The 115,343-nt window shown below is 64.0% G+C and carries 98 protein-coding genes (2 of these 98 running past the window's edge); 51 read left to right on the top strand and 47 right to left on the bottom strand.

Going from position 1 to position 115,343, the window contains the following annotated elements:
- Positions 1-946: the 3' portion of a glycoside hydrolase family 17 protein gene (locus EPB08_RS01830; RefSeq protein ID WP_130617352.1), read on the top strand. Its footprint begins 674 nt before the window's first position; only the last 946 of its 1,620 coding nucleotides appear in the window; the start codon falls outside the window, past its left edge; its stop codon occupies positions 944-946.
- Here EPB08_RS01830 and EPB08_RS01835 read toward each other — a convergent pair.
- The 5 genes from EPB08_RS01835 to EPB08_RS01855 form a co-directional block, all read right to left on the bottom strand.
- A complete protein-coding gene (locus tag EPB08_RS01835) occupies positions 845-1,279 on the bottom strand; it encodes a hypothetical protein (protein ID WP_130617353.1) in 435 nt (144 codons plus the stop codon). The two genes, EPB08_RS01830 and EPB08_RS01835, sit on opposite strands and share 102 nt — an antisense overlap.
- Positions 1,276-2,085, bottom strand: a complete 810-nt coding sequence (locus EPB08_RS01840; protein WP_130617866.1) for an endonuclease/exonuclease/phosphatase family protein — start codon at positions 2,083-2,085, stop codon at positions 1,276-1,278. Before EPB08_RS01840 ends, EPB08_RS01835 begins: the two co-directional genes overlap by 4 nt.
- A gap of 121 nt (positions 2,086-2,206) precedes the next feature.
- Positions 2,207-2,863: a thiol:disulfide interchange protein DsbA/DsbL gene (locus tag EPB08_RS01845; RefSeq protein WP_130617354.1), complete on the bottom strand. Its 657-nt coding sequence runs from the start codon at positions 2,861-2,863 to the stop codon at positions 2,207-2,209.
- Between the two features lie 46 nt (positions 2,864-2,909).
- Positions 2,910-3,797, bottom strand: coding sequence for a thiol:disulfide interchange protein DsbA/DsbL (locus EPB08_RS01850; protein WP_130617355.1), 888 nt, complete (start codon positions 3,795-3,797; stop codon positions 2,910-2,912).
- A 69-nt stretch (positions 3,798-3,866) separates the two neighbouring features.
- Positions 3,867-4,643: a c-type cytochrome gene (locus EPB08_RS01855; RefSeq protein ID WP_130617356.1), complete on the bottom strand. Its 777-nt coding sequence runs from the start codon at positions 4,641-4,643 to the stop codon at positions 3,867-3,869.
- A gap of 110 nt (positions 4,644-4,753) precedes the next feature.
- Here EPB08_RS01855 and yihA point away from each other — a divergent pair, with 110 nt between their 5' ends.
- Positions 4,754-5,389: a ribosome biogenesis GTP-binding protein YihA/YsxC gene (gene yihA, locus EPB08_RS01860; RefSeq protein WP_130617357.1), complete on the top strand. Its 636-nt coding sequence runs from the start codon at positions 4,754-4,756 to the stop codon at positions 5,387-5,389.
- A 31-nt stretch (positions 5,390-5,420) separates the two neighbouring features.
- Here yihA and EPB08_RS01865 read toward each other — a convergent pair whose 3' ends face one another.
- Both EPB08_RS01865 and EPB08_RS01870 read right to left on the bottom strand, forming a co-directional pair.
- Positions 5,421-6,452, bottom strand: coding sequence for an NAD(P)-dependent alcohol dehydrogenase (locus EPB08_RS01865; protein WP_130617358.1), 1,032 nt, complete (start codon positions 6,450-6,452; stop codon positions 5,421-5,423).
- 110 nt (positions 6,453-6,562) lie between these two features.
- On the bottom strand, positions 6,563-7,057 hold the full coding sequence (locus EPB08_RS01870) for a GAF domain-containing protein (RefSeq protein ID WP_130617359.1): 495 nt from the start codon (positions 7,055-7,057) through the stop codon (positions 6,563-6,565).
- Positions 7,058-7,161: 104 nt separating this feature from the next.
- Between EPB08_RS01870 and bioD the strand changes: the two genes are divergently transcribed.
- The 4 genes from bioD to EPB08_RS01890 all read left to right on the top strand — a co-directional run bounded on the left by bioD (position 7,162) and on the right by EPB08_RS01890 (position 12,324).
- Positions 7,162-7,833: a dethiobiotin synthase gene (bioD, locus tag EPB08_RS01875; RefSeq protein ID WP_130617360.1), complete on the top strand. Its 672-nt coding sequence runs from the start codon at positions 7,162-7,164 to the stop codon at positions 7,831-7,833.
- Between the two features lie 49 nt (positions 7,834-7,882).
- The gene (locus tag EPB08_RS01880; RefSeq protein ID WP_130617867.1) at positions 7,883-8,233 is read left to right on the top strand and encodes a hypothetical protein; all 351 of its coding nucleotides are present in this window, start codon (positions 7,883-7,885) and stop codon (positions 8,231-8,233) included.
- 183 nt (positions 8,234-8,416) lie between these two features.
- Positions 8,417-10,624: a peptidyl-dipeptidase Dcp gene (gene dcp / locus EPB08_RS01885; RefSeq protein WP_130617361.1), complete on the top strand. Its 2,208-nt coding sequence runs from the start codon at positions 8,417-8,419 to the stop codon at positions 10,622-10,624.
- 218 nt (positions 10,625-10,842) lie between these two features.
- Positions 10,843-12,324 carry a DUF2252 domain-containing protein gene (locus tag EPB08_RS01890; RefSeq protein WP_229238177.1) on the top strand — a complete coding sequence of 494 codons (1,482 nt, stop codon included), beginning with the start codon at positions 10,843-10,845 and terminating at the stop codon, positions 12,322-12,324.
- A 78-nt stretch (positions 12,325-12,402) separates the two neighbouring features.
- On the opposite strand, the gene EPB08_RS01895 is transcribed toward EPB08_RS01890, so the two are convergent.
- From EPB08_RS01895 to EPB08_RS01910, 4 genes are all read right to left on the bottom strand, one after another.
- Positions 12,403-13,209, bottom strand: a complete 807-nt coding sequence (locus tag EPB08_RS01895) for an alpha/beta fold hydrolase (RefSeq protein ID WP_229238178.1) — start codon at positions 13,207-13,209, stop codon at positions 12,403-12,405.
- A gap of 106 nt (positions 13,210-13,315) precedes the next feature.
- Entirely contained in the window at positions 13,316-14,980 is a 1,665-nt protein-coding gene (locus EPB08_RS01900; RefSeq protein ID WP_229238179.1) for an ArnT family glycosyltransferase, read from the bottom strand.
- Positions 14,981-15,067: 87 nt separating this feature from the next.
- On the bottom strand, positions 15,068-16,837 hold the full coding sequence (locus tag EPB08_RS01905) for an ArnT family glycosyltransferase (protein ID WP_130617363.1): 1,770 nt from the start codon (positions 16,835-16,837) through the stop codon (positions 15,068-15,070).
- Positions 16,838-16,843: 6 nt separating this feature from the next.
- Entirely contained in the window at positions 16,844-17,965 is a 1,122-nt protein-coding gene (locus EPB08_RS01910) for a glycosyltransferase family 9 protein (protein ID WP_130617364.1), read from the bottom strand.
- Between the two features lie 736 nt (positions 17,966-18,701).
- On the opposite strand from EPB08_RS01910, the gene nadA reads away from it, so the two are divergent.
- Entirely contained in the window at positions 18,702-19,730 is a 1,029-nt protein-coding gene (gene nadA, locus EPB08_RS01915; RefSeq protein ID WP_130617365.1) for a quinolinate synthase NadA, read from the top strand.
- Complete coding sequence (gene nadB, locus EPB08_RS01920) at positions 19,727-21,202, top strand: L-aspartate oxidase (protein WP_130617366.1); 1,476 nt, start codon at positions 19,727-19,729, stop codon at positions 21,200-21,202. The genes nadA and nadB overlap by 4 nt, the downstream gene beginning before the upstream one ends.
- A gap of 79 nt (positions 21,203-21,281) precedes the next feature.
- Here the strand turns inward: nadB and EPB08_RS01925 are convergent, their stop codons facing one another.
- The 8 genes from EPB08_RS01925 to EPB08_RS01960 all read right to left on the bottom strand — a co-directional run bounded on the left by EPB08_RS01925 (position 21,282) and on the right by EPB08_RS01960 (position 33,076).
- On the bottom strand, positions 21,282-22,649 hold the full coding sequence (locus tag EPB08_RS01925) for a glutamate--cysteine ligase (protein ID WP_130617367.1): 1,368 nt from the start codon (positions 22,647-22,649) through the stop codon (positions 21,282-21,284).
- 80 nt (positions 22,650-22,729) lie between these two features.
- The gene (locus EPB08_RS01930) at positions 22,730-24,109 is read right to left on the bottom strand and encodes a sensor histidine kinase (protein WP_130617368.1); all 1,380 of its coding nucleotides are present in this window, start codon (positions 24,107-24,109) and stop codon (positions 22,730-22,732) included.
- Positions 24,102-24,767, bottom strand: coding sequence for a response regulator (locus tag EPB08_RS01935; protein WP_130617369.1), 666 nt, complete (start codon positions 24,765-24,767; stop codon positions 24,102-24,104). Before EPB08_RS01935 ends, EPB08_RS01930 begins: the two co-directional genes overlap by 8 nt.
- A gap of 290 nt (positions 24,768-25,057) precedes the next feature.
- Positions 25,058-28,108: a TonB-dependent receptor gene (locus EPB08_RS01940; RefSeq protein ID WP_229238180.1), complete on the bottom strand. Its 3,051-nt coding sequence runs from the start codon at positions 28,106-28,108 to the stop codon at positions 25,058-25,060.
- Positions 28,109-28,975: 867 nt separating this feature from the next.
- On the bottom strand, positions 28,976-29,899 hold the full coding sequence (gene grxD, locus EPB08_RS01945) for a Grx4 family monothiol glutaredoxin (RefSeq protein WP_130617370.1): 924 nt from the start codon (positions 29,897-29,899) through the stop codon (positions 28,976-28,978).
- Between the two features lie 87 nt (positions 29,900-29,986).
- Positions 29,987-30,844, bottom strand: a complete 858-nt coding sequence (locus EPB08_RS01950) for a UDP-2,3-diacylglucosamine diphosphatase (protein ID WP_130617371.1) — start codon at positions 30,842-30,844, stop codon at positions 29,987-29,989.
- Positions 30,845-31,232: 388 nt separating this feature from the next.
- Positions 31,233-31,829, bottom strand: coding sequence for an SGNH/GDSL hydrolase family protein (locus tag EPB08_RS01955; protein ID WP_130617372.1), 597 nt, complete (start codon positions 31,827-31,829; stop codon positions 31,233-31,235).
- Positions 31,830-31,834: 5 nt separating this feature from the next.
- A complete protein-coding gene (locus EPB08_RS01960) occupies positions 31,835-33,076 on the bottom strand; it encodes an aminotransferase class I/II-fold pyridoxal phosphate-dependent enzyme (protein ID WP_130617373.1) in 1,242 nt (413 codons plus the stop codon).
- A gap of 139 nt (positions 33,077-33,215) precedes the next feature.
- Between EPB08_RS01960 and rsgA the strand changes: the two genes are divergently transcribed.
- The 5 genes from rsgA (at position 33,216) to aceE (ending at position 41,541) form a co-directional block, all read left to right on the top strand.
- Positions 33,216-34,271, top strand: a complete 1,056-nt coding sequence (gene rsgA / locus EPB08_RS01965) for a ribosome small subunit-dependent GTPase A (protein ID WP_130617374.1) — start codon at positions 33,216-33,218, stop codon at positions 34,269-34,271.
- A 73-nt stretch (positions 34,272-34,344) separates the two neighbouring features.
- Positions 34,345-34,824 (top strand): hypothetical protein, encoded by a 480-nt coding sequence (locus EPB08_RS01970; protein ID WP_130617375.1) that lies wholly within the window; start codon positions 34,345-34,347, stop codon positions 34,822-34,824.
- Positions 34,821-36,092 (top strand): peptidase MATCAP family protein, encoded by a 1,272-nt coding sequence (locus EPB08_RS01975; RefSeq protein ID WP_130617376.1) that lies wholly within the window; start codon positions 34,821-34,823, stop codon positions 36,090-36,092. The genes EPB08_RS01970 and EPB08_RS01975 overlap by 4 nt, the downstream gene beginning before the upstream one ends.
- A 162-nt stretch (positions 36,093-36,254) precedes the next feature.
- Positions 36,255-38,546, top strand: coding sequence for an NADP-dependent malic enzyme (locus EPB08_RS01980; protein ID WP_130617377.1), 2,292 nt, complete (start codon positions 36,255-36,257; stop codon positions 38,544-38,546).
- Positions 38,547-38,847: 301 nt separating this feature from the next.
- Complete coding sequence (gene aceE / locus EPB08_RS01985) at positions 38,848-41,541, top strand: pyruvate dehydrogenase (acetyl-transferring), homodimeric type (protein ID WP_130617378.1); 2,694 nt, start codon at positions 38,848-38,850, stop codon at positions 41,539-41,541.
- A gap of 729 nt (positions 41,542-42,270) precedes the next feature.
- On the opposite strand, the gene EPB08_RS01990 is transcribed toward aceE, so the two are convergent.
- From EPB08_RS01990 to EPB08_RS02000, 3 genes are all read right to left on the bottom strand, one after another.
- A complete protein-coding gene (locus EPB08_RS01990) occupies positions 42,271-42,606 on the bottom strand; it encodes a hypothetical protein (RefSeq protein ID WP_130617379.1) in 336 nt (111 codons plus the stop codon).
- Positions 42,607-42,682: 76 nt separating this feature from the next.
- Positions 42,683-43,885 (bottom strand): 5-demethoxyubiquinol-8 5-hydroxylase UbiM, encoded by a 1,203-nt coding sequence (gene ubiM, locus EPB08_RS01995; protein WP_130617380.1) that lies wholly within the window; start codon positions 43,883-43,885, stop codon positions 42,683-42,685.
- 211 nt (positions 43,886-44,096) lie between these two features.
- Positions 44,097-45,347: an MFS transporter gene (locus EPB08_RS02000; protein ID WP_130617381.1), complete on the bottom strand. Its 1,251-nt coding sequence runs from the start codon at positions 45,345-45,347 to the stop codon at positions 44,097-44,099.
- A gap of 150 nt (positions 45,348-45,497) precedes the next feature.
- Here EPB08_RS02000 and EPB08_RS02005 point away from each other — a divergent pair, with 150 nt between their 5' ends.
- Complete coding sequence (locus EPB08_RS02005) at positions 45,498-45,800, top strand: DUF3247 family protein (RefSeq protein WP_130617382.1); 303 nt, start codon at positions 45,498-45,500, stop codon at positions 45,798-45,800.
- A gap of 21 nt (positions 45,801-45,821) precedes the next feature.
- Here EPB08_RS02005 and EPB08_RS02010 read toward each other — a convergent pair whose 3' ends face one another.
- On the bottom strand, positions 45,822-47,030 hold the full coding sequence (locus EPB08_RS02010) for an acyltransferase family protein (RefSeq protein WP_130617383.1): 1,209 nt from the start codon (positions 47,028-47,030) through the stop codon (positions 45,822-45,824).
- A 153-nt stretch (positions 47,031-47,183) separates the two neighbouring features.
- On the opposite strand from EPB08_RS02010, the gene EPB08_RS02015 reads away from it, so the two are divergent.
- The 3 genes from EPB08_RS02015 to EPB08_RS02025 all read left to right on the top strand — a co-directional run bounded on the left by EPB08_RS02015 (position 47,184) and on the right by EPB08_RS02025 (position 49,529).
- On the top strand, positions 47,184-48,071 hold the full coding sequence (locus tag EPB08_RS02015; protein WP_130617384.1) for a LytTR family DNA-binding domain-containing protein: 888 nt from the start codon (positions 47,184-47,186) through the stop codon (positions 48,069-48,071).
- 219 nt (positions 48,072-48,290) lie between these two features.
- Positions 48,291-49,025 (top strand): tol-pal system YbgF family protein, encoded by a 735-nt coding sequence (locus EPB08_RS02020; RefSeq protein WP_130617385.1) that lies wholly within the window; start codon positions 48,291-48,293, stop codon positions 49,023-49,025.
- A gap of 60 nt (positions 49,026-49,085) precedes the next feature.
- Positions 49,086-49,529: a DUF6491 family protein gene (locus EPB08_RS02025; RefSeq protein WP_130617386.1), complete on the top strand. Its 444-nt coding sequence runs from the start codon at positions 49,086-49,088 to the stop codon at positions 49,527-49,529.
- Between the two features lie 597 nt (positions 49,530-50,126).
- Here EPB08_RS02025 and EPB08_RS02030 read toward each other — a convergent pair.
- From EPB08_RS02030 to EPB08_RS02040, 3 genes are all read right to left on the bottom strand, one after another.
- Positions 50,127-50,948: a ferritin-like domain-containing protein gene (locus tag EPB08_RS02030; RefSeq protein WP_130617387.1), complete on the bottom strand. Its 822-nt coding sequence runs from the start codon at positions 50,946-50,948 to the stop codon at positions 50,127-50,129.
- A gap of 147 nt (positions 50,949-51,095) precedes the next feature.
- Entirely contained in the window at positions 51,096-51,512 is a 417-nt protein-coding gene (locus EPB08_RS02035) for a universal stress protein (RefSeq protein WP_130617388.1), read from the bottom strand.
- Between the two features lie 31 nt (positions 51,513-51,543).
- On the bottom strand, positions 51,544-52,011 hold the full coding sequence (locus EPB08_RS02040) for a glycine zipper 2TM domain-containing protein (RefSeq protein WP_229238181.1): 468 nt from the start codon (positions 52,009-52,011) through the stop codon (positions 51,544-51,546).
- Between the two features lie 73 nt (positions 52,012-52,084).
- On the opposite strand from EPB08_RS02040, the gene EPB08_RS02045 reads away from it, so the two are divergent.
- The 9 genes from EPB08_RS02045 (at position 52,085) to EPB08_RS02085 (ending at position 57,768) form a co-directional block, all read left to right on the top strand.
- A complete protein-coding gene (locus EPB08_RS02045) occupies positions 52,085-52,543 on the top strand; it encodes a hypothetical protein (protein ID WP_130617389.1) in 459 nt (152 codons plus the stop codon).
- 98 nt (positions 52,544-52,641) lie between these two features.
- Complete coding sequence (locus EPB08_RS02050) at positions 52,642-53,184, top strand: peroxiredoxin (RefSeq protein WP_130617390.1); 543 nt, start codon at positions 52,642-52,644, stop codon at positions 53,182-53,184.
- Positions 53,184-53,738 carry a hypothetical protein gene (locus tag EPB08_RS02055; RefSeq protein ID WP_130617391.1) on the top strand — a complete coding sequence of 185 codons (555 nt, stop codon included), beginning with the start codon at positions 53,184-53,186 and terminating at the stop codon, positions 53,736-53,738. Before EPB08_RS02050 ends, EPB08_RS02055 begins: the two co-directional genes overlap by 1 nt.
- 76 nt (positions 53,739-53,814) lie before the next feature.
- Positions 53,815-54,567 (top strand): DUF2884 family protein, encoded by a 753-nt coding sequence (locus EPB08_RS02060; protein ID WP_130617392.1) that lies wholly within the window; start codon positions 53,815-53,817, stop codon positions 54,565-54,567.
- 105 nt (positions 54,568-54,672) lie between these two features.
- Positions 54,673-55,113: a DUF2383 domain-containing protein gene (locus tag EPB08_RS02065; protein ID WP_130617393.1), complete on the top strand. Its 441-nt coding sequence runs from the start codon at positions 54,673-54,675 to the stop codon at positions 55,111-55,113.
- Positions 55,114-55,142: 29 nt separating this feature from the next.
- The gene (locus tag EPB08_RS02070; RefSeq protein WP_130617394.1) at positions 55,143-55,715 is read left to right on the top strand and encodes a DUF924 family protein; all 573 of its coding nucleotides are present in this window, start codon (positions 55,143-55,145) and stop codon (positions 55,713-55,715) included.
- Positions 55,716-55,744: 29 nt separating this feature from the next.
- The gene (locus EPB08_RS02075; RefSeq protein ID WP_130617395.1) at positions 55,745-56,020 is read left to right on the top strand and encodes a DUF2845 domain-containing protein; all 276 of its coding nucleotides are present in this window, start codon (positions 55,745-55,747) and stop codon (positions 56,018-56,020) included.
- Positions 56,021-56,136: 116 nt separating this feature from the next.
- Positions 56,137-56,454, top strand: coding sequence for a DUF2845 domain-containing protein (locus EPB08_RS02080; RefSeq protein WP_130617396.1), 318 nt, complete (start codon positions 56,137-56,139; stop codon positions 56,452-56,454).
- 93 nt (positions 56,455-56,547) lie between these two features.
- The gene (locus EPB08_RS02085) at positions 56,548-57,768 is read left to right on the top strand and encodes a low temperature requirement protein A (protein WP_130617397.1); all 1,221 of its coding nucleotides are present in this window, start codon (positions 56,548-56,550) and stop codon (positions 57,766-57,768) included.
- Positions 57,769-57,986: 218 nt separating this feature from the next.
- Here the strand turns inward: EPB08_RS02085 and EPB08_RS02090 are convergent, their stop codons facing one another.
- Both EPB08_RS02090 and EPB08_RS02095 read right to left on the bottom strand, forming a co-directional pair.
- Positions 57,987-59,018, bottom strand: a complete 1,032-nt coding sequence (locus tag EPB08_RS02090; RefSeq protein ID WP_130617398.1) for a 2-dehydropantoate 2-reductase — start codon at positions 59,016-59,018, stop codon at positions 57,987-57,989.
- Entirely contained in the window at positions 59,015-60,673 is a 1,659-nt protein-coding gene (locus EPB08_RS02095; protein WP_130617399.1) for an FAD-binding dehydrogenase, read from the bottom strand. Before EPB08_RS02095 ends, EPB08_RS02090 begins: the two co-directional genes overlap by 4 nt.
- A 202-nt stretch (positions 60,674-60,875) precedes the next feature.
- Between EPB08_RS02095 and EPB08_RS02100 the strand changes: the two genes are divergently transcribed.
- The 4 genes from EPB08_RS02100 to lpdA all read left to right on the top strand — a co-directional run bounded on the left by EPB08_RS02100 (position 60,876) and on the right by lpdA (position 66,557).
- Positions 60,876-61,694, top strand: a complete 819-nt coding sequence (locus EPB08_RS02100; protein ID WP_130617400.1) for a DUF2884 family protein — start codon at positions 60,876-60,878, stop codon at positions 61,692-61,694.
- A gap of 172 nt (positions 61,695-61,866) precedes the next feature.
- Positions 61,867-62,700, top strand: coding sequence for a mechanosensitive ion channel family protein (locus EPB08_RS02105; RefSeq protein WP_165418360.1), 834 nt, complete (start codon positions 61,867-61,869; stop codon positions 62,698-62,700).
- Positions 62,701-62,916: 216 nt separating this feature from the next.
- Positions 62,917-64,602: a dihydrolipoyllysine-residue acetyltransferase gene (gene aceF / locus EPB08_RS02110; RefSeq protein ID WP_130617401.1), complete on the top strand. Its 1,686-nt coding sequence runs from the start codon at positions 62,917-62,919 to the stop codon at positions 64,600-64,602.
- Between the two features lie 98 nt (positions 64,603-64,700).
- Positions 64,701-66,557, top strand: a complete 1,857-nt coding sequence (lpdA, locus tag EPB08_RS02115; RefSeq protein ID WP_130617402.1) for a dihydrolipoyl dehydrogenase — start codon at positions 64,701-64,703, stop codon at positions 66,555-66,557.
- Positions 66,558-66,623: 66 nt separating this feature from the next.
- Here lpdA and EPB08_RS02120 read toward each other — a convergent pair whose 3' ends face one another.
- On the bottom strand, positions 66,624-67,670 hold the full coding sequence (locus tag EPB08_RS02120) for a hypothetical protein (protein WP_130617403.1): 1,047 nt from the start codon (positions 67,668-67,670) through the stop codon (positions 66,624-66,626).
- Positions 67,671-67,939: 269 nt separating this feature from the next.
- Between EPB08_RS02120 and EPB08_RS02125 the strand changes: the two genes are divergently transcribed.
- On the top strand, positions 67,940-68,230 hold the full coding sequence (locus tag EPB08_RS02125) for a hypothetical protein (RefSeq protein ID WP_165418361.1): 291 nt from the start codon (positions 67,940-67,942) through the stop codon (positions 68,228-68,230).
- A 3-nt stretch (positions 68,231-68,233) separates the two neighbouring features.
- Here the strand turns inward: EPB08_RS02125 and EPB08_RS02130 are convergent, their stop codons facing one another.
- The 5 genes from EPB08_RS02130 to EPB08_RS02150 form a co-directional block, all read right to left on the bottom strand.
- Entirely contained in the window at positions 68,234-68,902 is a 669-nt protein-coding gene (locus EPB08_RS02130; protein WP_130617405.1) for a hypothetical protein, read from the bottom strand.
- 58 nt (positions 68,903-68,960) lie between these two features.
- A complete protein-coding gene (locus tag EPB08_RS02135; protein ID WP_130617406.1) occupies positions 68,961-70,835 on the bottom strand; it encodes a tetratricopeptide repeat-containing sulfotransferase family protein in 1,875 nt (624 codons plus the stop codon).
- 66 nt (positions 70,836-70,901) lie between these two features.
- Entirely contained in the window at positions 70,902-73,799 is a 2,898-nt protein-coding gene (locus EPB08_RS02140) for a TonB-dependent receptor domain-containing protein (protein ID WP_130617407.1), read from the bottom strand.
- Positions 73,800-73,964: 165 nt separating this feature from the next.
- Positions 73,965-75,056, bottom strand: a complete 1,092-nt coding sequence (gene dinB / locus EPB08_RS02145) for a DNA polymerase IV (RefSeq protein ID WP_130617408.1) — start codon at positions 75,054-75,056, stop codon at positions 73,965-73,967.
- A gap of 240 nt (positions 75,057-75,296) precedes the next feature.
- Entirely contained in the window at positions 75,297-76,625 is a 1,329-nt protein-coding gene (locus EPB08_RS02150) for a tyrosine/phenylalanine carboxypeptidase domain-containing protein (RefSeq protein WP_130617409.1), read from the bottom strand.
- Positions 76,626-76,846: 221 nt separating this feature from the next.
- Here EPB08_RS02150 and EPB08_RS02155 point away from each other — a divergent pair, with 221 nt between their 5' ends.
- Together EPB08_RS02155 and EPB08_RS02160 are read left to right on the top strand one after the other, a co-directional pair.
- Positions 76,847-78,175 carry an APC family permease gene (locus EPB08_RS02155; protein ID WP_130617410.1) on the top strand — a complete coding sequence of 443 codons (1,329 nt, stop codon included), beginning with the start codon at positions 76,847-76,849 and terminating at the stop codon, positions 78,173-78,175.
- 89 nt (positions 78,176-78,264) lie between these two features.
- Complete coding sequence (locus EPB08_RS02160; RefSeq protein ID WP_130617411.1) at positions 78,265-80,454, top strand: beta-galactosidase; 2,190 nt, start codon at positions 78,265-78,267, stop codon at positions 80,452-80,454.
- Between the two features lie 580 nt (positions 80,455-81,034).
- Here EPB08_RS02160 and EPB08_RS02165 read toward each other — a convergent pair.
- Positions 81,035-82,771 carry a M1 family metallopeptidase gene (locus tag EPB08_RS02165; RefSeq protein ID WP_130617412.1) on the bottom strand — a complete coding sequence of 579 codons (1,737 nt, stop codon included), beginning with the start codon at positions 82,769-82,771 and terminating at the stop codon, positions 81,035-81,037.
- 151 nt (positions 82,772-82,922) lie between these two features.
- Here EPB08_RS02165 and EPB08_RS02170 point away from each other — a divergent pair, with 151 nt between their 5' ends.
- Entirely contained in the window at positions 82,923-83,522 is a 600-nt protein-coding gene (locus EPB08_RS02170; protein WP_130617413.1) for a DUF4126 domain-containing protein, read from the top strand.
- Between the two features lie 1,024 nt (positions 83,523-84,546).
- On the opposite strand, the gene EPB08_RS02175 is transcribed toward EPB08_RS02170, so the two are convergent.
- The 4 genes from EPB08_RS02175 to EPB08_RS02190 all read right to left on the bottom strand — a co-directional run bounded on the left by EPB08_RS02175 (position 84,547) and on the right by EPB08_RS02190 (position 90,545).
- Positions 84,547-85,926 (bottom strand): leucyl aminopeptidase family protein, encoded by a 1,380-nt coding sequence (locus EPB08_RS02175; protein ID WP_130617414.1) that lies wholly within the window; start codon positions 85,924-85,926, stop codon positions 84,547-84,549.
- Positions 85,927-86,691: 765 nt separating this feature from the next.
- Positions 86,692-87,384 (bottom strand): HAD family hydrolase, encoded by a 693-nt coding sequence (locus EPB08_RS02180; protein WP_130617415.1) that lies wholly within the window; start codon positions 87,382-87,384, stop codon positions 86,692-86,694.
- 11 nt (positions 87,385-87,395) lie between these two features.
- On the bottom strand, positions 87,396-88,610 hold the full coding sequence (locus EPB08_RS02185; protein WP_130617416.1) for a LysM peptidoglycan-binding domain-containing protein: 1,215 nt from the start codon (positions 88,608-88,610) through the stop codon (positions 87,396-87,398).
- Between the two features lie 564 nt (positions 88,611-89,174).
- Positions 89,175-90,545 carry a Do family serine endopeptidase gene (locus EPB08_RS02190; RefSeq protein WP_130617417.1) on the bottom strand — a complete coding sequence of 457 codons (1,371 nt, stop codon included), beginning with the start codon at positions 90,543-90,545 and terminating at the stop codon, positions 89,175-89,177.
- 431 nt (positions 90,546-90,976) lie between these two features.
- Between EPB08_RS02190 and EPB08_RS02195 the strand changes: the two genes are divergently transcribed.
- The 6 genes from EPB08_RS02195 (at position 90,977) to EPB08_RS02220 (ending at position 96,205) form a co-directional block, all read left to right on the top strand.
- The gene (locus EPB08_RS02195; protein ID WP_130617418.1) at positions 90,977-93,121 is read left to right on the top strand and encodes an adenosylcobalamin-dependent ribonucleoside-diphosphate reductase; all 2,145 of its coding nucleotides are present in this window, start codon (positions 90,977-90,979) and stop codon (positions 93,119-93,121) included.
- 115 nt (positions 93,122-93,236) lie between these two features.
- Positions 93,237-93,824 (top strand): histidine biosynthesis protein HisIE, encoded by a 588-nt coding sequence (locus EPB08_RS21210; protein ID WP_130617419.1) that lies wholly within the window; start codon positions 93,237-93,239, stop codon positions 93,822-93,824.
- 250 nt (positions 93,825-94,074) lie between these two features.
- On the top strand, positions 94,075-94,818 hold the full coding sequence (locus EPB08_RS02205; protein ID WP_130617420.1) for a TSCPD domain-containing protein: 744 nt from the start codon (positions 94,075-94,077) through the stop codon (positions 94,816-94,818).
- A 129-nt stretch (positions 94,819-94,947) separates the two neighbouring features.
- Positions 94,948-95,169: a hypothetical protein gene (locus EPB08_RS02210; protein WP_130617421.1), complete on the top strand. Its 222-nt coding sequence runs from the start codon at positions 94,948-94,950 to the stop codon at positions 95,167-95,169.
- A gap of 122 nt (positions 95,170-95,291) precedes the next feature.
- The gene (locus tag EPB08_RS02215) at positions 95,292-95,630 is read left to right on the top strand and encodes a hypothetical protein (protein ID WP_130617422.1); all 339 of its coding nucleotides are present in this window, start codon (positions 95,292-95,294) and stop codon (positions 95,628-95,630) included.
- A 248-nt stretch (positions 95,631-95,878) separates the two neighbouring features.
- Positions 95,879-96,205, top strand: a complete 327-nt coding sequence (locus EPB08_RS02220) for a hypothetical protein (protein ID WP_130617423.1) — start codon at positions 95,879-95,881, stop codon at positions 96,203-96,205.
- Between the two features lie 410 nt (positions 96,206-96,615).
- Here EPB08_RS02220 and EPB08_RS02225 read toward each other — a convergent pair whose 3' ends face one another.
- The 3 genes from EPB08_RS02225 to EPB08_RS02235 all read right to left on the bottom strand — a co-directional run bounded on the left by EPB08_RS02225 (position 96,616) and on the right by EPB08_RS02235 (position 99,675).
- Positions 96,616-97,668 (bottom strand): DNA methyltransferase, encoded by a 1,053-nt coding sequence (locus tag EPB08_RS02225; RefSeq protein ID WP_130617424.1) that lies wholly within the window; start codon positions 97,666-97,668, stop codon positions 96,616-96,618.
- Positions 97,669-97,744: 76 nt separating this feature from the next.
- Positions 97,745-98,614, bottom strand: coding sequence for an SIR2 family protein (locus EPB08_RS02230; RefSeq protein ID WP_130617425.1), 870 nt, complete (start codon positions 98,612-98,614; stop codon positions 97,745-97,747).
- Positions 98,611-99,675: a ParA family protein gene (locus EPB08_RS02235; RefSeq protein WP_130617426.1), complete on the bottom strand. Its 1,065-nt coding sequence runs from the start codon at positions 99,673-99,675 to the stop codon at positions 98,611-98,613. The genes EPB08_RS02230 and EPB08_RS02235 overlap by 4 nt, the downstream gene beginning before the upstream one ends.
- Positions 99,676-100,561: 886 nt before the next feature.
- On the opposite strand from EPB08_RS02235, the gene EPB08_RS02240 reads away from it, so the two are divergent.
- Complete coding sequence (locus tag EPB08_RS02240; RefSeq protein WP_165418363.1) at positions 100,562-100,876, top strand: HigA family addiction module antitoxin; 315 nt, start codon at positions 100,562-100,564, stop codon at positions 100,874-100,876.
- A gap of 78 nt (positions 100,877-100,954) precedes the next feature.
- Here EPB08_RS02240 and EPB08_RS02245 read toward each other — a convergent pair whose 3' ends face one another.
- Both EPB08_RS02245 and EPB08_RS02250 read right to left on the bottom strand, forming a co-directional pair.
- Positions 100,955-101,737, bottom strand: coding sequence for an SDR family oxidoreductase (locus EPB08_RS02245; protein WP_130617428.1), 783 nt, complete (start codon positions 101,735-101,737; stop codon positions 100,955-100,957).
- On the bottom strand, positions 101,734-102,060 hold the full coding sequence (locus tag EPB08_RS02250) for a nuclear transport factor 2 family protein (RefSeq protein WP_130617429.1): 327 nt from the start codon (positions 102,058-102,060) through the stop codon (positions 101,734-101,736). The genes EPB08_RS02245 and EPB08_RS02250 overlap by 4 nt, the downstream gene beginning before the upstream one ends.
- 132 nt (positions 102,061-102,192) lie before the next feature.
- On the opposite strand from EPB08_RS02250, the gene EPB08_RS02255 reads away from it, so the two are divergent.
- The 4 genes from EPB08_RS02255 to EPB08_RS02265 all read left to right on the top strand — a co-directional run bounded on the left by EPB08_RS02255 (position 102,193) and on the right by EPB08_RS02265 (position 103,995).
- Positions 102,193-102,579 carry a winged helix-turn-helix transcriptional regulator gene (locus tag EPB08_RS02255; RefSeq protein WP_130617430.1) on the top strand — a complete coding sequence of 129 codons (387 nt, stop codon included), beginning with the start codon at positions 102,193-102,195 and terminating at the stop codon, positions 102,577-102,579.
- Positions 102,580-102,754: 175 nt separating this feature from the next.
- Complete coding sequence (locus tag EPB08_RS02260; protein WP_130617431.1) at positions 102,755-103,129, top strand: GFA family protein; 375 nt, start codon at positions 102,755-102,757, stop codon at positions 103,127-103,129.
- Between the two features lie 133 nt (positions 103,130-103,262).
- Positions 103,263-103,433, top strand: a complete 171-nt coding sequence (locus tag EPB08_RS20970) for a hypothetical protein (protein ID WP_165418364.1) — start codon at positions 103,263-103,265, stop codon at positions 103,431-103,433.
- Positions 103,434-103,578: 145 nt separating this feature from the next.
- Complete coding sequence (locus tag EPB08_RS02265) at positions 103,579-103,995, top strand: GFA family protein (protein WP_486598944.1); 417 nt, start codon at positions 103,579-103,581, stop codon at positions 103,993-103,995.
- A 164-nt stretch (positions 103,996-104,159) separates the two neighbouring features.
- Here EPB08_RS02265 and EPB08_RS02270 read toward each other — a convergent pair whose 3' ends face one another.
- Positions 104,160-104,651 carry a hypothetical protein gene (locus EPB08_RS02270; protein ID WP_130617432.1) on the bottom strand — a complete coding sequence of 164 codons (492 nt, stop codon included), beginning with the start codon at positions 104,649-104,651 and terminating at the stop codon, positions 104,160-104,162.
- 340 nt (positions 104,652-104,991) lie between these two features.
- On the opposite strand from EPB08_RS02270, the gene EPB08_RS02275 reads away from it, so the two are divergent.
- From EPB08_RS02275 to EPB08_RS02295, 6 genes are all read left to right on the top strand, one after another.
- Entirely contained in the window at positions 104,992-105,387 is a 396-nt protein-coding gene (locus EPB08_RS02275; protein ID WP_130617433.1) for a hypothetical protein, read from the top strand.
- A 332-nt stretch (positions 105,388-105,719) separates the two neighbouring features.
- Positions 105,720-106,016 carry a MafI2 family immunity protein gene (locus EPB08_RS21440; protein ID WP_486598943.1) on the top strand — a complete coding sequence of 99 codons (297 nt, stop codon included), beginning with the start codon at positions 105,720-105,722 and terminating at the stop codon, positions 106,014-106,016.
- Between the two features lie 1,323 nt (positions 106,017-107,339).
- On the top strand, positions 107,340-108,098 hold the full coding sequence (locus EPB08_RS02280) for a hypothetical protein (RefSeq protein ID WP_130617434.1): 759 nt from the start codon (positions 107,340-107,342) through the stop codon (positions 108,096-108,098).
- A gap of 162 nt (positions 108,099-108,260) precedes the next feature.
- Complete coding sequence (locus EPB08_RS02285; RefSeq protein ID WP_205746255.1) at positions 108,261-110,024, top strand: Hsp70 family protein; 1,764 nt, start codon at positions 108,261-108,263, stop codon at positions 110,022-110,024.
- Between the two features lie 25 nt (positions 110,025-110,049).
- Positions 110,050-111,951 carry a J domain-containing protein gene (locus tag EPB08_RS02290; RefSeq protein ID WP_130617435.1) on the top strand — a complete coding sequence of 634 codons (1,902 nt, stop codon included), beginning with the start codon at positions 110,050-110,052 and terminating at the stop codon, positions 111,949-111,951.
- A gap of 100 nt (positions 111,952-112,051) precedes the next feature.
- Complete coding sequence (locus EPB08_RS02295) at positions 112,052-112,816, top strand: TonB family protein (protein WP_130617436.1); 765 nt, start codon at positions 112,052-112,054, stop codon at positions 112,814-112,816.
- Between the two features lie 486 nt (positions 112,817-113,302).
- Here the strand turns inward: EPB08_RS02295 and EPB08_RS02300 are convergent, their stop codons facing one another.
- Both EPB08_RS02300 and EPB08_RS02305 read right to left on the bottom strand, forming a co-directional pair.
- Positions 113,303-114,466, bottom strand: coding sequence for an alpha/beta hydrolase family protein (locus EPB08_RS02300; protein WP_165418365.1), 1,164 nt, complete (start codon positions 114,464-114,466; stop codon positions 113,303-113,305).
- Between the two features lie 462 nt (positions 114,467-114,928).
- On the bottom strand, positions 114,929-115,343 hold the final stretch of the coding sequence (locus EPB08_RS02305) for an autotransporter-associated beta strand repeat-containing protein (protein ID WP_165418366.1). It continues 4,472 nt past the right edge of the window; only the last 415 of its 4,887 coding nucleotides appear in the window; its start codon lies beyond the right edge, outside the window; its stop codon occupies positions 114,929-114,931.

The raw sequence follows: 115,343 nt of genomic DNA on the forward strand, positions 1-115,343 counted from the left end.
CGACGTGTATGCGCACATGAAGGCGGAGTTTCCCGGTCGTGCGGTGATGATCGGCGAGACGGGCTGGCCCAGCGAGGGCAAGCAGCGCCGCGGTGCCGCCGCGAGCGTGGTGAACGAAGCGCGGTACATGCGCGAATTTCTCCGCTACGCCGGCAGCGTGGACATGCCCTACAACGTGATCGAGGCCTTCGATCAGCCGTGGAAGCGCGAGCAGGAAGGCACTGTCGGCGGCTACTGGGGCATCTTCGATGTGGATGCACGGCCGAAGTTCTCCATGCAGGGCCCGGTGGTCGAGGAGCCGCGCTGGCTGCTTGGCTGGTGGGCCGGCGTCGCAGGTGCCGTGTTGTTTGTGCTGGCGGCGGCATGGCGACGCGAGTGGCGCTCGCGCAGGGCGCGTTTCGCGTTGGTGCTCTCCGGCTTTGCCTGCGGCACCGCGATGGCCTGGCAGTTCCGCCAGATGTGGTTCGCCTGCCGCGATGCGGTGGAGTGGGCCGTCTCGGGTACGTTGTGCCTGCTTGCCGTGCTGACCACGCTGGCGCTGGCGCGTTGGGTGGCTGCCCGCCTGTGCGGCGAACCGGCGCGCAGCATGCCGGGTCCGCGCGTGCGTTTCGCGTGGATGTTCGGCCTGACCCTGTACGGCCTGCTGCTGGTGTTCGACGGGCGCTATCGCGACTTCCCGCTGGGCCTGTTCTGGCCGCCGGCACTGGGCTATTTCATCGCCTCGATGCTGGACGCGGGCAGGGCATGGGTGCCGACGGCGGAAGAGCGCTTCATGGCTTGCCTGATGCCCTTGCTGGCCGCCGTGACGGTGGTGCAGGACGTCGGCCTGAACCCGGGTTCCTGGCTATGGCTGGGTGCGAACCTGTTGCTGGGGGGCGCCGCGCTGGTCGCGTGGCGTCGCACCGCCCGCCTGCACGCGCACAAGCCGCAGGCAACCTACCAGTAGCGCCAGCGCACCCGGTTCGAAGCAATAAAGCACCACGGCAACCAGGCCCGTGGCCGCGGCCAGCCAGGCCGTGAATGTGCTGGTGCGCCACAGCGCCAGCACCATGGCGGCCAGCGCCACCCAGCCGTACACGCCGATGCGCACGCCGCCGATGTTGCCGGTGATGAAACCCATCACGGTGGCGTGGCGGATGCCGCAGGCCAGCGTTGTGCCGGTTTCGCACAGGCGCCCCACCTCGGGTGACTCGACCAGTCCGTAACGCAACATCAGTGGCACGGCGCCAAGCGCGATCAACAGCAGCCAGGGCAGGACGAGGGTGAGCGTTCGCTTCATCGGCGCAATCGAGAGGGTTGGGGCGCCACATGGTCCGGCAGGCGGATTTCGGCCGCCAGCGGCAGGTGGTCGGAAAAGGCTTGCGGCAGCGCCCAGACCTTGTCGAGCTGGATCGCTTCGGAGGTAAGGATGTGATCCAGCGCCCGCCGTGGCTTCCAGCTGGGGAAGGTGGGCGTGGCCTGTTCGGGCGGCACCAGGGTGGACTTGGCGAACAGGTGCTTCATCTCCGCGCTGCGCAGGTCGGTGTTGAGGTCACCCATCAGCACCGCATGGCGATAGTCCTGCAGCAGCTCGCCGATGAAGGCGAGCTGCTTGGCGCGCGCCGGGGCGCTGAGCGACAGGTGGGCGATCATCACCGCCAGCGCGTCCGGGCCTTCGCCGAAGCGGGCCAGCAAGGCGCCACGGCCGGGAATGCGGCTGGGCAGCGGGAAATCCAGCACGCTGGTGGGTTCCAGGCGACTGATCAGGCCGTTCGCCGAATGGGCCAGGCGCGCCATCGGCCGGTTCGGCTGGTGGCTCCAGAACGGCATGCCCGCCGCTTCGGCGAGGTAACGGGTCTGGTTGAGGAAGCCCGAGCGCAGGCTGCCGGCGTCGGCCTCCTGCAGGCCGATCACGTCGAACTGGGGCAGTACTTCCGCGAGGCGGTCCAGGTTTTCCAGCTTGCTGCGGCCGGGCAGCACCGCATTGATGCTGCGGGTCAGGTATTCGCTGTAGCGCTGCACGCTGGCGCCGGCCAGGATGTTGCAGCTGAGTAGCCGCAGACGGCGCTCCGGAGCGGCAGGGGCGGGTGATTCGACGCGGGTCATCGGGCGGGCAGGGTAGTTGCAGAGGAAGGCAGGCGCCACGGCTGGCACCGCCGGATGCCCAAGCATGCCCGCCCGGGTGTGAATGCGGGGAAAGTCCCGGAGGGCTTTCCCCGCGAAAACATTACTTGCCGCCCGCGAGCTCGCGCTTGGCCAGCCACTGGGTCAGGGCCGCCAGCTGGTCCAGCGTCTTGATGTTGGCGCTGCGGTACTTGCCGTCCACGACGATGGTCGGCGTGCCGTCCACCTGCCAGGCCTGCACCAGCGCGGCATCCTTGCGGATTTCCTGGGTGACCTCGTCGGAGGTGGCGATACGCATGAAATCGTCGCGCTTCACGCCGTGGCTGGCGTAGAAATCGGCAATCTCGTCCAGCGAGGAGATCGGGTAGTGGTCGTCGAACTTGGCCTTGAACAGGGCCAGGTGGGTCTGCTCCACCACGCCGAGCTTCTGCGCGGCGTAGTACGCACGGGCGTAAGGCACCCACTGGTCGTTGAAGGCGGCCGGCAGCAGCTTGAACACCACGCCCGGCGGCAGCTGCTTGCGCATCTGGTCGGCGATCGGGGCGAAATGAGCGCAATGGACGCAGCCGTAGGAGAACACTTCGACGACCTCGACCTTGCCCTCCTTGCTGAGGCGCTGAGGCGTGCCGCCGATCGCCACGTACTCGGTGCCCTCGGTGTAGGGCGCGACATCGTTGGAGCTGGCGGCGGTGCAGGCGGTGGTCAGCAACAGGCCCACGAGCAGGCCGATGGTGCGAAGGGGGGCAAAGCGCTTGAGCATGGGCGGTGTTCTCGGATGATCGCTTGGTTGGAAAGGGTGGCGTGGCTTACTTGCCTGCCGCTTCCTTGGACACCAGCCACTTCGCCAGTTCCACTGCCTGGTCGTAACCACCGGCCGAGCGCGGGGTCAGGCGGTACTTGCCGTTGATGACGATGGTCGGCGTCTCTTCGATGCCGTAGTTCTTCACCAGTTCGTCCGAACGCTTGACCTTGGTGTTGATGGTGAAGGAGTTGGCCACCGCCACGAATTCCTTCGGGTCGGCGCCGTACTTGGCGTAGACCTTGGCCGCATCGTCCAGGGTCGGCAGGGCCGAAGCCGGCTTGAGGCCTGCGCCACCGGGCTTGAGGGCGCTGAGCTCGTTGGTCTTCCACACGGCGTCGTACATCGCGTCGTTGGCCTTGTCGGCCACGCCCAGCGCCTGCGCGGTGAGAAAGGCGCGCTGCAGCATCGGCCAGTTTTCCTGCGGCATGAACGCGGCCGGCAGGTAGGCAACCACGGCGTCGCCGGGCAGCTCCTGCACCAGCTTGTTCATGGTCGGATGGAACTGGTTGCAGGCCGGGCAGCCGTAGGAGAACACCTCGACCACTTCGATCTTGTCGGTGCTGGTCAGCTTGGGCTGGGCCGGCTCGATGCGCACGTACTGCTTGCCTTCGACCCACTTGCCGTCGTCGACGAACGGCGTCGCCGGTGCGGCCGGAGCAGGAGCGGGCGTCGGCGCCTGGTCGGCGGTGCTGGCGGCAGCCGGGGTGGCCGGAGCAGCCGTGCTGGCCGTGGCGGGCGCGGCAGCCGTGGACGCGGCCGGCGGCTGGGCCGCCGGAGCGGTCGCTGCCGGGGCCGGGGCGGGCTGCGGGGCCGTGCTGGCGTTGTCGTTGTTGTTGCTGCAGGCGGAGATCGCGAGCAGGGCGGCACACAGGAACGACAAACGCTTCAGCATGGTGATCCTCGGTACTTTGTCAGGCTTGGAACGGACACGCCGGCCTGGTGGCCGGCGTGTCGAAGGCGATTACTTCGCGGCGGGGGCGCCCGAAGCGCCTTCGGCAGCGTGCAAGCCTTCAATGTAGCTGGCGACGGCCGCAATGTCCTTCGCATCGAGCTTCTTGGCGATGCCCGGCATGATCTGCGAGTGAGCGTCGTCACCCCAGGTGGTGCCGTCGTGCCAGGACTTGAGCGTGGCTTCGATGTACTGCGCGTGCTGGCTGGTGAGCTGCGGGTACATGGCGCCCGGGTTGCCGCGGCCGTCGATGCTGTGGCACGCCATGCAGGCGGGCACGCCCTTGGTGGTGTCACCCTGGCGGTAGAGCTCCTCGCCGCGCGCGACCAGCGCCTGGTCGGCAACGCCGGGCAGTGAGGTCTTGCTGGCGAAATAGGCACCGATGTCGTGCATGTCCTGCTCGGAGAGCGGGGTCGCCATGCCGAGCATGATCGGGTTCTGGCGCTTGCCACCCTTGAAGTCGGTCAGCTGGCGGACGATGTACGCCTCGTGCTGGCCGGCCAGCTTGGGATACTGGGCGTCGCTGGAATTGCCATCCATGCCATGGCAGGCGCCGCAGGCGGCGGCCTTGCCGGCACCGGCAGTGGCATCGCCCGGCTTCACAGCGGCGGTGGCCTCAGCGGGCTTGGCCTGCTCGGCGCCCGCGGCGGCAGCAGGCTGCGCGGCGGTGGACGCGGCGGCGGGCGCCGTGGCTTCCTGGGCGAACGCCACACTGGAAGACAGCGCAAAGACGAGGGCTACGGCATAACCAACAACAGCGGGCCGAATACCGGCGGGCCGAAAACTCATACACTTGTCTCCCGAAAAACTGCTATGGCTGCACGGCTCGCGCTGGCCTGCACGTCCGCAACTGGCAGAAACTCACGGATTATCTCCGTGCCACCTTAGTCGGTCAAACCATGTCGAACCCTTTGCAGGGCGCCCAGTTCGTACTGGCTGCCCACCGAATCTCCCAACTCCCTTCCGATCAGGGCGCCGAAGTGGCCTTTGCCGGCCGCTCCAACGCCGGTAAGTCCAGCGCGCTCAATACATTGACGGGCCATCGCGGGCTGGCGCGCACCTCCAAGACACCAGGTCGCACGCAGCAAATGGTCGCATTCTCGCTGCCGCCGCTGACCCAGGGCGAAGGTCAGGCGCCGCTGACGGCACGGCTCATCGACCTGCCTGGCTATGGCTACGCGAAGGTGCCGCCCGAGTTGCGCGACCACTGGAAGCAGGAGATCGACGCCTACCTGCACCAGCGTCGCAGCCTGCGCGGCATCGTGTTGATCACCGATATCCGCCATCCGATGAAGGAATTCGACCGGATGATGCTGGAGTTCTGCTTCGTCACGCACCTGCCGTGCCACGTACTGCTGACCAAGGCCGACAAGCTTTCTCGCAACCAGGCCATGCAGGCCCTGGCGGCGTTGCGCAAGGAGCTGGCGGCCGGCGGCACGCAGGCGACGGCACAGATGTTTTCCTCGCAGACGCCCACTGGCGTGGAGGAAGCGCGCGACATGGTGGTTACGCTGCTCAATACCCCGCGGCAATGAGGCGCGCCGGCTGACCGGCGCGCCGCCATGCTCAGGGAATGAGTACGGCGCGACCGACGATCTTGCCGGCCTTGAGCTTCTCGTACACCTGGGCCGCCTGCTCGAGCGGGAACTCGGTGGTTTCCGCCTTGATGCGGCCGTCGCGCGCCATCGCGATCACTTCCATCAGCTCCGCCCGCCCGCCCCAATAGGGCGTGCACATCTCGCAGCCATACGGCGTGCTGCCGAAGCGGAAGTCGTGATGACCGCCGCCCAGGCCCACGATGGTCCAGCGGCTGTCACGACCCAGCACGCGTGCGCCCAGGTCGAAGGTGGGCTGGATGCCGACGCAGTCCAGCACCAGTACCGCGCCACGCGGCCCGACGATGTCGCGGATCGCGGTGGTGGCGGCCTCGATGTCGCGTGTATTGATCGTATGGTCCGCACCGCGCTGGCGCGCGTGAGCCAGCTTCGCGTCGTCGACATCGCCCGCAATGATGCGCGCGGTGGACAGTACGCGCAGCAATTGCACCGCCATATGCCCCAGGCCGCCGATGCCGAGCACCACCACGGTGGTGTCGCCGGTGAGCAGGGGCAGGACGCGCTTGATGGCGTGATAAGGCGTGAGCGCCGCATCGCTCAACGGTGCGGCCACGCGCGGATCCAGCGTGCCCAGCGGCACCAGCAGTCGCGCCGCCGGCACCAGCATGTAGTCGGCCATCCCGCCGTCGAAACCCAGGCCGCCGCCGGCGGCGCCGAGGCTGTCGGCGTTCTCGCAGTAGTTTTCCATCGAGAGCTGGCAGGCGTGGCAGTGGCCGCAGCCCCAGGGGCCATACACGGCGACCGGATCGCCTTCGCGGAAGCCCTGCACGCCCTCGCCAAGCTCGGCGATCCAGCCGGCGTTTTCATGGCCGAGGGTGAAGCCGGCCTGGAAGCCGAGCTCCTCTTCCATCACGTGCAAGTCGGAATGACAGACGCCCGCCCCGCCGATTCTGACCAGCACCTGGCCGGGGCCAGGCGTGGGCTTGGGGATGTCGTCGATCGAGACGGGTTTGCCGACGCCGTTGAAACGTACTGCTTTCATGCAGGCTCCTTAGTTGAGGCGGCGCGCCGTGGCGGCGTGCCGGTGTTTCCTCCCACCGAGAAAGCCAAGACTGGCAAAGCGCCAGTCATGCATGGCGTGAATGGGGCGCGTCAGCGACTTTCGAGCGCAGCCATGAAAACCGCGCAGAGCGCTTCCATGCCGGCGCGATCGTCGGCATCGAAACGTGCAACGGACGGGCTGTCCACATCCCACACGCCGAACAGGCTGCCGTCGGCGCGCACCAGCGGCACCACGATTTCGGACTGCGACGCGGCGTCGCAGGCGATGTGGCCGTCAAAATCGTGCACGTCGCGCACGACCTGGGTCTCGCGCGTCTGCGCGGCGGTACCGCATACGCCGCGGCCGAGCGCGATGCGGATGCAGGCGGGCTTGCCCTGGAACGGGCCGACCACCAGCTCGGTGCCGTCGTAGAGATAGAACCCGCTCCAGTTGAGATCGGGCAGGCTGTGGTAGACCAGTGCCGAGAAGTTCGCCGCGTTGGCGATCACGTCCGGTTCGCCCTCGAGCAGGCCGCGCGCCTGGTGGCACAGGTCTTCGTAATGCTCGCGCTTGCTTGCATACGCCTGCGTGGTTACTTCGAACATGGGCATGAGCCTCGCTGTCAAAGCACGTATTATGCGCCCGCACGGTACGCGCCGGCACCGCCAGCCCACGTACCGCCACCAGGCCGCCACCAGGGGACAGGCGCATGTCGACGTTCTTCGTTGCGGGTACTGACACGGGCATAGGCAAGACCCATGCGACCTGCGCGCTGCTGCACGCGGTGCGCGATCGTGACTTGAACGCCTGCGGCATGAAGCCGGTGGCCAGCGGCTGCAATGAAACCCGCGAAGGCCTGCGCAATGACGACGCGCTGGCGCTGCAGGCGGCCAGCAGCGCGCCCATGCCGTACGAATGGATCAATCCCGTCGCCTTGCGCGAATCGTTGTCGCCGCATCTGGCGGCCGCGCACGAAGGCGTGGACATCCGCCTGGCGCCGTTGCACGACGCCTTCATGCGCTTGCGCGACATGCACGACGTGGTGATGGTCGAGGGCGTCGGCGGCTGGCTGGTGCCGCTGTCGCGCGGATTGCTCGCGTCGGACATCGCGCGGCAATGGCAGTTGCCGGTGATCCTGGTGGTGGGCATGCGATTGGGCTGTCTCAGCCATGCGTTGCTCACTGCACGCGCGATCGCGACGGATGGTTGTCGCCTCGCCGGATGGATCGGCAACCTCATCGATCCGGACATGGCGGCAGTGGACGAAAACCTGGCGACGCTGCGGCAGTTGCTGCCCGCGCCCTGCCTGGGCGTGCTGCCTTATGGCGAGCCGCCGCAGGTGGCGGCGTCGTACCTCGAGCTTGAGGCCATCTTGGAGTGACTCCCTCCGGGCGTATGCTTGCATGCGACGTTCGAAGCGGAGATCCATGATGGCGATACGCAGCCACTATTACCTGTCCATTGCCGATCTGGCCCATGCGCGCGGGCCCGTGGCGGCGCTCAGTTACGACGGCGCCGGACCGGATGATCTCTCTGCTGCAGTGCAAGAAGCCCTGCGCACGCCTTCGTTGTTCGAACGCTGGCGCGCCATGCAGGATGAGCCCGATGACGTCGATCCCACGCTCGGCGCGACTGACCCATCCGCCACGGTCAGCGCCCATGTGCATGACCTGCGCATCGACGTGGACCTCATTACCGACCTGCCGATGAGCATCGTGCGGCAGCGTCTGAACCTGCTGATCGGCGCGAGCTGGCAGCTGCGCGACATGCGCAAGGCGTGATTCCCCTGCTGTAGGAGCGCACCCAGTGCGCGACTGCGGCGTTGCGGCATCACCGCTCCGTTGGCTTTTCGCGCACTGGGTGCGCTCCTACAGGGAAGGCAGGCAGGACTTCCAGCCCTTGGCACTCCCCCGACGGACTAGGTAGGCTCCGGGTTCATTTGTCCGCCCCCAGGGGAACCCTCGATGCTCCGTCTCCGCACTCTCGTGATCGCCACGTCCATCGCGCTCGCCGCCTGCTCGCAGCAGTCGAACGAGCAGGCCCAGCAGCCTGCTCCGGCTCCGGCCAGCACCGCGCCGGCCAAGGCCTCCACCGCTGCCGCCACGCCTGAGGTCAGTGCCGTGAATCCGTTCCTCGAGCCCAGCACGCTGCCGTTCCAGGCGCCGCCGTTCGACAAGATCAAGGACGGTGACTACCAGCCGGCCTTCGAGGAAGGCATGAAGCAGCACCTGGAGGAGATCAACAAGATCGCCGACAACCCGGAGCCGCCGACCTTCGAGAACACCTTCATCCCGATGGAGAAGTCCGGCCAGCTGCTGACGCGCGTGATGCAGGCCTTCAGCGCGGTGAGTGGCGCCAACACCGACGACACGATCCAGAAGGTGCAGGAAGAGGAAGCGCCGAAGTTCGCCGAGCATCAGGATGCGATCGTGATGAACGACAAGCTGTTCAAGCGCATCCAGACCATCTACGACCAGCGTGACTCGCTCAAGCTCGATCCCGAATCCAAGCGTCTGGTCGAGGTGACCTACAGCAACTTCGTGCGTGGCGGCGCCAAGCTGTCCGATGCCGACAAGGCGAAGATGAAGGACCTGAACAAGGAAGAGTCCACGCTCAGCACGCAGTTCACCAACAAGCTGCTCGCCGCCACCAAGGCAGGCGCGCTGGTGGTGGACGACAAGGCCAAGCTCGACGGCCTGTCCGATGGCGACATCGCCGCGGCGGTGGAAGCGGCCAAGGCACGCAAGCTGGACGGCAAGTGGGTGATCCCGCTGCAGAACACCACCCAGCAGCCGGCGCTGCAGAACCTCAACGACCGTGCCACGCGCGAGCAGTTGTTCAATAACTCGTGGAATCGCGCCGAGAAGGGCGACGCCAACGACACGCGCGACATGATCGGTCGCATCGCACAGATCCGCGCCGAGCAGGCCAAGCTGCTGGGCTTCTCCAGCTACGCCGCGTGGAAGCTGGAAGACCAGATGGCCAAGAATCCGGAAGCGGCGCTGACCTTCATGGACAAGCTGGCCCCGGCCGCCACCGCACGCGCCGAGCGCGAGGCGAAAGATATCCAGGACGTGATCGACCAGCAGAAGGGCGGCTTCAAGGTCGAGGCGTGGGACTGGAACCACTATTCGGAGCAGGTCCGCAAGGCCAAGTACGATCTGGATGAGTCGCAGATCAAGCCGTACTTCGAGCTGGACAACGTGCTGCAGAACGGCGTGTTCTACGCCGCCAACCAGCTGTACGGCCTGACCTTCAAGGAGCGCAAGGACATCCCGGTGTGGCAGCCGGATGTGCGCGTGTTCGAGGTGTTCGACAAGGATGGCACCTCGATGGCGCTGTTCTATTGCGACTACTTCAAGCGCGACAACAAGAACGGCGGCGCGTGGATGAGCAACCTGGTCGACCAGTCCAAGCTGATGGGCACCAAGCCGGTGATCTTCAACGTCGCCAACTTCACCAAGCCGGCCGAAGGCCAGCCGGCACTGCTGTCGTTCGACGACGTGATCACCATGTTCCACGAGTTCGGCCATGGCCTGCACGGCATCTTCGCCAATTCGCAGTACCCGAGCCTGTCGGGTGCGGCGACCGCGCGTGACTTCGTGGAATTCCCGTCGCAGTTCAACGAGCACTGGGCGACCGATCCGAAGATCTTCGCCAACTATGCGAAGAACTATAAGACGGGCGAGCCGATGCCGGCCGAGTTGGTCGAGAAGATCAAGAAGTCGAAGACCTTCAACAAGGGTTACGACATGACCGAGCTGGTCTCGGCCGCACTGCTCGACATGAGCTGGCACAGCCTGAGTGCCGATACGCCGAAGCAGGATCCGGACAAGTTCGAAGCCGACGCGCTGGCCAAGGCCAAGATCAACCTGAGCTACGTGCCGCCGCGTTACCGCTCGAGCTACTTCCAGCACATCTGGGGCAACGGCTACGCCGCCGGTTACTACGCCTACCTGTGGACCGAGATGCTGGCCGATGACGCGTTCCAGGGCTTCGTCGACAAGGGTGGCATGACCCGTGCGAACGGTGACCGCTTCCGCGAGATGATCCTCTCGCGCGGCAACACCGAAGACCTGGCCAAGATGTACAAGGACTGGCGCGGCAAGGATCCCAGCATCGAGCCGATGCTGCTGAACCGTGGCCTGAAGGAAGCGCCGCAGAAGAAGTAAGGCGTCATCCCTTGTGAGCGGAAAGGGCCGGCCATGCCGGCCCTTTCTGTTTCCGGCGTACACCACCGTCGAAAGGGCGGCAGCGGTGACCGGTGAGTGAAATTCCCGCTAATTCACGTAATTTTTCGGTTCCCATCCGATCGTAGTCGGCGTCAAATGCAGTTCTGGCCGCTCAGGCCAGCGACAATCGTTCACGCTCAATCTCGATGGGGGCACTCATGTCCACGGTAGCTGAGCCTCAGGTTTCTCCCGATAAGCCGCCGCGCAAATCGCGCAGCACGTCCAGTGGCCCGAAGCCGAAGGACACCGCACCGCCTGTCCAGATGGATGGCACGATGCAACACAGCTTCAGGCTCACCGTCGAGGACCGTGAAGCCATGGGCAAGGCCCTGCGCGACGCCTGCTCGCGCAAGGCGCTGGGTGGATGGAGCCCGCCGAAGCAACGATTCGATCCGATCGATGTGTTGATCGAGACATCGAAGGGGCGCGTCGAAGCACTGGTGCCGATCCGCTATGGCCGCATGATGGCATCGCCGTTTGCGTTCTATCGCGGTGGCGCCGCCATCATGGCGGGCGATCTCGCCACCACCGCGAGCACGGGCATCCATCTGCAGATCTGTGGCGATGCGCACCTGGTCAACTTCGGCGGCTTCGCGACGCCCGAGCGCAAGCTGGTGTTCGACATCAACGATTTCGATGAGACCACGCCGGGCCCATGGGAGTGGGACATCAAGCGCCTTTGCGCCAGCCTGGTGGTGGCGTCCCGCGCGAATGGCTTCAGTGCCAACGATGCGAAGGAGGCGGCGTGGGAGGCGGCATCGGCCTATCGCGACCATATCGACGAGTATTCGTCGATGCCGCTGCTGGAGGCCTGGTACGACCATATCGACCTGCAGGATGTGATCGACCGGATGGAGGACCAGCAGCTGAAGAAGCTGGCCATCAAGAGCCTGCACAAGGCGGTGGAACACACGGCGCACACCAAGGAGTTCGTGAAGCTGACCGTCGAGGGCGGTTCGCCGCCGCGTATCCAGGATGAGCCGCCGTTGATCTATCACGACCCGGCGGTGCAGAACGTGGTCAGCCAGGAAGATCGCTTGAGGGCGTTCGCCTCCTATCGTGAATCGCTCGCCTCCGAACGACGTGTCCTGCTCGATCGGTTCGAGCCGATGGATACAGCCGTCAAGGTGGTCGGCGTCGGTAGCGTGGGCACCTATTGCGGCATCATGCTGCTGGTATCGGGCAGCGGCGATCCCCTGTTCCTGCAGTTCAAGGAGGCGCGGGAATCGGTCATCGAGCCGTTCATCGGCAAGTGTCCGTACAAGCACCAGGGGCAACGCGTGGTGTGTGGCCAACGACTCATGCAATCGGCCAGCGACATGTTCCTGGGCTGGACCCAGACCAAGGACCGCCAGTTCTACGTGCGGCAGCTGCGTGACGCGAAGGTGTCACCGCAGGTGGATCTGATGAGGCCGTCGAACATGCGCCGTTACGGCCGGCTGTGCGCACACGCCGTGGCACGAGCGCATGCCCGATCGACGGATGCGGTGGTGCTGGCCAGCTACCTGGGCAAGAGCGATGCGTTTGCCGATGCCATCGCTTCGTTCGCCGTCGCGTATGCCGACCAGAACGAGCGTGACCACGACGCGTTGGTCAAGGCAGCCAGGGCAGGTCGCGTGGATGTCGCCACGATCCAGTGATCGCGATGACGCCGGTATCGGGTCGACGAAGCCCATTACCGCATCGGCAAAGGCGATGCGGTAATGCAAGGGTTTGGCTCACGAAGGGCGTGAGCCATCCCTGAGCTGTGAGCCAAGCCACCTTCCGACCAGGGAGAGCACGACATCCCTCTGCACGTGATGAGGCACGTGGCCGCACTGCGCGAGGATCTCCAGCGTCGAGCGGGTGCCGCCAAGGTCGACTATGCGTCGCGGTTGAAGCAGGGAGCCGAACTCATCCTTGTCGCCGTGCATCGCCAGTACGGGACACCGCAGGCGACGCAGGTCGTCGTCGAGATGCCACGTCGCGAAGTCCGCTGCCAGCCAGGTGTCGGTCCATGCGTGCAATACCCAGGCGGCCTTGTCGCCGTGGTACTTCTTCAGGCGCTCGAGCTGGCCGGGCTGCCGGAAATTCTCCTTTGCCTCGACAATCCCCTTGATCGTGCACGCCTCGACGAATGCCTGCGCGGATTCGGTGATCAGTGCCGAGCAATCATCGGGATACGCCGCCGCGCAGCCAACGGCCATGCCGCCACCCACGCTGTGCCCGAAAGCGACGAAGGTTCGTATCGCGAGTTGATCGCGCACGCTGTGGAAATCGACCCGTGCTTCGTCGTGGATGAAGTCGTTGCGCAGCGTGCCATGGTGGGCTTCCGACTTGCCGAAACCGAGGCGGTCGTAAGCGATCACATCGCGATCGGTGGCACGGGCAAGTTGCCCGGGAAAGTCACGCCACAATTCCACGCAGCCCAGGGAGTCGTGAAACAGCACGATGGGTGCAGCAGCAGGTGCGGCCGACGGGGCGATCCAGCGCTTCGTGTAGATCCTGCCACGATCGGTCGTTACCCAGTGTTCTTGCGTGGCCACGGGCAATAGGGGTGTTTCCGACACTGGCGTGAGTCCGCGTGCTGTTGGCTGACTCGCCGATTATGACTGGCGCCGGCGCGAAGGGTCGCCCAGGCACCGATACCGTCTAGTCACTCAGCTGGTCTTTCGACTGAGCTTCCACGTAGGCAGGGGCCGGCCAGATCGCGAGCCAGATCCCGCGGAACGGCTGGATATAGACCGCATGCGCGTGATCGAGCGCGCTCAACCGGCGTGGATAGGTGATCACCAGTCCTTCGGGATGCTCCTGCGCCCACTGCCTGAGGTCGCCGATGCCGTGAAGCTGCGTGACGGGCTGGGTCAGCCGACCGAGAAAGGTGTATTGGCCATCGTTCGATTCGAGATTGGCCATCGGGTGTCCTTCCGCTTCCGCCTTGGCCAGCATGCGTGCCACCGGCGTGAAGTCGTAGGCAGGCCAGATCGTCAGCGTGAAAAGGCCATTGGCCGACACGACGGCAATTAGGCCGACCAGCGCAATGCGATGCAGCTCGGCTTTGCGCGGGACGATCAGCAGGAACGCCAGCAGCAGGAACAGCACGCCGAAGGGAATGCTGTAGGGCGCCAGTGCGACCAACTGATGATCCACCTCGCGCCTGCCGCGGATCAGTGTCTCGAGCAGGATCAGTGCAACGCCGCCCGCACCCAGCACCAGGGCCAGCGGCCAGGGTTGCAGCCAGCGCGAGTCCATCGGCCGGCGCTCATGCAGAACCGCGATGGCGGCGGCCATCAGCAGCGCGAAGCCACCGAACTCGGGCAACACGTAGTACGGCTGCTTGCCGCTGACGATGGAAAAGCCGAGCAGCACGGGGCCGAGCCAGGCGAACAGGAAGCGCAGGCCATCTTCGAACGGGCGTCGCAGCGAAAGCAGGGCGACCCACGAACGCGGCCACAGCGCGAAGGGAAAGATCAGCACGGGAAGCAGCGGGATGTACCACCAGAACGGTTCGGCATGCGCAAACGCATCGACCACGCGTCCGGCCGTTTGGTGGACCAGCAGTCGCTGGCGATAAGTCTCGCCGCCCGCGTCGGTGGCGAGCAGGACCCAGGCCAGCAACAGCATGCCGCCGGCCAACAGGGCGATGGCGCCGTGCACGTACCAGCGACGGCTCTGCTGTCGGGCCCAGCGATTCCAGTACGGGCCGAGCAGCCATGGCAACGCCACGTGGAGCAGCATCACCGGTCCCTTGCTGAGCAGCCCAAGACCTACGGCCAGCGCAAACCAGGCAAAGCGAGGCGCTTCGCGTCCCGGCTTGGGCACCAGGCACAGCAGCGCGGCCAGCACGCAATCGGCGAGCAGCACCTCGTACATCACCTGCAGGCCGAACAGGAACGCGAAGCTGAAAGCCGCAAGTATCCAGGGCGCCGTCTTTGCCACCACGGGGCGCTGCGGAAACAGGCGTCGTGCGAGCGTGGCGACCAGCACGAGTTGCAACGCACCCAGCAGGACTTCCAGCAGGCGCGGCCACACGTCGCCGACGCCGCCGATCAGCCAGCCCAGGTGGATCAGCCACAGCAGCAGCGGTGGCTTCTCGCTGTAGGGCACGCCGTTGAGATAGGGCACGATGAAGCTGTGGTGCGTCCACATCTCCCACGCTACCGACAGCGTGCGCGTGGAGTACATCGGCATCGGCCCGTGCTGGAAGATGGCGACCAGTGCAGCCAGCAACCAGCACCAGAGCCACGGCGCGTTCGCAGCCCAGTGCTGGATGTCTCGCAGCGATGGCATGCGGCGAAGGGTGGGTGAGGCAGTCATGGTCGCGCTAAGGGCTCAGGCTGAAAGGGGAGAATCGTGGTGCGATGAAACGTGCGACGGCGCCGCGCGTAAACATCGGGTGCTTCTTCAATGCTTGTCGATGCCGCCCCAGTCCTCGACCTCGCCGACGGGCACGACGCCACCACGACAGGCCGGGGCTACGGCGTCGAGACGATAGAGTCGCCAGTCACGCCCGCTGGTGATGCCCATGTCGATCGTCGATGCCTTGTCGATGCAGGGCGCCATCACGTCCGACAGGATCAGCACCCAGCGATGCGAGGGAGCCTGTTGCTGCCAGCGGATGGCATCGGCCAATTGCTCGTGCCAGGGCGTCACGAAGCCGAAATCGGTCACCTTGCGCTGGAACGCCAGGGGCAGCTCTTCCTTCCAGCCCACCAGGGCGAGCTCCGCATCGGGGCCGATGGTTTGCTCGACGCGTTGCACCAGGGGTGCCTGCGAGCTTGCATGGGCCAGCAACGGCGCCACCCACAGGCCCCATGCGAGCCAAAGCCCCGCCAGGCTGGCGAGCATGGCGACCCCGGCCCGGCGCAGGCGGCATGCCAGCACGCACAGCAGCATCCAGAGACCGATGACGACGAAGGCTGCCCACAACGAGTTGGCCTGTCCGCCCAGCTGTCGTGCCTCTGCAAAGCGCAGCGTCCAGGCAGAGGGATGCAGCAGTCCCTGCAGGCCAAGGATCAGCGCGGGCAGGCCCAGTGCCAGGACAAAGGCCAGTGCGAGCCATCGTGCCCAGCGGCGTTGCAGGATCTCGCGCAGGAACGGGCCGGTACACAGGGCAAGCAACGGCAGGGCCGGCATGATGTACACGTCACGCTTGGCCCGCGTCAGGCTGAAGAACACGATCAGCAGCGCGGCCCACGTCAACGGCAGCAGGAAGCGCGCGTCACGTTCGCGCAGCCGCTGCCTCCATGCCGGCAGCAACCCCGGCAAGGCCAGGCTGAGCGGCAGCCACGAGGTGAAGATCACTTCCAGGTAGAACCACGGTGGCTGGAAGCTGTTCCAGGGATGCATGTATCGATGCACCGTCTGGTTCACGAAGATGTCGTTGACGTAAGCGCGTGCGGCCGCGCTGTCGTGCATGCCCAGATAAATGGCGAGCGGCAGCAGCCAGCATGCGATGGCGGCAACGAAGGCCAGCGCGGCGATCACCCAGGTCGACACGCTCTCCGTGGTGGCGGAAACGTCTTGCCAGCGATACCTGCGTGCGGCCAGCCAGGGCAGCAGCATAAGGAAGGCGAGGACGCCCACGCCCTTGGTGATGACGCCCAGCCCCGCCGCAAAACAGCCGAACCACAATGCACGCCGGTCCGGCCCGAGCAGGAAATGCCGCAACAATCCCGCATTGGCGGCGGTGACGAAGAAGGTCACCGTCGGATCGATCTGCCCGCGCTTGGCCTGGAACACGAACTGCACCGTGCACAGCAACGCGAGCCCCGCCCATACGCCAGCGCGATGCCCCCATAACCTCCGGCCCAGGTCGTAGACCAGCCATAGCGTGCCCAGGGATGCCAGCAGCGAAGGAAGCAGGAAGGCGATCTGCCAGTTGCCGGTAAGGACGTACGACGCGGCCTGCATCGCCATGAAGGTTGGCGGCTTGTCCGAGTACCAGTCGCTGCCGCGATGGGGAATCAGCCAGTTGCCGGTGGCTACCATCTGATGTGCCACCAGCGCGAAGCGCGGCTCGTCGGAGGGCGTAGGCGTGCGCATGCCGATGCCGGCGGCAAGCAGCAACAACGCCAGCAGCATCAGCAGCCAGCGTTCACGACGTTCTTGCGTTGGGGAGCCCACGACTTCGGGAGTCAGTGGCGACTCGAGGCGATCATCCACAGCGAACATTGGCTCTCAGTGCGAAAGCCCGAGGCTACCCATTCTGCCGGCATCGTTCCAGTCGAGGGCAGGGCTCGCAGCCGCCACACTGCTGGCCGAACCGCCGGGCCCGAGCAGGGCGGGGAAGCTGCGCATCACCTGTTCGGCGGCCTCGCGCGCGGACAGGCCATGCGTCATCAGCGGGCAGCTGCCCAGCCCGTAAGGCGCATAAACGGAAGCATCGGTCACACTGAACATGCCGACCGTGGGCACCTTGGAGGCCACCGCGAGATGCATCACTCCGCAATCGGCGGTGATCATCAGATCCATGCCTGCCATCACCGCGCCCATGCGGCGGATGTCGGACGAGTAATAGCCCGGCCACGCCTCGCCAAGCATGGAATGACCGTGCATGGGAATGAGTTCCAGCAGGCGCGACTGCGGGCTCATCGCCTCGAACGCCTCGATGAATTCATTCCACCAGGACGCCGGGTAGCGCTTGGCGCCCGTCGCGTTCGCGAAGATGCCAATGACCGGCGAGGATGTGCCCAGGCGCGCAGGCGGCAGGAGCTGGCCGATCACCGCGCGACCTTGTGCACGTTCTTCGTCGGTCAGGCGGATATCCAGCGAAGGATAGTCACCCGTCGCGTCGTTCTCGCCCGCATAGTGCGCGCGTGCCCAGCGCAACAGGTTGATGGGGCGCTGCGCCATGTGATGGTGCGCTGCCGCCGTCGGCACCGGATGCGTCAGGCCGGATCCCGTTGCGTCGTCACTGAAGCCCAGCTTGAAGCGGCCATGGAGGAACTTGGTGAGTGCGCGGCTGAAGCCGGAGCCGAGGCAGGGGTCGATGATCAGGTCGTACTGGGTCTTGCGGATGCGCAGCAATTTTCCGAGGAACGGAACCGGACGCTTGAAGCCACGCTTGGGCAGGCAGTAGACGTTCTTGACGCTGAAAAAGCTGGCGAACACCTCTTCGGCGATCGGCCCCTCGGAAAGAATGTCGATCTCCGCACCCTTGTAGATGCGTTCCAGCTCGGTGATCAGCGGGGTCAACAGGATCGTATTGCCCAGCCGATGATTGGGTCGGCAGACAAGGATGCGGTAGACGCCTTTTTTCGGCAGGGAAACCTGCTCAGCACGAACGCTGTTTTTTTGCACGCGACACCAGGAGCTGAAACGTTGCTATTGAGTTAAACCATCGCGTCCAGCGCAATACTTCTTGCGAAGTGGTTGGTACAAGCCCTCCCGTGGCTTTTGCGAGTATCCGTGCTGCTTACTTTCGGGAACCTTATCCATGGGTCGCGTTACGCCGTTTGGATGGCGAAACGCGAATGATTCAGCTGCCGTCGTGGGTATTCTTAAGGCTGGTGAAAGGTGTCCCCTGGCCGTCCGAATGCCATGTATCAGATCGAAGTTAAGCAGAAGCGTCGGTCCTTGCGAAGAGCACACCTTTCCAAGCGGAAGAGTGGCGGCAAAGCGATGGCATGTCGGTGCGCTAGCACCTGCGATTTATAGCGCCTCGCGGGAGTGCAGGCCCCCCTCATGCTGGAGGGGTATTCGCCTGTCGATCATGCGAAGCCGGGCCGCTTCGGGTATGGCTTGCCATCGACATCGCGGCGATGGCGATGAAGTCCATCCCACGCGCTCCGCCAACGAACGATGCTCTATCGGACGCACGCGTGCCTGCGTAGCCTTGACCTGAGTCAGGGTGCCTGCACGTCTTTCCCCAAGAAGATACGCCCCGTCATCCACTGCAGCGCGTGCCCACGTTGCGAATGCCGTCGTGATGGCATTCAACAGCGGGTGTCAGGGGCGTACCGGGGGCGTGCCATGCGCGCTGGTGCGTTGCCTCTCCCGCGTCGCCCCCTTGGACCGGATGAGGTTGACCGCGGTCATGACCCACGCATTGGACTTCCCTCGACCCACCTGGCGCGACGAGCTCATCGACGAGTACGCGGAACTGTCCGAACGACTGTCGACGAGAATTCCGTGCTTCGAGGTGCCCATGCACCTGCCATGGATCGACGCGATCAACCAGCTGAAGAAGCAGCGCGGCGCGGTGATCATGGCGCACAGCTACCAGTCGCCCGAGATCTTCCATGGCGTCGCCGACGTCACTGGCGATTCGCTCGGGCTGGCGCAGGCGGCGAGCAAGTGCGACGCGGAACTGATCCTGCTATGCGGCGTCCACTTCATGGCCGAGAGCGCAAAGATCCTTGCGCCGGAAAAAACCGTGTTGATCCCCAGCCTGGAAGCAGGCTGCTCGTTGGCCTCGTCCATCACGGCGGAGGATGTGCGCGCGCTTCGTCGCCGTCACCCCGGCGTGCCGGTGGTCAGTTACGCCAACACATCGGCGGCGGTAAAGGCGGAGTCGGACGCGATCTGCACATCGGCCAATGCCGTGCAGGTGGTCGAGTCGATGGGGGCGGGCAAGGTGATCTTCCTGCCGGACCAGTTTCTCGGTCGGCATGTGGCCGCGCAGACCGAGGTTGAGCTGGTGTTGTGGGATGGCCGTTGCGAGGTGCATGAGAAGTTCACCGCGTCGCAGGCGCGGCATGCGCGCGAGCAGTTCGAGGCCCGCCTGGTGGCGCATCCCGAATGTGCTCCCGAAGTGCTGGCGGAGGCGGACTTCGTCGGTTCCACCACGGCCATGAGTCGCTGGCTGGACCAGGAGAAGCCGGCCCGCGTGGCCTTGATCACCGAGTGCTCGATGGCCGACAACCTGCGCGTGCAGTTCCCGGCCACGGAGTTCATCAAGCCCTGCCATCTGTGCCCGCACATGCAGCAGATCACCCTGCCGAACATCTATGCGGCCCTTCGCGACTTGAAGCACGAGATCCAGGTGCCCAGGGATACGGCAGATCGCGCGCGGGCTGCGCTGCAGCGCATGCTCGCCATTGGCCGGCGCGAAACCGTCGGATGACCACGCAGCTGCCGCTGGTGATCGTCGGTGGCGGTGCCGCTGGCCTCGCAGCGGCGCTGGCGGCGGCGCCCATGCCGGTGCTGCTGCTGTCCCGTTCGGAGGGCGGCAACGGTACTGCCAGTGCCTTGGCGCAAGGTGGCATCGCAGCCGCCCTGGACAAGAGTGATAGCGCAGCGGGCCATATCGAAGACACCCTGGTCGCTGGCGCGCGACACAACAACGCCGGAATCGTGCGCTGGCTGTGCGCGCAGGCTCCGACCGCAATCGACTGGCTGGCAGAGATGGGCGCCTTGTTCGATCAGGACGAGAGCGGTCATCTGCAGCTCGGTCGCGAGGGCGGTCATCGTGCTGCGCGCATCGTGCATGCCGGTGGTGACGCCACCGGCGCGGAGATCATCCGCGCCATGCGCAAGCGGGTGCTCGATGACACGCGCATAGAGCGCCGGGAAGGCCTTGTCGTAGATGCACTCCTGCTGCGCGGTGGACGCGTGTGCGGTGTGCGCACGCGCGACACCGTGGGCAACGTCGAGCTGATCGAGGCGTCCTTCGTGGTCCTTGCCACCGGCGGCATCGGCGCGGCTTTTGCCCGGACCAGCAACCCGCCCACGGCCGATGGCAGCGGGCTCGCGCTCGGCATGTGCGCCGGGGCAGCCGTGCGCGACCTGGAGTTCGTGCAGTTCCATCCCACGGCACTCGATGTCCCGGGAGGGCATTGCCTTCCCCTCATCACCGAAGCGCTGCGTGGCGCGGGAGCAAGGCTGATCGATGCATCGGGCGCGCCCTTGATGCAGGGCGTTCACGTCCTGGGCGACCTTGCCCCGCGGGATGTGGTGGCGCGGCGCGTATGGCAGTCGCAGCAGGAAGGTGGTGGTGTCTTGCTCGATACCAGTGCAGTGACGGGAGACTGGGAGCAGCGATTCCCTACTGTGCTGGCTGCGTGCCTGGGGCAGGGTATCGATCCCCGGTGCGATCCCATTCCGGTGACGCCCGCGGCGCACTTCCATATGGGCGGCCTCTGCACCGACCTCGATGGCAGCACGACCATCCCGGGCCTCTATGCCGTGGGCGAAGTCGCCTGCAACGGCGCGCATGGCGCGAACCGGCTCGCCAGCAATTCATTGCTGGAAGCTGTCCTGTGCGGACAGCGACTGGGCCGGCGCCTCGTACGGCTGCCGCAGGCGCAGCCGAGAGGCGCATTCGTATGGCGAAAGCCTGGTCGCAGCTTGGCGGAAGCAGCCCGACGCGAGTTGCGGGATTTGTTGTGGGAGGCCGCAGGGCCGGTCCGGGATGAGGCTACGCTCTGCACCGCTTTGCGGCGCTGCATCGAGCTGGCCGAAAGCGGCTGGCAGGCACGACTGGCGCAGGCATTGCTGAGGGCGGCTAGAGGGCGGCGCGAGAGTCTCGGTGCGCACTATCGAAGCGATGAGGCGAACGCGCGTGCGCAGGAAGTGGCTGGCGCGCAGTCCGGCTAGCACCTTTTTCCGGCATCTGCGTGAAACAAAACCCCGCACCATGGCGGGGTTTGTTTTGCTGCGCGATGCGCCGGTACGGTCAATAGGCGAATTCGCGGAACACTGGATCGACGTTGCCGTTCCACGGGCCGTGGAACAGCTCCAGCTTGCGTTCGGCGGGCGTCTGGTTGGCTTCGACGATTTCGATCAGGGGTTCCAGGAAAATGCTTTCGTCGGAGCCGGTACGGTTGAGTCGTGCGCGACGCTTCAGGCCATGGGCAGAGATCTTCAGCACCTCCCGGGCCAGTTCGCGCACGCTGTGGCCGCGGAACGGAAGCTTCAGCGCCTGGCGCGGTACGCCATCACGCAAGGCCTGGCGTTCGGCGTGCGAGAAATCCTTCACCAGATCCCACGCGGCGCTCAACGCATCGTCGTCATAGAGCAGGCCCACCCATAGCGCGGGCAGCGCGCACAGGCGATTCCACGGGCCGCCGTCGGCGCCGCGCATTTCCAGGTACTGCTTGAGGCGCACTTCCGGGAAAGCGGTGGTGAGGTGGTCGGCCCAGTCCTTCATGGTGGCGCGCACGCCCGGCAGGGCGGGCAGGTCGCCGGCCATGAAGCGCTTGAAGTCCTGGCCCGAGAGGTCGGTGTAGGTGCCGTTCTGGTAGCTGAAGTACATCGGCACGTCGAGCATGTAGTCGACGTAGCGTTCGTAGCCGAAGCTGTCCTCGAAGACGAAATCAAGCATGCCGGTGCGGTCGGGATCGGTGTCCTCCCACACGTGCGAGCGGTACGACAGGTAGCCGTTTGGACGGCCATCCGTGAAGGGCGAGTCGGCAAACAGTGCGGTGGCGATCGGCTGCAGCGCGAGGCTGGTGCGGAACTTGCGCACCATGTCCGCCTCGCTGTCGAAGTCCAGGTTCACCTGCACCGTGCAGGTGCGCGTCATCATGTCCAGGCCGAGGTTGCCGACCTTGGGCATGTACTCGCGCATGATCTTGTAGCGGCCCTTGGGCATCCACGGCATCTCCTCGCGGCGCCATTTGGGCTGGAAGCCCATGCCGAGGAAGCCGATGCCAAGGTCGTCCGCGATCGAACGTACCTCGGTCAGGTGCGAGTTCACCTCGCCACAGGTCTGGTGGATCGTTTCCAACGGTGCGCCGGAAAGCTCCAGCTGGCCGGCCGGTTCGAGCGTGATGGAGGCCATGTCGCGCGACAGCGCCACCGGGTTGTCGCCTTCGCGGGCGACATCCCAGCCGTAGCGCTGGGCCAGGGTTTCCAGCAGCACGCGGATGCCGCGATCGCCGTCGAACGTGGGGGGGCGCAGGGTGTCGGTGAGGAACCCGAACTTCTCGTGTTCGGTGCCGATGCGCCAGGCATCGCGCGGCTTCTCGCCGGCTGCAAGGTAATCGATGAGCTGCTGGCGGCTGCCGATCGGCGTGCTCTTGACGGCACTGGGTATGGACACGGGGGACTCCTGTCAAAGGCTGTCCCCACTTTGGGGGTGGATCGGCGAAATTCAAAGTGCCTGCCCGTGGCAGGCGGGTTTCACGCCATCGGCGGGAAATCGATCCGCATGCGGGTGCCTCGGCCGGTACTGCCGTCCAGGATGCTCAACTGGGCGTTATGGACGCGCGCCACCTCGTCCACGATGGCCAGGCCCAGGCCGCAGCCGTCGGTCTGGTTGCCGCTGCCACGATAGAAGCGCTCGCGGACCTTCTCGCGCTCTTCCGGCGCAATGCCGCTGCCGCTGTCGTCGACCTCGAGGTACGGGTGTCCCTGTTCCATGCCGCAGCGGATCGTGATGTTGCCGCCCGCCGGGGTATGCCGGATGGCGTTGTCCATCAGGTTGCCGAGCAATTCGTGCAGCAGCCAGTACACGCCATTGACCTGCGCCGGGTGGCTGTCCGCACCCAGGTCGATGCCATGGGCGATGGCGCGATCGAGCGAACCGTCGATCACCTCGCCGATCAGCTTGGGCAGCTCGATCACGGCGAAATGGCTGGAGCGATGCGCCGATGGTTCCGCGCGGGCGAGGGTCAGCAACTGGTTGGCGGTATGGGCCAGCCGGTCGACGCCGCCGTGCAGCAGCGCGATGCGCTCCTGCAGGGGGCCGCCGGACGTCTCGCGGGCCAGCACTTCGAGTTGCGCCTTCAGTCCGGTCAGCGGCGTGCGTAGCTGATGGGCGGCGTTGGCCATGAAGTGCTGTTGCGAAAGCACCGAGTCGCGAACACGGCCGAGCAGGTTGTTGAGCGATTCCACCAGCGGCAACACTTCGGATGGCACGTGCTGGGTGGGAAGCCGGGTGAGCGCCTGCGATGGGCGGCGCGCGAGCTGCTGGCTCAGCCGTTGCAGCGGGCGCAGCGCGATGCGAATGCCGATTAGCGCAATGACCAGCACCGCCACCATCTGCACGGTGTCGTTGATGAGAAAGGCCACGTCCAGGCGATGCACCGCGCGATCACGCCGCGCAGGCGTTTCCGCCACGGTGACGATCAGCGATTCACCGGTCTCGCTGGTGCGGTAGCTGGCGAGGCGGAAGGTATCGCCGCGATAGGTGACGTTGGTATAGCTGAAGCCGTCATCGGACTGGCTGTCCGGCGCCAGCGGCAGATCCGGGGTGCCGGCGACGGTGACGCCGCTGGGCAGGCTGACGCGATAGAAGAAGTGTTCGTCCGACATCGCGCGCAGCGGCGGCGGCGGATGCTGCGGCAGTGCCACTTCCGGCACGCCGTCGATGCCCGGGCGGATGCGCGCCACGATGGCCAGCGCCGAGCGCGACAGGGAATGATCGAACGCGCTATGGATCGGACTGACGATGACGTGATGATCGACCGCCACGCCCGCCACCAGCAGCAGGAACAGCGGGACCAGCAGATAGCTCAGCAACCTTCCGTGGACGCTGGTGGGGCGCCGGCTCTCAGCCATCTTCGAGGCGATAGCCCAGTCCGCGGATGCCGCGCACGGTGGCTGCGCTGCCCAGCTTGCTGCGCAGGCGCGAGACGTGCACTTCGATCGCGTTGCCCGAGATGTCCTCGCTCCATCCGGTGATGGCCTGGGTGAGGCGCTCCTTGCTCACCACGCGACCGCTGTGGTGGGCCAGGCACTCGAGGATCGACCACTCGCGGCGGGTCAGCTCCAGCACTTCGCCCTTTTCATTGAGCGCACGGCGGCCGGCCAGGTCGATGCGGAGGCCACCGATGACGATCTCGTTGGCCGCGGCAGCCGTGGCGCGACGGATCAGGGCACGGCAACGCGCGGCCAGTTCGGGCAGCGCGAAGGGCTTGACCAGGTAGTCGTCGGCGCCGAGGTCGAGCGCATTGATGCGGTCGTCCAGGCCGTCGCGTGCAGTGACGATCAACAGCGGCAGGGAACTGCCGCTACGGCGCAGCTTGCGCACCAGGGACAGGCCGTCCTCGCCGGGCAGGCCCAGGTCGACGATGGCCAGGTCGTAATGCGAGTCGGCCAGGCGGGCCGCCACCGACTCGGCGTCGGGCACCGCGTCCACCACATAGCCGGAGCCCACCAGGCCGCGGTTGATGGCATCGGATACCAGGGAATCGTCTTCGACCAGCAGGATACGCATACGGGCACACGGGCGGATGAGTGCGCACATGCTAACAGGCGAGCCTTCCGGCCGCCTTAGGGGGTGAAGCATCCGTCGGATTACCAAAGTGTCACTTGACCCGAAAAAAAGGGCGGCGAATCCCTCGCCGCCTGGTATGCCGGGAGCTGGCGCTAGCCAGGATCGATAACGGGAGGGTTAATGCGAGCCGTACTCCCGGGTAGCGTTACCTGAAGACTCCCCCGGGATGCGGGGGAGTGTTGATTGATAAGGAGTGGTCCTTCAGCTCCCTGTTGCGGGGAACGATGGCGTCAGAAGTCGTAGCTGACGCCGAATTGCACGTAGCGCGGGGTGGTGTAGTACAGCGGCACCTTGAACAGCGGGGACGCCTGGCCCGCACCCGACTCGGACGTGCCGTACAGCTCGGTGGCGCGCTGCTGGTCGAACAGGTTGTAGACCTGCACCGTGAAGGCGAGCTTGTGCTGAGCCCAATCCGGACGGTATTCGGCGTTCAGGCTGACCAGCTCCGTCCACGGCGTGCGGCCGGTGGAACCCGGGGCCGCCGGCGTGCCGTTGGGGCCACAGAAGTGGTACGAAGCCTGATAGTTATAGGGATCAGATTGCTCCGTTCCGAAGTAACCCAGGCAGACGATCGGCGTGCCGGACAGGATCTGCACATTGGCGCCCACCAGCCACTCCGGAGTCACCTGGTAGTAGCCATACGCCTTGATCTGGTGGCGGCGATCGTTGGCCTGGTCACCATTGGCGTAGGTCATCACGCCCTTGTTGTCCCAGTCCTCGGTTTGCGACACGTCTTCCTGGCCGATGTCCGAACGCACCGAGCCTTCGGTGTTGCCGTAGCTGTGCGACCACGTGTACATGATCTTGGCGTACCACTTGCCGTCGAACGGATGCTCGAGGTAAGTGTCCAGAGCCACGTACTTGCGCAGCAGCGAAGGCATGCCCAATGCCGACCACGGCACCACCATGGTGCCGTAGCCACCGGTGGTCAGCGGCACATTGATGTCGGCAGTGCGACCCGGGTTCATGATGTAACAGCCGGAGCCTTCTGCAGCGCCTTCATCGAAGCCTTGCGAGGCACCGACTGCGCCAAACGTCGGGTAGTCGCAGACGTCGTCAAGGTCGTTGCGCAGCACGCGGTACGTGCCTTTGGCGCCTGCGGTCCACTTCTCGCCGAACATCTCGAACGCCTTGTCCACGCCGGCGATGTACTCGTCCTGGTACTCGGCCTTCACGTTGCTGCTGGTGACTGTCTTCGGATCGGGCGGCTGGCCGTATTCCTTGTCGGCCGAAACGCCGGGATAGACATCCTGCGGAATCTGCGTGAGGCCCGTGGGCGCACCGGTGGCGGGATCGATGCCGGTATAAGTGAAGTACTGGCGGGTATAGATGCTGCCCGCCGCGCCGCGGATGGCCACGTTGGTGGGCTCGTCGAGGTAATAGCGGCCCGCGTTGCCATAGACCTTGAGCGAGGAGTCGCCATAGACGTCCCAGCTGGCACCCAGGCGCGGTGCCCAGTTGGGCTTGCCGAGGCGGATGTAGGGCACGCTGTCCGGGTTGTAGTTGGTGAACTGGTCGTTGCGCAGACCCAGCGAAAGCAGCACGCGATCGGTGACCTGCCACTGGTCCTCAATGAACTGCGCACGCTGCTTCACGTGTACGACCGCGGCGCCTGTGGTGTAGATGTACTTGTCCACGTAGTAACCATTGCCACCCGGAGCACCGACGCCGGCGCCGGCAGCCGTGCTGATGGGAAGGGTCGGATCGCCTTGGCCGTACTCCCACGAATAGCCCGGACCCGGCTCGATATTGCCGATGTCGTACGACGACACATTGAGGTTGTCGATGCCGGCGGTGATCGAGTGGCTGCCGATCTTGTAGTTGATGTCGAGACGATAGTTGGTCGTGTGGTCGTGTGCGTCGGGGTTCGCGACCGAGCCGGAGGTCTGCGGGCCCACGATGGGTACGCCGCCGTTGTAGTCCGGGTTCTGGTACTGCGAGTCGAGGATGCGCGACGCATCGCTGCCACTGGCGTTGCTGTAGCTGATCTGGTGCATCTTGCCGTACAGCGCATCGACGGTGAGGCTGTCGGTGATATAGCCGGTGTACTTGGCGATCCACACATCGGCGCCGTTCTTGGTTTCCGTGTCCGGACCGAGGTAGGAGCCCCAGCTGCCCTTGCTGTTGCCCGTACCGTAGTTGTAAGCGTAGGTGTTGCCGCTGTACTCGGTCTTGTTGGATGCGCCGGTCAACTCGAGGATGTTGTTGTCGGTGATGTTCCAGTCGATCTTGCCGTACCACTTCGGGTCGGAGTACGAGTAGGTCTTGGCCGTGCCGTTGGCCACCGTGCCCACGTTGATGCCGTTTTGCTGCTGATAGCCTTCGACCGCGCCGAACACGTACAGCTTGTCCTTGATCAGCGGGCCACCGAAATAGGCGTCGTACGTGTAGGTGGACTGGTTGTTGTTGTCCTGGCGATAGCGATACAGCTGCCCGTTGGTCAGGTAGTAGTTGTCGGGGTTGCTCTGCGCCCAGCTCGGCTGGAGCAGCACCTGCCCGCCGAAATGCCAGTCATTGGTGCCGCGCTTGCCGACCTGGTTGATCACGCCGCCGTCGGAACGGCCGTACGCCGCGCCGTAGCCGCCGGTGAGCACCTGCTCCTGGTCCACCGCGCCGTAAGGCAGGGTGAGGCCGCCGAAGTTGTGCAACGGATCGCTGGTGTTGAAACCGTTGATGTAATACGCGTTCTCGGCAATGGATGAGCCGCCGAACGTATTGAGCGTCTGGCCGGTGGAGCTGGTGAAGTAGCCGCTGCCCGTGTTGACGCCTGGAGCGAGCGTGGCGATGGCTTCAGCGGTGCGCTGCAAGGGCAGCTTGGCCAGCTGTTCGGAGGTGATCACCGTGCGCGAGTCGACCTGGCTGACGTCGATGGCCGGCAACGCGTTGGCCATCACGGTGACGGCGCCAAGGCTCTTGGCGTCCTCGGACGCGGCAGCCGCGAACGACACCTGCGTACCCGCGCCCACCACCAGTGTGATGTTCGTGCGCGTGTCGACGACGGCACCATCCTTCTTCAGGCTCACCTTGTAGGTGCCCAGCGGCAGGCTTCCGGCCGAGTAACGGCCGTTCGCATCGACCGGCACCTCGCGGTTCACGCCGCTGTCGCTCTGGATCAGCACCGTCTCGTTCGCTGCGGTCGGTGCGGAGCCGAAGATCGAGCCGGTCGAGCTCTGCGCGAAGACCGGACTCGCCAGGGCGACGCCGGCGGTCACCGCCAGTGCGAGCGCCGTGCGGCGCAGCGCCTGCCGGCGATTCATGGGTACAAATCTATGGTTGGACATGCTTTCCCCTTAACCAGGTGGTACGACTCAATGCGGGCTGGTCCGGTCGCGCGGGTGCACGCCACCGCAACCCGTGGCATGCACGGATTGGCTGACTGGCCCTTTCTCCCCAAAAAGACGCCCAGCCGACGGCTGGCGCCTGACGGAATGACTACGTAGTGGTTTCGCTGGCGATGCTCAGCGCGTTGGTGATCGCCGAGGCGATCCCGAGGTGACACGAGATGGGTAGATCACGATTCCACGGCATGACACACACCTTTTCCGAGAGGCCCGGAGCGACGTCGCGTTCCGGAGCCACCAAGCAAGCGCGATTTTCCGGACAAGCGAGCCCGTGCCATTTCGTTTGCGAAATAGCTGAATTCACTCGAAAAAATGGCACTCCCCGCACCGCCGCCGGATCGTCTTGTGAGGGTTACCCGGTGAGGCGCGGACAGACCTTACGCATAACTGACGGAGCTCACAATGGCCTTGATGCCTTGGCAGGTATCGCAGAAAAATGCCGATAAAAGCGCGCCCGTCGCGCGGCTCCGGTTCGGTAATTGAGCAATAAATTACGTATTTCGCCGCCCGTGACGGTAAAACCGCGAAACCATGCGATTTTTCCAAACCTTGGCGCGTTAACGTGCGGATCACGTCCAGACGATTCGTGATTTCTCACTGCAAAAAAATCACATACCTAAACGGTTGCTGAATTTTCCCGGCGCCGGCAGCGGGCCATGTCGAGGTAGGGCTGCGTGCCCGGGACGAGCGGTTCGTGCGTGTTGTCGCTGGCCAGCGGGCCGTTTGTGTTCAATGCGACGTTGACGCAAAGAAAAAGGCGCCCACCGAAGTGGGCGCCTTTTCAATCAGCGCGACCAGCAAGCGTTATCAGTACTGCGGCACCGACGGGTCGATGTCACGCGACCACGCGTCCATGCCACCCTCGACGTTGTAGACCTTGGTAAAGCCATGGGCCGCAAAGCGCTCGGCGACGCCGCGGCTGGACACGCCGTGGTGGCAGATGAAAGCGATCGCGGTGTCCTTGGGCAGGGCGGCCAGCGTTTCGTAGCCTTCCTCTTCCAGCACGCGGGCCTGCGCCAGCGGCGCCGCCTGGGCGCGGCCCTGGGCCGGACGCACGTCGACGAGGGTGAGATCGCCGGCGGCGAGGCGGGCCTTGAGCTCCTGCACGGTCAGGGAGCCGATCTCCTGGGCGCCCGGGAACTTCAGGCTGAGGCCTTCGCCCTGCACGGTGGAGACCCAGTCGATCACGATGCCCTTGGCGCGCTGGGCGCTACCCGGGTCGAAATGCACTTCGATGCCGTTGGAGGTGACCACGATGTCGTGGTCGCCGGCCGGGGCAAGCTGGAAGCCAGCGCTGTGGTCCGGGCCGATTTCCAGGTGCAGGGCGAGGCCCTGCGCATTGGTGGTGCCCTGGCGGATGGCCTCGGCGGCTTTGTCGGTGATGGTGATTTCCGGCGGGGTGCGATCCGGCGCGGAGGCACCGAACAGCTGGTGCAGCTCGCCGCTGGCGTACATCTGGCGAATGATGTCGGCGCCGCCGACCAGTTCGCCGCCCACATAGAGCTGCGGAATCGTCGGCCAGTCGCCGTAAGCCTTGATGCCCTCGCGGATTTCCGGGTCTTCCAGCACGTTGACCGTGTGGTAATCCGGCAGCAGCTCGTTGAGCGTGTTGGTGGCCGCGGCGGAGAAGCCGCACATCGGCTGGTTACGGGTGCCCTTCATGAACAGCACCACGCGGTGGCTCTGCAGCAGGGATTCGATACGTTCGCGGGTGGCGCTGTCGAGGGACATGGATGACTCCGGCAAAGAGGGCAAATTGTAGCCCCCTTGATATGCCGACGCCCGCCGCGCCTTCAAGGTGCGACAGCGGGTTCCCGATCAGGCGGCAGGGCGCAGCTCCCCGAGATCCAGCCGGCTGCGGGTCAACGGGGCCAGCGCCAGCGCAGCGGCGGGCGAGGGCAGCACCAGTTCGCGGCTGGCCCGGCCCAGCGGGGCGTGCTGCTCGCTCCAGTGGATCAGCTCCATGGCGCCCGTATGGTCTTCCACCAGCGCCGTGCAGTGCTCCACCCAGTCCCCGTCATTGAGATACAGCACGCCATCCATCTCGCGTACGTGGCCGAAGTGGATGTGGCCGCAGATATGGCCGTCGAAGCCGCGCTCGCGGGCGTCGCCGGCCACGCGCTCCTCGTAGGCGCGGATGTACGCCAGCGCCTTGCCGATATGCGACTTCACGATGATGGACAGGGGCAGGTAGGGCAGTTCCAGGCGGCGGCGCATCGCGTGGACGCGACGGTTGGTCCAGCAGATGAAGCGATGCATCACTTCCCCCAGGTGCACCATCCATGTGCGCCCGACGTGCTCCGGATCGAATTCGTCGCCATGGCTGACGCGGTAGCGGCGCCCATCGGCCCCCTCGTGTACTGCGTCCAGCTCGATCTTCACGCCACCGAGGGTCTGGCCGGCGAGACCGCGCATCGGCGCGTCATGGTTGCCGGGGATGTAGATGACTTCGACACCGCGCTGGGCGAGGTCGAGCACCTCGGCGACGACTGCGCCGTGGTCGGCGTGCCACCAGGTACGGCGGGCCAGCGACTCCATGTCGACGATATCGCCCACGAGGTACAACTTCTCGCAGCGCAGCTTGCGCAGGAAATCGAGCAGATAGCTGGCCTTGCAGTCAGGCGTGCCCAGATGCACGTCGGAGATGAAGGCGCTGCGGCAGTGGAAGGTCGCCATGGCAGTCTCTCCCGGTGGTTACCGGGATGTCAGGATGCCGCCGGCAGGTCACCGCACGATGGCGGAATGGTTGCAGAAGCGTTGCGGCGCTTGAGCTTGGGGCGTGCAGTCTGCCGGGGGATGACGAACTGAGGCGCGATCAGCACCGTGAACCCTTCTCCCTTCGGGAGAAGGTGGCAGCAGCCGGATGAGGGTGCGGTCGGAGCGCGGAGTAATGGGCGCTCAGGTAACACCGAACCCTCTCCCCAANGCGCGATCAGCACCGTGAACCCTTCTCCCTCCGGGAGAAGGTGGCGGCAGCCGGATGAGGGTGCGGTCGGAGCGCGGGGTAATGGGCGCTCAGGTAACACCGAACCCTCTCCCCAATCCCTCTCCCGGGGGAGAGGGGCTATATGGCAAGCATGCGGCGCGCGACGGGCAGCGCCGCCTCCATCCACAGCGTGTACTGCGCTGCAGACGGATGCAGTCCGTCCTCGGCGAGCAGCGCCGGGTGCTGGCGGGAAATGCCCGTGATATCGACCCAGTACGCACCGGTCGCGTTGACCTCGTCGGCGGCGATGGCGTTATAGACGTCCAAATCGCGAGCGATCTGGGCGATGTCGCGTCCACTCGCCTGGGCGAACGGTGTCACGCCCCAATCGGGAATCGACAGTACCAGCACGCGACCCGGTCGCCCGCCGGCCAGGTCAGCCGAACGTCCAAGCATGCGCCGGAATTCCTCCCGATAATCGTCCGCGCTGCGCCCGCGGTACTGATTGTTCACCCCGATCAGCAGGCTGACCAGGTCGTAGGGCGGCGCGAAGGCCGTAACGTCCATGGCCGCGGACAGCTCGTCCGTGGTCCAGCCCGTCGTGGCGACGATCAGCGGATCGTCCAGCGCGATGCCTTCGCCACGCAGTCGGGTGGCCAGCTGGACCGGCCAGCGTCCGGCCTCGGGCACGCCCTCGCCGATCGAGTACGAGTCGCCCAGCGCGAGATAGCGCATGGCGCTCAGGCCACGGCGGCGCGCGGTTTCTGCACGGCGGCCATGCCGGCCAGCACGCGCTCGATGCGCACGAATACCTCGCGGATCTGCTCCGGCTGCGGCAGCAGGGTCAGGCGCAGGTGGCGGCTGTGCGGCACGTTGAAGCTGCTGCCGGGCACCACCAGCACCGACTCCTCTTCCAGCAGGCGCAACGCAAACGCGTTGTCGTCGAAGTCGGCAAGGCGGTCGGCGCGCACGCGCGGGAACGCATACAGCGCGCCGGCGGGCGCCACGATGTCGAGGAACTGGCTGGCGGCGACGCCTTCCAGCGCCGCGCGGCGTGCCTCGTGCAGGCGGCCGCCCTCGGCGGTCAGCGTCTGGATGGTCGGCGCGCTCTGCAGCGCCGGGCGCACGGCCCACTGTGCGGTGACGTTCGCACACAGGCGCAGCGCGGCCAGCAATTGCAGCGCATCGCGGTAATCGGCGGTTTTCGACGGATCGCCAGAAAGGCTCATCCAGCCCACGCGGTAGCCGCAGGCGCGGTGCACCTTGCTCAGGCCGCCGAAGCTGACGCAGGGCAGGTCGCCCGCCACGGCGGCGAGCGGCTGGAACGGGGTGCCGTCGTAGAGGATTTCGTCGTAGATCTCGTCGCTCAACAGGAGCAGGCGGTGCTTCGCTGCGATGGCGACGATGCGCTCCAGCAGCTCGCGCGGATACACAGCGCCGGTCGGGTTGTTTGGATTGATCAGCACCAGGGCGCGCGTGCGCGGCGTCACCAGCGACTCGATCTCGTCCGGATCGGGCAGGTGGCCGTGCTCGGCGAGGCAGCGGTAGTAGCGCGGCTTGCCGTCGTTGAGGATGGTGGCGGCGCTCCACAGCGGATAGTCCGGGCTGGGCAGCAGCACCTCGTCGCCCGGCTGCAGCAGGGCGCGCAGGCTCAGGTCGATCAGTTCGCTGACGCCATTGCCGACGAAGATCCGTTCCACGTCCACGCCCTGGGCACCGCGGTGGCGCTGCTGGGCGGCGATGGCCTCGCGGGCCTCTTCCAGGCCCTGCTCGTGGCCATAGGCCTCGCTGTCCTGCAGATGGCGTGCAATGGCCTCGCGCAGGTGCGCGGGGGTCTCGAAGCCGTAGCGACCGGGATTGCCGATGTTGAGCTTGATGATCGGGAGGCCGGCAGCCTCGAGCTCACGCGATCGCCGGGTCAGTGCGCCACGGATTTCATAGCGCACATCCGCCAGGTGCGCACTGGGTTTGATCGAGGCCAACGCGAGCGTCCTTCGTTATAGGTGTTGTTGCGGCGCAAGAAAGTTGCCGCTTTCCGCATCCTAGCAGCGTCCAGACGCTGGATGGGAGGCAGGATTGGCCTCATTTCGGGCTTTTTCGAGGCAAGGCATAATCGGCCCCATGACGGATGCCCAAATCATCGAACGACTGCACCGTATCGGCTGGCGTGGCGACGCGCTGCCCCCCGAGGGGAGGCAGCTTGCGCGTGTCGTGGCGCAACATCGTGCGGGCTACGAACTGCACGACGGCGAGCACCTGTTCGGGGCCCAGCCGGCGGGCCATTTCCTCAAGCGCAGCCTGGATCCGGCCGAACGTCCGGCGGTGGGGGATTTCGTCGAGATCGAGCCGGGCAAGCCGCCGCATATCGTCAAGGTGCAGCCGCGTCGCACGGTGCTCTCGCGCGCCGCTGCCGGCGAGCGCTACGAGCGGCAGCTGATCGCCACCAATATCGACTATGTCCTGGTGCTCACCGGTCTCGACGGCGATTTCAATCCGTCGCGCATCGAGCGCTACCTGTCGCTTACCGAGGGTTCCGGCGCGCAGCCGGTCGTGCTGCTCAGCAAGCTCGACACCCGTAATGATGCCGTCGAGCTGCTTGCCGCGCTGCGCGAGCGGCTGCCGGCGGGCACGCCCATTCATGCGATCAACGGCAAGGATCCGGCCAGCGCGACGCTGCTGCTGCCGTATCTGCAGCTGGGCGACAGCGCCGTACTGGTGGGGTCGTCAGGCGCGGGCAAGTCCACGCTCACCAACACCTTGCTGGGCACCGAGAGGATGGCGACCAGCGCGGTGCGCGACCACGACAGCCGCGGGCGCCACACCACGACGTACCGCGCGCTGCTGCAGTTGCCCAGCGGCGGTTGCCTGATCGATACGCCAGGCATGCGCGAGCTCAAGCTGACCGGCGAGGAGAACCTCGACCTGTTCGCCGACATCGACGCGCTGGCCGAACAGTGCCGCTTCGCCGATTGCGGGCACGGCAGTGAACCGGGTTGCGCGGTGCAGGCGGCGCTGGACAGCGGCGACCTGTCGGCCGAGCGCTGGCGCAACTACCTGAAGCTGCGGGACGAGCGCGAAGAGCAGGCTTCCACGCTCGAAGCGAAACTGCGCCGGCAGCGCGGTGGCCGGCCGGCAGCGCGGCCGCACGGCCACAAGCATTCGCGCGACCGCGAATAACTGACCGCTCCGGTTTTGCTGCGTCGACGCCCGAAAGCACTACTATCGGGCGATCGATACACGGGGAGCGGGCATGCAGCGGCTTTCGTCGCCTTCCACCTTTTTCTACAAGCGGGTGTTTCCCGTGTTCTGGTTCGGCTTTCTATCGCTGGTGCTCGCAGCAGGCCTGTTCGGCACCGTGCTTGCGCATCAGCGCGATCTCTGGCCCATGCTGGTGGCGCCGATTTTCATGATGGTTATCGGCATAGTGCTGTTCAGGGCCTTGCTGTTCGACCTGGTCGACGAGGTCTGGCTGGAAGGTAACCAGCTGGTGGTGAAGCAGAAGGGCGAACCCTCGCGGATCGATCTCGCCAATGTCATCAACGTCGATTCGTCGACCATGACCAACCCGCCGCGCATCACGCTGATGCTTCGCACCGAATCCTCGCGCCTGGGCAAGTCCGTGGCCTTCATACCTGCAGGGTCGCGTGGCCTGTTCGCCGCATTCAGGCCCAACCCCATCGCCACTGACCTGATCCAGCGCATCGATGCCTTGCGCGGGAGGCCGGCATGAGTGCGACCACCAGCGTTCCGCCTTCCTTGCAGCGCTACGCCGACCTCGACCAGCGCCTGCTTGCCGCGGTGAAGGGCATCCGCATCCTGTCCTCGGTGGCGTGGCCCGCCTCGCTGGAAGACCGCATGATCGCGGCCTACGCGAAGGGGCAGTTCAGCCTTCCCGAGGTGAGCTACCAGGCGCCGGATTTTTCCGCCGAGCGCGCGGAACTGGCGGCTATCGAACGCGAAGCCGGCTATGACGATCCGATGGGCGAATACCTGTGCCGTACGGCCGAGTCCTGGCGTATCGCGGCGGAAATGCTCGAGGCGGTGGGCACCAAGAACGTGACCGCGCCGTCCATCGTGCTCTATGGACGTCCGGGCGACGTGATTCCCGGCAGCGACCGCAGCAATCTGGATGCGGCGCGCTATTTCGTCGAGCTCGCAGACGAGCTGGGTTCGGAAATGATCGCCGACGACGAGATCGTGAACCTCAGCGCCGAGCAGCTGCGCGCCGACCTCACGAAGGCGCTCGACGACTTCTTCGGCGAGCCGATCATTTCAGTGGAAGTGGATCCGGAACTCACCGCCAAGGCCGCGGCAGGAGCCACTCGCATCCGTCTTCGCGGAGGCACCCGCTTCAGCGAGTACGACCGTCACCAGTTGCTGGCGCACGAGGCGCTGGTGCATTCGCTCACCGCGCTCAACGGGCGCGCGCAGCCGGTGCTGGCATCGCTGGCGCGTACCTCGCCGCGCGTCACGGCCACGCAGGAAGGCTTGGCGGTGTTTGCCGAGCTGATCTCCGGTGCGATCGACATCTCGCGTTTGAAACGAATCAGCCTGCGCATCCTGGCCATCGACATGGCGCTCAGCGGCGCGGACTTCGTCGAGGTCTACCAGTTCTTCAGCAACTGCGGGCAGAGTCCGGCCGACAGCTTCCATTCCGCGCAGCGCGTGTTCCGTGGCGTCCCGCTCACCGGTGGCGCAGCCTTCGCCAAGGACAACGTCTACCTGTCGGGCCTGCTCACCGTGCACACGTTCTTCCGCTGGGCGCTGAAGCAGCGGCGCATGGACATGCTGCGTCATTTGTTCGCGGGCAAGCTCGCCCTGCATGACGTGATCAGCCTGCAGCCGTACTTCGAGTCCGGGGCCATCGCGCCGCCGCGCTGGCTGCCTCCATGGATGCAGCACGTGCACGGACTGGCCGGCAAGCTGGCGTTTTCGCTGTTCGTCAACCGCATCCACATGGGCAAGGTGCAGGCCGAGACGCTGTCGCTCAGCTTGTAGCAAGCTATCCGTCACGCACGAAAGTCCATGATTTCAGGGCTGTGACGGCCCCATACGTGACCGGATCGCTGCATTGCTCCATGGGGCCGGGCCCCACGGGTGATACCATGACTGCCTGCCGCCATGGCGGCCCCAACTCCCCCTTATCGATCAACACATCCCATGTCCCTTCCCGAAGATCTGCGCAACGCTGCTCTCGAGTACCACCGCTTTCCGCGTCCCGGCAAGATCAAGGTTTCCGCCACCAAGCCCATGGTGACGCAGCGCGACCTCGCGCTGGCCTATTCGCCCGGCGTCGCCTACGCGTGCGAAGCCATCGTGGAAGACCCCAAGGTCGCCAGCGAAGTCACCGCACGCGGCAACCTGGTGGCGGTGATCACCAATGGCACCGCGGTGCTCGGCCTCGGCGACATCGGCCCGCTGGCCGGCAAGCCGGTGATGGAAGGCAAGGGCGTGCTGTTCCAGAAGTTCGCCGGCATCGATGTGTTCGACATCGAGATCAATGAGCGCGACCCGGACAAACTAGTCGACATCATCGCCTCGCTGGAGCCGACCTTCGGCGGCATCAACCTCGAGGACATCAAGGCGCCGGAGTGCTTCATCGTCGAGCGCAAGCTGCGCGAGCGCATGAAGATCCCCGTGTTCCACGACGACCAGCACGGCACCGCGATCATCGTCGGCGCGGCCATCGTCAACGCGCTCGAAGTGGTCGGCAAGAAGATCGAAGACGTGAAGCTCGCCACCACCGGCGTGGGCGCCGCGGGCATTGCCTGCCTGGACATGCTGGTGGCGCTGGGCCTCAAGCCCGAGCACATCCTCGCGTTCGATCGCGAAGGCGTGCTGTACACCGGCCGCGACCAGATGGATCCGGACAAGCAGCGTTACGCGCGCGATACCGACAAGCGCACGCTTGCCGAGATCGTGGAAGGCGTGGATGTGTTCCTCGGCCTGTCGGCCGGCGGCATCCTCAAGCCCGAGATGGTCGCCACCATGGCGGACAAGCCGATCATCCTCGCGCTGGCCAACCCCAATCCCGAGATCAGCCCGGAAGACGCCAAGAAGGTGCGCCCGGACTGCATCATCGCCACCGGCCGTTCGGACTACCCGAACCAGGTCAACAACGCGCTGTGCTTCCCGTACATCTTCCGCGGTGCGCTCGACGTGGGCGCCACGGTCATCAACGAAGCGATGAAGACGGCCTGCGTGCGCGCCATCGCCGAACTGGCCCGCATGGAAGCCGGCGACCTTGCCAGCGCCTACGGCGGCGATGTGCCGACCTTCGGCCCGGAATACCTGATTCCCCGTCCGTTCGACCCGCGCCTGCTGGTGATGCTGGCGCCGGCCGTGGCGCAGGCGGCGATGGATTCGGGCGTGGCCGCGCGTCCCATCGTGGACATGGACGCCTACAAGGAAAAGCTCGGCCAGTTCATCTACCGCACGGGCCTGCTGATGAAGCCGGTGTACGAGCGCGCACGCGCGGACACCAAGCGTGTGGTCTACGCCGAAGGCGAGGAAGAGACCGTGCTGCGCGCCGTGCAGACGGTGATCGATGAGCGCCTCGCGTTCCCGGTCCTGATCGGCCGCCCCGACGTGATCGAGACGCGCATCCAGCGCCTGGGCCTGCGCATGCGCCAAGGCGTCGATTTCGAACTCACCAACATCAACGACGATCCGCGTTTCAACGAGTACTGGCAGCAGTACCACGCGCTCACCGAGCGTCGTGGCGTGAGCCCGGCGGCGGCGAAGAACCTGATGCGTTCGCGTCCCACGCTCATCGCCTCGATGATGGTCGAGCGCGGCGAAGCCGACGCGATGATCTGCGGCCTGGTCGGTCGTTTCCACAAGAAGCTCGGCTACCTGCGCAGCGTGTTCGGGCTGGATCCGGGCGTGTCCTGCACCTCGGCGATGACCGGCGTGATCAACGACCAGGGTGCGTGGTTCTTCCTCGACACCCACGTGCAGTGCGACCCGACCGCCGAGCAGATCGCCGAAGCCACGCTGCAGGCCAGCTACCGCCTGAAGCTGTTCGGCATCGAGCCGAAGATCGCGCTGCTGTCGCACTCCAACTTCGGCAGCCACGAGAACGCCAGTGCAGCCAAGATGCGCAAGGTGCGCGAGATCCTGGTGCAGCGTGGCCCGAAGCTGGACATGGACGGCGAGATGCAGGCCGACACCGCGTGGGACGAGGCGCTGCGCCTGCGCATGTTCCCCAACACCACGCTGAGCGGCCGCGCGAACCTGTTCGTGATGCCGAACCTCGATGCGGCCAACATCACCTACAACATGGTGCGCGTGATGACCGATGGCGTGGCCATCGGCCCGATCCTGATGGGCATCAACAAGCCCGCGCACATCCTCACGCCGGCTTCGACGGCCCGCCGTGTGGTGAACATGACGGCGATTGCCGCCGTCGACGCGCAGATCCGCCACGCGCAGAGCGAGCGTCGCAGCTGAGCTGACGACGCAGCTTGAGCGAACGAAACGGGGCCCTGGTGGCCCCGTTTTTGTTGCGGAAGGGCCCGGTTTTTTGCCGTGGGGGCATCCCCGGTCCGCCCCTGCCAAAACGCGGGTTGCATACCACTTTGGCGATTGCCGCCAGAATCAATGCCCTCCATCCCATTCGCCCCCGTACTGTCTCGATCCAATTGGCGAAAAAGCCCGCCGGAGCTACACTCAGAGGGTTTCCCGCCTCCCGCGCCGGAGGCGTCCACCTATTGCCGCGCCAACCCCCAGGCGCCGCGGAGAGAAGCTCCCCATGGATCAGCTCGACGACATCCTCCACCAGGACCTCGACCCCACCGAAACCCAGGAATGGGTCGAATCGCTCAATGCGGTCATCAATCACGACGGCACCGAGCGCGCGCATTACCTGCTGGAGAAGATGGTCGATTCGACGCGCCGGGCCGGCGGCTACCTGCCGTTCAACCCGACCACCGAATACGTCAACACCATCTCGCCCAACAACGAAGCGAAGATGACCGGCGACGCGGCGATGGAATGGCGCATCCGTACGCTGATCCGCTGGAACGCGATGGCCATGGTGGTTCGCGCGAACCGCAAGCCGGGCGAGCTGGGCGGCCATATCGCCAGCTTCGCTTCCTCGGCCACGCTGTATGACGTGGGCTTCAACCATTTCTGGCGCGCTCCGAGTGCCGATCATCCGGGCGACCTGGTGTTCCACCAGGGTCACTCCAGCCCGGGCATCTATGCCCGCTCGTTCCTGGAAGGCCGCATCTCCGAGGAGCAGCTCGACCTGTTCCGCATGGAAGTGGCCGGCCACGGTCGCGGCCTGTCGTCCTACCCGCATCCCTGGCTGATGCCGGACTACTGGCAGGTGCCGACGGTGTCGATGGGCCTGGGCCCGATCCAGGCGATTTACCAGGCGCAGTTCTGGAAGTACCTGGAAAACCGCGGCCTGATGCCGAAGACCGATCGCAAGATCTGGTGTTTCATGGGCGACGGTGAAACCGATGAGCCCGAGTCGCTCGGCGCCATCTCGCTGGCCGGCCGCGAAGGCCTGGACAACCTGGTGTTCGTGATCAACGCCAACCTGCAGCGCCTGGACGGTCCGGTGCGCGGCAACGGCAAGATCATCCAGGAGCTGGAAGGCGTGTTCCGTGGCGCTGGCTGGAACGCCATCAAGGTGGTCTGGGGCAGCTACTGGGATCCGCTCCTCGCCCGCGACACCAAGGGCGTGCTGCGCAAGCTGATGATGGAAACCGTCGACGGCGAGTACCAGGCGTGCAAGGCCTTCGGCGGCGCGTACACGCGCGAGCATTTCTTCGGCAAGTATCCGGAGACGCGCGAGATGGTGGCCAACCTGTCCGACGACGACATCTGGCGCCTCAACCGCGGTGGCCATGACCCGCACAAGGTCTATGCGGCCTATCACCAGGCAGTGAACACCAAGGGCATGCCCACGGTGATCCTGGCCAAGACGGTGAAGGGCTACGGCATGGGCTCGGCCGGTGAATCGCAGAACCCGACCCACCAGCAGAAGAAGCTGGACGCCGATTCCGTGCGCCACTTCCGCGACCGCTTCAACATCCCGGTGACGGACGACAAGCTGGCCGACGTGCCGTACTACCACCCGGGCAAGGACTCGCCGGAAGTGGAGTACATGATGGAGCGTCGCCGCGCGCTGGGCGGCTTCCTGCCGCAGCGTCGCCGCCACACCGACATCAAGCTGAAGGCGCCGGAGCTGTCGGCGTTCACGCAGATCACCAACGGCACCGGCGAGCGCGAAATCTCGACCACCATGGCGCTGGTTCGCGGCATGAACCTGCTGCTGCGCGACAAGCAGATCGGCGAGCGCATCGTGCCGATCGTGGCCGACGAAGCCCGCACGTTCGGCATGGAAGGCATGTTCCGCCAGATCGGCATCTACGCGCCGTTCGGCCAGAAGTACCGTCCGCAGGACGCCGACCAGCTGCTGTACTACCGCGAAGACCAGAAGGGCCAGGTGCTGCAGGAAGGCATCTCCGAGGCCGGCGGCATGGCTGCCTGGATGGCTGCGGCGACCAGCTACAGCATCAGCAACCAGCCGATGCTGCCGTTCTTCATCTACTACTCGATGTTCGGCTTCCAGCGCATCGGCGACCTGGCCTGGGCGGCCGGCGACATGCGCGCACGCGGCTTCCTCATCGGCGGCACCGCGGGCCGCACCACGCTGAACGGCGAAGGCCTGCAGCACGAGGACGGTCACTCGCACCTGCTGTCCGGTTCGATCCCGAACGTGAAGTCGTACGACCCGACGTTCTCGTATGAAGTCGCCGTGATCCTGCAGGACGGCACCCGCCGCATGGTGCAGGAGCAGGAAGACGTCTACTACTACATCACCGTGATGAACGAGAACTACAGCCACCCCGACCTGCCGCAGGGCGTCGAGGAAGGCATCATCAAGGGCATGTACCTGTTCAAGGACGCCGGCAAGCCGAAGAAGGGCGAGCCGCGCGTGCAGCTGCTGGGTTCGGGCACGATCCTGCGCGAAGTGATCGCCGCCGCCGAGCTGCTGGAGAAGGACTTCGGCGTCACGTCCGACATCTGGTCCTGCCCGAGCTTCAGCGAACTGCGTCGCGACGGTTTCGACGCCGAGCGCTGGAACCGCCTGCATCCGGAATCCGAGCAGCGCGTGCCGTATGTCACCGGCCTGCTGCAGGGCCACCAGGGTCCGGCCATCGCCGCCTCCGACTACGTGCGCGAATTCGCCGACCAGATCCGCGCGTTCATGCCGGACGGCATGCGCTACACGGTGCTGGGCACCGACGGCTTCGGTCGTTCGGATACGCGCGAGCACCTGCGTGGTTTCTTCGAAGTGGATCGCTACTGGATCGCGCATGCGGCGCTGGCCGCGCTGGCGAAGGACGGCAAGGTCAACGCCAAGGATGTGGCTCGTGCGATCAAGACCTACAAGCTGGATCCGGACAAGCCGAATCCGCTGACGGTCTGATGTTGGTTTCTTTCCCTCTCGCATCGTGAGGGGAATGCTGGATGAGAAGGCTCGCCGTGACCCGGCGAGCCTTTCTTTTTGGCGACGCAGGTTTCTTCTTTTGTAGGAGCGCACCCAGTGCGCGATGGGTCCGTCGAGCCCCATCCATGGCTATGCGAACGCTGCTGTTGTGCGAGCCGTAGCTCCCTCTCCCTCCAGCGACCCGAAGGTAGTCCCTGTGGGAGAGAGGGCTGGGGAGAGGGTGCGGGTCTTGCCCTGATCCCCAGGTAACAGGGCGCCGGCCTCTGGTTGCCGTGTCTCCGCCAGCTTGCCGCTTACGCAGCGGGCGTTTCGATCCCCTGCCGGCGCTCGAGTCACTTTTCTTTTGCTGGCCCAAAGGAAAAGTAACCCAAAGAAAATGGCCTCAAGAGCTGGCAGCGATATGAAGGGAAAAGCTCTGGAGGTTCCGGAGTCCGGATTGCGACCGCCTCCGCCAATAGCGAGCGGCTACACCGCAACGCGCCATGACGCTGAGGACTTAAAGCAGTTTCGTTGTTCGCCCCGGTCCATCACTTCTCCCTCTCCCCTCCGGGGAGAGGGCTGGGGTGAGGGGCCAACCTTGCGACAGACCATGTTCGAAGAATGCTCTGCCCGACACACCGTCCTATCCCCATTCCACTGGCGTCGCACAGCGAATCCATAAAAAACCCGCCTCTCGGCGGGTTTTTTCATCGCGCGCAACAAACCACCTCAATCCTCATCCTGATTGCGGAACAAATGCCGCAACAGGAAAAACGCTCCCACCGTGCCCGCCACGATCGCGGTGGTCGCCACCGGGTGTCGCGATACCTGGCGGCGCAGCCGGCGATATTGATAGTTCGCCTCGTCCGCGAAATCCTCCGCGGCGTGGCCGATGCGGCGCGCATAAGTGTTGCGATTGCGTCCGAAGCGGCGGCGCGCGTCGCGCCCGCGTTCGATCAGGTCGTCCGCGCGGTCCGACGCTTCGCCGGCATAGTGTCGGATGCGTTCGCCCACCCGGTCGCGGACGCCATTGACGGTATTTTCGATGTCGTAGGGTCGGCCCATGGCGTGCTCCTCGCAGAATGAAGGGTCACGTTGCCAGCGCTCACGTGAGTGACACGTAAACATTGGCGTGTTCCGTTCATCCGGATGACGGCGTGGAGCGGTCGTCGCGACCTTGTGCCTCCAGCATCCGCGCCAGAGTGCGCCGGAACGGAGGCGTGGCCTGGGCCGCTCGCAGCAGGGCGGTGCGCGCCACGCGGGCGGGCAGCCGGTCGTCGGTGTAGAGCTTCACGATGGCCTGCGTGGCGAAATACAGCGGCAGCGTAGCGACGCGGTGCGCGCGCTCGTAACGCTGGAGCACGCGGGGCGAGGCGAAGTCCTGGCCGGCGGCGTGTGCGCGGCGAATCTGGCCCGCGAGGGTATCCACGCTGAGCAGGCCGAGATTGAAGCCATGCGCGGTCACCGGGTGCATGCCTACGGCGGCGTCGCCGATCAGCGCGAGATGCGGTCCGATGAAACGGTGCGCATAGGTGGCCACCAGCGGATAGGTGTGGCGCGTACTGGTCAGGCTCATGCTGCCGAAGCGGCCATCGAAGCGCCTGCGCAGGTCCTCGTTGAACTGCTCGTCGTCGAGCGCCATCACTGACTTCATCGCGTGGCCCGGCAAGGTCAGCACCACCGACGCCTCGCCGCTGTGCAGCGGCAGCAGCGCGAGGGTCTGGCCGTGGTCGAACCATTCCAGTGCTTCGCCGCCGTGCGGCTTCTCCAGCGCCATGCGGCAGACCAGCATGGTCTTGCCGAAGTCGTGCATGTCGACCGAGATGCCGGCATCGCGGCGCAACGACGAAAAGCGGCTGTCGGCGGCGACCACCAGACGCGCGACGACGGTGGAGCCGTCGGCGAGTTGCAGGTGCGGCATGCCATCGGACAGCGACACGGCGCTCACGGCGGTATCGGTCACCACGGTGATGCGTGGCTCCTGATCGACACAGGCGTAGGCCGCGCGACGAATGCGGTCGTTGGGCACGAGGAAACCCAGCTCGGCGTCGCCGGTGCCGGTGGGCAGCACGCTGAGGCCATGCAGGGACTGGCCGTTGAGCACGCGTGCGGCGCGTAGCGGCGAGACATCAGTGTCGCTGAGGCGATCCCAGATGCCCAGGGTGCGCAGGATGCGCATCGAGCGCCGGGTCAGCGCGATCTCGCGTCCGTCGAAGGCAGGTTCGCGCAGGGCGGCGAGCGGTTGCCGCTCGATCACCATGATGCTGAGGCCGGTATCGGCGAGTGCGCGGGCAAAACACAGACCGGCTGGGCCGGCTCCAACCACCACGATATCGACATTCATGCGGGGAAGACCATCCGTGCAGAGGCGATGAGCCTGCACATGCTAGAAAGTCCCCCACGGGCGGCCATGACGTCCGTCAAGCAACAGGGCCATAGCGACGCAGCTGAGCCACGCCTGTTCGCGTGTCAAACGGGTTGCGGTTGCTTCCGTACCATGAGTTAGCTGGCGGATGCGCGGCAAGAAAGCCAGCGTGGCCGGGAGCCTGCCATCCTCAAGGTGTCGAGCGTACCGGCTCCGCATGAAGTCGTTGCCGTCGGCGCAGCGTGGGGAACATCCCCATCCACAACGCCACCACCACCAGCGTGCCGATGCCGCCGATCACGGTGGCGTTCACTGCGCCCATCCAGGCCGCCAGCATGCCGGACTCGAATTCGCCGAGCTGGTTCGACGTGTTGATGAAGATCGCGTTCACCGCACTGACGCGGCCGCGCATGTCGTCGGGTGTATCCAGCTGCACGAGCGCGCCGCGAATCACCATGCTCACCATGTCGAAGGCGCCCAGCGCGAACAGCGCTACCAGCGACAGCCACAACGTGGTGGAAACCGCGAATACCAGCGTCGCCACACCGAAGCCGGCCACCGAAGCAAACATGATCGGGCCCACGCGCCGTTCCATATTGTGCCGGGCCAGCCATAGCGACATCAGCAGGGCGCCCACGGCGGGCGCCGCGCGCAGCAGGCCCAGGCCCCACGGGCCGGTATGCAGCACGTCCTTGGCAAAGATCGGCAGCAGCGCGGTTGCGCCACCGAGCAGCACGGCGAACAGGTCCAGCGAGATCACGCCGAGCACGTCGGGACGTGCCCGGATGAAGTGCACGCCGGCAAACAAGGTCTTCAGCGTGGCCGGCTCACGTTTGGGCTGTGCCTGTTCGTAGCGGAGGTGCGCCATCAACATCACGGCGACGAGATAGAGCAGGGCGCATACGGCGTAGACCACGCCGGGACCCGCCACATAAAGCAGGCCGCCGATCGCGGGTCCCATGATCATCGCGGCCTGTCCTGCCGAGGCACTGGCCGCCATCGCGCGCGGAAGCACGATGGTAGGCACCAGCGCAGGCAGCATCGACTGCATCGCCGGAAATTCGAAAGCCTTGGCCACGCCGATCACGAACACCAGCGCGAGTATCGTGAACTCGTGCGCGAGGTGTATGAAGCTGATCGCGGCCAGTACCGCAATCGCGAGCATGTCCACGATCTGCCCCAGCAGCACGATGCGACGGCGCTCGAACTGATCCGCCACGTGCCCCGCCGGCAGGGCCAGCAGCACGGAGGGAATGAACTGCACGAGGCCGATCAGGCCCAGGTCGAGTGCACGGCCGGTGATGGCATAGACCTGCCAGCCCACCGCGACGGACAGCATCTGGAAGCCGAAGCCCGAACAGATGCGTGCGAACCAGAACTGTACGAACGCCGGATGCGAGCGCAGCGCATCCGCCGGAATGGGCGCAGGAGTGGATGACATGGAGGTTCCTTCAGGATCCCGAGCATTATCGGTAGCTGAAGCGTCGGGGCAAGGTTCAGGCGTTTCACGCCGGTGTTCCCCGCCCTTTACCTGATCTTGGCGCTGCCGGCCCTAGCGTGAAACGTGACGATACCGGCTGTGAGGTTCCCCATGGGTCAGTTTGCCCAACAGGTCTACACCGATCCTGTCCATATCCGTCACCTGGAGTCGCTGGTGCGGCAATTGCCAACCAATGGCCATGTGGTGCTGCTGCTCAACGACGGCAGCATTTATGACGGCGTCGTATGTGAGCGCCCGAACGTGCAGGTGTTTCGCGACGGCGAGGAGAAGGAAGGCATCAACGGGGTGGTTCGCCTGGAGCGACCCGACGTGCCCGAGTGGAGTTGCTACGTGTGGCTGGGCGATATACGGCGCGTGGAGCACCTGGACTCCACCATGGGCAGCGAGACGTGAGGACCTCGCTGCCCGGTCGTGTCAGGCCTGCTGGGTGGATTCCGTGAGATTGAAGGTTTCCTCCGCACGATGGCGCGGCGTAGCGTCGAGCCCGAACAGCGGGCGCAACCAGCGCGCGCGCCGTATGGCGAATTCATGCAGCAGCGCGCAACCGCCCACCGTGCAGGCGAGCACCAGCAGCGGTTCTGTCACCGGGCCAACGCGCAGCGGGATCAGCCAGTAAGCCGCGGCCAGCATGATGCTCTGGTGCAGCACGTACCAAGGGAACACCGCCTCGCGTGCATACGGCAGCCAACGATACGGGCGGTTGAGGTACTGGTGTCCCCAGCCCAGCACGGCGGCGATGGCGGTCCAGGTATACAGATAATTCAGTACGCGCAGCACTTCGTGCGTCGCCGCCATGGCGGTCGGGGTCATTGGCGCAACATCCATGAACCGCTCGAGGCCAAGGAAGCCCGCGAAGCACAGCAGTGCCGTGGCGAGTGAGGCGCGACGCAGCCGAGCGAGTTCCTGCCACGGGCCATCGCGCGTGCCGAGCAGATAGCCATAGAAGAACACCGTGCCGTACTGGGCGTGCGCATGCCAGTCATGGAACAGCGCGTGGTTCTGCGGAAAGCGGCTGGCGAGCAAGGCCGAATAGAACATCAGCGGAACAGCGGGCAATACCAGCAAGGCCACGCCATGCACACGCCGGCAGGCGGCGACGGCGCGTTGCCCGAGTGGCGACTCCAGCACCGGTATCAACGCCAGCAGCACCAGCGTGTAGACCCAGACGTAGGGCAGGTACCACAGGTGGTTCCAGGTGACGCCGAACTGCCAGCCATCGAAGGCGCCGGCGGGCCACGGGCCACCCGTCCAATAACGCAGCAGGAAAGCGCCAAAGCCCGGTGCGACCAGCCCGTTGTCCACGCCCTGGACATACGGCTGGATCGGAACCACCACGGCCATGCCGAACACCAGCGGCACCAGCAGCCGCACGGTGCGCTTCCAGGCCACGACCGGCAAGGCATGGCGTCCCCTCAGGAAATGGACCGCAAGCCCGGAGATGAGGAAGAGCAGGTCCATCCGCCAGCGGTTCAGGAACAACATCGGGTACTGCAGCCAGTCGGCGAGATAGTGGCTCTTGAGGTGGAAGCCCCAGTCGCTCACGTAGAGCATGCCCAGGTGGTAAAGAATGAGCAGGCCGAAGGCCAGGACGCGCAGGGCGTCGATATCGTGGCGGCGGTTCATGGGCAGGCTCCGGTGGCGGGATGTACCCATCCTCCCCGGCAACCCCGCCGCTGTCCGCCGCCAAGTGACTGATTGCAGGGGCCCAGGGACGAGTGGCGGGCTGGCAGGGACGAACCTGCGGCACCGGCGCCTCTTCCACGTAGAATCCCGGCCATGACGACACGGACGGTTTTCGACTATCAGGGATTCCAGCGTTGGCGGCGGCCCTTCGAGGTGGGCTACTGGGTCGTCATGCTCACCGGGAACACCGCCTTCAATGGACTGGTGTCCTGGTTCGATCATGTCTACCACCGTAGCGGTACCTCAAGTCTGGAGCCCTGGATCTGGGAGGCGAGCAGTAGCCTCGTGCTCCTGGCGCTGGTCCCCTTCGTGGTGTGGGCGACCCGGCGCTGGCCGCTGCGCTTCGATAGCTGGCGCCAGAGCCTCAAGATGCACGCGCTGCTGACCGTGCCGTTCTGTCTGGTCCACGTCGGCAGCATGGTCGGCTTGCGAAAACTGGCCTATCTGGCCATGGGCAGCCATTACGACTTCGGCAACGTGCCCGTGGAGCTCTTTTATGAGTATCTGAAGGACTTTCGCACTTACCTGTCGTTTGTGGCGGTGATTTCCTTCTACGGCTTCTTCGTGCGCCGCCTGCAGGGCGAGGCCAGCCTGCTCGCCGAGCCGGACGAGGGGCCGCCGGTGGAGCCGGTGGACCGGCCGGAGCGCTTCCTGGTGCGCAAGCTCGGCAAGGAATTCCTGGTGGCCGCGCGCGACATCGAATGGCTGCAGGCGTCGGGCAACTACGTGAACCTGCACGTGCGCGGCCGCGATTACCCGCTGCGGGCGACCATGGCAGGTATCGAAGACCGGCTCGATCCAGCACGTTTTGTGCGCGTGCATCGCAGCTACCTGATCAACCTTGACCATCTGGCGGAAATCGAGCCGCTGGAGACCGGTGATGCCCGCCTCACCATGCGCGATGGCGCCAGCATTCCCTGCAGCCGTCGCTACCGCACGCAGCTGCGCGAGCGCTTCGGCGACGCCCCCGTCGGCGCATGACGCCCGACGATCCCCTTGTAGGAGCGCACCCAGTGCGCGAACAGCCGACAAGGCGCTGACGCGGTCACCGCGTCCATGCGCAAAGGTTGGCGCGCGGCCGCGACGAGTCTCCGCGATCGCGCACTGGGTGCGCTCCTGCAGGGAAGGGCAACCGGGAGTTGCGCTAGCCCGCCCCGTCGTTCCACTCTAAACGCCTTCCCTTCATCGGATGCCCCGCCCATGAACCTGCTTCGATCCGGCTTTGTCGGCACCACTTTCTGTGCGTTCCTCGTTCTGGCCGGATGTTCCCAGTCCGGCGACCAGGGACAGGCGCCGCAGCAGGCTCAGGCGCCCGCTGACGATTCCGCTCAGAAGCTCGATACCTATCGCCAGCTGCTACGCATCGGCAACGACGAGATGGCCGTGACCATGGGCAAGGAGATCGTCAACCGCTATCCGAACAGCGACGCCGCGAAGGAAGTGCAGCAGACCCTGCCGGGCATCGAGCAGCGCTACAAGGAAAACAGCGAGAAGAATCGCCTCGCCGGCCTGTGGCTGTACCAGGTGTCGCCGATGCAGGGTGGCACGCAATCCACCGCCGCCATCACCAATAGCCCGCCGTCTTCCGATATCCGGGTGAACCTGATCCTGCGCCGCCACACCGACTGGGGACAGAACGTCTTCCTCTACAACACCGGCGGCAGTCATGGCTTCGTGTGCAAGGCCGTGTGTTCGATCAAGGCCACCTTCGACGGCAAGCCGGGCAGCATCAGTGCTTTCGCCCCCACCACCGGCGAGCCGGCCCTGTTGTTCAAGGACGACAAGGGCTTCATCGCCCAGATGGAAAAGGCCAAGAAGATCACCATGGACGTGACCATGCAGGATGGCGAGAAGAAGGTCACCCTGGTGTACGAGGTGGGTGGCTTCGTGCCGGACAAGTGGCAGACCGTGTCCAAGACGGCGAAGAAGAAATAGTGCGTCCACGCGCACCGCATTCGTGCGTTGTGACATGCATCCCTTCATGAGGTCGCGGTAATGGCTGTCAAACACGTTCTGATCATCGGCGCAGCCTTGATGCTGGGCGCGTGTGCACGCGTCGGCGAGCAGTATTCCGCCCGCCTCAGTGCCCGCCAACAGGCGTACGCCGCCGTCGCCGGCGCTCCCGTGCAAAGCTTCCGCTACTTCAGCCTGTGGTCGTGGGAGCCACTCAGCGACGAACAACTGGCCGTGTACACGCGCGCCAACGAAGCGTGGCTGCTGGACCTCGATGGCAAATGCCGCAACCTGCAATTCACCAACCACATCGGCCTGACCTCCAGCGTCAGCGAAGTGTCGGCCCGCTTCGACCGCGTGATCACCGGCGCACAGGACCAGCCGTGCTTCATCAAGCAGATCCGGCCCGTGGATGTGGCGAAGCTCAACGAGCCGCAGCAGGGCAAGCCGCGCGAAGTGGAAGAGGTTCCGCGGCCGGCGAAGTGATGGTTTAGGGCGCTGTCGAGCTAGGCAGCGCCGTCGCTAGATTGGCCCCTCACCCCGGCCCTCTCCCCGGAGGGGAGAGGGAGAAGTGGGATAGCTCGCGGAAATTCTTCGTCGTGCGCCAGTGTCGCTTTAAGTCCTCAGTCCCACGGCGCGTTGCGGTGTAGCCGCGCCCTTCGAGGTAGAACGTCCCTGATTCGACTTGTGCCAGTCGTCCGACGCTTCTATTCCGCGTACCGCTATGAGCCCTGGCTCTTAAGGCCATTTTCTTTGGGTTACTTTTCTTTTGGGCCAGCAAAAGAAAAGTGACTCGAGCTCCGGCAGGAGATCGAAACGCCCGCTGCGTCCCACAGGGACTAGCTTTGCGTCGTAGGCGGCACGTTGGCGGTGGCGCATCTATTGCGGAATAGGGTCCAAGTTCTGCGGCTTGGGGCAAGAGCCGCACCCTCTCCCCAACCCTCTCTCCCACAGGGACTACCTTCGGGTCGCCGGAGGGAGAGGGGGTAACTGCTCGCGTCATGAGGCGAGTTCGTCGCCTGTCGTTCTATCGCGCACAGGCTGAGCTCCCACAAAAGCCAACGACAGCGGGCTCCCTGTCGATCAATGCAGAAACAACTTCTCCGCGATCTTCGCCAGCGGCTTCTCCATCGCATTCTGCAAGCGCATCGGCAACTCCAGCGGCTTGAGCAGCATCTTCACCGTCATCTCGGCCGGAATATTCCGGCGCAACAAAGCCTGCGCTCGCCCGGTCACGCGGCGGAACTCCGCCTCGTTGTCCTTGTGCTGCGGATAGCACTGGTTGAACACGTGGCGTAGCGCAACGTCGCCGTCTTCGCTCTTGATTTCGTTGACGCGGCGGAGAATGGCGCGGAATACCTTGTAGCGGCCAAAGCCCTCGCGCTCGCGGTACAGGCGGAAGTGCTGGTAGAAGTGCTTGAAGTGCCGCACCTCGTCGCTCTTGATGTGGTTGGTGAGCTGCTTGAGCACCGGCTCGTCGGTGATGTCGTTGAGCGCGCGGTACAGGCAGGCCGTACCGGTCTCCACCACGCAGCGCGCGGCAAGCTCCAGGCCGCGGCTGGTTTCCAGCTGCTCGTTGGTGCACATCGCGCCGTACTCGTTCCAGAACGCGGCGAATCCTTTCTCCCAGTCGAATTCCGGCCATACGGTTTTGACGTAGGCGGCCAGCGCACGTCCGTGCTGCAGCTCCTCATGCTCCCAGTGCTGGCTCAACCAGGTCTGCAGCGCTTCGTCCCCGGCGAAATGGTCGACCAGGTTGTGGGTGTAGAGGTCCGAGCCACTTTCCACGAAAGATGCGCTGCACAACAGGAAGAACAGGTCCTCGTTCTGGCGAACGCGCTGGATCTCGATACGGCTGAAATCCAGGCTCTCCAGGGTCCATGGCAACGATGTGGTGTAGCTCACGCAGGCATTCCTGTGCTGGCCGGACGGGGCCCGCCGCTGGGCGCGGCGCCGTCCGGTATGACGAAAGTGTGACAACAGGATACGACGGGACGGCGCGGAGGGATTAACGCGCGCCGACCCGGGGTGGACGGGAAAAGGTGCGGTGCCTCAGCGCACCACGGTGACCGGGACGCGCGCGCGCTCCAGTACATCGCCGGAAACGGAGCCCAGCAGCCAGCGCGCGAGGGCGCCGCGGTCGGTGTGGCCAATCACGATGTGGTCGATGTCGTGGCGACGCACCTGTTCGAGCAGGGCATCGCCCGGACTACCGCGCACCACCTCCGCGTCGATCAAGGAGGCCGAGTCGGGGACCAGTTGCTTGACCTCATCGAGCAGGCGCGTGCATTTGCCGGCGCCGGGGTCGTTCATCATCAACGCGCAGGTGTCGGCGCCGCCTCCTGTCATCTGCAATACGGAAACAACGCGGATGCGGCCGCCGCTGGCGCGAGCCAGTTCGGCAGCGAATCGGACGGCCCGTTGCGACGAGGCGGAGCCGTCATAGCCGACCAGTGAATACTTCAACATGCATTCCCCCATGGCCTGTGTGCATCCAGCTTCAGTCGGACACCTCGTGGCAGCGACGCTCGACATGGGTGTTCTTCGCCTGCTGGTTTTCCTGGACCTTCTTGCCAGCGTACGCGCCACCGGCAGCACCTGCCACCGTGGCGATCGTCTTGCCCTTGCCGCCGCCGACCTGGTGGCCAAGCAGGCCGCCGGCGACGCCGCCGATCGCCATGCCGGCAATCTGGTGCTTGTCGCTGGGTTGGTCCTGCACAGTGACGTCTTCGCACACCGTGCGGGTTTTCTTGGCCGGCGCGGAGGTGGATGACTGCGCCAACAGCGGCGAACTGATGACCATCGCCGATGCGGCAAAGCAAAAAACGAAGGCCCCGATTTTCATGGCTGCGTCCTCGCTGTCCCTATGTTTCCAGTGTGCGCGGGCGATTGTTAGCGAAGCATCAAGCGATGTCTTCCACACCATATTCACGAAGGCGGCGGAGTATGAACGGATGTTGGCGCGCATGCCGTTCTGTTCAGCAACGTTGTCGACAATGGCATCCGGAAATCAAGTTCCACTTTGAGCCAAGGAGAACACGATGATGAAGCGTACGTTCGTAATGGCAGCTCTGGTGCTGGCTTGTGCCGGCGTAACGACGGCACTTCCGGTCTCGACCGCACGGGCCGCCGAAGCCGAGGTCAAGTGCGACCTGAGCTTCAGCTTGTCCGGCTGGTCGCTTATCTACAAGCACGCGGAAGGCAGTGGCACCGTGGTGTGCAGCAATGGCCAGCGCGCCAACGTGAAGATCAGCGTGAATGGCGGCGGCCTCACCGCGGGTAAATACCGCATCGACAACGGCAAGGGTGATATCACCCATGTGCGCAGCATCGACGACGTGTTCGGTGACTATGCGCAGGCCGGCGCCGAGGCGGGCGTGGTCAAGAGCGGCGAAGCCCAGGTGCTGAGCAAGGGCACGACCTCGCTGGCGCTGCATGGCAGCGGCGAGGGTGTGAATCTCGGCATCTCGGTGGGTGCCTTCAGCATCACCCGCAAATAAGCATCCTGAGGACAGGAGCAAAGGGCGCCAGCTGGCGCCCTTTGCTTTACCGGTATAACGCGTACACTGCTCCGGCTTTTCTCTCCCGGAGTGCCTTGATGCGCCGTCTCTCGCTGCTGTTGCTGTTGGTCTTGCTGCTCGGTCTGGTTGTTCCGGTGCAGGCCGACGAAGTCGCCACCATGCCGCAGGTGGGTCAACCGGCGCCGGCGTTCCGCTTGCAGGACCAGAACGGCAAGTGGCACACGCCGGCCGATCACCAGGGCCATTGGGTCGTGCTGTATTTCTACCCGAAGGATTTCACTCCGGGCTGCACCACCGAGGTGTGCACCTTCCGCGATGACATCGCCAAGCTGCGCCAGGCGGGTGCCGACGTGCTCGGCGTGAGCCTGGACGACGTGAAGTCGCATGCGGATTTCGCCGCCAAGTACCACGTGCCGTTCCCGCTGCTGTCAGATGCGGACAGCAAGACGGCGCAGGCCTATGGCGTGCTCGCTTCCAAGCTCGGCTTCAAGTACGCACGCCGCACCACCTTCCTGATCGACCCGCAGGGCAAGGTGGCCAGGGTCTACCAGGACGTGGACCCGGAGAAGAATTCCGCACAGGTACTGGCTGACCTCGCCACGCTCAAGGCCTCGTCCTGATGTTGCTCAGGACGCGGGGCGCCGGACGCACCGATGGCTTTGCGCTGTGGCGCATCGTGGCCTGGCTGATGCTGTTGCTGGCCGCCTACGGCTGCCTGCAGTACTCGCTCCATGCCGAGCAGTTGTGGGGCGTGCTCAAGCAGCTGCCGGACGGGAACACCGGCGACGCAGCCCAGCTGCACAAGATGCTGGCGTGGGACGTGGGCTATTTCGCGGTCGCCTTTGGCGTGGTGGTGATCTGCGCTGGCGCCATCCTGCGCCAGGCCTGGGCGCGTCCCGCTCTGCAGGTCGTAGCCATCCTGCTAGCCCTGGGCTGGGGTTTGGCTGGCGGCCTGATGCTGCTCTCGCAATGGCGTGAATTCAGCCAGGGCGTGATGATGACCAATGCCCAGGCCCCGCTGGACGAGGCCTCCCTGCAGGCGCTGGATCACGTGCGTCGCTCGTTCCTGATCGCCATGGCGACCAAGGCCGCCGCCGTGCCGGTCCTGCTGTGGCTGGCCTGGTGGCTGAGTCGGCCGCAGGTGAAGGCGGGCTTCCGCAAGCTGCGCCGGTAAGCGCCAGGTGACGGTTCAGCGGCGGTTGCCACAGTCCGGGTTATCGGTGCGGCACCGTTTGCTGCCGTGGCACCTCATGTATCCGCGCCGTCTGTTTCTAGCCCTGACCGTGTCCCTCGCCGCCTTCGCTGCCGATGCGCAGGATCTGGCCACCACGTGTCACGCCACCAGCAGCTACGACCTCACCGTGGCGCCGGATCACCTGCTGTTCGACCGCCAGCAACCGGCGCCTCGCCAGGTGGAACTGCACGATGGGCACCTGCGTACCGATGGCGCCGCGGTGTCACTGCGACCGGATGAGCAGGATCGCCTGTCCCTGTTCGAGCGTGAGCTGCGCGCGCTGGTTCCGCGTGGGAAGGCCGTGGCCAACAAGGGCGTGGACATGCTGGTGTCGGCCATGCACGACGAAGGTTCGCGCCTGTCCCTGAGCCCCGACACGCGCGCCGAACTGGATCGTCGCGTGGCGGCACGGGCTGCTGAACTCAAGCAGCGCCTTGCCAACAGCAACAGTACGCACGATTGGCAGGGCAATCTGGCCGATGAATACGCCAACCAGATCGCGTCCGACCTCATGCCGCTGATCGCCAATGATCTCGGCCAGCAGGCCATGAACGCCGCCATGACCGGCGACCTGCAGGCCGCCGCCAATCTGCGCGACACCGCGGCCGACCTGGCGACCCAGCTGCGACCGCGGCTGGAACAGCGCATGCAGGCGCTGACACCGCAGATCCAGGCCCTTTGTCCCTCGGTGCAACGCCTGGCCGAACTGCAGCAGGACATACGCGCGGGCAACGGGCAGCCGCTCAATCTCATTCAGGTAGGGCAGTAGAACGGACGCTGAGCGCGAATAGCCTCATACCCGGGATTAACCTTCTGCTAAGCGGCGAAGCGCGAGCATCACGCCGTAAGTCTGTAGGTGTTGGGAGGCGGCTTCGTGTCGCACGTTCGAGTACCGCGTTACAACGCCCTGATCCGTCGGGGCATCGATGATCGTGACCTGTACCGCCGCGCGCTGGCGCAAGTCCGCGAACCCGGCCTGCAGGCCTTGCTGGCCGAGAACCTGCATACGCTGGATATGCTGATACTCGATCTGCAGGCGCAGGCCTATGCCAGCGGCCAGTCGCCGGCCCACCACGGCACGCTGGCAGGCGCGATACGCAGCACCCTGGCCGAGTGGAATGCCGGCATGTCGTCCAACCGGGATTCGGCGTGGGTGCGTTCGCTGGCCCGCAACGAGTGCGCGTTGCTGAATCGTTTCGAGGAACAGATGGCGCATGCTCCGCGTGAATCGGCACGTGCGCTGGGCATTCAGCTGTCTCGCCTGCACGGTATCCATCGCGACATGCATTGTCTGGCCGGTACCACGCACGGTTGACCTCTCACCCACCCTGGGAAGCCACTGCCATGACAACGCCGCGGGATGTGCTTGAGTTCTGGTTCGATCCCGCGGCCCAGGCGTACTGGTTCGAGCGCAACGATGCCTTCGACGCGGACATCCGCGAACGCTTCGGCGCCGACGTAGAGGCGGCCGCGCGCGGTGAGCTGGATGACTGGGCCAGCACGCCCGACGGATGGCTGGCCCTGCTGATCGTGCTCGACCAGTTCAGCCGCAACATTTATCGCGAGGATGCCCGGGCCTGGGCGGCCGACACGCGCGCGCAGGCCGTCGCCGTGACCGGTATTGCGCGCGGGGACGATCAGCGGCTGCCGCCGCTGCACCGGCTGTTTGCGTACATGCCGCTGGAACACGCCGAGGACATGACCCTGCAGCAGCATTGCGTGCAGTTGTTCGAACGCCTGGTGGTCCAGCTCCCCGAGGAGCAACAAGGGCACTTCCAGCACTTCCTTGACTATGCCCGTCGCCATCATGATGTGATCGATCGCTTCGGCCGGTTCCCTCATCGCAACGAGGTACTGGGCCGGGCTAGCACGGATGCCGAACAGGCCTACCTGGCCTGTCCGGGCTCCGGTTTCTGAAAACCAGTGCTTTCGACAAGGAGTCCGATATGCGCCGCAGTCTTCTGGCCGTTCTGTTGTTGTCCCTCTGCATGGCAGCGCACGCCAGCAGCACCTATCGCGTTGGCAGTGAAGTGCTCACCGTGGGAGACAGCGCCGTGCGCGCCATGCAGCTCCTGGGTACCCCGGATTTCAAGGAGCCGGTAGAAAGTGAGTACGGCGGTCACCAGGGTGAGCGTTGGCAGTACCAGCGCGACAACAACCACATCGTGACGGTCACCGTCATCGACGGAAAGATCTCGGAGATCCTGGACCGCACGCACTGAGTGCGGGTTCGCTTCCTACATCCATGCACGGCGCGCGGCGCCTGCCAGGCGCCTGCAGCCTGTCGCTAAGGTGATCCGGCTGCGCGAGGGCGCGGATCACGGACAGGGAAGCGGCCATGCGTCGATACATCGGATGGATAGGCCTGGCGGTGGCCTTCACCGCCCAGGCCGGCAGCGGCACGTTGCGGGTGGGCAATGAGGTGCTGGTGGTGGGCGACAGCGCGACGAGGGTGGTCGAGTTGCTGGGCAAGCCTTCGCACAAGTCGCATGGCAAGGGCGCATCGAGTCGACGCGCGACCGGCGGCCGGAAGTCGCGTGGAAGCCGCGCGAAGGAAACCACGGGTGAGCAGTGGCAATACCGCCAAGGCAACCGGGTTGTCACCGTCGTCGTGGTGGATGGGAGGGTCAATGCCATCCGTGATGGCGGGCGTTGATGCGATGCGCGGTCGCTGCTTGATTGCCCCGTCCAGGGTTCCTGCCTGTAACGGCTCGTGCGATAACTGGCGCGAATCAAGGGAGATCGCGCCATGTCCGAAGTGCCCCATGCAGCGGGAGTGAATGGGCCCAGCTTGCTGCGTCCACGGCAGGCCGGTGTCCATGGCAAGGTCACCAACATCGAGTTGTTTTTCGATCTGGTGTTCGTCTACGCCGTCACCCAACTGTCCCACACGTTGCTGCGCGATCTCAGCATGACGGGCGCACTGCATGTGCTGCTGCTGTTTCTGGCCGTGTGGTGGGTGTGGATTTTCACAGGCTGGATCACCAACTGGCTCGATCCCGAACGGCTGGCGGTACGCCTGCTGCTGCTCGCGCTGATGTTCGCCGGCTTGCTGTTGTCCACCGCGCTGCCCGAGGCCTTTGCCGAGCATGGCCTGGTGTTCGCTGGCGCTTATGCCTTCATGCAGGTGGGGCGTTCGCTGTTCATGGTATGGGCATTGCGTCATTCGCCGCAGGCCGCACGGCGCAACTTCTATCGCATCACCAGTTGGTTGGCAGCTTCGGGCGTGCTGTGGATCGCTGGCGGACTATCCTCGGATGAGACCCGCGCGGCCTGTTGGGTGGCAGCGCTCGCCATCGAGTACTTTGGGCCGGCGATGGCCTTCTACGTACCCGGCCTGGGACGTTCCAGCACGATGGAATGGGACGTGGAGGGTGGCCATCTCGCCGAGCGCTGCAGCCTGTTCGTGATCATCGCGCTGGGCGAGTCGGTGGTGGTGACCGGCAGCAGTTTTGCCGAGAGCGCACGCAATGCCGATGCGTGGTTCGCTTTCATCATTGCGTTCGTAGGTTGCGTGGCGATGTGGTGGATCTATTTCGATCTCGCCGTGGAACGCGGCAGCCGCTCCATCCGTCATTCGAGCGACCCTGGTCGTACGGCGCGACTGGGCTACACCTATCTGCATCTGGTGATCGTGGCCGGCATCGTGGTCAGCGCCGTCGGCGACGAGCTGAGTCTCGGCCATCCGCACGCGACAGTGAACGGACCGCAGGCGGCGGTGCTGCTCGGCGGTCCGGCGCTCTACCTGCTGGGCAATGCGCTGTTCAAGCAAACGGTCAATCACACCAACCTGCCGTTCTCGCATCTGGCCGGGCTGGGCCTGTTGCTGGTGCTGTGTTGGCCAGCGACCACGTTGTCCGTACTGGCGCTGGCCGGCGCGACGACGCTGGTGCTCGTGCTGGTGGCGGTATGGGAAACCCTGTCGCTGCGTAGCCTGCGCCAGGAGTTGTACGGCGCCGAGCATGAATAACTAGTCAGCCTCTTTTTCTGTAGGAGCGCACCCAGTGCGCGAAAAGCCAACGGAGCGGTGAAGCCGATACGCCGCGGTCGCGCACAGCCTGCGTCAAGAGCGATACGGCGCCGAGCACGAATGACCGGTCAGCCTCTTTTTGTAGGAGCGCACCCAGTGCGCGAAAAGCCAACGGAGCGGTGACGCCGATACGCCGCGGTCGCGCACTGGGTGCGCTCCTACAAAGAAGAAGTGGTGGCGCTTCGCAGCTCTTGCAGCAGTTCGTCGCCGCGCCACTCGCGCGGTTCACGCTCGACCGCGTGGACGAGCGCGGCCAGTCGTGCGTTGACGGGGGCCGCCGTGCCATGCGCTTCCGCCAGCCGGACAATCTCGCCATTGATGGCATCCACTTCGGTGGGGCGGCGGCGCTGCAGGTCCTCCCACATCGAGGACCGCGCCACAGGATCGATCGCCAGCATGCGCGAGGCCACGCGCTGGAACCACGCATCCGGCATGTCGAGGATGCGGGGCAGCCAGCGCGCTGGCAGCGGCGTAAGGCGTGCCGGCTGCATGCCGGCCGCCTTGAAGATGCACAGCGCCTCGCGCTGTGCGAGCGCGAGGCAGCGCCGCCAGGGGCGCTGTGACAGCTCATCCCGCAGCGGCAGCGACGACAGTGCGTTGATCGCGTTGTTGAGGTTGAGCAGCAGCTTGGCCGACTGCACCGCAGGCATGTCGTCGCGCAGCGTCAAGGGCAGTCCCGCGGCGTCGAACAGCGCCATGAACGGCGCCAGCAACGCATGCGATTCGACCATCAGTTCGCCGCCGGAGCCCTGATGGAAAACGCCGGGCTGACCCTGCAGCACATTGAACGGCACCATGCCCGCCAGCACCGGATGGCCGGGCAGGGCATCCCTCAGCACCTGCGTGTTGTGCAGGCCGTTCTGGAAGCTGATGACGGGAATGCCGGGGGGCAGCACGTCGGCGAGTTCGCGCGCGACAGTCTCGGTGGCGCCCGATTTCACCGTGACCAGCACGATGTGCGCCTTGGCGGCGGCAAACGGATCGGTCCGCACGTCCAGCGCGCGGCCGAGCACATGCCCTTCATGGCCTTCCAGGTCGGTCCAATCCAATCCGTGCAGTCGCCAGGCGTCCGTCACGCGGCGGCGGCCGATGAAGGTGATGCGCGCGTGCTCGTGCAGTCGCGCGCCGAGGTAACCACCCACGCTGCCCGCGCCATAGATGGCGATACGCGGTAAGGCATGCACGCTCATGCGATGGCGGCTGCCGCGGCGCGACCGGCAACGCGGCCGGAGAACAGGCAGCCGCCGAGGAAGCTGCCCTCCAGTGCCCGATAACCGTGCAGACCACCACCACCGAAGCCGGCGGCTTCGCCGGCCGCATACAGCCCGGATAGCGGCTGGCCATCGTGGCCGAGCACGCGTCCCTGCAGGTCGGTTTCCAGTCCGCCCAGCGACTTGCGCGTGAGGATGTTGAGACGCACCGCAATCAGCGGGCCGTTCGCGGGATCGAGGATGCGATGTGGCTTGGCCACACGCACCAGCTTGTCGCCGCGATAACGTCGCGCGTTATGGATGGCCATCACCTGCGCATCCTTCGCGTACGGGTTGTCGAACTGCAGGTCGCGCGCTTCGATCTCGCGGCGCAGGTGCGCCAGGTCGAGCAACTGGTTGCCGGCCAGTGCATTCATGCCCGCCACGAGGTCTTCCAACGTGTCGCGCACGATGAAGTCCCTGCCGTGCTGCTTGAACGCTTCCACCGGCGCGGGCGCACCCTTGCCGACCGCGCGCTTGGCTACCTGCCGCCAGCTCTTGCCGGTGAGGTCGGGGTTCTGTTCCGAACCCGAAAGCGCGAACTCGCGACGGATGATCTGCTGGTCTAGGATGAACCAGCTGTAGTCGTAACCCGTGCGACGCAGGTGATCGAGCGTGCCCAGCGTGTCGAAGCCGGGCCACAGGGGGCCGGGCAGGCGCTTGCCGGTGGCGTCGAACCACAGCGAGGACGGGCCGGGCAGGATGCGGATCGCATGCATCGGCCAGATCGGATTCCAGTTCTCGATGCCTTCGACGTAGTGCCACATGCGATCGCGGTTGATCTGTCGTGCGCCCGCGTTCTCGCTGATGCCGAGCATGCGGCCGTCCACATGCGCGGGCACACCGCACAGCATGTGTGCCGGTGGCGAGCCGAGACGTTCGGGCCAGTTCCTGCGCACCAGTTCGTGATTGCCGCCGATGCCACCCGAGGCGACGATGACGGCCTGCGCCCGCTTCTCGAACGATTCCACTGCGTTTCGCGTGCTCGGCTTGCCGCGCTCGACCTCGTCGTGGGCCAGCACGACGCCACGAACGCCCACGACGGCGCCACCCTCGACGATGAGTTCGTCGACACGATGGCGGAAGCCGAACTGCAACACGCCCTTGGCCTGCGCTTCATGGGCGCGGCGCACGAACGGTTCGATCACACCTGGGCCGGTGCCCCAGGTGACGTGGAAACGCGGTACCGAATTGCCGTGACCCACCGCGCCGTGTCCGCCGCGCTCGGCCCAGCCCACCACCGGAAACCAGCGCATGCCCATCGCATGCAGCCAGCTGCGCTTCTCGCCCGCGGCGAAATCGACATAGGCCTTGGCCCACTGGCGGGGCCAGTGATCCTCGGGGCGGTCGAACGCCGCCGTGCCCATCCAGTCGGCCAGCGCCAGCGCGTGCGAATCGCGCACGCCCATGCGCCGTTGCTCGGGCGAATCGACAAAGAACAGCCCACCGAACGACCAGAACGCCTGTCCCCCCAGACTCTGTTCCGGCTCCTGGTCGAGCACCCATACACGCTTGCCGGCATCGGCCAGTTCCGTGGCGGCGACCAGGCCAGCAAGGCCGGCGCCCACCACGATTACGTCCCACCCTTCGCGCATCCCACGACTCCCCTCATGGTGATCAGCTTGGGTGAACTTAGCGTGCCTCTGCGGGCCTGCCTATGCGCAGTGCGTCATGACCCGGGCGTTGGGTATGACCGATGGCAGGGGATGACACCTGGCCCATGCCCGGCATGGGTGCGTGTCGCATTGTTTGCTGGCGCCACATGGCGCTGACGCGGATCTTAGGGAGGCGATCGGCATGCGTACGACATTCATGGCCTGTGCAATGGCAGCTGCCTTTGCCTTCGGTGGCGCTGCACAGGCGCACGACTTCTCGGTGCACCACGGCAAGTGCGGTTATTCCACCGACTTCGACGTGAGCGTGACCCCGGAGGGCATCGACTTCAGCCGCGATACCGGACACCCCGGCACGGTGTTCATGCACGACGGGCACCTGAAAGTGGACGGCCGCGATGTGGCTGTATCCGCCGACGATGCGACGCGTCTGCGCCAGTACGAACAGGAAGTGCGCGGGCTGATGCCGGAAGTGGCTGGCATCGCACGCGAGGGCGTGAACATCGGGTTTGCAGCGATGCGCACGGTGCTGATGACGTTCGCCGAGAACGACAGCGACCGTCATGAGCTGGTGGACAAGCTGGACCGCAATCATCGGATGGCGCTGGCCAGTATCGACAATGGACTGGGCAAGGGAGTGTGGAAGCAGCACGCCATGGATGACGCACTGGAGCAGGGCATCCAGGGATCGGTGTCCGATCTGGTCGGCAAGGTGACTGGCCAGGCCGTCACGGCGGCGTTGAGCGGTGATCAGAGCAAGGTGGCCGCGCTGGAGGCGCGTGCCGACTCGCTGGACAAGACCATCGACAAGGAAGTCGACAAGCGTGCCGATGAGCTGAACAGGCGGGCCGATGCACTGTGCCCGAGGCTTGGCGCGCTCGAACAACTGCAGCAGCAATTCCGCTTCCGCCTGCAGGACGGCTCGCGCCTGCAACTGCTCACACACGAAGACAAGGACAACAAGAAGCTGGTAAAAGCCGCCGATCATGCGCGCGCCGATTGAGGCGAACTCCGCGCATGGATCCTGAAGGTCGACGCTCCCCAGCACGACCCGCTTGTGCCGCGCTTCTACCCTGGCGCGGCTTTTTTGTGCCCGCCTAACGCTCGAAGCAACGGAACCTTGATCGACGTGCTGCTAGGCTCGCCGGGTTTTTCCCTCGAGAGACCTGCAATCCATGCACGATTTACTGGCCCGTTTGCCGCTTTCCGAAGGCACCATCAACACGATCATCAACGTCATCATCGCACTGCTGATGCTGCTCATCGGCATCTGGCTGGCGGCACGCCTGGCCAATGTCGCGCAGCGCGCCATGCATCGCGCGAACGTCGACCCCACGTTGACCGGCTTCCTGCGCAACCTCACGTATGGCGTGCTGATCGCGTTGCTCATCGTGATGGTGCTGCAGCAGGCCGGCGTGCCCTCGGCCCCGCTGGTGGCGGCGCTTGGCGCAGGCGGCCTCGCGATTGGCCTGGCCTTGCAGGGTTCGCTGAGCAACCTTGCCTGGGGCGTCCTGCTGATCGTGTTCCGCCCGTTCCGCGTGGGCGACTACATCCAGGCCGGCGGCGTGGAGGGCACGGTGCAGAGCCTGAGCCTGATGCATACGCAGCTGGTCCTGCCCGATAACCGCGAGGCGGTGGTGCCGAACACCAAGATCGGTTCCGACGCCATCATCAACTTCAATCGCCTGGGCACGCGCCGCTTCGAAGTGAAGCTGCGCATCGGCTACAAGGACGACATCGGCAAGGCCATGGACGTGATCCGCGAGCTGCTGGCCGCCGATCCGCGCATCCTGCGCGACCCCGCGCCCGGTGTATGGACGGAAAGTCTTACCGAGAGCGGCGTGGGCCTGGTGTTGCGTGCCTACACCAGCAGCAGCGACGGCTGGGGCGCGCAGACCGACCTGTTGCGCGCGGTGAAGGATCGTTTCCAGGCCATGGGCATCAGTCTGGCGGCGCCACAGCGGGACTTCGTCCTGATGCAGGGGCGTCCGCCGGAGCAGACCACCTGACCAAGTGGAATACCCGGCGAGCCCTTGATGGGGCTCGGTTTCCGGGATCACTGCGACAGTTCGTCGAAAACCTTGGACCAAAGTAGTGCATACGTATGCGAATGGTGGGTTCAACCGATCCAAAACCGTCCGGAAGCGGGTCTCGTTCGCTATGATTAACGCCTTACGCGGCCGTCATCCCCGCACGGCACGCCATCGCCATCCGTAGGAGAAACCATGGCCGACCTCAAAGAAGCACGCGTTCCCGATATCGGCAGCGAGAATGTGCCGGTGATCGAAGTGCTGGTGAAGCCGGGCGACAAGGTCGCCAAGGAACAGGGCCTGGTCACGCTGGAGTCGGACAAGGCGACGATGGAAGTACCGGCCCCGTTCGCGGGCACGGTCAAGGAAGTGAAGCTCAAGGTGGGTGACGAGGTGTCCGAGGGCACCCTGATCGCCATCATCGAGGCCGAAGGCGCCGCTGCCGCGCCGGCCCCGGCTCCCGCCGCTGCCCCCGCCAAGGCCGAAGCACCGGCCAAGTCCGCACCCGCGCCCGCTCCGGCCGCAGCCCCGGCTGCCGCGCCCGCTGGCGGCGGTGGCGTGCAGGAAGTGCGCGTGCCGGACATCGGCAGCAGCGACGTGCCGGTCATCGAGATCCTGGTCAAGGTCGGCGACACCATCGCCAAGGACCAGAGCCTGATCACGCTGGAATCGGACAAGGCCACCATGGAAGTGCCCGCGCCGTTTGCCGGCGTGGTGAAGGAATTGAAGGTCAAGGTGGGCGACGAGCTCTCCGAGGGCAGCCTGATCGCCCTGGTCGAGGCCGCTGGTGGCGCGCCCGCCGCCGCGCCGGCCCAGGCCGCCGCGCCCACCAAGGTGGAAGCGCCCAAGGTCGAAGAGAAGCCCGAGCCGATCGCCGCACGTGGCGTGATCCCGGGCAACGCGCCGGAAGGCGACGTGGCCCCGACGGCCCGTCCGCCGTTCGATGCCGGCATCGTGATGCCGGGCGACGCCCCGTACGCCAGCCCTGCCATCCGCGCCTTCGCGCGTGAGCTGGGCGTGGACATCCGCCAGGTGAAGGGTGGCGGCCGTGGTGGCCGCATCCAGCGCGAGGACGTCACCGGTTACGTCAAGCACGCGCTCGCCTCCGGCGCGCGTCCCACCGGCGCGCCGGTCGCGGCCGGCGGCGGTCTCAACCTGCTGCCGTGGCCGAAGGTCGACTTCAGCAAGTTCGGCGAGATCGAAGAGAAGCCGTTGACGCGCATCCAGAAGATTTCGGGCGCGAACCTGGCCCGCAACTGGGCGATGATCCCGCACGTCACCCAGCACGAAGACGCCGACATCACCGAGCTGGAAGCCTTCCGCAAGAAGCTCGGCGAAGAGAACAAGGACCTGAAGGTCACCCCGCTGGTGTTCCAGATCAAGGCGGTGGTCGCGGCGCTGAAGAAGTTCCCGCAGTTCAACGCTTCGCTGGATGAAACCGGCGAGAAGCTGATCCTCAAGAAGTACTTCCACATCGGCATCGCGGTGGACACGCCCGATGGCCTGGTGGTGCCGGTGATCCGTGATTGCGACAAGAAGGGCCTGCTGGACCTGGCGGTCGAACTCGGCGAGATCTCCAAGAAGGCGCGCGACAAGAAGCTCGGCCCCAACGAAATGTCGGGCGGCTGCTTCTCGATCTCCTCGCTCGGCGGCATCGGCGGCACGGCGTTCACGCCGATCGTTAACGCACCGGAAGTGGCGATCCTCGGCGTCTCCAAGGCGGCGACCAAGCCGGTGTGGAACGGCAAGGAATTCGCCCCGCGCCTGGTGCTGCCGCTGTCGCTCAGCTACGACCACCGCGTGATCGACGGCGCGCTCGCCGCGCGCTTCGCCTCCTACCTCGCGCAGCAGCTGGGCGACATCCGCCGTCTGTTGCTGTGACGTTGCTTTTCCCTCTCCCCGTCGGGGAGAGGGCAGGGTGAGGGGCAGGTGCTCGCGGCACCGCCTCAACAGGTAGAGAAAGAATCAAAGGATCCCCCATGGCAAGCACCATCGAAATCAAAGTCCCCGACATCGGCGGCCACGACAACGTGCCGGTGATCGAGGTGCTGGTGAAGGTCGGCGACACCGTCGCCAAGGAACAGAGCCTGATCACGCTCGAATCGGACAAGGCGACGATGGAAATCCCGTCGAGCGCCGCCGGCGTCATCAAGGAACTGAAGGTCAAGGTCGGCGACGAAGTCTCCGAAGGCGCGCTGATCGCGGTGCTCGAAGCTGCGGACGCTGGCGCCGCGGCTTCTGCTCCCTCTCCCCAGCGGGGAGAGGGTCGGGGTGAGGGGGCAACCTCGCCTCAGTCCGGCACTAGCAGTGCTCCCGCGAGCACCCGACCCTTGTCCCCTGTTGGGGGCTCACCTCAATCCTCTCCCCAGAAGGGAGAGGAGGCGAAGGCGCCGCAAGCGGCATCATCATCGGGAAGAGCGGCCGATATCGAATGCAAGCTGGTCGTGCTGGGCTCGGGCCCGGGCGGCTACACCGCCGCGTTCCGCGCGGCCGACCTCGACGTCGATACCGTGCTGGTCGAGCGCTATGCCTCCCTCGGCGGCGTCTGCCTCAACGTGGGCTGCATCCCGTCCAAGGCACTGCTGCACGCCGCCGCCGTGATCGATGAGGCGGAAGCGATGGCTGCACACGGCGTCAGCTTCGGCGCGCCGAAGATCGACCTCGACAAGCTGCGTGACTTCAAGACCAAGGTGGTCGGCAAGCTCACCGGCGGCCTCTCCGGCATGGCCAAGCAGCGCAAGGTGCGCACCATACAGGGCGTGGGTACCTTCATCTCGCCGAACGAGATGGAAGTCCAGACGGCCGACGGCACCAAGCTGATCCGCTTCGAGAACGCCATCATCGCCGCCGGCTCGCAGTCGGTGAAGCTGCCGGCGTTCCCGTGGGACGACGAGCGCATCATGGACTCCACCGGCGCACTCGAGCTGAAGGAAGTGCCGAAGAAGCTGCTCGTCGTCGGCGGCGGCATCATCGGCCTGGAAATGGCCACCGTGTATTCCTCACTCGGCAGCGAAGTGACCGTGGTCGAGTTCATGGACCAGATCATCCCGGGCGCCGATGCGGATCTCGTCAAGCCGCTGGCGCAGCGCCTGGCCAAGAAGCTCAAGGGCGTGCACCTCAAGACCAAGGTGGTCGAGGCCAAGGCCACCAAGAAGGGCATCGAGGTCAGCTACGAGGGCGATAGCATCCCCGAGACCAAGCTGTTCGATCGCGTGCTGGTCGCCGTCGGCCGCTCGCCGAACGGCAACAAGATCGGCGCCGACAAGGCCGGCGTGACCGTCACCGAGCGTGGCTTCATCAACGTCGACACGCAGATGCGCACCAACGTGAAGCACATCTTCGCCATCGGCGACCTCGTGGGCCAGCCGATGCTGGCGCACAAGGCCACGCACGAGGCGCGCGTCGCTGCCGAAGTCGTGTCGGGCATGAAGAGCTACTTCGATGCGCGCGTGATCCCGTCGGTGGCCTTCACCGATCCGGAAGTGTCCTGGGTTGGCGTGACCGAGCGCGAGGCGAAGGAAAAGGGCCTCAAGGTCGGCGTGGGCAAGTTCCCGTGGGCGGCCAGCGGTCGCGCCATCGGCATCGATCGCACCGAGGGCTTCACCAAGCTGATCTTCGACGAAGAGACGCATCGCATCGTCGGTGGCGCCATTGTCGGCCCGCATTCGGGCGACCTCATCAGCGAGATCTGCCTGGCGATCGAGATGGGCGCCGAAGCCGGTGACATCGGCCTCACCATCCACCCGCATCCCACGCTGGGCGAGTCGGTGGGCATGGCAGCCGAGGTCTACGAAGGCACCATCACCGACCTGTACATGCCGAAGAAGAAAAAGTAAGTCGGCTGCTTCGGTAACAGAGAAAGCCCGGGATATCCCGGGCTTTCTTGTTGCTGGGATACGAACTCAGTTCGACTCGGTGAACTGGATCGACGGCGAGGTGCCGCTGCTGGCGGTGCAGCTGCCGAGGTTGAGGTTGTTGCTCTCGCCCGTGGTGCCGGAGTTGGCGACGCAGGACGGTGCCGTGGTGGAACCGTCAGTCACGGCGACCTTCACCGTGATCGACGAGCCGCTGTTGAACACGGCTTCCGAACCGCCGGCGTTGCCGACCACGTTGAACTCCGATTCCTTCCACACCTGGGCGAGGTACAGCACGCTGTCCTTGCCGCTGGAGCTGTAGGCCTTGGTGCCGTTGGTGAATACCACCGTGTCATTGCCACCCGCGGTGACCGAGCCGGTGAGCTTCACGTTGGCCAGCTGGGTGGCCGGCACGTCGGGAGCGGTGGCCGCTGCGCTGTTTTTGTAGCAGTCGCCTGCGCCGTCACTGCCCCAGCCGCTCGGACAGCGCGTACCGTAGCCGATCATCCAGTACTGCATGAACACGGCTCCCGAACCCTGCACTTCATAGTCCGGCGCATACACGAACTGCTGCCAGATGGTGCAGCCCGAGCGGCTCTTGCACGCGGACGTGGTCGAGTTGAAGCTGGAGTTGATCTGCAGCGAATACTCGTTCGCGCCGAGGATGCCCCCACCGCCGTACGACGCCACGCCCGTGCCGGTCTCCGAGGTTACGCCGGTGACGGTCGGGAACGTTCCCACCGTCTGCGTGATGAGGCTGGTGGTCTGCAAGGTGTAGTCGTTGCCGTTACCGGCCGTCTCCGACGCGCCCAGCAGCGCCCAGCGCGGCGTGGGTTGAACGCGCGGCACCACCTCGTGACACGCCGTCTGATGCCAGACGATGCTGGGATACGTAGCCTGGAAGCAGCCTTCCGAGGGCGTGGCGATATGCGCGATGTCCTCGCGCCAGCTGGCGCGTGCCTGTGCCTCCAATGGCCCCACGATTTCCGCGGGCGCCTGCATGGAATCACCCTCCGCCGGTGCGGCGTAGGCGGAAGGAAGCCACGCAGCGGCGACGAGGCTGGCGAGAAGCACGAGCTTCAGGTTTGTTTGCATGGATACGTTCTCCCTGGTGTGCGTATAGCTATCGGTGGCGGCCCAGGACAACCCGTGGGTCGATGGTTTCCAACAACAACTCACCTACACGCCCGCAACTGGAACAGTTGCAGCGAATCTATGAATCTATCGAGGCAGATTTTTCCGCCCTTGCAGGCGGCGAAGAAACGGTGACGGTCCCCAGCGAAGCAAGCACTCGATGACGAAAGACGCGAGTACTTCGGCGGCTTTGGTAACGCATCTGTAGCGTGCTTGCAAATCGAAATAACGTGCGCGAAAAAGCGACAGGAAGACGCAAGTCTCGCTGCAGATCTTTTGCATCGAGCCAAACAAGCGCACACGAGGAGTTACATGACGAAGGCGGCTTCGCGGTTCGTGTGAAGAACGCTTCGAACAAACGCAAAAATGCGCGAACACATTTCGTTGACATTGCGCATCAAGCGCGCGGTACTCGACAAGCAGTCGGTCGCCATAAAAAGATGTCGCGTCAGCTGAAAACGCGCATCGTGGAAATTTCCTTGAAATACATCACAAAAAAAGGCTTCTGCGTGATGTTGTGACCCTCAGCTTGCCGGCTTGGCGAGCGCTGCCTCGATGGGTTTGGCAGTCTGTTCGAGGTGGCCGCTCGTTTCGGCCGATGTGTTGATCATCTGCTGCACGATGCCGAGGAACTCCACGGGGTCCACGTCCTTGCCAAGGCTGATGCGCGTGCGCAGGTCGACCATGCGCGGGCCGTTGAGCGTAATGGTGCTGTCGTGCGTCACCCAGTTCGAGGCATCGCGTTGCGCCGCATAAGCCGTGGCGTACTTGTGCAAACGGTCGATGTCGATCCATGCGGCTGACTGGTTTGCCACGGCGACGTCCCACGCCTGGGTGGCGAATGACGGCCAGCTGACGCTGACTACAAAGTGGTCCTTCATCTCACGGATGTGCTGGTTGATCTGCGGATCCGGTACACCGTGACGCACGTCGTCACTGATCGCTTCCCTCAGTGAGCGCAGTGGTTCCAGTTTATGCGCGTTGTCGGCGAGGGCATTGTTGATGCTGTCGAGTGTGCCGTGCAGCTCGGTCTCGATCTGTGCGCTTGCCTGCTCCGCCGCGTGGCGATGGTGGATGTGCTCGATCCATTGCTCCAGCCCCAGTGCAGTGAGGATGGACAGCACGATCATGAAGTAGTGCTGCGCGAAGTCGCGCAAGGAGTGCATCCGGACCTTCGGTACCTCGAAGTGCATGTGAACTCCATTCAACGCGGACGACAGGGGCGCAGCGTAGCCGATCCTCCGGCCGGCTTCATGCCTCGTAGCCGAGACGCTCCAGCATCGGTTGCAGGATGGGCAATACGGGTTCGAAGTGTTCGCGGTAGGCATGCCAGCGATTGACCGCCTTGCGGTGGATGCCCTGGGTCACCTGCGCATAGCTCGGCGTGCTGATGTAACCCTTGTCGCGCGCATGCTCGGCGAAGCGCGCCATGGGCGAGGCGTCGTCGATGTCGAGAAACTGGCCCAGGCGCGTGACGTGCTCATCGAACCGGCTCACCACCGATTCGTAGCGCCATTCGAGCACGCGCGGCGCGAACACTTCCACATGGCGGTACCACTGCTCGAATGCCTGCACGTAGCCTTCAGCCAGTCTCTTCAACGACGAGCAGAGCACCATGAAGGGCGGGGCGCGGAAGGGCAGCATGTAGCAGCTGAGCAGCACATCGCAGGGATGGCGAAGGCACATGATGATGCGCGCCTCCGGGAACAGCCGCGCGATCATTGGCAGGCACAGCATGTTGAGCGGGTTCTTGTCGATGAGGCGGCGTTCACCCAGATCAGGCAGCACCTTGTGCGACATGGCGAGATAGAGGCCGCGCAGCTGGTCGGCCTCCTGCTGCGTCAACCCGGCGAGGTCGTGCGGATACGACTGCCCCGCCAATTGCATGCGATGGACCAGTTCGTAGACGAAATCGCGTTCGTCCATGGAGCGGAAATCGGGGTGCGCGTCGAGCATCTGCTCAAGCAGCGTGGTGCCGGAGCGGGGAAAGCCCACCACGAATACGGGACTGTCGACAGTGCGCGGCGCAGCCAGCGTGCTCCACTGGTCGTACTGCGCGTGACCGATGCGATGGGTTGCCATGGACAGCGGCTGGCTGCCCTCGGCGGTGAGCTCGGGCACGATGGCGCCGGCGATCTCCAGCTGCGCTGCGTGGGCGATGCCCGCGGCACGCCAGGCGTCCTCGTGGCGGCCCTGTTTGCTCATGACACCGGCCAGCCCGAATGCGGCAGCCGCACGCGTGTCCGGACGATCGCCCAGGGCGAGCAGGCGCTCATACAGGCCCGCCGAATGGTCCAGGTCACCGCGTTGTGCGGCGACAGCGGCATGCGCCTGCCAGGCGGCCGTGGCGAGCGTGGAGGATTCCGGGAGTGCCGTTTCCACCTGGTGCAGCGGTACGCGTTCCAGCTCGGCTTCGGCGAGATCGATCTGGTTGCTGCGCTCATGCATCGACGCGCGCAGCGCCGCGATGCGCCACTGCATGATGCGTGCGTCCTCGCCCTCGGGCAGCACCGCCCGGTCCAGTGCCTGGAAGGCTGCCGCCTGTTCGCCCTGCGCGGACAGCATGGTGGCGAGCAGCAGTGCCTGTTCCGCAAGCTGCGGTGGCCATTCGGCGGCATCCGCGAGCATCTCCTGCTCACCCCGGTGATCGCCGCAGGCGTGACACGCATGCGCCGCCTGCAGGCGCGCATCGATGAAGGCGGGCACCAGCGCCACCGCGTCGAGCAGGGCCTCGCGTGCCTGCAGCCAGCGTTGCTGCTGGGCATGGAGCAGGCCGAGGTTGTAATGGATCTGTGCTTCCTGCGGTGCCAGCGCCAGCGCACGGCGCAGGGCGTCTTCGGCAACCGTCACATCGCCCAGCTGACGGGCAACGACGGCGAGGTTGTTCCAGTATTCGGCGACGGTCGGGTTGCGCTGCACGAGGCGGTGGAAGGTCGCCAGGGCTTCGCTGAGCCGGTGGCTGGATTGCTGTGCAGCACCCAGCAGGAGCAACGCGGTGCTGTCGATATCGCCTTGGGCGGCGACGGGTTCGCCAAGTGCCAGCACGGCGGCGAGATCGCCTCGCTGGTACGCCGCCAGCATGCGGGCGGTGAGTTCGGCGGAGGATGGCGCGAAGTGGTCCGTCATCCTTAGATCCTAGCAGCGGGATGGTCGCGGCAAGCGCCGCGACCATCCGCCATTCTTGCAGTCAGATCAGAACTTGACCGTGGCGCGAGCCCAGAAGTAGCGGCCCATCACGTCGTACGTGGACGTATCGACGTTGAAGTTCGAACCGTTCTGGTAGGCCAGCGGCGGCGTCTTGTCGCTGAGGTTGTCGATACCCACGTCGAAGCGGGTATGGATCTTCGCCCACTCGTAGCCGCCCGAGATCGAGTGATACAGCACGGACGCCATCGGTGCGCTGGCACCGGTGTCGAGGTTCGCGTTCAGATTGGTCACGTTGTGGACGTAACGCGACTGCCACTGTGCGCTCCAGTCACCCAGTGCCCAGTTGACCGTGAGCGTGCCACGCCAACGCGGGATGTTGCCGAACTGCAGGCCGTACGTACCGGCGTAGTTGATCGAATCCGCGCCCGGCTGGCCAGGCGTGGCGTTGTTCTTGTACGTCGAGATGTACGTGGTGTTGAGGCCGGCCTTGAAGTTACCCGGATCCACGCCGCCCACGTCGAAGTGGGGGATGTTGTAGTTGAAGGTGAAGTCGACGCCGGTGGTGCTCAGGTTGCCCAGGTTGACCACGGGTGTGTTGATGTAATTGACCGCGCCGGCGATCTTGCTGGTCTGGTCGTAGCGGTTGATGAACCCGCAGTACGGGCTGCTGTTGTTGGCAAAGCACTCGTTGACTACGGTCTGCGCCTGGATGGGCGTCAGCGTGTCGCTCAGGTAGATGTGCCAGAAGTCCAACGTGCTGGACACGCCTTCCCACCAGCTCGGCGAATACACAAAACCGATGTCGATGGACTTGCCCTGCTCAGGCTTCAGCGTGCTGCCGGCCGGAACCGCGCCCGAGTAGTAGGCCGTGACCTGGCCCAGCGGGTTGCCGCCCCAGTTCTGCGGCACGTTTTGACAGGCAGCAGAGTGCGCGGCCAGTTGCGCGTTGGAGAGTCCAACGCACGGGTCGGTGAGGTTGGGGCCGGCGACGGTGCGGCCGTCATACAGCTCGTCCATGTTCGGCGCGCGGAACACCTGCGAGATCGTGCCGCGCGCCAGCAGGTCTTCGACCGGACGATACTCGATAGCGATCTTGCCGTTGGTGGTGCTGCCCGAGGTGTCGTAGTCGGAATAGCGCAGGCCCACGTCGATATTCAGCGAATACGCCCACGGCTGCTGGCTGAGGATCGGGATCAGTGTTTCCGCGAACAGTTCCTTCACCGAGTCGCTGCCGCCGCCCGGCGAACCGCAGGCTTCGGACAACACCACGCAGGTATTGGTCGTCGGATCGAGGACCGCATCGGCGGTGACGTTGTAGTTCATCGACGTCTTGCGATACAGCGCACCGGTCGACAACTGCATCGCGCCAGCCGGCAGGTCCCAGATTTCGCCGGTAGCGGTGAACTGGCCCTGCTTCATGGTGTTGGTCAGGGTGTACTGCGGTGCATCCACGCCCTTCTTCAGGAGTGCGGTGACCGTCGGGTCGTCCTGGTCGAAGATATTGGCGCCGGCATCGATGGCTGCCTGGAAGGCCGGCACGTTCACTTCGTTGTAGTTGGTCTGGATACGGCGCGAGTGGCCGTAATCGAAGCTGGCATCCCAGCTCCAGGTGCTCTGGCCGAAGTTGCCGCGCAGCCCCGAGTTGATCTCTTCGTTGTTGGTGGTGAAGGTATGCAGGCGCGTACCGAGGCCGGTCAGGCGCACATTGAACGGATAGCCGCTGGTGTTCGGGTCACCGATGGCGCCCTGGCTGAAGGTGACGCCGAACGGGTTGTTCGGGTTGCTGGCCAGCACATGCCAACCGTCGCCCACGCCCGTCGGTGCCGGGGCGTCCTGGCCCGACGAATTGGTGTGGTTGTAGAACGCGTCGGCGTAGAACGTCACATAGTCATTGATCTTGTAGTTGCCAAGAACGAAGACGTTGGTGCGTTCCTGCTGCTGCTGGATGTAGTTGAACGCGTTGTAGTTGTAGGTGTCGTTCGAATCGCTGAAGCAGCGGTAGTCACCCAGGGCGGTGCCATTGCCGCTCGACCGGGTCACGTAGGCGCTGTCGGTATTATTGTAGGGGGCGCAGCCCGGCGATACTTTCAGCGGTACCAGGATGCGGCCGGTCGGAATGGTGTGCGAACCGGAAGGCTGCGGACCGCCGTTGTACAGATACAGCTGCTGCGCGGTGAAGCTGCGACGCGTCGCCAGCACCGGGCTGAACTTGTTGTAGTCGACGCCGGCGACGATGTTGCCCTGGTCGCCGCTCGCGCCCACGGTGAACTGCGCACCATGGCGCTGGCCGTCACCATTGCTGGAGATGCCGTCGTTGACGCTCAGTTCTGCGCCCGTGTAGTCCTTGCGCAGGTGGAAGTTGACTACGCCGCCGATGGCGTCGGAGCCGTACACGGTCGAGGCACCCTCGGCCAGCACGTCCACGCGTTCCACCATGTTCTGCGGAATCATGTTGAGGTCGGCGTTGGCGAGGCGCTGGCCGTCCACCAGCATCAGCGTGCGGTTGACGCCGAGGCCGCGTAGCGACACGCGGGCTGCACCGTCACCGCCTTCCAGCGTGGGGCCTGCGCCGCCACCGCCGTTGGTGTTGTTCTGGGTGTTGGTCGCGTTGCCCGCGACGCTCGGCAGTGCCTGCAGCACGTTGCCCAGTGTCGGGCTGCCGTTATTGGTGATGGCGGTGCGATCCAACGTGACGACCGGGCTGGCCGTTTCGGCGTCCACGCGGCGGATCAGCGAGCCGGTGACCGACACGGCAGTCAGCGTCTTGGCATTCGATTGCTTGGGTTGTTCCGTGGTGCCTTGCGTGGTCGTCTGATCTTGCGCCGCGGGTCCGTTCTTATTTGCGGTGGCGTCCTGTGCCTGTGCCAATGCGGCGGTCGATGCAATACCAACGGATAGAGCCAGACGTACCGCTACTGATAGGCGATTCTGATTGGACTGCATGATGTCTCCCCGATTTGAAGGCAAAAGGGACCCGCTATAGGCGCCTAAACGTCTATAGGTGTCGTGTTGCCATTGGTTCCCCCAGCCCAACTCTTTCAGGAAATCGGAGGCGAGTAAAGGCCTTTTTAACGTGTATTTCGGCATAGGCCTACAAACGCGTAAGCTTCACGCAAGCTTGTCGAAGAGATCGCTCTGGGCCACGAAGCTATCGGCATCGACGAAGCCGGCCAGGCCCACGCCGACCAGGCGGTATTGCGTGTCGGCGGGGCGCTCCACGCGATCGCGCAGGGCACAGGCGATCTCGGCCAGCTCGGCGGCGGAGACGGGCCGTGTAGAAGGCGTGAAGCTGCGGGTGAGCGTATGAAAATCCGACGTCTTCAACTTCAGCACCACGGTGCGGGCGATGCGCCCGTCCTGTGCTTCGCGCTGGTGCGCCGCCCAGGTTTTCTCGGCGAGGCGACAGATGTGCGGCGCCAGTTCGTCCAACGTGAGGTCGTGCGCGAAGGTGTCTTCGGCGGACACCTGCAGGGTGGGGCGATGCGGCTCGACCGGATGCTCGTCGATGCCTTGCGAGAGTTCGTGCAGTCGCTTGCCCCAGCGGCCGAAGCGTTGCTCAAGCTCCGCCGAAGAGAACGCCCGCAGGTCGCCTACCGTGGCGATGCCCAGCTCGGTCAGGCGCGCCTCCATCACCTTGCCCACGCCGGGCAGACGGCCGACAGGCAAGGGTGTCAGGAAATCCGCCACCTGATGTGGGCGTATCACGAACAACCCGTCGGGCTTGTTCCAGTCCGAGGCGATCTTGGCGAGGAACTTGTTGGGCGCCACGCCCGCCGATGCGGTGAGCTGCGTCTCTTCGCGGATTGCGGCGCGTATTGCTTCCGCCGTGGCCGTGGCGGAGGGGAGCTGCGTATAGGTGGTGGTGACGTCGAGGTAGGCCTCGTCCAGCGAGAGCGGCTCGATCAGGTCGGTGTGACGGCCGAAGATCTCGCGCACCTGCCGTGACACTGCTTTGTACCGGGTGAAATCCGGCGGCACGAAGATCGCCTGCGGACACAGCCGCTCGGCGCGCACGGCGGGCATGGCCGAACGCACACCGAACTTGCGCGCCTCGTAGCTCGCTGCGCACACCACCGAGCGCGCACCACGCCACGCCACCACCACGGGCTTGCCGCGCAACGAAGGATCGTCGCGCTGCTCCACCGATGCGTAGAACGCATCCATGTCGACGTGGATGATTTTTCGGGAGGGCGTGGGCACGGGGTAAGGCGAAGGGGCGGCGGTGCACAGTCAACCACGAACCCCCGCCACCTGGGTACCCACACTCATTCCTTGTAGTAGGAGCGCACCCAGTGCGCGATCACAAGGCCGCGCCATCGCGTGAGCCATCCCTGTGGGAGCGCACCCTGTGCGCGACACCTGACGAAGCGAAACACCGCATCGCCCAGTCGCGCACAGGGTGCGCTCCCACAATGAGAACGACAGCGGGCGGCAGCGCCGCTAGTGCCACTGCGTCTGCAGCGTCTCGTCCACCAATGCGTTTTCGAACGCCACGAAGCTGTCCAGGTCCAGCGTGTCCAGGCGGAAGCGCTGGGCGGCCGTGAAGAACGCCAGCAGCGACAGCACGCGCTGCGGATTCCTCGCCCAGGGTGGCACGTACACCGCACGCGTGATCAGCCCGGTTTCCAGGTACGGCGACAACGTGATCACGTCCGTCGTGGTCACGCGACCCGCGAACAGCAGCGGCAGCATTTCCGCACGACCTTCCTGCAGGGCTTTGCGGATGAACAGGTACACGATCATCACGCCCTGCAGGTACGCACCGTCCTTGGTGAAGCAGACGCGGCCGCGCACGTCGCCGCCGCGGAAGATGCGCGATGCGCTGCGATAGCTCTCCACCGGCGTCTGGCCGGCCTCGAGGAAGCCGCGGAAGATCTCGATGAAATCGGCGCCGTCGAGGGCGCGCTTCACCATGATTACGCGCAGCGCGACACGGCGAAGCCGGTTGAGGTCGATCGAGCCGGTGATGATTTCCGAGAACGTGGCCAGCCCCTCCTGTGCACGCGTGGTACGCGGTGAGCCCAGGCCCAGTGACTTGAGGTAAGGCTGGTGCTTGCCGTTGAGCAGGGTGGCGGTGTGCACGAAGGCTTCGTGCTCGGTGAGCTGCGCCAGGTCCAGTTCGGAGAACAGCGCGGTGGAACGCAGGTTGATGCTCTTGCTACCCGCCGTGGCCTTGGAAGAGAGGTCGGGGTTGAGCACCACGTCCACCCGGTCCCTGTCGAAGAACGTGCCTAGGCGTTCGCGCAGGCGTTCGGCGAATTCCTCGGCGGGGATGTCGGCCGGAACGACCGGGATGGCCTCGCGGCTGATCAGGTCGTCGGTGATGGTGATGACGTCCTGCGCCGCGTCAAACGCGCTCGCGGTCTGGCTGCTATGCACGCGGTCGGGACGGCCGTACAGCGCCGTCGAGCAGCGCGTGAAGGTCTCGGTACCCACGTTCATCAGCATCTGCGCCGCGGTGAGGTAGCTCCACGCGGTCTTGAACAGCCAGTCGCCGATCGGGTGGCCGCGGTCGAGCTTGGCCATGATGGCGCGCAGCGCATCCATTTCGCCGCTGAGATCGGGATGGCGGCGCGGTGGGTCCGGCAGTTGCGGATTGCCGCGCTCGTATCCCTCCAGGAATTTCGCTTCCAGCTCCACGGGCCAGTCGATGGCCTTCAGCACGCGAATCTTCTTGCCGACCTTTACCAGCTCGCTGTCGAGTTCGAGCAGCGGCCCCAGGGTCGGGTCGTCCTCGGGCCGGACGACTTCGCTCTCAACGATACTCATGACGCCTCCTGGAAGGGGCCGACCGGTGGTCCGGCCGGCATGCAGCGACGGGGGAGACCGGAACTGTGCTCCCGCACCCTGTGATGCGCTAGCGAAGAACTACTGAAGCCGGGAGAAAAAAGGCAGCGGCGCCCGATTGTTGCAGTCACATGTCGAAGTCGATGGCGATCTCGCGCTATCGTCGGACCTTCGTACTTGTCACCAGGATGCTGTTGCGCACCATGACTGCCGAAACAAATCCCGCGTATCTGCGCCGCCTGGGCACCTGGGATGCTGCCGCCATCGTCATTGGCGGCGTGATTGGCGCGGGCATCTTCCGCAGCGCGTCCACCGTGGCCGAGCGCACCTCCTCGGGCGCGCAGACGTTGGCGCTGTGGGTCATCGGTGGCCTGCTCACCCTGGCCGGCGTGCTCTGCTACGCCGAACTGGGCGCGCGCCGGCCGCAGGCGGGTGGCGTCTATATTTATCTGCGCGAGGCGTTCGGCCAGCTGCCGGCCTTCCTGTTCGGCTGGACCATGGCGCTGATCAATTACCCCGGCAGCGTGGCGGCGGTGGCCACCACCTTCGCCGACTACTTCTGTTCGGCCATCGGCCTTCCGGCAGGATGGGTGCGGCCGGTGGGTGCGGGCGCCATCGCCTTCATCGTTGCCGTGAACTTTTTCGGCATCCGTGCCGGCTCGCGCATGCTCAACGTGTTCACCGTGCTCAAGGTCTCGGCCATCGCGCTGGTGGTGGTGGTGGGCGTGGTGCTGGCGCACGGGCAGTTCGGCAACGTGCTGGCGGCGGACCCGACCCACGCCTTGCCGCCGGGCGCGTTCCTCGGCGCATTGCTGCCGGTGCTGTTCACCTATGGCGGCTTCCATTACCTGAACGACCTGGCCGGCGAAGTGCGCGATCCGCAGAAGACCCTGCCGCGCGCGCTGGGCCTGGGCCTGGGCGGCGTGGTGGTGTGCTACGTGCTGGTGAACTTCGCCTACCTCGCCGGACTCGGCCATGCGGGACTGGCAGCCAGCCGCGCGCCGGCCGCCGACCTGATGCACGCCATGTTCGGTGACAGCGGCGCCACCGTGATCGCGATCGGCATCGCCTGTTCCACCTTCGGCTATTGCAGCATCGCCATCGCCGGCGGCGCGCGCGTGCTTCAGACCATGGGCGCCGACGGCATGCTTTTCGGCGCGGTGGGTCGCATCGACCCGCGCTGGCACGCGCCTCGCGTGGCGCTGGCTCTGCTCGGTGGCTGGGCCATCGTGCTGGTCATTTCCGGCAGCTTCGGCCAGTTGGTGGACTACACCACGGTGGGCGAGTGGTTGTCCCATGCGTTCGGCATCGCCACGCTGTTCTGGTATCGCCGCCGTTTCCGCGACGAGCCCTCGCCTTATCGCGTGCCGCTGTATCCGTTGCTGCCGGTGCTGTTCGTGGGCACGGTGCTGAGTGTCATCGTGGCCACGGCCATCCACTCGCCGAGCGATGCAGGCATGAGCCTGGCGCTGATCGCCGTGGGCGTGCCGGTGTACTACGGCTGGCGCGCGTGGCAACGGAAGAGGGCATGATCTTGCGTCGTATGCCGTCGCCTCGTTCAGCAAGGCAGCCTTCAGACGAGACAGGCATACTGCCGCGACTTCTCCGCACCGAGTTGCCGATGAGACGGATCGCCCCACTAGCCGTGTGTTGCCTGCTGGCCCTTGCGGGTTGCCAGAAGGCTGCCGATACGGACCGGGCCGACCTCAGTCGCGTCGCCGCCACGCCGCTGCCCACGACCGCCAAGGCCCCTGCGACCACCGCGCCGACCACGCAGACCGCGCTCGATCACGTGGACCGCGACGGCGCGCCGATCACCGTGGCCGGCATGTCGTTGCAGCGCTATGTGTTCCAGCCCTCGCCACAGCCGCAGCTCACCGTATCGCTCGACAAGGGCGAGTGGGACTGGTCCAAGGAAGGTTCGCTGCATGTGGACATGCAGAACGCCATGCCGTGGGCCATCACGCTCACCGTCGACATCGACGGCGCCAAGGAAGGGCAGCACCTGCACGCGACGGTCGGCATCCCGGCCGGTCCGCCGCAGACCCTGATCATTCCGCTGCATGCCGCCTCGCCGAGGGCAATGGGCATGCAGGCCGGTCCGCCGATGCCCTACGTGGCGGGCGGCAAGCGCATCTATGTGGCCACCACGGTGGAAGGTTCGCTCGATCTCGCCCATGTGAAGGCGGTGCGACTCGGCATGCCTGCACCCACGGCGGCGCAGACCGTGCTGTTCGGCAAGCTCGACACCTCGCGTGGCGACCATGACCTGCGCGACGCCTATACCGGCATCGTCGACGCCTGGGGCCAGTACACGCGCGGCCAGTGGCCGGGCAAGGTCGATTCCGACGACGCGCTTCGTGGCGTGCGACACAAGGGCAAGCCCGTCCCGGTCGGCCCGGCCGTCGCGCACAAGGGCTTCGACCGCTTCGGTGGCCGCACCGACGTGCCTGCCTTCAAGGCCAGTGGCTGGTTCCGCGCCGAGCAGCGCGACGGCCGCTGGCATCTGGTGACGCCCGAAGGCCATGCCTTCTTCTCGCTGGGCGTGAACGTGGTCGATGACGACGGTGGCCGCACCTACATCGAAGGCCGCGAGTTCATGTTCAAGGACCTGCCGCGCAACAGCGGCCGCTGGGCGCCGTTCTTCGGCACCCAGGGCAAGCCGTCCGGCGACCAGTCGGCATCGGCAGGCATCGGCTACAACCATGGCCGCTGGTTCGACTATTACTCGGCCAACCTGTTCCTGGCCGACGGCCATCATTGGCGCGAGGCCTGGCGTTCGCGCACGGTGGACCGCCTGGAGCACTGGGGCTTCAACACGCTGGGCAACTGGAGCGACGACGCGCTGACGCAGACGCACCACCTGGCGTACACGCGCTCGGTCAACATCGCCGGCGTGTTCGGCAATGTCTCCAGTGGCTACGACTACTGGGGCCGCATGCCCGATCCGTTCGATCCGCGCTTCGCCCAGGCGGCCGACGCGGCGGCGGCGCAGGCCACCAAGGAAGTGCGCGACGACCCGTGGCTGCTGGGTTACTTCGCCGACAACGAGCTGGCGTGGGCCGGGCAGGGGCCGCAGGGTCGCTGGGGCCTCGCGCAGGGTACGCTGCGTGGCGAGGCGCGCAGTCCGGCCAAGCAGGCCTTCATCGAGGTGCTGAAGAAGAAGTACGGCACGCCGGCGAAGCTCGCCGCGGCCTGGGGCATCACGCTGGATTCGTGGGACGCGCTGCAGGCGACCAACTACGCCGCGCCCGATCCGAACGAAGCACACCCTGCCATTGCCGACGATTACAGTGCATGGCTGCGCCAGTACGCGGACCAGTACTTCCGCACCGTCGCGCAGGCCATCCACAAGCACGACCCGCATCACCTGTTCCTCGGCGGCCGCTTCGCCGTGCACACCCCCGAAGCCGTGGCCTCCTGCGCGCAGTATTGCGACGTGGTGAGCTTCAACGCTTACGCCGACGTGCCCGAGCACGCCTTCGACGCAGCCGCCTTCGCCAAGCTGGGCAAGCCCGCGCTGATCACCGAATTCCACTTTGGCTCCGACGACCGCGGCCCGTTCGCCAAGGGCGTGGTGCCGGTATGGAACGAGCAGCAGCGCGGCGAAGCGTATGCGCGCTACGTGGCAGCCGCGGCGGCCGACCCGGTCATCGTGGGCGTGCACTGGTTCCAGTACGTGGACCAACCGATCACCGGGCGCCTGCTCGATGGCGAGAACGCGCATATCGGCCTGGTCGCGATCACCGACAAGCCGTTCAAGAGCTTCGTCGACGCGGTACGCGAGGCGAACCGCAACACGGGTTACTGACGACCGTCTTCCGTGACGCGGGCTGTTACTCCCTCTCCCTTCGGGAGAGGGTTGGGGAGAGGGTGCGGTTCTCGCCGCGGGCCTCAACGCTGTCGTATGGATCGGGGCCCGGAGCCCCGTGATTTTCGTCTTCGGCAGTTACGCTGCCGCCAGCTTGCTCGCCTGCCGCGGGCTTCCGAGCCGCTGCCGCGGCCCGGGTCACTTTCTCTTGCTTGCCCAAGTCCCACAGGGATTAGCTTCGCGTCAGAAAGTAACCAAAGAGAACGGCACCCCGCGTGGCGCTGTCTGGGCCTTCGGCCCAGCCAGTCCGTGAGGGGCGACCGGGCTTTTCGACCGGGCTCCTGCCCGGACGAAAAGTGCCCGACGTCCTGTCGGGCACCCCTGCGGGGCCTGATCGTCCACCCCTCACCGCCACACAGGGGAGGTTTGTAGGCTCGTGCCGCTGCGCGGCACATCGCGTTGAAGAGTGCTGCTGCTCGTTGTGGGAGCGCACCCTGTGCGCGACACCTACGGAGCGAGGCATCCCGCACCCCCGTCGCGCACAGGGTGCGCTCCCACAGTAAAGAAAGAGAGGGCGCCCTTACTTCGCCGCCTTCGCCTTCTTCGCCGCCTGTTCCTTCTTCCACTGCTGGTATTCGTTGAAGTGCGGCATGTCACGCAGCACCTTGGTGTGCGGATCGATGATCACCAGCGTGCCTGCCGGTGCATCCACGCTGCCATTGCCGTCGGTCATCGGCAGCGTCACCACCTTGTCGCCCACCTGCACTTCCACCGGCATCGGGAACGGCTTGTCGTGCGGTACCTGCCAGTGCAGGCGCAGCGTGTTGCCGTCTTGGTGCGTCTCCAGCTTCGGCAACGCGGACTCGTACAGGTACACGTCGAAGAACCAGCGCATGTCGCGACCGGTTACCTGGTTCACGATGTCGATGTACTCGCGCGTGCTGGAGTAGTGCGGGGTGAAGTTGCCCGGCTTCGGGTCCGGACGGCCGTATACCAGTCGGCGCGTGCTGTCGAAAAACGCCTGGTCGCCGATCAGCTGGCGCAGCGTGTGCAACATCAGCGAGCCCTTGTAGTAGATGTCGTTGCCCGGGCCGTGATCGGCGTCGTACACCTCGTGCTCGAACTGGCTACGGCCGGCCACGATCGGGTAGGCGTTGCGCACCATCGAACGCTCGTCCTGCAGCATCGAGAAGTACGGCATGTCGCCGTAGAGGTACTGGCCGTACAGCGGCTGCATGTAGGTGCCGAAGCCCTCATGGATCCACATGTCGTCCCAGTCGGCATTGGTCACCTGGTTGCCGAACCACTCGTGCGAGAACTCATGCTGCAGCAGCCAGTCGAAGCCGTACTGGCTGCGCGCGTAGCCGTTGCCGTAGGCGTTGATGGTCTGGTGTTCCATGCCCAGGTGCGGGGTTTCCACCACGCCCATCTTTTCATCGCCGAACGGGTAGGGGCCGATCTCCTGCTCGAAGAAGTCCAGCATGCGCGGGAACTCGCTGAACAGCTGCTTGGCCTGCGCCTCATGGCCGCGCAGGTACCACATCTGCATCGGAATCGTGTTGCCGTAGCGGCTGTGGTAATCGCCCTTCACCACGTCAAACGGACCGATGTTGATCGAGATCGCATACGTGGTCGGGTGCTTCGCGCGCCAGTGGTAGGTGTGCGTGGCGCCATGCTCCTTGATGTCCACCAGCACGCCGTTGCCCGGCGCTGCGAGCGACTTCGGTACGGTGACATAGGTGTCCACCAGGTCCGGCTTGCCCATCGGGTGGTCGATGCACGGCCAGAACAGGTCGCAGCCTTCGCCCTCCACCGCACTGGCGATCCACGGCTGGCCGTCCTCGGTCTTGGACCACACGAAGCCACCGTCCCACGGCGCCTTCTTCGCCACGTGCGGCTTGCCGCCGTAGTGGATCTCCACCGTGGTCTTGCCGCCCTTGGCCAGCGGCTTGGGCAGATGGATGCTCAGGCGGCCATCGGGATTGCTCCACTGGTCCGCCGCCAGCACCTTGCCGTCCACCGACACGCGGCTGATCGCGTAGTTGTGGTCCAGGTCGAGCAGCAGCGTGTCGGTCGCTTCGCGCGCGCTGAAGGTGAGCTTGGCGGCCACATCCAGGCTCTGCTGTTCGATATCGACGCCGAAATGCAGCTCCGCATGATCGAAGTGCAGCCGTGCCTGCTCCGCCGGCATGGTGCCGCCGGAACGTACCGTCTGCTCACTGAGCGGTGGCTGCGTGGCGGGCTTGGCGTCCTCGGCATGGGCGAAGGAAGCAAGCGCGGCGCACAGGGCGAGGGAGAGCAGGCGCGGTGTCGACATGGACGATCCCCTGGTTTTGGTCAAACCCGCAGGATGACAGCCCGGACGCGCGGGCGGCATCGCCGAAAGTCATGGGTCAGCTTCGCGCGAGCTTGTGGCCGGCCGCTCGCGGCGCGCATGCTTGGTCCGCCCCGTGGACGAGGGATGGCTCATGGACCTGCTGCAGAACCTGGCGTTGGCGGGCGGCCTGTCCTGGGCCAGCGGCTTCCGCCTCTACGCCACCGTCTTCATCGCCGGCCTGCTGGCGCGACTGGGCTACGTGCACCTGCCCGATGGCCTGAGCATGCTCACCGACACCTGGGTGCTGGTGACCTCAGGCGTGCTGGCGGTCGGCGAGTTCGTGGCCGACAAGGTGCCCGCGTTCGACAGCGTGTGGGACGCGATCCACACCTTCGTCCGCGTTCCCGCTGGCGCGTTGCTGGCGTGGGGCGTGTTTCGCGACTCCGGGGCGGGCGCGCAGTTCGCGGCGGCGCTGCTGGGGGGCGCGATTACCTCGGGCACCCATCTGGCGAAGACCGGTGGCCGTGCGCTGATCAACACCTCACCCGAGCCCTTCAGCAACTGGGGCGCCAGCGCGGGCGAGGACATCTCCTGGCTGGGTGGCATGTATCTGATGTGGCAGCACCCGGCGGTCTTCCTGGTGCTGCTGGGGATCTTCGTGTTGTTCCTGGTGTGGTTGGTGCCGAAGATCCTGAGAGGGTTGAGGGCGCTGGCGCGCAGGTTGCGAGGGGAGCGGGTGTCCCGCGCGTAGCGGCGGGGTTCCTATGCTGTTACTCCCTCTCCCTCTGGGAGAGGGCTGGGGAGAGGGTGCGGGTCTCGCCCCAGGCCGCAACGTAAGCAGGGAGCAGAGATTCGGCTTCTGGTCGATGCGATACCGCCAGCTTGCCGCTTACGCAGCGGGCGTTTCGATCGTCTGCCGACGCTCGAGTCACTTTTCTTTTGCTGGTCCAAAAGAAAAGTAACCCAAAGAAAACGACCTTCAGAGCCAGAGCTGGCAGCACTCCGCAGGGAAAGGCCTTGGAGGTTCCGGAGCCCGGATTGCGACCGCCTCCGCCGCTAGCGCGCGGCTACACCGCAACGCGCCATAGCGCTGAGGACTTAAAGCCGCGCCCGCTTCGCTCCCTCTCCCCTCCGGGGAGAGGGCCGGGGTGAGGGGTCAATCTTGCGAGAGCGTGGGAAGCGACGCGAAGTGTCATCGCGCACTAGGTGCGCTCCTACAAAGAGCAGACCCCACCATCTCCGCAACGCGATGTGCCGCGCAGCGGCACGAGCCTACAAACCTCCCCTGTGTGGCGGTGAGGGGTGGACGATCAGGCCCCGCAGGGGTGCCCGACAAGGATGTCGGGCACTTTTCGCCCGGGCAGGAGCCCGGTCGAAAAGCCCGGCCGCCCCTCACGGACTGGCTGGGCAAAGCCCAGACAGCGCCACGCGGGGTGCTCTTTCTTTTGGTTACTTTTCTTTGAGCAAGCAAAGAAAAGTGACTCGGCTGCCGGCAGGCAGTCGAAACGCTCGCCGCGTAGGCGGCAAGCTGGCGGCAGCACGGCAACCGCAGGCGAAATCCGTTCTCACAAGAGCGATAAGCGTGCAGATCGCGGCGAAAGGCTGTCGCGCACAGGGTGCGCTCCCACAAAAAGCGCGGGGCTAGCGTGGGGACTGACGCGACGTGTTATCGCGCACTGGGTGCGCTCCTACAGGGAGGGCGTGGCGCAGCGCGGATGGATCGGGCGATGGCAGCGCGCACGAAGCGCACCGCGCATCGCCCCTCGAGAGCCAGATCAGCCCGCGTACTTCTTCTGCAAAAACGCAAAGAACGCCCGCAACCCCAGCGCCTCACCACCGCGCGGCCGACCCGGCCGATCCGCGTCGTTCCACGCATACGTATCCAGATGCAGCCACGGCGTGTTCTCAGGCACGAAGCGCTCCAGGTACAGCGCAGCCGTAATCGCGCCCGCATGCCGCGAAGCGCCCGAGTTGGCGATGTCGGCCAGGTACGACTCGAGCATCTTGCGATAAGGACGCCACAACGGCAGGCGCCACAGTGGGTCGTTGACCGTGCGGCCGGCGGCGAGCACGCGCTCGGCGGCATCGTCGTTGTTGGCGAACAGGGCCGGCAGGTCCGCGCCCAGCGCGATGCGCGCGGCGCCGGTGAGCGTGGCGAAATCGATGATCAGTTCCGGCTTCTGCTCGGTCGCGTAAGCCAGCGCATCGCACAGTACCAGGCGGCCTTCGGCGTCGGTGTTGTCGATTTCCACGGTGATGCCGGCGCGCGTGGTGATCACTTCACCCGGACGCAGGGCCGCGCCGGAGACGGCGTTCTCCACCGCCGGAATCAGCAGCTGCAGGCGCACCGGCAGCTTTGCCTGCATGATCAGGCCGGCCAGCGCGATCGCATGCGCGGCGCCGCCCATGTCCTTCTTCATCCAGCGCATGCCGTCGGCGGGCTTGAGGTCGAGGCCGCCGGTGTCGAAGCACACGCCCTTGCCGACCACGGCGATCTTCGGATCGCTGGCCTTGCCCCAGGTGAGTTCGATCAGGCGCGGCGCGCGATGGCTGGCGCGGCCCACGGCGTGGATGGTGGGGAAGTTGGCTTCAAGCAATTCATCACCCACCCACTCGCGCACCTTGCCCTTGTGCGCCTTGCCCAGCTGCTTCACCGCGTCGGCGAGATGCTTGGGACCCATGTCCTCGGTGGGCGTGTTGACCATGTCGCGCACCTGCGCGGTGGCTTCCACCAGCGGTGCGAGCACCTTCAGGTCGGCGGCAGGGATGGCCAGCTTCGCCGGCGCGCGGCGCGCCTTGCGATAGCGGGTGAACTCGTAGGCGCCCAGCGCCCAGCCCAACGCCGCCTGCAGGCGATCCTTCAGCACGCCCTCGTCGGCGAGGTGATAAGTGGCCTCGGGCAGCGCGCGCGGCATCGCGCCCAGTGCGCCGAGCGGGTCGGTGGCGTCCACGCCCACCAATACGCGAACCAGCTTGCCGCCTTCATCGGGAATGAGCGCGAACGTGCCCGGTGCCGCTTCGAAGCCGAACGAACTCAGCCACTGCCGCTGGACGGCGGTGAGGCGGCGTTTGATGGCGGCGAAGTGGGAGGCGTCGGTGGTCTCGATGGCGATGCTTTGGCGATCGCTGTTCTTGCGTTCGATGAGAGCGGACATGAATTTCCTTGCGCGCGGCACCGTGCAGCGCGGAGAGAAGAGGGGTAACCCCAATGATGCGCGCTTTTGCCGTGCAGGGGGAGGGAGTGAATTGCACTGGCGCAACGGGGCGCTGGATGTGAGGCCGATCGCGCACTGGGTGCGCTCCTACAGTGGCGATAGGTGACGTTGTCGCGAGCACCCACCCCTCACCCCAGCCCTCTCCCCGAAGGGGAGAGGGAGAAGTGATGGACCGGGGCGGATGGCGAAGCGGCCTTAAGCCCTCAGCGCATCGGAGAGTTGCGGTGTATCCGTGCCCTATGAGGTAGCACGTCTGTAACTCGGCTTGCCCCAGTCATCTGACGCTTCTATCCCGCATACCGCTATGAGCTCTGGCTCTTCAGGTCGTTTTTTTTGGGTTACTTTTCTTTTGGACCAGCAAAAGAAAAGTGACTCGAGCGTCCCACGGGACTAGCTTCGCGTCGTCGGCAGACGATCGAAACGCCCGCCGCGTCCCACAGGGACTAGCTTTGCGTCGTAGGTGGCACGCTGGCGGCAGCCCATCGAGCAGAAGCCGAAGCTCCGGATGAAGTGCTCCTGGGGCGCGTACAAAGCTCTTTTGGCCTACGCACTGATGGGGGACAGTGGCGAGAGCCGCACCCTCTCCCCACCCCTCTCCCGGAGGGAGAGGGAGCTACCACTCGCATCCCGGAGAACGAGGGCCTGATGAGCCTGTCGCGCACAGGGTGCGCTCCTACAGATGTAGGAGAGGGATTGAGGGCAGGGCTACCCCTGCCTCTCCAACCAATCCGCCAACTCCCCCATATGCCGCAAATCCAGATCCGGCGCCCGCCCCAGTGCACCCGGCCACGGATGCCCGGCGCGATTGATCCACGCCGTGCGCAGGCCCGCATCGCGCGCGCCCACCACGTCCAGCTCGGGATCATCACCCACATGCAGGATCTCGCCGGCAGTCAGGCCCAGCAGTTCGGCGGCTGCGAGGAAAATGCGCGGATCAGGCTTGGGCACGCCGGTGTCGCGCGCGCAGACATGGTGCGCGAAGTGCGCGCGGATGCCGATGCGGTCGATGTCGGCGTTGCCGTTGGTGAGGCTGGCGATCGGCCAGCGGCCGGCGAGGCGTTCCAGCGCCGGCAGGCTTTCGGGGAAAAACTCCACGCTGTTGCGCGCGGAGAAGTAGATCTCCCACAACGCTTCCACCGGTGCCTCGTCGATGCCGCAGTGGGCAAAGGCGCGTCGGATGGTCAGATGGCGTTGCGCGGTGAAATCGTGCGAGAGGTCGCTGCGCTCGGCGGCGACCTCCGCGCGCAGCGCGCGCATGGCCGGGATGGGCCATGCGCGTGCCACGTCGGGATAGTGCTGGCGCAGATACGCATCGACATCGCGATCCGCGCGTTCCAGGGCCGGCAGCACCGGCCACAGGGTGTCGTCGAGGTCGAGCGTGATGGCGCGAATGCGCACGCCGCGACCTATCAGTTGCCGCTGACCTTCAGTACCTGGTCGAGCTTCACCGTGTCGCTGGTCAGGTGGTTCCAGTCCTTCAGCTGGGCGACCGTCACCGAGTACTTCTCGGCGATCACCGACAGCGTTTCACCCTTGGCGACCTTGTGGGTCTCGCCAGCCGCAGCGGCCTTGCGTGTTTCCACGGCCTGCTTGGCTTCCAGTGCGCGCTCCGAGGTCGGCGCCGTGGCCGAGGCCGACGCATAGGTCGCACCCGGGGCGGCGAGCACCGGCGGGGCCGGGGTCGGTTCCACCTGCATCTTGATGCCGATCTCGGCGAGGATCTTCTCGCGGCGAGCCGTGTCGTTGGCGGCCAGTTCCGGTGCATCCGAGTACGGCACCAGCTGGTGCTGGCGGGCCAGCGCCTTCACCGTGTCGGTGTGCAGGAATTCCATGAACTGCTGGACCAGCGCAGCCTTCGGGCTGTTCGCGTTGGTCACCAGGTACAGCGGGGTGTACAGGATGTAGCTGCCGTCGGTGACGGTGGCCAGGCTCGGACGCGTGCCGTCGACGCTGATCATCTTCACCTTGCTGTTGGTGGCCACGCCCGAGAGGGTGGTCACGCCCAGCGCGTTCGGGTCGAGCGTCACGGCTTCTTCCAGCTTCGCCGTGTTCACGTACAGGCGGGGCGCCGCCACCGGCTGGTTGCCGCGGCCGAACAGCAGGCGACGCAGGCTGTATTCCACGCCGTCACCCGGGCTCGCCACGGCGTACAGGTTGATCGGCGCGTCCTTGCCGCCCACGTCCTTCCAGTTGGTGATCTTGCCGTAGTAGATGTCGTGCAGCTGCTTCGGGGTGAGGTTGTTCGTCGGGTTCGACGGATGCGTGATCATCACCAGCGCGTCGTACGCCACCGGCATGAACTGCAGGTCGGTCTCGGTACCACCGGCGCTGCCTCGCGCGCTGCCTGCCACGTCGGCCATGCCGTGCGCGACGGCATCAAGGCCCGAGGCGGTGTTGAACGGCTCGATCTCGATGCGGCCCTTGCCGCTCTTTTCCCAGGCCTTGGCCACGTCGTCGACCACGCCGCGTGCGGTGGCGTAGTCGCCGCGCCACACCAGCGAGGGCAGCGGTGCGGCCTTGGTCGACTTGGCAGGCGTCTTGGTTTTGCCGGCGGCGAGTGCGCCGGTGGCCGCGCATGCGGTAAACAGCGCGACGACGAGAAGGCGGGAAATGCGTGATGACATGGCGGTTGGGAACCCCGAGTACTGATAGGTGGTCCGCAGGCCGCCTTGATGGGCGTGCGTGCAGGGATTAGGTGTAACCCGGGTATTTCAGCTAGCTCCGGGCCAAACATCAAGCTACTGCGAAGGCCTAATGCAGGGAAAAACGCGATGCCGCGCACGATGTCTCCGCACCGTTCATCAGAGGTTATTCGTCTCAGGCCGGCAAATACGGTCGCAGGTGTGGTGCGACGGTTTGCGGGGGTGCTCCAGGGCTCGTTTGTCGTGTGCTCGGGGTCACACGAGTGTGGCGGTTATCCCGCTCTTCGACGGGTACCGTCACCGTTAGCTCGCCGCCTCGCATTTCCCTCACCATCACCTAAACCCTCACCGTCATCCCAGCGAAAGCTGGGATCCAGCGCCTTTATCCACGGTGAGGTCAGAGCTCAAAGTCACTGGATGACTCGCTGCGCTCGCCCCTTCGGGGCCGCCCTACGGGCGTTCTGCGCGCTTCGCGCTTGTCCAGCTTCCGCGGGGATGACGAGCCTGGAGGCCCCACGCCGCTCGCAGCGCCTCACTCATCCCACCTCAACGAACATCCACATACCTCACCCCGTCATCCCCCGACACCACCAGCACCAGCTGCCGCGGGTTGACCCCAGAGAGCTTCTGCAACGTCCGCATATCCGGCACGCGCAGGTTGCCCACGCCAATCACGATATCGCTGGACGTCAGCCCCGCCTGCGCGGCACGGCTGCCATTACGCACCTCGCTCACCCCCACGCCGGCGACGCCCTGCGCCCGCATGTTCTGCGAGAGCTCGCTGAAGGTGACACCCGCCAGCCTCGGATCCAGCTTTGCGCCATCAAAGGTGGCGAGCTTCTCAGGCGTCAGCTTGGCAGTGACATCCCGCGTGGCACCATTGCGCTGCACAGTCAGCTTCACGGTGGAGCCGATCGGCATCAGCCCCTCCGCATTACGCAGCTCCTGCGCGCTGCGGATCGGCTTGCCGTCCAGCGCGGTGATCACGTCGCCCGGCTCGATGCTGGCGGTGTCGGCCGCCGAGCCGCCGTTCACACGTGTCACCACCACGCCCTTGGTGTCCTTCAGGCCCAGCACCTTGGCGATGCGCGGGGTGATGTCCTGCGCCTCCAGGCCCAGGTTGCCGCGATTGACCTTGCCGTGCGCGATCAGCTGCTGCATCACCTCGCTGGCGAGGTTGGTGGGGATGGCGAAGCCGATGCCCACGTTGCCGCCCGAGGGCGAGATGATCATGGTGTTGATACCCACCAGCTCGCCGCGCAGGTTCACCAGCGCGCCGCCGGAGTTGCCCGGATTGATCGAGGCATCGGTCTGTATGTAGTTCTGGTAGCCCGTGCCGCCCAGGCCCGAGCGGCTCAGCGCGGAGACGATGCCCGACGTCACCGTCTGGCCCAGCCCGAACGGGTCGCCCACCGCCACCACGAAATCGCCCACGCGCAGCTTGGCGGAGTCCGCCATCGGCAGCGCCTGCAACCCGGTCGCCTGGATCTGCACCACCGCCAGGTCGGTCTCCGGGTCGGTGCCCACCAGCTTGCCCTTCGCGTCGCGACCGTCCTGCAAGGTCACCGTGATGTCGTCGGCGCCGCCCACCACATGGTTGTTGGTGAGCACGTAGCCCTTCGCCGCATCCACGATCACACCCGAGCCCAGGCTCTGCTCCACGCGCTCGCGCGGTGAACCGCCCAGCCCGAAGAACTGGCGGAACACCGGATCCTCAAAGAACGGATCGCGCACCTGCACCCGCGTCTTGGTGGAGATGTTCACCACCGCCGGCGTCACCTTCTCCAGCATCGGCGCCAGCGAGGGCAGGGGCTGGCCGTCGACCACGGGCGGCAGTGACGCATGGCTGGCCAGCGGCAAGGCGGCTGCGGCAACGAGACTCAAGGTGGCCCATCGGCGGGCAAGGCGGGCAAGCATGGAAGCTCCTTTCTCTCTTTGAATCGGCCGTCGTTCGACTCAATCCGCGGCGCGCGGTTCCTTGAATTCGCCGCCCTCTGCGCGGTTCCGTGCCGTCTTCCTGAGCCCGTCCCGCGAGCGCGTATGAAGCAAGCTTGAGAACAGGAACATAGGCAGTTGGAAAGACTTTACATCGAACCATCCGAGGGGTAACTTTCTCATCCGTTCGCGACCACAACATCTTGTGTGACAACGCTGGTGATAAACCCAAGAGCTGGTGTCGGGGGACATCGACTTGGGGGAGTTGTCGAAGGTCAGGCAGGGAGCGCAAGGGTCGGGCAGTGTGCTGGCTATGTGGATCCTCCAGTGCATGACCTGACGCGAGCGGCATAGCCGATAAAACAAGAAACCAACACGGGGCCGAGAGGCCGTACCGGGAGGTCAGGAAGCCGATGAGCACCATGCGTGCACCAGCCGTAACTCGCGAAACCACCATTCCGCTCCAGCCGGCGTCCTACGACATCTGGGACAAGAAGTACCGCCTGAAGGCGAAGTCCGGCGATCCGGTCGACGGCAGCGTCGACGAAACCTACCAGCGCGTGGCCCGTGCCCTGTCCGACGTGGAAATCACGGCGGAACTGCGTGAGCACTGGAACGAGCGCTTCCTGTGGGCGCTGCGCCGTGGGGCCATCCCCGCCGGCCGCATCACGTCCAACGCGGGCGCGCTCGAGCACAAGCCAGCCACCTCCACCATCAACTGCACGGTGTCGGGCACCATCCGTGACTCCATGGACGACATCCTGGAGAAGGTGCACGAGGCCGGTCTGACGCTGAAGGCCGGTTGCGGCATCGGCTACGAGTTCTCCACGCTGCGTCCGCGCGGCGCGTACGTGTCGGGTGCGGGTGCCTACACGTCCGGCCCGCTGTCCTTCATGGATATCTACGACAAGATGTGCTTCACCGTCTCGTCCGCCGGCGGTCGCCGCGGCGCGCAGATGGGCACGTTCGACGTCGCCCATCCGGACGTGAAGGAATTCATCCGCGCCAAGCGCGAAGACGGCCGCCTGCGCCAGTTCAACCTGTCCCTGCTCATCACCGACGGCTTCATGCAGGCGGTGGAGCACGACCAGGACTGGCCGATGGTGTTCCCGGTGCACGTCAAGGAACAGGACGAGATCGACCTCACCGACGCCAGCAAGGTCGTGTGGCGCGAGTGGCCGACCCACGAGAACTACGTGGAGCGCGAAGACGGCCTGGTGGCCTGCAAGATCTACGGCCACATCCGCGCGCGGCACCTGTGGGACATGATCATGGTGTCCACCTACGACTTCGCCGAGCCGGGTTTCATCCTGATCGACAAGGTCAACGAGATGAACAACAACTGGTGGTGCGAGCACATCCGCGCCACCAACCCCTGCGGCGAGCAGCCCCTGCCGCCGTACGGCTCGTGCTTGCTGGGTTCGATCAACCTCACCACCTTCGTGCGTGACCCGTTCGGCCCCAAGGCCCGCTTCGACTGGGACGAATACCGCGAAGTGGTCAAGGTGTTCACCCGCATGCTGGACAACGTGGTGGAGATCAACGGCCTGCCGCTCGAGCAGCAGCGCAACGAGATCATCTCCAAGCGTCGCCACGGCATGGGCTTCCTGGGCCTGGGCACCACGCTCACCATGCTCAAGATGCGCTACGGCACCGCCGAGTCCGTCTCCTTCACCGAGGACGTCTCCCGCGAGATGGCCGTGGCCGGTTGGGAAGTCGCCCTCGACCTCGCCAAGGAAAAGGGTCCGGCCCCGGTGCTCACGCGTGACTACACCGTCACCGGCGACATGCTGCGCAAGCGCCCGGAGATGGTCACCGACGGCTACAAGGTCGGCGACACCATCAAGGGCCGCGTGCTGCACGCCAAGTACAGCCGCTACATGCAGCGCGTGGCCGAGGTGGCCCCGAACCTGGTGGCCGAGCTCGCCGAAACCGGCGCCCGCTTCACCCACCACAGCTCCATCGCCCCGACCGGCACCATCTCGCTGTCCCTGGCCAACAACGCCAGCAACGGCATCGAGCCCAGCTTTGCCCATCACTACTCGCGCAACGTGATCCGTGAGGGCCGCAAGACCAAGGAAAAGGTGGAGGTCTACAGCTACGAGCTGCTGGCCTACCGCGCGCTGATCAACGCCGAAGCCCTGCCGTACTCCGACGACCCGAAGTCCAAGCTGCCCGAGTACTTCGTGGCCGCCGACGACATCACCCCGAAGGAGCACGTGGACATCCAGGCCGCCGCGCAGCGCTGGGTCGATTCGTCCATCTCCAAGACGGCGAACGTCCCCACCGACTATCCGTACGAAGACTTCAAAGACATCTATTTTTACGCTTATAAGCAGGGTTTGAAGGGTTGCACCACCTTCCGTTTCAACCCCGCTGCATTCCAAGGCGTGCTGGTCAAGGAAGCCGATCTTGAGAGCACCCTCTACCGCTTCGAATTGGAGGACGGTAGTGTTGTCGAACTGAAAGGCAACGAAGAAGTGGAGTACGACGGCGAAATGCACACGGCCGCCAATTTGTTCGATGCCTTGAAGGAAGGGTATTACGGAAAGTTCTAATATCGTCGCCGGGACCTGGTGCTCAGGTTCCGGCACGCTTGTAAGAGTCGTTCCGGATGCCTAGAGGCAAGGCTCACTACAAGTTCCAAAATCCACGTCGGAGGGGATTACCCGCATGTCTATCGATACTGAAATGAACGAAGAAGCCGTACTGGTTGTTGACGCGCCGGTGGAAGTTGTCGCGGTCGAAGTGACCCCGGCAGCTGCCCCCAAGAAGGCCCGTGCCAAGAAGAAGTCGGCTCCGGCCAAGAAGGCAGCTCCGGCCAAGAAGGCGGCAAAGGCAGTCAAGAAGGCTTCGGCCAAGAAGACCGCCAAGAAGGCTGCCAAGAAGACCGTGAAGAAGGCTGCCGCCAAGAAGGCCGTCAAGAAGGCGGTGAAGAAGGCCGCCGTCAAGAAGGTCGCCAAGAAGGCCGCGAAGAAGGCGGTCAAGAAGGCTGCCGCCAAGCGCGTCGTGAAGAAGGCCGCCGCCAAGAAGGTCGCTCGCAAGGTCGCCAAGAAGGCCGTGCGCAAGGCGGTTGCCAAGAAGGTTGCTCGCAAGGTCAGCAGCAAGAAGACGGCCAAGAAGGCCGCAGTCAAGAAGGTGGTTAAGAAAGCCGCCGGTAAGAAGGCCGCCAAGGCGGTCAAGAGGTCCACTGCCAGCAAGAAGGCAGGCGTGAAGAAGGCCGTGCGCAAGCCGGCCAAGAAAGCCGCCCGCCGCAAGTAAGCTGTAACCGGTTCGGCCCGGCGTTCATTCGCCGGGCCGAATCGCTCCAGAGTTACCGACAGGACAGGGTGCGGACACCTCCCAGCCCGTCATTCCAGCGAACGCTGGAAGAGCTCCACAACAGCCGAAGGCTGGTCATCCAGCGCCTTTAAGCCCCTGGATCGAGTCCCCAAATCGGGACCATGACCATCCTGTAGGCGACCCAAAGCCGTCCGCGCGCGCCGCCACTACTCGAAAAGAAGCACACACCATGGCGATCAAGATCGAAAAGAAGATCAAGGGCTACAACGTCGTCAAGCCCGAGGACAAGGCCGCCGCGCCCGTCGCAACCCCTGCCGCCCCGGCTGCCAAAGAGGCGCCCAAGGCAGAAGTGATCCAGATGCACGAGAGCCTGGAGCGTCCCGAGACGCTCGTCGGCTCCACCTACAAGATCAAGTCGCCGCTGTTCGAGCACGCGTTGTACGTCACCGTCAACGACATCGTGCTCAACGCCGGCACCCAGTACGAACAGCGCCGCCCCTTCGAGATCTTCATCAACTCGAAGAACATGGACCACTTCCAGTGGATCGTGGCGCTCACCCGCATCATCTCCGCCGTGTTCCGCAAGGGCGGCGACGTCACCTTCCTGGTGGAAGAGATGAAGGCCGTGTTCGACCCGCGCGGCGGCTACTTCAAGGCCGGCGGCGTCTACATGCCCAGCATCGTCGCCGAGATCGGCGCGGTCATCGAGCAGCACATGAAGATGATCGGCCTGATCCACGACCCGGAGCTGGACGAGTCCACCCGCAAGCTCATCGCCGAAAAGCGCGCAGCCTACGAGGCAGCCGCCAACCCCAAGAAGTCCGCCCCGGCTGCCGAAGCCAGCACCGAATCGACCAGCGCCACCGGCTTCCCGCCCGGCGCCACCCTCTGCGCCAAGTGCAACACCCAGGCGCTGGTGCTGATGGACGGCTGCCAGACTTGCTTGAATTGTGGGTATAGCAAGTGCGGCTAAAGCTTGATTGATTAAGGCCGAAATTTAAGAAGGTGACTGCTCGCAGTCACCTTTTTTTTAGGGTTCAGTGGCACTGGGTGACCACTTCCAGTGGAGGTGGCGGAATGATTTTCAAAGGAGAGAAATGGTATGGCGCATGAAGTGACAATGGATATTTCTACCAAGTTCGTACTTCATAAAGACGTCAAGGTTGAGGTAAAAAAGAACGGGAGCAAGCTGGGGACAGTATTAATTAGTAAGGGGAACATTGAGTGGTTGCCAGCCGGTAATTCGGTGAACAAGAAACGCCTCTCGTGGACCAAATTTGCTGAGCTTATGAATGAACACGGCGGAGACGTCCGCGTTCGCTGAAGCCGGGCTAATCACTGGTGTGAGATCCACTGCGCGAGGGTTTTATTCCCGCGCGGATCAAGCCACAGAGTGGGCATCAGTGTCAGCCCGAGGAAATCGTTCTGTCGCAAGTGGAGCGAGCCTTGGTAAAGAAAAAGATCCCAAGCAATGAACCGATGCGCCCCTCGGATAGGGTCGCGCAAATGCTGTCAGCAATTACTCTGGACATGAGGTTGGAGTTTGCGTTGGAGGCCTTGGAGCTTGCGCAGGAGGCGCTACGCGAGGCGTTAGACCTGACTGCTGAGCTCGAGAGTGGTTTCATCCCTGATATCACTGACCTGGATGGCAAGATAATCTCAGCGTTAGCCTCGATAGACGAAGCTCTTGACGAGAAATTCTCTGTCGTCCGCAACGACAAGATAATGCGCCACATTGTTCGACAAGTAGAGGCAGCCAAGCGGCCAAGGAGAATAAAAAAGTAAGCGTAGGGCGGTCCTGCACCTCGACGGGACTTTGCCCGGATGCCATCTATGGCGATGCGTCTCTGAGGAACAGGGCGGATTCGCATCCAGGGAGGCAACAAAGTGAGCCTGCTCCTTCTCGTTGCGACAACGGGAACTCGTCGCGATCCTTCAGGGAAGGGCGTGGGTGTGCGCTGAAAGCGCGATTTATCGAATCAAAATCTATTTGGGTCAACGGAATCTAACCATCTGCAACAGGGAGACGCAAAATGGCTACAACGAAGAAGCCTGCAAAGAAGGCAGCAGATGCTCACAAGGAAAAGGGTGCGCCTCGCAACAAGAAGAACCTCATCCCCATCGGGGATAAGGACATCCCGGTCTATGCAACCCCGCGAGTTTCCAAAGCCTTGGATGAACTAACCGAGGACATGACGTTGTACCACGGCGTGCGATTCATTCAAGTTATCGAAGCCGTATATAAGCAAGGGCAGAAGGACGGGGCGCGCAATGCATTTGGCGAGCTTGAGAAAAAGATCAAGGAGGCTCAAAAGGCCATCCCGCACCGCAATCCAGGGCAGCCAAAAAAACAAAAATAGGCCGCCGGCGCTCATAGATCAGATGGCGGGGTCAGGTTTCTTCTGAGATTGCTAGAAGCGAATCTAGCCCTGCTTGTCTGTCGCTTGTCGCCCAGCGATCAAAAACAGAGGTCAGAGTGCACTTTTCAGAAAGTCGACTCTGACTCCTGTTTTGCCTTTCCTAGGAAACGTACTCTGAGCCCTTTTTCGTTCGCCAAGTAGAGACTACCAAGGGACCAAGCCGAGAGAAGAGGTAAGTGTTGCGAGGTTCCGCACTCGACGGAGCTTTTCCCGCTCGGCCATATGGTTGCGAATGGCGTCATGAGAAACGAGGCCAAGGTCATCTCTTAGGATGCGAGAGGTGAGCCTAGCCCGGTTTGGTTGTGCGTCGCTTCGTAGGTGCCAATCAAGAGATCTATGATTAGAGCGCCCTATGCCTTCCTAAAGACCAAAATGTGCTCGACCTTTGTGCCTCGGCAATCGCGTCGGGAGCGACGAATGTCAGGAATGTCATCGCGAATCGCATCGATCAGCTTGAGGCCATGATTCATTGCTTCCTCGAGAAAGGCCGAAGAAGGATGGCTCTGAATTCTCTTGCGGGTGACTGTCTCTCCCACTACGAGTACCAGCTTTCCACCTCGCTTTAGCGATTTTGAGGACTTTTGCATGAACCTCGTTACCATGTCCGTCAAACCCATGCGCTTGTCGGTCGGCTCGGGAGCATAGTTTGTAGTTCCTCTGTCGATGAACCACATTCGGAGCCGATTGTCCCTCCTGTAGTCGAGCGCATTCATATAGGGCGGGCTAGTGATCACAGCGTCAACACGCGTTGGGAGCTCCACCGTTGCTACGGGGGCACCGTAGACCATCGAACTTCCTTGTACCGAGCGGCCTCCAACTTGCTTCAGTGCGCGCTTAATCTTTGCCTGAATTCTCGGCTCGAGGTCTCGCTTCTCGTACATCGAAGGAAACGCGTTGCGGGGAAACTTGTTACTTCGCAAATAGGGCACAAGGTGGCTGCTGGGATAAGAAAGGAATCCAGGGCGTTGATGGTGCAAGATCCCGAGAAAGCAACTCAAGAAGAAATGCTGCTGCTGCTCTAGACATTCGTCAGCAAATGCTAAAGCCTCCTGTAGTGTCTCGGGATGAAAAAAGACGCGCACCCAGTCGGGCACCGACTCCAAGTCTACGCGCGCGCGCGCTCGAGACGACTTCAGGAGTCGAGCTAGCTCAACTTCGGCAATCTCCAGAGAGGCCGGCGGATAAAGTTTGCCGGACGTCAGGATTTGCGCGTAGATGTTGTCGTCGGAGGCAAAGACCCGACGTCCGAGTAACGCGGCTTCTAGCGGGATAGTGCCGGAACCGCAAAAAGGATCCGCCACAAGATCTCCCGGTTTTGAGAAGCTTTCAACCAGGTCACGAGCAATGCGTGGCTTCAGTTTCCCGATATACGGTGAAATCTGGTGCAACGATGAGAGGCCCATGGAGGCCTTTTCACCCCATTCGATTGGGGCCGCTCTGAAGTCCGGTGGTGAAGTCAGTGAGGAATTCACTAGAGCATTACCAATTCATCGTTGTGAGAAGCCCCGATCGGGATTCGTTGACCAGATTCTTAAGTTGAGCAATTCCCTCACTCAATTCGCGATGATTGTCTTGAGGATTGTAGCTTATGGTCCTCAGATTCATGCTCGACTCGATCACCTTGACGATAGGCGCAGGCGTGGCCCCGGCTGGCGAAACGACGTAGTGCGGTCTCGTCCCCGGATATCTTCGGGCGTAATCTTCAAGCAGCAGTCGGACGTCCGGGTCTGTCATTGAAGCGCCAAGGAACACGAAGGTGTGGGTCATAAACAGCGCGTCGAGAATGCGGTAGAAGTCAGCATGTTTGCTCCGCATGCGCGCGTAGTCTGTTCGAGTCAAGATTGCTTCGCGCGGTGAGTCAATCGATCCGTGAACTTTGAGGATGCAGCGATTCTGCCGACGAATGATATCCGCGAGATCTTCGCTGAGGTAAGTCTTTACGAGTATGTCGCCATGCAAAATCGAGTTCGCGGCATTCTCGTAAATCTTGTCGAAATTTGTAGTGAGTACAATGCGTGAATCGATTTCCACCAAATCGGTGTGTACGGGCGATGGCCTAAATCGCTTTTCGGAGAACGCAGCTAGTAGCCGGCTTTCGAATGCAGCGACACGGAGCGCGTCTCTTGCAACTTCACATGCTGTAAGTAAATCGCCGTTCGCGATGCACTGGTCGACAGCAGCACGTTCTTCACCGTCAATATCATTGGCGAGGCCTTGCAGGAACTCGAGCCAATCTGCGGGCCGCACCCCTTGGTCATTCGTCGAGTTCTTCGATACCCCCGCGCCAAGAAAGAGCACGCAGCGTCGCCGCGCGATGTCGGTGACAACCTCCTCTGGCCAGTCGATCATGCCTTAGCCTCTGAGACACGACGCAAATTGTGAAGAAGGGACGTGGCCAGGTTGGCGATGAATGACTTGTACTCTGACTGCTGGCTGTACTGACCGCCTGACAATCCATCGCGTCCTGTGAGCAGATCAATCGGGGCATGCGCTGTTTGCGCCAGAGGTACAAGACTGAACATGTGAGGGACATCGCTTAGGCGAAGTTCGTCAGTCGACAGTCCGGGAGCGACAAGTTCGACGAGTCGTCGCTCGATGCGAGCAGGAATCTCGTTAAGGATCTCCTCGAAGGCCCCGGTTGCGCGACGTTCTTGCCGGATTGTCTTCGTAATGTACTGTTGAACGGTATATCCGATGAACTTGCTCATCTCGGTGTTCGGTCGAATTGCATACTTTGCGATTTCACCTGGATGCCTTCTTTCGCAGAGGGAGAGTCCCTGCTCGTATACCTGCCTCCAGTCATTGAGCCAATCGGCGATATTGTCGATCCCGATCAAGCTAAAAATGTCACAGCCCATTGGTGCCAGGAAATAATCGGCACCTATCAGAACTGCACGATTTAGGGCGCCGAGACTGGGTCCGATATCGAATACGACAAGATCGTAGTCGCCACTCAGGCTTGCGAGAAACTGGGTGTTCCAGTTCGTTACTCGAGCTCCGCCGATATCGCCGGCGATGAAGTTGCTCCAGTTCTGGCTCAACTTATCCTCTGTCAACGCTACCTTAGGATGTCCCGGGAGTAGGTCGACATTGAAGCGATTGGTAGAGGCAGCGATGACATTGAATGACGTCTTCAGTGTCGCTTCGCCCGAATTGAGCGGTGCGAGAACATCTTTCAGAGTGTCGACGGTCGGTTTCGAGCTGTCAGAGGTCGCCCCATCGTCGCCATACAATTTATCAGCCTCAGAGGGCTGAAGAATCAGCTGCGACGCGTTGCATTGGGGGTCAGCGTCGACGACGAGAACCTTGAGGCCCTCGTGGCGTGCTAGGTAAGACGCCACATTGCAAGCAAGGGTAGTTTTCCCAACGCCCCCTTTGTTATTAAAGAAACACAAGCTCCATGTGCTCATGCAAGCAATTTCCCCTAGGTGGCCAAGCCGGCGCTGGTGCCATTTTAACCTGCCAACAACCACTGTGAGGGTGCCTGCTGTATCCCGGTGAATGGGTTGGTGGCCGCCCTTTCTCAGGGGCTTGGGCGACGCCGGGGTACACTGGGGTTATCTAAGGGGCGAAGGGCACTGACATTCTGCCGGCCCCGGGGACGGCGCGCGCGCCCTCTGTTTGACGGACACCCATCTCGCCCAAGCCCGACAGACGATGCCCGCCCTGCTTGTTAGGGTCGGGCAGTCATTCGCGCTGTTTTGCTGTAGGGCCTCGCGAGTGACCATGACCACCAAGTCATGAGGCGCGAGCCGTGAGTGCTACCAACACCCACGACCCGCTAACCATCACCAGCTTCTTCGGAGTTGATCATGGCTATCCACGATCATACGGTACGCATTCGCCCGCACGTTCCCCCTGGCGGCACCCTCACTCCTCAATCTGGCGACTCGTCACGCACATGCGTGAGGTGGCCCGAAGCCCTGCGTCATAGCACTCGCGGTGACATCGCACTGGCAGTGCTTGCTCTCACGCGGTTGCTCCATGACAGCGAGCAGTGCCGCAACGCGCAGGCGCGGGGATTCCCCGGCAGACAACTGGAATGGCCGCTTCCCGCGGTCGTCATGGCCAATCTGGGCGCGGCCATCCAATGCCTCCAGCAGTACGCCAACCTGCTCGGTCACGAGCCCCGAGTGAACACACCACGCATCCGATGATCGCCTCTGCGGCGCATCGGCCGGCACGGCGATGCGCCGCACTCGGGCAATCACCGACAAAGCCATCAGGCATTCACCGACACGGAGCGCTGTAAGCGCCTATCCGCTGTGCGGCCGTGTCCGACAGGGAGGACAACCCATGGATCTGATCCAACTGACCGCACATGTGGACGTGGACCCCTCGCAACCGCTGCGAACCCCCGGAGACATCTTGCTGCACGCCTACCTGATCCCCAACGCACTCAACCCCGCCCAACTCGCCCGCCGCACCGGCATATCCGCGCGCCACATCAAAGCCTTCATCGACGGCACCCACCCCATCACCCCCAAGATCGCCATCCGCCTTTCCCTCGCCCTCGATACCACCGCCTTCTACTGGCTGGCACTGCAGGCTCGATACGATCTGGAAAAGGGAAAGCCCGTAGTCCGCGCCTATCGTCCTCTTGTTGATTAGGCCGCTTTGGGTAAGGTCCGCTTTCGAACCAAAGTGGACGTCTTAGAGTGCGTCCACCTCGGCAACGGCCACCGAGGGCTAGGCCGTCGGCACAGTGCCGCCATCGATGGTGTATTCCGTCCCGGAAATTGAACCAGCGCGGGGAGAAACGAGGAAGGCAATCAGGTCTGCGACCTCCTGCGGGCGAGCGGGGCGGCCGAGTGGTATGCCTCCCAGGCCTCTCATGATGATCTCCTTGCCTCCTTCATAATCCGTGCCTGCCTCATCGGCCAGGCGCTGGGCGAATTCCACAGCCGCCTCTGTTTCGACCCAGCCAGGTGAAACGCGCACAACGCGAACGCCCTTGGGCGTGACCTCTTTTGAAAGGCTCTTGCTGTAAGTCGAAAGCGCAGCCTTCGCCGCGGCGTAGGCCGTGGTCGACTCAGGGAGCGGCAACCTATGTTGAATGGACGTAACGTGGACGATGACGCCTGAACCTTGCGCCAGCATCTGCGGAAGCAGCGCGCGGTCCAGCCGAACAGCAGACATGAGATTGAGGTTGATCTCGTCAGCCCAGACGTCATCGCTCAGCGCGGCGAAGCCACCGGGTGGTGCGCTCGAACCGCCCACAACATTGACGACAATGTCTATGCCACCAAGCTGAGCTTGAGCCGCCGCGGCGAACTGCTTGCAACCCTCCGCGGACATGAGGTCTGCAGCTACATACGACACACCATCAACGGGTGATGCCGGAATCGACCGCGCTGATGTGATGACGCGCGCGCCTGCCGAGAGTAGTGTTGCGACAACCGCAGCGCCAACGCCCTTTGTTCCGCCGCTCACCAGAACGCGCTTGCCTTCCAATTGCAGACTAAAGCTCATACGGTGATCTCGAGCCCGGCAACCTTATCGCCTTGCAGCGCAAAGATATATCGAAGGTCGACAGGGCTTCCTGGGAAGGTGCCAACAAGGTGGCTGGTGACGACAATTTTGTCCCCGTCTTCAGCAATGGCGAAGGGCGTGCTGGTGTACTGGTACTTTGTGGATGACTCCTCCTTCCATCGCTTGATGGCAGCTCGCCCCTTGTAGGTATGGCCTTCATCCACAACGATGGAGTCCTCGGTGAAGCATTGGCTGACGACTTCTGCGTCTTTGAAGCGGTCCGCCGCAAAGTAGTCGCCGATGGGCTTGGGTAGATCTTTCATCTTCTGAATCCTCCAGTGATGTTGGGCATGCTCTGGATGCCCAAACGTTCGGTCAGGAATCAGGGTGGGGTTGACGTAACCGGCTGACAAGAACGCACTGAAAAGTAAGCAACTTACCTGGAGGTAAGGCACATGCCTGGCAAGAGAACGCGTTCGTACACCCAAGAAGAAGCGGCAGCCGGCGTCGAACAAGCGTTAAAGCTGCTCGAAGGGCGATGGAAGCTCGTCATCTTGTTCCACTTGTTTGGTCAGCGCGTCATGCGGTTTTCTGACCTTGAGCGCGCAATTCCCTCCGTTTCACAGAAGATGCTTATCCAGCAACTTCGGCAGATGGAAAGGGATGGCATCATCCGACGCGTCGTCCACCCTCAGGTGCCGCCCAAAGTGGAATATGGGCTGACCCAATGGGGCGAATCGCTGTGCCCTGCGCTCGATTCCCTGCTCACTTGGCTGGAAGCACGTCCCGCGCTAGATGAGAAAGAAGAAGGTTCCCCCGTGATCGAGCCTGACAACAATTAAAGATGGTTAGGACGTTGTGGCCGAAAGTATCGGCTCTCGACCCAAAGCCGACAGTTTAGAAGCCAGGCTTTAGTTCAGTGATTGACAGAATTTGGCTCGTCGCTTGCGCGCGCCACATGAGTTTTCCATCACGCTGGCGCTCAAGCAGCTGCCATTGTCCCTAGGAGGCCAGACCATGGAGTACCACGCTCACTGCCATTGCAAGCGCGTGCACTTTTCGTTCCGCAGTCACGAAATCACGTCCGGCAAACGCTGCAACTGCTCGCTGTGCGTCCGCAGGGGCGCGGTGCTGTCGTCAGACTACATTCCGGACGCCGACTTCACGCCGCACGCCGATGAGAGCGACCTGAGCGTATACCTCTGGAACGACAAGGTTATGCGCCACTATTTCTGCAAGATCTGCGGCATCTCTACCTACGGTGCCGTAGCTGGCGAAGACGGCAAGGATCGTTACCGAGTCAACCTCGGTTGCGTGGAGGGCCTCGACGCGCTGGCGCTCGACATCACGATCGTCAACGGCAAGGCGCTACCGCTCGCCGATGAGCTTTGAGTCATCTGACGCCGACAACGCCAGGCCGAAAACGGGGTCAGGTTGAAAGCGAGGCCAGGTTCACTTCTCTCGAGTCCACAAGTGAATCTGGCCCCGTTTCCTTAACCCCCGTTTCCTTAAGGAGAAAAGAACGATGACTCGCTTGTTTTGGAAGGGGCAACAGGCAGTTGCCTTTGTCGCAGCCGCCGGCGGGGTGCTTTTTTGGCTGGGCTACGGGCTAAGCAAAGGTATTCAATTTGCACTGGTAGCCTGGCTGATCCTGCAGATTCCAATGCTCTTTGAGTATTGGAAGAACCGGCGTTAACCGAGATCGCAACTCAGCTCTTCAGTGAAAAAGTGAGGCCGGAGTACTCTCCCCAAGAAACGCACTCTGACCCCATTTTCCGCCATTTCTCGGTAGCACCGTACAATGAGTCACCGACATTCCACTATCGGAGATAACTCTGTCACTGCGTGCTACGTGCCTATGTGGGAAAATTTCCGTGGACCTGCACGGCAGCCCGGCCGCGCGCGCGAACTGCCACTGTTCGTCATGCAGGGACTTTTACGGGGCGCCCGTGTTTTCTGCGACAGCCTGGGAGCCCGATGCAGTCTGCAATAGCGAAGGTTTAGGGCAGACTTTCAAACATCCAGAAAAGCAACTGACGAAAACGTTCTGCGACGTTTGCGGCGAAGTTGTGTTCGGTACCAATCGGCTGGGAATGCGTGTGGTTCCGAATGCTTTGCTCGCCCGCGCTACGGATGGGAAGCTCGAAGCGAACTTGTCCCCAACGATGCACCTGTTCTACAGGCAGCGTGTCGTTGATGCCTCGGATGATTTGCCAAAGTACCTCGACGGCTGGGATGGCCCCACGTACGCGTCGTAGGGAAAAAAGGGGTTAGAGTGCTTTTTCACAGAAGCATGCGCTCCGCCCCCTTTTCACCGCTAGACGCTAAAGCGGGCTAAGTCGGTCTAACTACCCCCGGCCCCATGGCTACCCGTGCGCCTACCCGCTCCCGTCGCTCTGCTGTTGGCTGTTCGCCACGGTGTTCATGCTGTCTGAGCCAGCTGTCTGTGCCTACGCAAATAAATGACCTGCGCCGTGACACCGGCGATGAGGAGTACCAGCAGCGCTCCCATGGCTCCAAGAAGAATCGGTGACTTCGGGTCCGTCACTAGCGGGTGACCGTCCGGGACACGGCGTAGGGTTTCGGAAACAGCGGGCAACATGAGCAGGAATGAGGTCAGCGTCAGGCTGATGGTCTCGATATATCGCTTCACGCTTTGCCGCCAGGGCAGCCGTCCGACGCCATAGCCCACCAGCAGTAGCACGAGTGTTGCGCCCGCAATGACGTAACTGACCGGCTGGTGTGTGATGAGCGCGATGGTGGCTGCGCCGATCAGCATCGAAACAAGATAGACGGTGCCTGCGGTCGAGCGAGGCACGATTCGACCGGAGCGGCCGAACATATAGACGGCGGCCGGAATGGCCGGGAGGCTGCCGAGGGTGTGTATCCATCCGGGCGGCGAGATTCCAAACATGGGCTTCTCCTCAAAGCGTTGGGGTGAGGGTGAACAGGTTCCGGTGCGATTGGCCCAGGATTCTTTGACGCTCTTACCTGTTCGCTGCTCGCGCCATGTCGGTTACCTCACTGTGTAGCTGTAGCTAACCAGGGCCGACTAACGGAGTCAGGTTCACTTCACTTTAGTTTGGAAGTGAACCTGACCTCATTGGTTTGCTGGGAGGGCGAGAGGTGACCAAGAACCCTTCTTTCGGACGTAAGCGACCTGCGCCCTTGTGGCGCGGCAGCGAATGCGGAGCCAAGACAAGGTCTAACCCGCGCACAAAGGGTAGAATCGCCGCCCCCAAGGAGACCCCACCATGCGCACGGAACGAATCGCCTACCTAATCGCGCCACTTCTGATGGCCAGCACGCTGGCCCACGCAGATCCGAAGTGGATGAAGGAATCATCAGAAATCCAGAGCCTTCTCAAGTCCGTGTCTACGGTCGATGGCGATCTGGGAGTGCGTTTCGCGCACGTTGGCCTTCGCATCAATGCCGTTCGTCTGGAGGAGATTAGCCCGGAGGACATCAAAGAAGACCCGACGCTGAAGCCGGGCGATGTCGAGATCAGCATCCTGACTGAAGGCACGCCGCGCTCGGGCGACTGTAAGGTCCTCGGCTCGCCGACTTTCATCCGGCGCAAGGGTCAGTTCCTGCCGCAGGATCGCACTGGGATGTGGCTACTCACCGGCATCTGCGCCGTGCCGCATTGATGGCCAAGTAGCCACCGCTCGAGCACCGCGCTCATGCGATAACGGGGTCAGGTTCACTTCTGAGATGGCGAGAAGTGAGCCTGGCCCCGTTGTCGTTGAAAGGTGCGTAGATTTCCATCGAGCTGGAGCGCTGCAATGTACCGAGGCTGGAAGTTGAAAACTTCTTTGACCACTTCTCGTCTCAGGTTCTCCCCGAGGACGTCTGCCGCGAAGGTGTGGAGAGCAGTCCCAATACCTCTGGAATCAGTTTCAGAGCAGCCCTCCAAGAGATTCTCTTGTAGCCTCGCAGTGCCTAAGGATGGTATTCACAGCGTTCCATGGAGACCCGGCCTATGAGTGAAAATCTCCGGTCCGATATAGTCTTGAGCGTCAATCGGGCGCTGCTCGGAGAGGTATTCTCAGAACTTGTTGCAGTTTCTTGTAAGGTCGAGAACGAACGGAGGTTTGAGTTGACTTTCTTTGTTGATTCAGAGGTCTCTGACGCTCTGTCGGAAGACATTTCTTGCATCGAAACAGAGATTATCGCTGACTTTCCGGTCGGCTTTGAGATATCGCACAAGGTCGTACGCGCCAAGCGAGCTAGTCTTCTGACACCCGATGCTTTCTGGATATTCCTAAGTAAGGCTTAGTGTGTAGAAGAGAAGTGAGGTCAGAGCGCTTTCCTTGAAAGTCGATTCAAGCCAGGCTTCCGTCGCACATAGCCAAGCGCATGACATCCCGCCAACCGCGGTCAGCTGGAGTGGAAGTTGGCTGTGTTCCATGGCCAGGTGGATAATGGGGTCGGGTTCACTTTTAGGATGTGAGAAGTGAACCGGTCCCCTTGCTCAAGAAGAGATTCGGGATGCCCAGGATCCTGGATATGTCAGCCCTGACCACCAGCGAAATTGCCAGGTGTCGTCAACAAATGTGCGCGGCCATTGAGGGTTTCCATGAAGCGGATGCTAACTCTTACCCTGTTGGGATATTTATCGTTATGCCACACAGGGGCGGCTCAGCACCTGCCTTTTCACCCAAGCTATTGCGGGTCAGCCATATGCTTCGCAATAGCGGACTACTTTGATGGGTCCAACCGGGTTAGGCCAACCATATCCACAACGCAAAATTTGGGTTCAGACAAGTCCACCTACCACATTGAGTACGGCAACGTCGGCTCCATAGACATAGCCGCAGACACGCACATCGACTGCAAGAATCTTCATCCCAGCGACATCAAAACGCTTGTACGGAGTGGAGCAAACAGTGCGAGAGGGAGTTTGAGAGGGAAGCTCGGCAACGGAAATTGTTATGCACTCGATGTTGTGTACAGCACCAACCGCCCCGACGCTCTCAAAGACTTTACGGACAGCACCATCGGACGCATGTGGCTGTACGACACAAGGAGACAACAAGTCTTCCCGCAAGGCCCGATCCCTATAACCGATGAACTAATTTATCCCACCCTTGCGCACTGAGATAACGGGGCCCCCATCCCATCACCCCCAGGATCGCCATCCGCCTTTCCCTCGCCCTCGACACCACGGCCTTCTACTGGCTGGCACTGCAGGCCCGGCACGACCTGGAAAGAGCAAAGCCCGTAGTCCGCGCCTATCGTCCTCTCGTTGACTAGCTGGCTTTGGGTAACAGGAATCCGCGAGGGTGGGAAAGTAAGGGTGCGTTCGCATCCCCCATTGGCGGTACTTGTGGCTCCATAGGTGTCGTGACAGGATTCCCTTCGCCAATAGCTAGGACGCGGGATCGGTTTGGGGTGCTCTGCGGTTGCGCGTAGGCCTCCACGCACTGTCCCAATCGTCGCTTGGGCTGCTCGTTGTCTTGGGGGAGACAACGCTTCGGGGATTCCAATCAAATAAGCCGTTCTGGGCTCGCCCAATCGCGTTCGGTAAGCCGGGCGCGGGTAGTTCGTTCGTGCAAATGGTTTGCACGAAACGTCATGTGTCTTCAGGGGGAAGGCCGCGATGTTCATAGTGTGGGGCAAGCGCGTCATGCGCAAAAAGCAGGGGTACGTCGCGGACTTCTGTCCGATGTGCCGCGAGCTGCAAACTTTCCTGCTCAGAGAGGTGCGTAGCTACTCGCACATCTACTACATCCCAACGAGTGCCAACACCTTGGTTGGCTACGAGCGGGTCTGCCAGGGGTGCAAGCTCGCGCTGCACGGTGCACCCAGACAATATGTCGCTGCGTCCAAACGGCCTGGGCATGTGAGGGAAATCGTCGGCCGCAGTTTCCCTGCCTTCCACGAGGTGTACGGCGAGCGGTTGAAGGTCGAGGAGTCACTGAGGATCTCTCCGGACGGTCTTTCCCCGGAGGTGCGTCGGGCGCTGATACAGCAACCGTTTCTCGTGCTGTCGCCGCTGGTCGAGGCTCAATATGGCAGGACGTCGGTCGACTGGGTCATAGGCGCCTCGCTCGCTGGAGGCGTCGCGGTGGTGGCGCTCGCGGCGCAGCTCACCGAGTGGCTGCCCGACAACTATCACACGGCTTGCTTCGCCGTTGGCGGAGCGTTGGGCCTGGGCCTGATCATCTGGGCATTTGCCACGGCGGTTCAACGCTTTGTCAAACGCAAGATTGTTCCCAGGGCTGCCAGGACGCTGAAGCCGCTCAGGCCGACAGAGACCGAAATCGCGGCCGCGCTGGCCGACTTGAAGCGGATGGGCCACAAAATCGGCGGGATTCTGAAACCGAAGCACGTGGTCACCGCAATCCAGGACGGGTGAGCGCCGACGTCGTCAAACACAGCTGACGGTCGCGATCCCCGGCTTAGCCCGCAGGATCGCCAGGTCAGCTTTCAACACGACGCGACGTGGCGCATCGAGGGAGCAGCAGGTCGAGTGGCTCGCTGTGGCCGCTGAGTTCTCGCTGGTCGGCGGTGCACTTCCTTGACGGCGCTTGGTTCACTGATTTTCAAGGGGAATGTTTTGATTGTCGGTATCGATCTAGGGACGACCAACAGTCTTGTTGCTGTATGGAAGGATGGCGGACCCATTCTTGTACCCAATGCACTGGGGGCCATGCTGACCCCTTCGTGCGTTGGCTTTTCCGATGGCGGTGAACTCCTGGTTGGCCAGGCAGCCAAGGACCGTCTGCAGACACATCCGCGTCTGACGGCAGCAAATTTCAAGCGTTACATGGGATCTGCGCGAGAAGTCCCCCTTGGAAAGCGCAGTTTTCGTCCGGAAGAGCTTTCATCTTTTGTGTTGCGCGCTCTGAAGGACGATGCGGAAGCCTTTCTCGGCGAACCCGTCGATGAGGCCATCATCAGCGTGCCGGCGTACTTTAGCGACGCGCAGCGAAAAGCCACGCGCGCAGCAGGTCAGTTGGCGGGTCTTCGCGTGGGGCGGTTGGTCAACGAGCCCACGGCCGCGGCACTCGCCTATGGTGTGCGGGATGCGGGAAGCGAACGCAAATTCCTCGTGTTCGATCTTGGCGGTGGGACGTTCGATGTCTCCATCCTGGAAATCTTCGAAGGCGTGATGGAGGTGCGTGCCAGCGCTGGCGACAACTTCCTCGGTGGAGAAGACTTCCTGGATGTGCTCGTCGAGGATGTCCTTGCTTCCGCGGGAAGCAAGGCGAAGCTGACCCTGTCCGACTTGTCGCCCAACGAGCAGCAACGGCTGAGGGAGGCCGCGGAACGCCTGAAGTGCGCCTTGTCGGTAGCCTCTGAGGCCGACCTGTCAGTTCGGTTGCGCGACAAGGACATAGCTTATCGTGTCCATGAAGATCGATTCATGGAACTCTGCGAGCCGCTTTTGCAGCGACTGCGGCTTCCTGTGGAGCGGGCTCTTCGCGATGCAAGAATCCGTGCCGCGGATCTCTACGAAATTGTTCTGGCGGGCGGATCCACGCGCATGCCGATCGTGCGCAAACTGGTCACGCGCATGTTTGGCCGCTTCCCGGCGACGACCGTGAATCCGGACGAAGTCGTCGCGCTTGGCGTGGGTGTCCAGGCTGGCCTCGCCATGAACGACTCGGCGCTGGACGAAGTGGTCATGACCGATGTCTGTCCCTACACGCTTGGCATCAATACATCGCAGCAAGTCGGCAGCAACGGAAATGGTTTCGTCGATGGCTTCTATCTTCCCATCATCGAACGAAACACTGTCGTTCCTGCCAGTCGAAGTCGGGACATCTTTACAGTCCGCGACGGGCAATCAAGGGTCGCCATCGATATCTATCAAGGCGAAGCAAGACTTGTGAAGGACAACATCCCCCTCGGCAAATTCATCGTTGAGGTGCCACCCAATTTGCCGGCAGGGGGGGCTGGGGCGAATGTTCGGTTCACCTATGACGTGAACGGGTTGCTTGAGGTCGAAGCCACGGTTCATAAGACCGGCGCCAAAGAAAGCATCGTCATCCAGGAACACTCGGGTGTGTTGTCCTCCGAGGAAATCCGTTCGCGCCTTCAGGCGCTGGCCAGTATCAAGCTGCATCCGCGGGAAGAGGCGCGCAATGCGGCCATCATGGCACGTGCCAATCGCCTCTTTGAAGAAGCGCTGGGACCTGCACGCATGACCATCTCGAGGGCACTGGCTCAGTTCGAGGCGATTCTGGAGAGGCAGGAGCCACATGAGGTCGCGTCCGCTCGCGAACAGTTTCAGGTGTGGTTGGATCAGTTCGAAAGCAATCCTTTGATTGACGCCTGACTACAGTGATTCACCGGGGACGCGCATGCAGTGGGTATTCGAAACACTTGGCATCGACAAGAGTGCCGACGTAAGCACTGTTCGCAAGGCTTACGCTAAAGCTCTGAAGCAGTGCGACCAGGTCGCCGAAGCAGAACGTTTCCAACGCATCCGCCAGGCCTATGAGTGGGCGCTCCAGTGGGCCAGGCAACAGGAGATGGAAGCAACTGTCGCTTTGGAGACGTCCTCGCAAGAGCCGTCTATCGACCTTTTCGATGGGACGGATGGCCAGTTGCCGGTCAGGACGCCCGCCAAAGCTGTGCGGTTGGATGAGAACGAAGACTTGTCCCGGCAAGTGTTTGACGAGTTCGTCGCCGCCATCACGCTTGGTGCGGCCGAGGTCGGCCCGATCCTGACGAAGTATGCCCAGGACGTTCGGCTTACCGCGCTCGATGCAAAGGCCCTGTTTGAGCAAGCGGTTCTTGTTCGTGCGTTTACCCAGCCGGGCAATATCCAGCTTCTGGACGCGGCCTGTGATCTATTCGCGTGGGACACGTCTAGCAGGCATTTGGCTGCGGTGCGCCCCGATCTGGTTCATCGAATGCTGCGTCAGCAGACTCTGCGGCGCCTTCTCATGGGAAATGGCGGCTCCGATGGCAGGGAGCTCGGAGAAATGGTCAGCGTCTTTGCGCAATGCCAAAGGGACTCCAAGGAGAAGGTGGAGCCATGGCAGATTGTGAACGCGAACCAGGTGCTTGACCGCTACTCGGCGTTCAAATTCGAGCTTGGCGAACGCTATGGGGCTGAAGCGCTGACCTGGTGGCATGACAAGCTGCGATCGAATGCAAATTTGTGGGCTGCGTACGATGAGAAGAGAGCGCAGGCTGCTGTCCTCCCTCCGCCGAGCCGGCCAGTGCGTCGGACCGGCGGTTCGTCGGCGGGATGGCTTTTGATCTTACCGGTCATCGTCTTGATGAATGTGCTCAACGGCGCTCTCTCGCCGTCCCATCAGGAGCGGACAAGTTATCAACCTTCGTCGACGCCGCTGGTAGCAAACCCGGTTCCTGCCGATCCTCATAAGCAGGAGATGGATTTCCTGCATGAATTGGCGGACAAAGGGGACCCGGAAGCGGAAAACAAGCTGGGCGAGATCATCAAGGTCAGCGCGACTGGCGATGTGGACTATCGCAGCGCCGTCGGTTTGTTCCGAAAAGCATCTGACAGTGGGTTGGCTCCAGCGCAGTTCAACCTCGGGGCCATGTATGAGGAAGGCCACGGGGTAACGCGCGACCTTTCCAGGGCTGCCGAGCTGTACAAGAAGGCTGGGGAAAAGGGCTACGCGGAGGCGCAGTTTCGCCTCGGTGTGATGTATAGGGAGGGGCGCGGCGTGAAGGCGAACGCCGCGGCCGCGCATGCCTGGTGGGAGAAAGCGGCCAAGCAAGGATATCTTGCTGCCCAGTTCAACCTGGGCCTTTCCTTCGCCAAGGGCGAGGGTGTGAAGCAGGACTACACGGAGGCAGCACGCTGGTGGCGCATGGCTGCGATGCGAGGAAATGCAAACGCACAAGGCGGTCTGGGTTGGCTCTATCAGCAAGGCCTTGGTGTGCCGCGGGATGACAAGGCTGCCGCCCAGTGGTTTCGCAATGCAGCTTCGGCGGGGGACGTCGCTGCGCAGATCAGCCTCGCATCGATGTACGAGCGGGGTGTGGGAGTCAGCAAGAATCCAGTGATTGCGTACGCCCTGCTGACAGTCGCGGCTTCCCGCGGCGACTCTCCGAATCATGATGCGTCCACGGCGATCAAGCGTCTTGACGGCGTACTCAGCAAGGATCAGACGAGGAGCGCGGTCGATCTTGCAGGGAAACTTCGGTCGCGCAACACCTTCCTTGCCAGGCTGGATGCGGCTGTCCAGTCGCAGAAGAGCGACGGGGTGCACTCGGCAATCTAGCTTGCGATAACGGGGCTAGGTTCACTTCTTCGCTCTTCCAGAAGTGGACGTGACCCTGTCTTTGTAGATCGAAAACGTAGAACGTTCTTGGGGGAACGGAATGAAACGCTTTGTTTTAGGTGTTGCTGCTCTGATGTTCGCTCATGGCGCTTGGGCAGAAGGCCCAAGTGCAAATGATTGGAAGCGGTCTACGCTGTTCGTGACAGGTGTTGCCGACATTGATGCACAGGGCAATGTTCAGCAGATCGAACTCTTGCCCAACGAGGACAAGGACAGCAAGGCGCTCTCAGAAGAGCTCGCGCCGCTTGCCAAGTCCACTATGTCCCATTGGGGATTCGAACCTGCAACCGAAGATGGCAAACCGGTGGCAGGTCGCACCTTCCTGCATGGCGTTTTCGAATTCCAGGAGGAGGGAAGCAGTTACAAGGCTCGCCTTGCCTTCATTGGTAATGGTCCGGAGATCTACAAGCCGGTAGCGCCGAAATATCCGAAAAATATGATGTCTGATTATGTCCAGGCCACCTTGAACATGATCGTGCGGGTACAGCCGGATGGGAGCATTACAGACATTCACCTTGAGTCAGCACAGAGCACGGGCAAGCGACGGGTTGCGGGGTTCGTTCAAGCCGCCATGGTGGCTATGAAATCTTGGCGTGCTGAGCCGGAGACGGTCGATGGGCATCCCACGAGCACGTGGGTCCGTGTCCCGATATCGTTCAACCTGCGCGATCCCGTTAGCGGGCGCCGATACGCTCCTGAGCTTGAGCGGTCCCTCGACTCGCCTGAAGAGCCTCCTGAGTCCTCGTCAGGCGATCTGGCCCTGGCGCTCGATAGCCGCATCAAGATTCGCCCTCAGACGCCCTGACAGCGCGACCAAAAAGGGGCTGAGTGGGTGCCCCGACTTCCCAAAGGGTTGCCGCGAGGCATCCCTATGTGCCTTGCTCCGGGCGCAGGTTTCCAACATTCACGCACGCAAATGGGCCGGGTTCCCCTCCTCGAAGTGGAGAAGTGAACCCGGCCCGTTTGTCGATGGCAGCGCGCTGCGCTGAGCCCAGAAAAGGAAATGGGCGGCCCTTGTGTGGCCGCCCATCATTCCAGCCAGTCCTCCGTACCCGGTGGCCCGCTGGTGCTCCGCCAGAAAGGCGGTCGCATGCTTGGCCGAGCTGTCCTGCCAACTCGGGAGCAGGGTCAGATTAAGTGACTGACCGTTGTGGTGCCATCAGGAGAATCTTAGTAAGTCGTAAAACCGAGCCCGCAGGTCAGCATCGTACAGCTATCTGTCACATGGCGGGCGCAAGGAGCGACCGGCCTTGGAGAACCAGGGGGCGGCGCACACTTCAATCCCGGCCGATCATGGCTGGCTCTCGGCAGGGCGGAAATCGACACTCATGAAGTGTTTCGGGGCGCCGTGAGCGACCGGCGAGTCATTCAGGAACGCCACCGCGCCGGTATCACCCTTCATATAGGCGTCGAGAAAGCCCAGGGTGTAGCGAGCGACCAGTGCGTAGCTGGCATTGGCGTCGCTCCGGCCATAGTCCTCCATCTGGTTCTCAGCGAACTTCTGCGCGCTACTGGCTCGCTGGTACATCGAGGAGAACTCGGGGTGAGACATGCCCAGCATGTGGATCATCCATAGATCGCCATGCGTCCACGCGTTCAGCACGCTGGGCCCCTCGTTATCGGCGGTGGCATAGCGATTCCAATCCTCGAGTGACAGATAGCCCCGGCTAAAGAACAGCAATGGGATGGTCATGCGTTCGGGATGGATGTTTCCGGACTTTTTTATCAGGCCGGGGTAGTAACGCATGCTTCCATCAAGCGCCACCAGCGCCTTGATGCGGCTATCGCGAGTCGCGGCAAAGAGATTGGAGATGCCACCCCAGCTCCAGCCGGCGACCGCGACCTTGGCCATGTCGACATCCGGTAGCGATTTCGCATAGTCGATCAGGAAGGATATGTCGGCAGCTTCCGCATCGATATCGTCGAGATTGTCGTCTGCGTCCCGTGTCGACTTTCCAAGGGATGGACTGGCGATGACCACGTACCCGTGGCTTGCGAGGTACTCGCAGAGATCAGCGTTGTCCCAGGCGACAGACGATTGGCCGGGCGCATAAATGACAAGCGGAAAGCGCCCGTTGGCCATGGGGGCATCGTATTGTGCCCAAAGCACGGCATGGGCCGACCCAGCCAACTTCGATACCCATTTATTGTTTTCGTCGGGACGATCGAAGTGGACTTCCGTCTTCGCAAGTTGAGCATAGTCACCGACCGTCATGGCCCGGCCGCTTTTGCCCGAGGCCGGATACCAGATCAGGGTCTGGATGGGACGTGGACCGGTGGCAGCAGCGGAAGTCGTATTGCCAGTAGGCTCGAGAGGAAATGTTCTGGAAGCGTCGAACTGATTTACAACTTTCAATCCGACGCTGTAAGGACCCGGCTTTCCCGAGAACTCGAAACCCGCCCCCGGTGCCTGAGCCAAGGCTGCAGGAGCATGAAGGGTCAGTGCGACCAGCATGGATAGTGCAACCAGAACCCGGGCTGCTACTTGGCGTCCCCGCATGCTTGGTTCCTCTCCTGGCGCCCTCGTCGGGAGAACAGCGAACGTTATTGGCGCATCGAACACCGCCAACGGCGCCGTGAGATGCAACTTCCCCTCACGACATGCGCCGTGAGGCTAGCGTGCTTTCCATTGACTTCTGAATGTGTCGTTGGTCATGGCACGCAGGCCGGTGATCCATTCACGAATCCTTGAGGGTCGCGTGGACTGACGCTAAAGGTGGTTGAGGTGGCCTGTGTAGTGGTCAAGTCACCCTGGACCACCGGATAGGTACTCAGGCCGCCAGCGCATCAACGACAACTGGCGGGCGTTGCCTCAATGCGCATGCAGGCGGCGGTGGTGGAGTGGATCGGCCCACGGAAGTCGCTGGGCCGATGCGCTCCACCACCGCCATTGCTTTCAACGGAAACCGCGCGTTCCCTAGAGCGCGACAACCACCTGCGTCGAGAGCATCTGCGCCTGGTCACGCTGGCCCTTTTCGTAGTCGTAGCCGAATTTCAACGACGTGCGCGCCGAAAGCGTTGCATTGAGACCGACATTCAACACGCCGCTGTATCGCGACAGGCCGATGCCGACCAGCGGCTGCCATTGCTGCAGGCCGACGAAACTGGCGTCGAACGCATCGCCCTGCGAAGCGAGCGTGCGACGGAACTGCGCGCTGGCACTGAAATCAATGGTGCGGCCTTCGTCCAGGTCCCAGTGATGGGCCGCACGCAGGCCGAGGCCGGCCTGCCAGCGATCCAGCGTCTGGGCGTTGGCGCGCAAGCCGAAACCGCCGGCGCCCTGCTCGGCAAAACCGCCGCGCTCGATGCTTGCATATTCCAGATTGGCGAAG

Origin of the sequence: Dyella amyloliquefaciens, from assembly GCF_004296575.1 — a bacterium.
GTDB classification, from domain to species: Bacteria; Pseudomonadota; Gammaproteobacteria; order Xanthomonadales; family Rhodanobacteraceae; genus Dyella; species Dyella amyloliquefaciens.

Coding starts and splice junctions, on each gene's coding strand:
- EPB08_RS01975 (WP_130617376.1), top strand. CDS start 34,821: ATGAGTGCGACCACCAGCGTTCCGCCTTCCTTGCAGCGCTACGCCGAC.
- yihA (WP_130617357.1), top strand. CDS start 4,754: ATGTCGAACCCTTTGCAGGGCGCCCAGTTCGTACTGGCTGCCCACCGA.
- grxD (WP_130617370.1), bottom strand. CDS start 29,899: ATGTCCCTCGACAGCGCCACCCGCGAACGTATCGAATCCCTGCTGCAG.
- EPB08_RS02000 (WP_130617381.1), bottom strand. CDS start 45,347: ATGTCATCCACTCCTGCGCCCATTCCGGCGGATGCGCTGCGCTCGCAT.
- EPB08_RS02020 (WP_130617385.1), top strand. CDS start 48,291: ATGAACCTGCTTCGATCCGGCTTTGTCGGCACCACTTTCTGTGCGTTC.
- EPB08_RS21440 (WP_486598943.1), top strand. CDS start 105,720: ATGAGTGAAAATCTCCGGTCCGATATAGTCTTGAGCGTCAATCGGGCG.
- EPB08_RS02005 (WP_130617382.1), top strand. CDS start 45,498: ATGGGTCAGTTTGCCCAACAGGTCTACACCGATCCTGTCCATATCCGT.
- EPB08_RS02010 (WP_130617383.1), bottom strand. CDS start 47,030: ATGAACCGCCGCCACGATATCGACGCCCTGCGCGTCCTGGCCTTCGGC.
- EPB08_RS02245 (WP_130617428.1), bottom strand. CDS start 101,737: ATGAGCTTTAGTCTGCAATTGGAAGGCAAGCGCGTTCTGGTGAGCGGC.
- EPB08_RS02120 (WP_130617403.1), bottom strand. CDS start 67,670: ATGCAAACAAACCTGAAGCTCGTGCTTCTCGCCAGCCTCGTCGCCGCT.
- EPB08_RS02195 (WP_130617418.1), top strand. CDS start 90,977: ATGAGCACCATGCGTGCACCAGCCGTAACTCGCGAAACCACCATTCCG.
- EPB08_RS21210 (WP_130617419.1), top strand. CDS start 93,237: ATGTCTATCGATACTGAAATGAACGAAGAAGCCGTACTGGTTGTTGAC.
- EPB08_RS02220 (WP_130617423.1), top strand. CDS start 95,879: ATGGCTACAACGAAGAAGCCTGCAAAGAAGGCAGCAGATGCTCACAAG.
- EPB08_RS01855 (WP_130617356.1), bottom strand. CDS start 4,643: ATGAGTTTTCGGCCCGCCGGTATTCGGCCCGCTGTTGTTGGTTATGCC.
- EPB08_RS02090 (WP_130617398.1), bottom strand. CDS start 59,018: ATGAGCGTGCATGCCTTACCGCGTATCGCCATCTATGGCGCGGGCAGC.
- EPB08_RS01940 (WP_229238180.1), bottom strand. CDS start 28,108: ATGTCCAACCATAGATTTGTACCCATGAATCGCCGGCAGGCGCTGCGC.
- EPB08_RS02280 (WP_130617434.1), top strand. CDS start 107,340: ATGTTCATAGTGTGGGGCAAGCGCGTCATGCGCAAAAAGCAGGGGTAC.
- EPB08_RS02300 (WP_165418365.1), bottom strand. CDS start 114,466: ATGCTGGTCGCACTGACCCTTCATGCTCCTGCAGCCTTGGCTCAGGCA.
- EPB08_RS02105 (WP_165418360.1), top strand. CDS start 61,867: ATGCACGATTTACTGGCCCGTTTGCCGCTTTCCGAAGGCACCATCAAC.
- EPB08_RS02170 (WP_130617413.1), top strand. CDS start 82,923: ATGGACCTGCTGCAGAACCTGGCGTTGGCGGGCGGCCTGTCCTGGGCC.
- EPB08_RS01865 (WP_130617358.1), bottom strand. CDS start 6,452: ATGAAAGCAGTACGTTTCAACGGCGTCGGCAAACCCGTCTCGATCGAC.
- EPB08_RS01845 (WP_130617354.1), bottom strand. CDS start 2,863: ATGCTCAAGCGCTTTGCCCCCCTTCGCACCATCGGCCTGCTCGTGGGC.
- EPB08_RS01935 (WP_130617369.1), bottom strand. CDS start 24,767: ATGCGTATCCTGCTGGTCGAAGACGATTCCCTGGTATCCGATGCCATC.
- EPB08_RS02035 (WP_130617388.1), bottom strand. CDS start 51,512: ATGTTGAAGTATTCACTGGTCGGCTATGACGGCTCCGCCTCGTCGCAA.
- EPB08_RS01835 (WP_130617353.1), bottom strand. CDS start 1,279: ATGAAGCGAACGCTCACCCTCGTCCTGCCCTGGCTGCTGTTGATCGCG.
- EPB08_RS01840 (WP_130617866.1), bottom strand. CDS start 2,085: ATGACCCGCGTCGAATCACCCGCCCCTGCCGCTCCGGAGCGCCGTCTG.
- dcp (WP_130617361.1), top strand. CDS start 8,417: ATGCTCCGTCTCCGCACTCTCGTGATCGCCACGTCCATCGCGCTCGCC.
- EPB08_RS01930 (WP_130617368.1), bottom strand. CDS start 24,109: ATGGCTGAGAGCCGGCGCCCCACCAGCGTCCACGGAAGGTTGCTGAGC.
- EPB08_RS01955 (WP_130617372.1), bottom strand. CDS start 31,829: ATGCGCTATCTCGCGCTGGGCGACTCGTACTCGATCGGCGAGGGCGTG.
- EPB08_RS02060 (WP_130617392.1), top strand. CDS start 53,815: ATGTATCCGCGCCGTCTGTTTCTAGCCCTGACCGTGTCCCTCGCCGCC.
- EPB08_RS02160 (WP_130617411.1), top strand. CDS start 78,265: ATGAGACGGATCGCCCCACTAGCCGTGTGTTGCCTGCTGGCCCTTGCG.
- EPB08_RS02210 (WP_130617421.1), top strand. CDS start 94,948: ATGGCGCATGAAGTGACAATGGATATTTCTACCAAGTTCGTACTTCAT.
- EPB08_RS01990 (WP_130617379.1), bottom strand. CDS start 42,606: ATGGGCCGACCCTACGACATCGAAAATACCGTCAATGGCGTCCGCGAC.
- EPB08_RS02040 (WP_229238181.1), bottom strand. CDS start 52,011: ATGCGCGCCAACATCCGTTCATACTCCGCCGCCTTCGTGAATATGGTG.
- EPB08_RS02140 (WP_130617407.1), bottom strand. CDS start 73,799: ATGCAGTCCAATCAGAATCGCCTATCAGTAGCGGTACGTCTGGCTCTA.
- EPB08_RS02205 (WP_130617420.1), top strand. CDS start 94,075: ATGGCGATCAAGATCGAAAAGAAGATCAAGGGCTACAACGTCGTCAAG.
- EPB08_RS02185 (WP_130617416.1), bottom strand. CDS start 88,610: ATGTCATCACGCATTTCCCGCCTTCTCGTCGTCGCGCTGTTTACCGCA.
- EPB08_RS02135 (WP_130617406.1), bottom strand. CDS start 70,835: ATGACGGACCACTTCGCGCCATCCTCCGCCGAACTCACCGCCCGCATG.
- EPB08_RS02270 (WP_130617432.1), bottom strand. CDS start 104,651: ATGTTTGGAATCTCGCCGCCCGGATGGATACACACCCTCGGCAGCCTC.
- EPB08_RS02260 (WP_130617431.1), top strand. CDS start 102,755: ATGGAGTACCACGCTCACTGCCATTGCAAGCGCGTGCACTTTTCGTTC.
- EPB08_RS02235 (WP_130617426.1), bottom strand. CDS start 99,675: ATGAGCACATGGAGCTTGTGTTTCTTTAATAACAAAGGGGGCGTTGGG.
- rsgA (WP_130617374.1), top strand. CDS start 33,216: ATGACGGATGCCCAAATCATCGAACGACTGCACCGTATCGGCTGGCGT.
- EPB08_RS01980 (WP_130617377.1), top strand. CDS start 36,255: ATGTCCCTTCCCGAAGATCTGCGCAACGCTGCTCTCGAGTACCACCGC.
- EPB08_RS01900 (WP_229238179.1), bottom strand. CDS start 14,980: ATGACTGCCTCACCCACCCTTCGCCGCATGCCATCGCTGCGAGACATC.
- EPB08_RS02255 (WP_130617430.1), top strand. CDS start 102,193: ATGCCTGGCAAGAGAACGCGTTCGTACACCCAAGAAGAAGCGGCAGCC.
- bioD (WP_130617360.1), top strand. CDS start 7,162: ATGTCGACGTTCTTCGTTGCGGGTACTGACACGGGCATAGGCAAGACC.
- EPB08_RS02015 (WP_130617384.1), top strand. CDS start 47,184: ATGACGACACGGACGGTTTTCGACTATCAGGGATTCCAGCGTTGGCGG.
- lpdA (WP_130617402.1), top strand. CDS start 64,701: ATGGCAAGCACCATCGAAATCAAAGTCCCCGACATCGGCGGCCACGAC.
- EPB08_RS01870 (WP_130617359.1), bottom strand. CDS start 7,057: ATGTTCGAAGTAACCACGCAGGCGTATGCAAGCAAGCGCGAGCATTAC.
- aceF (WP_130617401.1), top strand. CDS start 62,917: ATGGCCGACCTCAAAGAAGCACGCGTTCCCGATATCGGCAGCGAGAAT.
- EPB08_RS02095 (WP_130617399.1), bottom strand. CDS start 60,673: ATGCGCGAAGGGTGGGACGTAATCGTGGTGGGCGCCGGCCTTGCTGGC.
- EPB08_RS02080 (WP_130617396.1), top strand. CDS start 56,137: ATGCGTCGATACATCGGATGGATAGGCCTGGCGGTGGCCTTCACCGCC.
- aceE (WP_130617378.1), top strand. CDS start 38,848: ATGGATCAGCTCGACGACATCCTCCACCAGGACCTCGACCCCACCGAA.
- EPB08_RS02100 (WP_130617400.1), top strand. CDS start 60,876: ATGCGTACGACATTCATGGCCTGTGCAATGGCAGCTGCCTTTGCCTTC.
- EPB08_RS01890 (WP_229238177.1), top strand. CDS start 10,843: ATGTCCACGGTAGCTGAGCCTCAGGTTTCTCCCGATAAGCCGCCGCGC.
- EPB08_RS02250 (WP_130617429.1), bottom strand. CDS start 102,060: ATGAAAGATCTACCCAAGCCCATCGGCGACTACTTTGCGGCGGACCGC.
- EPB08_RS02155 (WP_130617410.1), top strand. CDS start 76,847: ATGACTGCCGAAACAAATCCCGCGTATCTGCGCCGCCTGGGCACCTGG.
- EPB08_RS02290 (WP_130617435.1), top strand. CDS start 110,050: ATGCAGTGGGTATTCGAAACACTTGGCATCGACAAGAGTGCCGACGTA.
- EPB08_RS02130 (WP_130617405.1), bottom strand. CDS start 68,902: ATGCACTTCGAGGTACCGAAGGTCCGGATGCACTCCTTGCGCGACTTC.
- EPB08_RS02165 (WP_130617412.1), bottom strand. CDS start 82,771: ATGTCGACACCGCGCCTGCTCTCCCTCGCCCTGTGCGCCGCGCTTGCT.
- EPB08_RS02240 (WP_165418363.1), top strand. CDS start 100,562: ATGGATCTGATCCAACTGACCGCACATGTGGACGTGGACCCCTCGCAA.
- EPB08_RS02175 (WP_130617414.1), bottom strand. CDS start 85,926: ATGTCCGCTCTCATCGAACGCAAGAACAGCGATCGCCAAAGCATCGCC.
- nadB (WP_130617366.1), top strand. CDS start 19,727: ATGACCACGCAGCTGCCGCTGGTGATCGTCGGTGGCGGTGCCGCTGGC.
- EPB08_RS02055 (WP_130617391.1), top strand. CDS start 53,184: ATGTTGCTCAGGACGCGGGGCGCCGGACGCACCGATGGCTTTGCGCTG.
- nadA (WP_130617365.1), top strand. CDS start 18,702: ATGACCCACGCATTGGACTTCCCTCGACCCACCTGGCGCGACGAGCTC.
- EPB08_RS02225 (WP_130617424.1), bottom strand. CDS start 97,668: ATGGGCCTCTCATCGTTGCACCAGATTTCACCGTATATCGGGAAACTG.
- EPB08_RS02050 (WP_130617390.1), top strand. CDS start 52,642: ATGCGCCGTCTCTCGCTGCTGTTGCTGTTGGTCTTGCTGCTCGGTCTG.
- EPB08_RS02085 (WP_130617397.1), top strand. CDS start 56,548: ATGTCCGAAGTGCCCCATGCAGCGGGAGTGAATGGGCCCAGCTTGCTG.
- EPB08_RS01970 (WP_130617375.1), top strand. CDS start 34,345: ATGCAGCGGCTTTCGTCGCCTTCCACCTTTTTCTACAAGCGGGTGTTT.
- ubiM (WP_130617380.1), bottom strand. CDS start 43,885: ATGAATGTCGATATCGTGGTGGTTGGAGCCGGCCCAGCCGGTCTGTGT.
- EPB08_RS01905 (WP_130617363.1), bottom strand. CDS start 16,837: ATGTTCGCTGTGGATGATCGCCTCGAGTCGCCACTGACTCCCGAAGTC.
- EPB08_RS02150 (WP_130617409.1), bottom strand. CDS start 76,625: ATGAGTATCGTTGAGAGCGAAGTCGTCCGGCCCGAGGACGACCCGACC.
- EPB08_RS01850 (WP_130617355.1), bottom strand. CDS start 3,797: ATGCTGAAGCGTTTGTCGTTCCTGTGTGCCGCCCTGCTCGCGATCTCC.
- EPB08_RS20970 (WP_165418364.1), top strand. CDS start 103,263: ATGACTCGCTTGTTTTGGAAGGGGCAACAGGCAGTTGCCTTTGTCGCA.
- EPB08_RS02075 (WP_130617395.1), top strand. CDS start 55,745: ATGCGCCGCAGTCTTCTGGCCGTTCTGTTGTTGTCCCTCTGCATGGCA.
- EPB08_RS02025 (WP_130617386.1), top strand. CDS start 49,086: ATGGCTGTCAAACACGTTCTGATCATCGGCGCAGCCTTGATGCTGGGC.
- EPB08_RS02070 (WP_130617394.1), top strand. CDS start 55,143: ATGACAACGCCGCGGGATGTGCTTGAGTTCTGGTTCGATCCCGCGGCC.
- EPB08_RS02295 (WP_130617436.1), top strand. CDS start 112,052: ATGAAACGCTTTGTTTTAGGTGTTGCTGCTCTGATGTTCGCTCATGGC.
- EPB08_RS02230 (WP_130617425.1), bottom strand. CDS start 98,614: ATGATCGACTGGCCAGAGGAGGTTGTCACCGACATCGCGCGGCGACGC.
- EPB08_RS01880 (WP_130617867.1), top strand. CDS start 7,883: ATGGCGATACGCAGCCACTATTACCTGTCCATTGCCGATCTGGCCCAT.
- EPB08_RS02190 (WP_130617417.1), bottom strand. CDS start 90,545: ATGCTTGCCCGCCTTGCCCGCCGATGGGCCACCTTGAGTCTCGTTGCC.
- EPB08_RS02275 (WP_130617433.1), top strand. CDS start 104,992: ATGCGCACGGAACGAATCGCCTACCTAATCGCGCCACTTCTGATGGCC.
- EPB08_RS01950 (WP_130617371.1), bottom strand. CDS start 30,844: ATGGCGACCTTCCACTGCCGCAGCGCCTTCATCTCCGACGTGCATCTG.
- EPB08_RS02045 (WP_130617389.1), top strand. CDS start 52,085: ATGATGAAGCGTACGTTCGTAATGGCAGCTCTGGTGCTGGCTTGTGCC.